This is a genomic window from Sphingomonas hominis (genome assembly GCF_013328205.1).
In the GTDB taxonomy this organism is placed as follows: Bacteria; Pseudomonadota; Alphaproteobacteria; order Sphingomonadales; family Sphingomonadaceae; genus Sphingomonas; species Sphingomonas hominis.
Genome location: NZ_JABULH010000001.1, coordinates 616709 through 730271, shown reverse-complemented (window position 1 = coordinate 730271; position 113563 = coordinate 616709). Strand labels below are relative to the sequence as shown.

The following is a 113563-nucleotide window of genomic DNA, read 5'->3' as shown; positions in this document are numbered from 1 at the left end:
CCGCGACGTAATCGTCCTCGCTCGAAACGGGGCGGACGATCACCAGCTTCGCGCCCGTTCGCGGCGACATGACGTTCTTGCCCTTGCGCGTCTCGGCGATCGTGTCGGCGCCCGCCACGATGAAGCCGCGCCCGTCGCTCGCCGCCAGCAGCAACCGCTCGGCCCCGCGCAGCGGCAGGAACGCGACGATCCCGACGCTGCCATCGAGGTCGATCGTCGCGCGCACCGGCTCACCGAAGCCGCGCCCGCCCGGCAGCTTGTCGGCGGCGAGCGTGTAGAAGCGACCGTTGGCGGCGGCGAGCAGCAATTTGTCGGTGGTTTGCGCGTGGAACGCGAAGGCGGGGCCGTCGCCTTCCTTGAACTTCAGCGTCTCGGGCGCGGACAGGTCGACGTGGCCCTTCATCGCGCGGATCCAGCCGCGCTCGGACAGGATCACCGTGATCGGCTCGCGCTCGATCATCGCTTCCAGTGGAATGTCGCGCGTCGGCGCGGCTTCCTCGATCCCCGTGCGACGCGCGCCCAGCGGCGTGTCGGGGCCGTAGCGCGCCCGGACACGCCCGAAGTCGCGCTTCAACCGCGTCCGCTGCCGCGCCTCGCTGCCCAGCAGCAGCGTGAGGTCCGCCTGCTCCTTCTCCAGCGCGGCCTGCTCGCGCTTGAGCTCCATCTCCTCCAGCCGGCGCAAGGATCGCAGCCGCATGTTGAGGATCGCCTCCGCCTGCCGATCGGTCAGCTGGAACTCGGCGATCATCACCGCCTTGGGCTCGTCCTCGGTGCGGATGATCTCGATCACGCGATCGAGGTTGAGGAAGGCGACGATATAGCCACCGACCAGCTCAAGCCGGTCGGCGATCTTGCCCAACCGATGCTCGGTACGGCGGATCAGCACGACGAACTGATGCTCGACCCAGGCCGCCAACGCCTCGCGCAGGCTCATGACCCTTGGCGTGCGCTCCTTGTCGAGCACGTTCAAGTTAAGCGGAATACGCGTTTCCAGGTCGGACAGGCGAAACAGCCCGTCCATCAGCGTCTGCGCATCGACCGTGCGGCTGCGCGGCTCCAGCACCAGCCGCACCTCGGCATCGCTCTCGTCGCGCACGTCGGCGAGAATCGGCAGCTTCTTGTCGTTGATCAGACTCGCGATCTGTTCGATCAGCTTGCCTTTCTGTACGCCGTACGGGATCTGCGAGACGACGACCTGCCAGCCGCCGCCCTTCTCCGTTTCTTTCTTCCATTTTGCACGAACGCGGAACGCGCCGCGTCCAGTGACATAGGCCTCGGTGATCGCCGCCTGCGGATCGACGACCAGCCCGCCGGTCGGGAAGTCCGGCCCCTTCACCAGCGCCAGCACATCGGCGTCGCTCGCGTCCGGCCGGTCGACCAGCATGACCGCGGCGTCGAGCAGCTCGGCGGCGTTATGCGGCGGGATGCTCGTCGCCATGCCGACCGCGATGCCGGCCGCGCCATTCGCCAGGAGATTAGGGAAGGCACCCGGGAACAGCTCGGGCTCCTGCTCCTCGCCGTTGTAGGTCGGGCGAAACTCGACCGCGTCCTCGTCGAGCCCATCCATCAGGTCGATCGCGACCTGCGTCAGCCGCGCCTCGGTGTAGCGATAGGCCGCGGCATTATCGCCGTCGATGTTGCCGAAATTGCCCTGCCCGTCGACCAGCGGATAACGCAGCGCGAAATCCTGCGCGAGCCGCACCATTGCGTCGTAGACCGACTGGTCGCCGTGCGGGTGATACTTGCCGATCACGTCGCCGACCACGCGCGCGCACTTCTTGTACCCGGCCGCAGGATCGAGCCGCAACAGCCTCATCGCCCACAACAATCGGCGGTGAACGGGCTTCAACCCGTCGCGCACGTCGGGCAGCGACCGCGCAGTGATCGTCGATAGCGCGTATACGAGATATCGCTGCGACAGTGCGCTATCGAACGGCGCATCGAGCACGCCCACGGGCGGGTTGTCGGGAAGGTCGGTGATCTTGGTGGGCATCGTTGCCGCACACCTACCAGCCTCGGTGTCTCACGTTAAGAGGCCGTGTCGCGCATGCGCTGAACGTGGCGTGCCAAAGGGCGATGACGGCCAGCCTGCCACGTGGCACAGCAGGCGGCATGAACCCGCTTCGTGTCCTCGGCGCCGCCGCCATGATCGCCGCCGCGCTCACCACCGCCTCCGTCGCCAAGGGCCCACTCGCCATGTCTGAACCGACTGCGACGTTCGTGCCGCTCACCTGGCCCGATCTGACCAAGCGCCCGCGCCCCGCGCCAGACGCGACCGTTAGCTACGGCGAGGATTCCATGCAGAAGGTCGACGTGTGGCTGCCCCGCGGGGCTGGGCCGCATCCGGTGGTCGTCATGGTGCACGGTGGCTGCTGGCAAACCAAGATCGCCGATCGTACGCTGATGAACTGGGTCGCCGACGACCTGCGCCGATCGGGCGTGGCGGTGTGGAACATCGACTATCGCGGGGTCGACCGGGCGGGCGGCGGCTATCCCGGCACGTTCATGGATGCTGCGAACGCTGCCGACCAACTGCTTGTATCGGCACGCGAATACAATCTGGACACGAAGCACGTCGTCGCGGTGGGACATTCCGCCGGCGGCCATCTGGCGCTATGGCTCGCTGCCCGGTCGCGTCTTCCCGCGAGCAGCCCGCTGCACGGCGCGAAACCGCTCAACATCGCGCACGTCGTCAGCCTGGGCGGCCTGCCCGACCTAGAGGCGACGGCGGCCAGCCCTGACAACGGCTGCGGTACCGAGGTGGTCGCGAAGCTGGTCGGCACCGGTCGCCGCGACCCGTACGCCGATACGTCGGTGCCTCGCCTGCTGCCGCTCGGCGTGCCGCAATCGCTGGTGAACGGGCGCGAGGATCGCATCATTCCTTACCGCATGGCGACCGACTATGTCGCGCGCGCCACCACGGCGGGCGACCGCGCGACGCTCACTACGGTGCCGAACACCGGCCATGTCGAGCTGGTCGCGCCCGAGACGGCGGCGTGGCGCACCGCCAAGCGGCTGCTGCTCGAACAACTCGGCGTCCCCGATCGGCAGCTCGACATCGCGCGCTGAGCGCCGCCGCGCCGCAGTGCAGCACGCCCCTTTTCCCCCGCGCGGCTTTCCCGTATAGGCCGCCGCATCATCGCCCCGGCCGCGCGGCCCGTCCGCGCTAGCCGGGGCGTCATCGTTTTGGCGAAAGGGCGATCCATGGCGCGCAGGCGGCAGATCTACGAGGGCAAGGCCAAGATCCTGTACGAGGGTCCCGAACCCGGCACGCTGATCCAATATTTTAAGGACGACGCCACCGCCTTCAACGCGCAGAAGAAGGGCACGATCAACGGCAAGGGCGTGCTCAACAATCGCATCAGCGAGCACATTTTCACGCTGCTCGGTCATATCGGCGTGCCGACGCACTTCATACGCCGTCTGAACATGCGCGAACAACTCATTCGCCAAGTTGAGATCGTGCCCGTCGAGGTGATGGTCCGCAACGTCGCCGCCGGCTCGCTGTCGAAGCGGCTCGGGATCGAGGAAGGCGTGCAACTCCCGCGCACGATCATCGAATATGCCTACAAGTCGGACGAGCTCGGCGACCCGATGATCACCGACGAGCATATCGCGGCGTTCGGCTGGGCGAGCCAGGAAGAGATGCACGACATCGCCGACCTGGCGATCCGCGTGAACGATTTCCTGTGCGGGCTGTTCGCAGGAGTCGGCATCCGCCTGGTCGACTTCAAGCTCGAGTTCGGCCGCATCTGGGACAACGATTACAGCCGGATCATCCTGGCGGATGAGATCAGCCCGGATTGCTGCCGCCTGTGGGACATGGACAGCGACGAGAAGCTCGACAAGGACCGCTTCCGCCGCGATCTCGGCGGCGAGGTCGAGGCGTATCAGGAGGTCGCGCGCCGGCTGGGGCTCCTGCCCGAAGGCAGCGAGAATGCGGTGCTCGACATGGAAACCCACCGCAAGAAGCGCGGCAAGTGACTGCGTTGACCGCGAATTAACCACTGAGCGGCTAACCCCCTCGCCGACACGGGTTCGACGAGGGGGTTTTCTTATGCGTTTTCATCGAAGCGCGCTGGCACTGCCACTGCTGGCGCTGGCCGCATGCGGCGGAGCCGGGCCGGAAACGGTCGGCAGCATCGCACCGCCTGCGCCCACCACGGGCACAGGATCGGGCAACACCGGTGCGGGCGGCACCGCCTCGGGTGGCACCGGTGCGGCGGTCGGCACCGCGAGCGGCACCGCCCCTGCCGCCTCTGCCACCTTCCTGGCGGTGAACACCGAGACGAACTTCAGTGCGGTTGGAGCGCTTCACACCTTCGGCTACGATCCCGAGGTTGCCGGCGTCGACAAGCGGCCGATCTCCTACCAGGGCAACGCCAGCACGACGCGCACTTCGTCGGGCACGATCAACTACAGCCCGCGGGACGGCATCTTCACCGTGACGTTCAACGACAGCAAGGCCGGCGTCGAGAACAGCGTCCGCTTCCAGGACCCCGCGCACCGCAGCGACTTCAATCCCGAGAGCCGCCCGACGCTGGAGGTGCCTAACCTCCCCGGCTTCAACTATCTGGAAGCCAGCGACAAGACGCAGCGCTCGACCTTTTTCTACCAGCGCCCCGATGCAACCACCTACGTCACGCTGGCCGGATTCACCCGGCAGGAGTATAACGACACCGGGCTTATCGCGCGCAAGCACGGCGCGCTGGTATTCGGCTCGCTGACCCCGCAAACGCAAATTCCGATCAGCGGCAGTGGCACCTACACCGGCGGCTTCATCGCCTCCGCGGTGCTCGACACCTCGCGCGACAGCCGCAATCCGCAGCCTGCCTACATGCAGTGGATCACGGGTGCGAGCAACGTGTCGGTCGATTTCGGCAAGTCCACCGTCGCGCTCAGCTTCGACGGCACCGTCGGGCCGACGTTCCAAAACGGGCAGTTGATCGACAATGCCGCGCTGCTGACGCCGGCGGGCACGCGGTTCCAGGCGAGCGGCAGCGCGCAGATCGACCTGCTGCGCACCGGCGGCTTCGCCGGCGCGTTCACCAACGCGACGCTTGGCGGCAAGGCAATCGACTTCAGCCCGATCAGCGCCGGGTCGAGCACCTCGGGTGCGAGCTCGATCGACGGCACGTTCTTCGGCCCCAATGCGGTCAACGTCGGCGGCAATTTCCGCATCGTCGGCGGCGTGCCCGATCAGCGCGTCGACATACAGGGCGCCTTCACCGGCGCCAAGAAGTAAGCACGGCGGAGGTTGGGCGACATGCTGCGCCGATTGCTGGCGACGATGCTGCTGTTCGCGTCGCCGGCACCGGCGCTCGCGGCAGCGCCGGACGCTGCGGAACCGAGCCCCGTCGCCGCGCCTGCGCCGACCTCCGCCGCGGCGCAGTGCGGTGCCAATCCTTGCCAGATCAGGCTCACCGCGCCTCAATTGCTCGCCTCGGCCGAGCGGCTGGTCGAGGCCGGCAAATATCCCGAGGCACGCGCGCTGCTCGCCGCGCTGCGGCTGGCGCCCGGCTTCGCGCTACAGACGCGCTTCCTGACCGGCTATATGGCGGCGCAGGAAGGCGACCTCGCCGCCGCGGCGCGCGCGTACAAGGACATCCTCGCCGACGATCCGAACCAAACGCGCGTGCGGCTCGAACTCGGGCGCACGATGATCGCAATGGGGCAGAGCGCGGCGGCCGACCGCCAGTTGCGCCTCGCACAGCAGAGCCGCGAGCTCGACCCCGATTTGGCGCGGCTGGTGCGCGGCGCACGCGACGTGATCCGCTCGACCCGCGCATTCCGCGCCGACGTGACGCTCGGCATCGCGCCCGACACCAACATCAACAACGCGACCAGCGCGCGGACGGTCAACGTCAACCTCGGCGATTACACGCTGCCGCTCGAACTCGACGCCGGCGCGCGCCGCCGCTCGGGCACCGGGCAGACCGCGGTCGCGTCCGCCGCGGCGCGCCTGCCGATCGGCGGCGACCTGTTCTTCCTTGGCAACCTCGATGGCAGCGGGCTAAATCACTCGGGCTCACGCTTCGACGACTATCTCGTGCAAGCCGCCGCGGGTGCCGAGGCGCAGGTATCGAACGAGGCGAGCCTGTCGCTCCAGGCGATCGGCGCGCAGCGCTGGTATGGCGGACGCGTCGCCAGCCGCCAGATCGGCCTGCGCGGCGGCGCGCAGCGCACGCTCGACGCCGGACGGCGGCTGGGCGTGCAGGTCGACATCCGCCGCACCGATACCGAGTTCGACCGCGCCTTTGACGGTTGGCAGGGCGGCGTGTACCTGTCGTACGAGACGAGCTTCCGCCGCACCTTCGTCGCCGCCGCGCAAGGGTTCGTACGACGCGACTGGCTGAATGCCGGCGCTTATTCCAACACCGAGGTCGGGGTCGGCGCGAACGTCGCGGGCGAACTGCCGCGCGGGTTCAACATCGGCTTCGGCGGCAGCGTCAGCCGCGCCTGGTTCGACGACGCGATCCCGATCTTCTCTGCGACGCCGCGCCGCGACTGGCGCGTTGCCTCGCAAGTGTCGCTCGGCAACCGCAAGCTGCGCGTGCTCGGCTTCTCGCCGCAGGTATCCTGGGCGGCAACCGGCATCCTCTCGTCGCTCGACCTCTACCGCACCAAGCGCAGTCGCTTCTCGTTCCAGCTCGCGCGTTATTTCTGAGCGCCGGGCGGCTGAGCGCGCCCGAAATCCTTGGCCGAAAACCTTGCCCCGCGCGAGGCAGCGCGGCATAGGCGCCGGGCATGAAGCTCACCATTCACGTCACGCTCAAACCCGGTGTCCTCGATCCGCAGGGCAAGGCGATCGAGCACGCGCTCTCCGGCCTCGGCTTCGCAGGCGTCCACGGCGCGCGCGTCGGCAAGCTGATCGAGCTGGAGGTGGACGAAGGCACCAGCGACGCCGACGTCGACGCGATGTGCCGCAAGCTGCTCGCCAACACGGTGATCGAGAACTACCGGATCGAGCGCGCATGAAGACGGCGGTTGTCGTCTTCCCCGGCTCCAACTGCGACCGCGACATCGCCGTCGCGCTGGAACAGGTGACGGGCACCCGTCCGACGATGGTGTGGCACCGCGACACCGCGCTGCCCGACGACGTATCGCTAGTCGCGGTACCCGGCGGCTTCTCCTACGGCGACTACCTCCGCTCGGGCGCGATCGCCGCGCGCTCGCCGATCATGCGCGACGTGGTCGAGCGCGCGGGCAAGGGTCTGCCGGTGCTCGGCATCTGCAACGGGTTCCAGGTGCTGACCGAGGCGGGGTTGCTGCCCGGCGCGCTGATGCGCAACGCCGGGCTCGACTTCGTTTGCCGCGACGTCGCGCTGACCGTCGGCGAGTCCAAGTCGGCCTTTACCGGCGGCTTCTCGGCGGGCGAGACGGTGCGTGTGCCCGTCGCGCACCACGACGGCAATTACGTCGCCGATCCCGAAACGCTCGACCGATTGGAGGGCGAGGGTCAGGTGGCGTTCCGCTACGCCGAGCCGGTCAACGGCAGCGCGCGCGACATCGCGGGACTGGTCAACGCCAGCGGCAACGTGCTCGGCATGATGCCGCATCCCGAACGCCGGATCGAGCCGGCGCACGGCGGCACCGACGGTCGCCGCCTGTTCGAGGGACTGCTCGACCGCGTCGGCTGAGCGGGCTTGGGCGCCGGGCTTCGATCGCGCGCCTGGTTCCTCATCGTCCGGTCTGTCCTACAATCGCGCGGCACCTTATCGTCCCGGCCGCGCTCTTTCTCACCACTAACACAATTGGCCATCGGCCCCGCTACGACGATGCGTGTTGGCGTGACCTTCGTGTGACCTTCCACGTCGGTCCTGAGCGCTGGCGTGATTTCATCACCTTCGCGCCGAACGCACGCGTTGGTGTGACCTTAGCGTGACCTTCCGCGTCGAACCCGCGCGTTGGCGTGACCTTCGAATGACCTTCCGGGTCACCGGCGCGCGGCGAATGGGGAGAAGTTTGTCTCACGGTCGAACACGTCGACGCCCTCCGCGCGTTTCAGCGCGCCGATCACCGCGTAGGTGACCGGCGTCAGCAGCACCTCCCACCCGACTTTCAGCGCCCATTGCGTAAACAGCACGGTGACCACCAGCTCGCCCGTCCACCCCGCAGCACCCAGAAATGCGAGCGGGTAGAAGATCAGGCTGTCGACGCCCTGCCCGACCACGGTCGACCCGATCGTCCGCATCCACAGGTGCCGCCCGCCGCTCCACACCTTCATCCGCGCGAGGACGTAGGCGTTGACGAACTCGCCCGCCCAGAACGCGCACATGCTGGCGAGACGATCCGCGGTACCTGCCCGAACACCGTCTCATACGCCGCCTGGTTGGTCCAATCGGGCGCGGGCGGCAGGGTTACGACGACCCAGGCCATGAACGCCATGAACACGGTCGCGGCGAACCCGACCCAGATCACGCGCCGCGCCCGCGCGTAGCCGTACACCTCGGTCACACGTCGCCGATGACGTAGCTGACAGGGAAGAACAGGATCCCCGCTCCGAACGGCCATTCGCCGAGAAGCGGCAACGTCACTACCGCGACCTTGCCCGCCCCCAGCACGTTGGACAGCAGCAGGATCGCGACAAAGGCCGCCATCACCAGGTCGTAGAAGCGCGCGCCGCGGGCGCTCGACGCACTGCCCTCTACGACGGGGATCGAGTGATCGTCGCGATGCTCGCCGGTGCCGCTCATGCCCGTTCCATACGCGGCGGTTTGCACGCTCGGCAATCCGCGCTAATCGAGCAACACGCGCGCCCGTAGCTCAGTTGGATAGAGCACGAGCCTTCTAAGCTTGGGGCCGCTGGTTCGAATCCAGCCGGGCGCGCCAGATCAGTTAAGCGATTCAGGCGGAACGATTGGCACCAGCAACGGCGCGATCGGCACGCCTTCCTCGGCGAGCGCCTCTGCTTCCGCACGCGTTGCCTGACCGTGGATCAGCGTCTCCGGCTTCTCGCCGAGGTGAATCGCGCGCGCCTCGCTGGCGAAATTGCCGCCGACCCAGCGCGAGTCCTTGAGCGCAGCGGCTTGGGCGCTCGCCACCGCGTGGATCAACGCCTTGATGTCGGGCTTTGCAGGAGCTGCGGGCAAGCTGTTGCCCTTGGCACCGACGCGCGGCGCCATGACCGCCTTCTCGATCTCGCTGCCGCCGCAGATCGGGCAGACGATCAGCCCGCGTTCCCGTTGCGACTCGTACGCGCTGCTGGAGCTGAACCACGCCTCGAACACGTGATCGCCCGCGCACCGTAGGTCGAAGACGATCATCCGCCTGCGCTTACCCGCTCGTCTAAGCCGACAGCAACGGGTCGAGCTTGCCCGCACGCTCCAGCGCGGCAAGGTCGTCCGATCCGCCGACGTGCTGCCCGTCGATGAAGATCTGCGGCACGGTGGTGCGCCCGTTGGCACGACCGATCATCTCCTCGCGCTTGGCGCGGTCCATGGTGATGTCGAACTCGGTCGGCTCGACGCCCCTGTCGGCGAGCAACCGCATCGCGCGCGAGCAATAAGGGCAGAACGCCTTGGTGTAGATTTCAACCTTTGCCATAGCTTACGAGTTGTGGTCGCGGGCGCGGCTTGTCAATCCGCCGCCTCACCTTCCAGCACGCGCGTCCACGCGAGAATGGTGACGCTGGCAGCGCCCGCGCGCAGCAGGACCGCGGTGCACGCGTCGGTCGTGGCGCCGCTGGTGTAGACGTCGTCAATCAGCACGACATGGTGGCCCGCAACCGCTCCGCCGCTCACGCGAAAGGCCGCGCGAACCGCCGCGCGTCGCGCGTGCGCCGAATGGCCGCGCAGCGGCGGCGTCGCGCGATGCCGCTCCAACGTTGTGCGGTCGCACGGCACGCCGCTCAAGGCCGACAGGCAGTCGGCGATCAACGCCGCCTGATTGTACCCACGCCGCCACAATCGCCAGCGATGCAGCGGGACGGGCACGAGCAGCGAGGCGTTCTCGGGCATGTGGCGCAGCATCAACCGCGCGGCAGTCTCCGCATAAGCGGTGCGTCCGGCATATTTCAGCCGCAAGGCGAGCGTGCGCGCGACATCGCCATATGCGACCGCGGCGCGCACGCCCGCGTGCTTCGGCGGATCGGCGAGGCATGGCGCACAGCGGGTTTCCGTGCCGCGATCGTGCGTGAAGGGCGTGTTGCATTCGGCGCACCATGGCGGTCCCACGAAGCGCAGGCTCGACCAGCACCCCGCGCAGAAACGATGCGCCGCGCCGACGATCTCGCCGCATCCGGCGCAGCGCGGCGGCAGCGCCAGATCGCGCACCAACGCCAGCACATCACCCGCCACGCGCATTTGATCGCCCCCCTGCCCCTTGTCGCGCCACGCCCCCGTCGCCACAAGCGTGACGTGACGCCGCCGCCTGAAATCTTCGACCGATCCGCCCGTCGCCGACGCCGCGACCGCGCGGCGCACCGCTGGCCCGCTCACGACTTTCTGCGGGCCGTGATGCTCGACGGCATTGATGAGCGTCTGTCGACGGTGCTGCGCGGGTTCGAGGACGTGCTCGACCTCGGCTGTTTCGAAGCGGGCTTCACGCCACCCGCTGCCGCTCGGATCGCGCGCTTCGATCCCGGCTTCGCGTTCGCGCGCATGGCTGGCGGCGTGCAGGGTGACGAGGATCGTCTGCCGTTCGCCGACGCGAGTTTCGACCTGGTGGTCGCCGCCGGCACGCTCGACACCGTCAACGATCTGCCCGGCGCCTTTTCGCTGATCCGCCGCGTGCTGCGTCCCGGCGGGCTGTTCCTGGGCGCGTTCCTCGGCGCCGGGTCGCTGGCGACGCTGCGCGCGGTGCTGCGTGAGGCAGAGGCGGATCGTCCGGCCGTGCGCGTGCATCCGCAGGTCGAGGTACGATTGGCGGGCGACCTGTTGCTGCGTGCCGGGTTCAAGCTGCCGGTGGCGGATGCCGAGACGTTGACAGTGCGCTATGCAACGCTCGGCCGACTCATCGACGACCTGCGCGGCATGGCGGCGAGCAACGTGTTGCGCGATCGCTCGCCGCTCAGCCGTGACGCGCTCGCCCGCGCGGCCGCCGGCTTCGCCGCGCGCGCGGACGGCGACGGGCGCACGGCCGAGCGGTTCGAAATTGTCTTTCTGACTGGCTGGGCGCCCTCGCCCGAGCAGGACGCAGGCCGACGCGGCCCACCTCGCGGCACCGCCGACTCGGGTCTGCCGCGCCCGGCGGGTCGCTTCGGCTAGATCAGTTCATCGCCGTCATCTGCGAGCAGGCGTCCCATCGCCTCGAACAATGCGTCCATCGCCACCGGTTTGAAGATGACGTCGTTCGCGCCCGCCTCCAGGCAGCGCTCGCGAAGGTCCACCGCACGGTCGGCCGTGACGACGATGATCGGCAGCCTACCTTTGGCATCGTCACGCGCGCGGATGTGACGGATTGCGGTCAGACCATCCATACCGGGCATCCGCAGGTCGACCAGAATCATGTCGAACTCCTCGGCATCGATACGCCCCAGGCCGATCTCCGCGCTCTCGGCTTCCTCCATGTGTGCGCCTGCCACGTCGAGCATGTCGCGCACCACGCGGCGGTTCATGCGATCGTCTTCGATAAACAGGACGTTCATGGCCGGTGACGCTTACGCGGCGGTACCGCGCCTCCTGTGTTGCCTATCACTACCACAGCTTACGCTAAGCCGCGCCGCGCACAAGCACCTCGTCGAGGTGCATAAGACGCTCGACTAGTATCTTTTTACCAACGGGTTTCTCGATCACGGCAGCGACACCGGTCGCGAGCAGGCGCGTGCGCTGCTCCACAGACAGGGCGGGAGCTAGCAGGGCCACCGGCGCAGCGGCAGCGGACGCGACGAAGCTGTTCAACGCGCGCGTCGTAGATAACACCTCGTCGTCGGCGTCGACCAGAGCGCGGTCGAGTGGCCGCCTCCGCGCAATCTCGGTGGCGGCCAGCAGGTCGGCCGCGACGATCACCTTGCGTTCGGCCTCAAACAACGCCTTCAGCATGGCGCGCGTGATCGGGCTGCGTACCACGAGCATGATCGGCCGGACGCTATCCGCATTGATCGGAGCGTCGGCGGCGATCAGCGGCAGGTCGAGCGTGAACGTCGCCCCCTGCCCCAGCGCGCTCTCGACGACGACGTCGCCGCCCATCGCGCGCGACAGGCTGCGGCAGATCGACAGCCCCAGCCCGGTGCCCCCGAAGCGCCGTGCCGTGCCCCCGTCGCCTTGGCGGAACGAGTCGAAGATGAGTTCGTGCGCGTCGGGTGCGATCCCGATCCCGGTGTCACTGACCCTGATCGAGAAGCGATCGCCATGGCACCCGACAGCTACGTGAACCTGGCCGGCCTGGGTAAACTTCACTGCGTTCGACAACAGGTTGAACACGATCTGCCGCACGCGCATCACGTCGCCGACGATCCAAGTGGGACAAGTGGCGATCTCGACCACGAAGCCGAGGCGTTTTGCCTCCGCCTGCTCGCGCCACAGCCGGCACGCTTCGTCGATCGTCCGGTACAGGTCGAACGGTGCGGCCTCGATCGCCATCTTGCCCGTCTCGATCTTGGCAACGTCCAGAATGTCGTCGACCAGCGCGCGCATTGTCATGCCGGCCCCGTGCACCACCGACAGTCGGTCGCGCATCGTCGGCGCAAGCTGTTGGTCGGCGATCATCACCTCCGTCATGCCGAGAATGCCGTTCAACGGCGTGCGGATCTCGTGGCTGGTAGCGGCGAGGAACTCGGTCTTCGCCGCCAACGCGCGTTCAAGCTTGTCGCGCGCAATCCGCAACCGGTCGCGACTGCGCCGAAGCGTCAGCATCGCGATGCCGAGCAGCAGGATGATCACCGAGGTACCCAGCGCCGCGCCGATGAAGATCATTCGCTGCATGCGCGTTCGATCGCGCTCGTGCGACACCGCGGCCTGCAACTCACCGGCCTTCAACTTGGCGATGCGCAGCTCCTGATTGGCATAGTCAAAGCGCGCTGCGGCGAGCGCCGCATTGTTGGAGCGCGCTACTTCAGTCGCCTGATCGTCGAGGCGTTTGAGCGCAGCGAGGTGTTTGAGCGCAGCGGCATCTTCGTTCAGCGCCGAATAGATCGCATAAGCGGTCTGGTGATCGTCGCGTTCGGTCAGGATCGTCTTGGACAGGTCGACACCGGCGAAACGCCGGTCGATCAGCGCGCGGGCGCGGACGAGATCACCTTGTTGCAGCGCCGCCTGCGCGGCGAGCCGCAGAAACGTGGAGCGTGCGAATGCTCCCTCCGGCTTGGTCGACAGCGCTAAGCCGCGCGCGATCACGCGGTCGGCATCAGCGACGTTCCCGCGCAGCAGGCGCACGTTGGCGAGATTGCCCAGGATGATTGCCAGCGAGGCACCGCCGTGATGCTTGGTCGCGACGCGTTCCGCCGCACTGAAATCCCGCTCAGCCTGATCGTAGCGGCCAAGCGCGGTCAGCGACGTCCCGCGCCCGCTCAGGATCGCAATCGCGAGCGCCGGATCGGCGTGGTAGGCGTCGATCGCCTGGCTGAAATACCGTAGCGCCGTGGCGCGATCACGCGCACTGTCGTAAAGCAGGGCGAGCAAGATCAGGGCCTTTGCACGACTGCGATTGTCGCCTCGCGCGGCAAAGAGTTCGTGCGCGCTTTGCAGTGCTTGCAGCGCCTCGTTTGGATGCGCCGTATCTAGCAGGATGCCGCCGCGCGATAGCATGATGTCGGCGTAAAGCCGCGAGCGCGGCGCAATCGGGAAGGTCTTACGACGAGCACGATCCAAGAGGATCATCGCACGCCCGGCATCGTTCGCGCGACCGGCCGCCTCGCCCCGCAGCCACAAGGCGGTAGCTTCCGCCTGCTCGCGCTGGCTTGGCTCTGCGATCGTTCCGGCGATCGCCTCAGCCTTGGTGGCGAAATCCTCAGCCCTTGCGGGTGAGATCAGCATCGATGCTTTCGCCTGCACCACCATGGCATCGAACGCCTTTTGCGCTGTGCCGAACGCAGGCGGCGCAGCAGCCAGCAGCATCGCCCCGGCAAGAGCGATCAACGATGCGCTAGCACGCCGCGTCAGCCGCGTTTCCACGTCGCTGCCAGCCTGTTGAAGCTGCTGCGCGTCACCTCGGGTGTCCGACGATGACGATCCTCGCGCATGAAGGCGATGAACGCGTCGAGCGCGATCGGTCGGCTGATCAGGAAACCCTGAATCATGTCGCAGCCCATCACGGTCAGCAGCGCGAGGGCGGCGTGGGTCTCCACGCCTTCGGCTACCACCTCCATGTCTAGTGCGTGCGCCAGATCGATCGTCGAGCGCACGATCAATGGGTCGCGGTTCGAACTGGTCAGTTGCGTCACGAATAGTTTGTCGATCTTCAGCTCGCGCGCGGGCAGTTGCTTCAGATACGCCAGGCTCGACAGGCCCGCCCCGTAATCGTCGATCGAGACGCGGATGCCGATGTCGGCGAAACGCTGCAGATTGGCGATCGCGCTCGCCGGGTCGCGGATAACCGAGGTTTCGGTGACTTCAAAGCCGATCTCGACATCGCTCTCGCCGACCATGCGGCAGGCACCCGCGACGAAAGCGTCGTCGGACAGCAGCTGGCCCGAGATGTTGACGAACAATCGCAGTGCGTGACCATGATCTCGCAACGTTGCGGCATCGACGATCGCCTGCTCGATCGTCCACAGCGTCAGCCGGTGGATCAATTGTGCCTGTTCGGCAACCGGAATGAAGTCGCCGGGCAGGATTAGCCCGCGCGTCGGATGCCGCCAGCGGATCAGCGCTTCTGCGCTGGTGATCTCTTGGCGCCGCGCATGCACCTTGGGTTGGTAGAACAGCACCAGCTCGCCACGATCGATCGCGACGCTCAGCTCCTCCGCCAGTTTCATCGCGTCGCGCGGCAGCACCTCGATCGCCTGGGTCACCGGCTTGTCATGCTCGCGCGCGCTGGCGAGCGCCTGTTCGGCCTCCTCCGCCAGCAGCACCTCATCGGCGTCGCGCGCGCCCATCGCGCCGCCGATCACGATCTTGACCAGGTGTCGCTCGCCGTCGAGATCGAGCGGCCATTGGAACGCCTGGCACGCGGCGGTCATCATCGCGTCGAGCTGATCCGGAGCGTCACCCTCGACGTCGATCTCGATCAGGTTGCGGCCAACCGCGCGCACGCGCGCGTCCGGAAAGGCCTGGCGAAGCCGCTCGGCCATGTCGTCGACCAATATGTCCGCACGTGCGCAGCCGAGGTAGCGACGTAAACCGGTGAAGTTTGCGGCCTCCACGAGCACGTGAAACCGCCACGCCGATCGCGGTTTCGCGATCGCGCGAACGAGATGTGAGCTGTCGAGGAGCGCGTCCATGGCTTCACGCTAGCGCGAACGTTTGAACAATCACTTAAAACTTAAGAAGATGGTTAACGACGCGTTAACGTTGTTGTGGGAATCACTAGGATCGCTTAACCAAGTGAAGCCCTCCGACGGGAGGGCTTTTCTGGGAGAATATCATGCTCGCGTTCATTTTCGCGCTGATCACCGGGCCGTTCCTGAAGCCCTGGTAACAACAGCGGGTTCGAGCGTTTCCGCGGCTTGGCAACGAGTTACGGTTCGCTCGAACCACTTTCTTGCCGTCTGTTTGGTTCAACACGAAAAACAACCGGACCGTTGTTGCTATGCCGCGCTGCGAACCTTCGTCGGCGCCTGATTAGCGAACTCCATCGAGTCTGTTACCGATCCGAAGCGGAGTGCCATTACGTCGAGCGCGTAATTCTGGTTGAGCCGCCACGGCCGCCGATCACCCTGCTGCGGCAAATGGTCGAGCGCGCGCTGTATATATCCTGACGAGAAATCCGCGAACGGTTGCGGTGCGATCGGATCGCTGCCGATCCGCGGCGTCGCCTGCCGCACGCCCTTTCGCCGCATCGCGTTGAGCACCCGGCATACGTAGCGCGCGACCAGATCGGCCTTCAGCGTCCACGACGCATTGGTGTAGCCGAATGTGAACGCGAGGTTCGGCACGTCGGAGAACATCATCCCCTTATATTGCAGCGAGTCGGCGAGCCTGACGGGCGCTCCGTCGATGCTGAACGTCGCCCCGCCCATCAGCGCGAGTTCCAGCCCCGTCGCGGTGACGACAATATCGGCTTCGATCTCCCTACCCGACGACAGCTTGATACCCTGCTCGGTGAAGGTCTCGATCGTATCGGTCACCACCGACGCGTCGCCGCGCTTGATCGTGTCAAACAGGTCCGCGTCGGGCACCAGGCACAATCGCTGATCCCATGGATTGTAGCGCGGGGTGAAATGCGTCGCGACGTCATACTCGGCGCCGAGATGCTCGCGCACCATGCCGAGCAGCCGCTGCTTGGTTCGCTCGGGCCGCTTGCGTGCGAGATTGAAGAATAACATGCCGAACAGCACGTTCTTCCAGCGTGTGACGCCGTACGCGGCCTTGGCGGGCAGCAGTGCGCGGATACGGTTTGCCAGCTGGTCCTCGGCCGGTCGCGACACGACATAGGTGGGCGAGCGTTGCAGCATCGTCACATGTGCCGCCTGCTTGGCCATCTCCGGCACCAGCGTCACCGCAGTCGCGCCGCTGCCGATCACGACGACCTTCTTGCCGCTGTAATCCAGGTCATCGGGCCAGAATTGCGGATGCACGATGCGACCGCCGAACCGCTCGGTCCCGGCGAACGCCGGGCTGTGCCCCTTGGCGTAATCATAATAGCCTGAGCACATGTAAAGGAAGTTGCACCGCAACTGCCGCCGCTCCCCACCATGCTCGATCTCGAGCGTCCAGGCGGCATCCTCGGTCGACCAGGCTGCGCTCTTCACCCGGTGGTCGAAGCGGATGTGGCGGTCGATGCCACTCTCGCGCGCCGTGTCCTCGATATATTCGCGGATCGACGCACCATCGGCGATCGCCTTCGCCTTGGTCCACGGCCGAAAGTCATAGCCGAGCGTGTGCATGTCCGAGTCGGAACGGATACCGGGGTAGCGGAACAGATCCCACGTTCCCCCGATCGCGTCCCGCGCCTCAAGGATCGCGAAGCTGCGATCCCGGCAGTTCTTCTGCAGATGGTGGGCCGCGCCGATCCCCGACAAACCGGCCCCCACGATGATCACGTCGAACTGCTCGGTCATGGCCGGTTCCTCTTCCTTCGGCCAGCTTACACCTATGTCAGTAGCAATGAAAGACCGATCGGTCAGAAGTCGCGCGAATAGCGTAGCTGCACGTTCGACCCACCGAATGACCCCGCCTGCGACAGCACGCTGATCGCCCGCGTCAATGCGATCGTCAGCTGCGTCGCGGTGAAGCCGCGCGCGTCAGTGACGATCTCGATGTAGATGTCGTCGGTCAGATACTTGCCCGCCGCCAGGGACGTGCCGCGCCCGGTCGCCTCGTCGGCGCCCAGCACGCGCAACCGGTCGAATCCGGTCGCCGAGCGCAGCTTGCCGAGCGGGTTGAGCCCGCCGCCACTCGACCCGCGCAACGAGTTGAGCGCGGACGCGAGCTGGATCGCCTCGGTCGCTGACAGGTTCGCCGGGTTGGTGCCGAACAACAGCCGGCTCAGCACCTCGTCCTGCGGCAATGCCGGGGTTGAGGTAAAGGCGATCTGCGGCCGCTGCCCGGTGCCGGTGATCGCGATGTTGAACGTCACACCGTTCTTGGTCGTGGTCGCCAGGATGTCGATGTCCGGATCGGTCAACGCACCGCCGCGGAAGCGAATTCGACCACGTGATACCTCGAAGCGGTTGCCCGAGAAGGAATAGGTACCGCGCACGATGTCGAGCCCACCCGCGATCGTCGGCGCCGCCGAGGTGCCGCCGATCCGCATGTCGGCCTCCCACTCGCTCTCCAGCCCCATGCCGGAGACGAACAACTGGTTGTCGGCGTGGACTCGCAGGTCGAGCTTGAACAAGCCAACCGATGGCACCGCCGGGCGATCGGTCGGGCGCACCACGCGGATGTCGCTCTTGCGGCGCACCCCGGTCAACTCGGGCACTTCGGCGGCACCCTGACGGATGATCTGATAACGTGCCTCGGGGATGCTGACATCACCGCTGATCAGGCCGCCGTTCGCGCCGTTCTGCACGCGCACGGTGCCCGTCGCGGTCGCGCCGAGTGCGTCCGACTTGGCGAGCCGCGCATTATTAAGCCGCGCGGTGATGTCGATCGGATAGCCCTGCGCTGCCGCGAGACCGATCTGCCCCTGCGCCTGCACGGTGCCGTCGCCGGCGCGCGCCGTCATATCGGTCAATTCGAGCCGGTCGTTATTGAAGCGCGCGGCGATCCGCATCTGCGACAGCCGCGTACCATAGGTTTCGTTGTCGTAGGTCAGATTGTCGGCGCGGATCAGCCCGTTGACGCGCGGCGCCGACACGGTGCCGCCGAAATCAGCCGCGACCGCGATCGGCCCCGACAATTGCTGCTCGGCGAGCCCGGCGAAGCTGAACAGCACGCCCGACGGACCGTTGTAGCGGATGCCACCGGACAGCGGTCCCTGCATCAACCGCGTCGACCAACTACCGCTGCCCGCAGGGGTGAGTCGCATAACCAACCGGCCGACCGTAGTGCCGCCGCGCTTGATCAGCGCGCGCCCTTCTCCCGCCGCCGCGTCGAGCCGACCCTGGAACACGATGTCGACCGGTTCGGACACTGCCGCCAGGCTGGAGCGGGTGAAATTAGCGACGTTCAGCCGCACGTCCGCCTCCGGCACTGCGCTCGCTGAGCGCTGGACGTAATCGACGCTGCCGGTCGCCTGCCCGCCGAGTCCGACGTTCGGCACGAAGGCGTTGGCGATCGCGAGGTCGAGCCGGTCGAGCCGCACCTGCGCGCTGGTCGCACCGCCGCCGTAGCGACCGGCAAGACGCATGCTGCCTTGCGCGAAGTCGATGCGGGTCGGCTGGAGTTCGTAGCCGCCGCGGCTCGCGATCACGCGCGCCGGATTGACGGTGCGGAACGCAATGCCGTTCGCCTGCCCCTGCAACGCGGCAAGATACTCGCTCGGCGACAGCTTGGCATTGACCGCCAAGCGGAACGGCACGCTGTTCGATCCCGTCAGCAGCGCCTGCGCGGTGCCGCGCCCACCGGTGTAGTTCACCTTGACGCGACCCGCCTGGATCACGGTGGGGCCGTAGCGCAGGTCCGCGACCTGCGCGTCAGCGATGACCGATGGCGTGTCGTACAACACGACGGTGCCGTTGATGATCGCGCGGCCGATCGTGAAGTCGGTCGCACCCGGGATCGTCGCGGCATAAGCACGCGCGTTGATGCTGGCGCGCTGATACCGCCCCTGCGCACCCAGGTTGGCGAGCCCGGTCAGCCCCGATCCGGCGAAGCGCACTTGCCCTGCGAACGGTCCGGCGGCGGTCTGCACCACGCGCCCGGCGAAATTGATGCCCGCGAACACCACGCGGCGGATATCGACCGCAAGGCTGTTGCCCGGCGTGACCAGCACGTCGGCGGTGAACGGCCCGTAATTGGTGCCGCCGGTCGCATTGACCTGATATGCGCCGCCGCGCCCGACGATACGCGCGTCGAGGTTGGCGAGCCCGACGCCGACACCCGGCCGCGGCGCGCGCAGCCGCACGACCGGCGCCACCGTGCTACCTGTCACCCGGGCGTAAAGCGGGCCGTATTGCGTCGAATAGGCGTCCGCGTCGACCAGCAACCCACCGCGCGGATCGTAGCGTCCCTGTCCGCGCGTGACGCGGAACTGCGGCGCGTTCATGCGCAGGTCGGTGAAGGTGACGACCCCGTCGGGCGAGTAGCCGAAGCGCGTGCTGGCGACCGCGTTGCCGCCCAGGAAGTTGCGCACGCCGTCGTTGAACAATTGCTTGGTGCGCAGCGCGACGCGCCCGCTAATCCCAAACCCGCCGTTCGGCCCCGGCACCAGCTTCGCGTCGGTGGTCAGGTCGATGATGCCGACGCTCTCGACGCGGAAGTTGTTGACGCGACCCTTCAGCGCACCGGTGTAGCGCCCGGTTGCGACGTTCGCGGCGATCACCGCGGTCGCGTCGATGCTGTCGGATCGGATGCGGAGGTTGTCCGACAGGACGTTGGGCATCGCGATGGCGAGGTCGCCGTCAATCCGCGCATTGGTGGTGAGCCCACCCAGCGCCGGGTTGAGCCCGGTCACGCGCCGCGCACGCGCGTGGAGCGGCACCAGGATGCGGTCGGCGTTCACCCGCGCCAGCCCTTCGGCGTAGACGTTCTCGACGTTGGTTTCCGCGAAGCCGAGCGAGGTCGCGCGCACCTTATAGTCGACGGTCGGTGTCTTGAACGCACCGTTCAGCACCACGCGCGCGAGCACGTCGCGCCCGCGAAGGTTGGGCGCGATCGCACCGGGGGTCAGCAGCGCCGCATCAACCGCGAAATTGCCGAACTGCGACCGGGCAAGGTCGATGATACCGCCAGCATCCACCGACAGCGCGTCGGACGTCAGTTTGACCCGCGTGTCCGCACGACGCTCGGCGAGCCGCGTATCGATCGCGACGCGCAGTCCCGGCGCGGTCAGTCGCTCGACCGGTCCTTCGAGGTAGAGGCCCGGCCGCGTCAGGCCGTTGACCTGGAACCGTCCGTCATTCGCCTGCAGCGACAGTTCGGCCAGCGTCCCGCCACCGAGCTGCGCCAGCAACCGCCCGCGCCAATCCTTCCAACTGCCGCGACCATCGATCGTCGCGTTGAGCGGCGCCTTCAATCCGGCGATCTGCGCGACCGCACCGCCGACGGGTGCCGCGATCCGCGCCTGGATGTCGAGCTTGTTGTCGTCGGGCACCGCGTCGATCTTGACGCGCGCGGTGTCGCCGCCCGCCACGCCCGGCGCGCGCAGCGCCACGGCGTCGACCGTCAGTTGCGCGCGGCGGTCGGCGATGTGCGCCTGCCCATCGAAGCGCGCGACGTGGCGCCGCCCCGACACCGGCGGCTCCATCACGAACCGCGCGACCTGCAAGCGTCCGATATCGATGTTGATATCGGGCAGGATCGGCGCGTTCGCGTCCTCGGGCTTGGGCGGCACCTCCTTGAGCTCGGGATTGCGACGCAGCGTGATCAACTGGCTCGACGCGCGGCGCACGTCGATATGGTTGTTGAGGTAATCGAACGGCCGCCAGTCGACGTCGAGCCGCGGCGATTGCAGGAACGTGCCCTTGGGATCGTTGACGCGCACGTCGACCAGCGACATCTGGCCGTAGAGCGATCCCTCGATCCGCCCGACGCGGATGTTGAGCCCCGCCTCGGTGGTATAATCGCCGATCCGGTCGGCGACGAAGCGGCGACCCGGATCGGTGTTGATGCCGAACACAATCGCGAGCAGCAGTAGCAGGATGGCGAGCAGCGCGATCCCGATCCACTTGAGCACGCGCTGCCACAACGGACGCTTGACGATGGTCACTTCGCTAGCCGGGAGCGTGTCGTCAGCCATCAGAACGCCTGCCCGATCGAGATATAGAGCGCGACCTTGCCGTCACCCTCACGCGGGTTGAGCGGCGTCGCGATGTCGACGCGCATCGGCCCGAAATTGGTGTAGAAGCGTCCGCCGATGCCCGCGCCGTAGCGCAGGTTTCCGCCCTTCGGGAACGTCCCCTCGTACGCGTTGCCCGCGTCGAAGAACGGCACGATGCCGAAATCGCCGAAGCGATAACGCGCCTCGACCGCGAATTCGTTGATGCTACGCCCGCCGACCGGATTGCCTTCCGGATCGAACGGCCCGAGCCGCTGATAACCGTAGCCGCGCACCGACCCGCCGCCACCGCCGTAATAGCGCCTGGACGGCGCCAGATCGTCGCGGTCGATGCCGAAGATCGCGCCGGCACGCGCGCGGCCGGCGATCACCAAACTGTCGTTGACCGGGTAATAGCCCGTCGCCTCGATCATCGTGCGCGCGTACGGCCGCACCCCGTCGGACACCGCCCCTTCGGGACTGACGTTGAGCTTCAGGCGGTAACCCTTGGTCGGGTTGAGCAGGTCGTTCGACTTGTCGAACAGCACCTGCCCCGGCAGCGCGACGATGCCGTAATTGCGCCGACGTCGCCCGCCCGCCTCGAAATCATAGGTCTGCTCGTTGGTGCCGACCAGTTCGAACCCGAACGCGTAGGTCAGCGGCTTCTGCCAGATCGGTGTCGAATCGTAGCTGATCCGTCCCGATACCGTCGCGGTTACCGCGTTGAACGCGTCGTAATCCTGCCGCAGCACGCTGCCGAGCAGGCTGACCGTCCGATCGCGCTTGCCCGCGTTCGCGCGGCGGAAGGTGACCGACGCGCCCTGCTGCTGCGTGCCGCCGACGCCCGTCACGATCAACGCGCCTTCGGGCGGGAACAGGTTGCGGTGCGTGAACGCCGCCTCGACCTTGACGCCCTCACCGGTGCCGTAACCGGCACTACCCGACAGCGAGCGGAACGGCCCCTTGCTCTGGCGCACCAGCAGATCGACCTGCTCGGTGCCATCAGGTCCCGGCTGCCCGGTGCGCACCGGCTCGACCGAGATGTTGGAAAACAGCCCCGTCGCCACCAATGCCTGGCGTAGGTCGTCGGTCAGGCGGATGTCGTAGAGTTGTCCCGGCTCGAAGCGCGGAAAGACGTTCAGATGCTCGACCGAGAAGACCGGATCGCCCTCGGTGCGCAACTGCCCGAACGACGAGCGCGGCCCAGTGTCGACCGGCAGCGTGTACGCACCCTTCCAGGTCGCATCGTCGAGCAGGATGTCGCGTTCGCCCACCTTGACGAAGGGGTAACCCTGTTGCGGCAGCTTGAGGCTGACGTTCGCCTCCGCACCCTGGATACGCGCCGCCTCGATCGGATCGCCGGCCTTGAGCGGCAGCTCGCGCTGCACCAGCCCGGCCGGCACCGTTTCGCCCGTCTGGAGCTCGATCGAACCGAGTGTGTAGATCTTGCCCGGCGTCGCGCTGACGATCGCGCGCAGCTTGGCATTGGTGCCCGCAGCCGGCTGCTCCAGCGTCGACACCGCGGTGCCGTCATAATAGCCGAGCGACTTCATCAGCCGCACCGCCAGCGCCTCGTCCTCACGCGCGCGCGCCGACACTTGCGTCGCGTTGGCCGCCTTGCCCCCGCCTTCCTTCAGCGCCGACAGCGCGTTAAACTCATCGGTCAGCTTGAGCGGATCGAGCCCGCGCACCTCGGTATCGTAGGCGATCTGCGGCGCATCGCGGTCGACGGTGTCCGCGGCGGTCTGCAACGGCACGGTGTTGAACGTCGACAAGGGTTCGAGCGGCGCGGCCAGTTGCGGGTCGACCGGCGCGGGCGCCGGCAGCGTGCCAGGCGTGATCGGCGCCTGCGCGGCCGATTGCGCCACCGGAGCGACCGGCGCGCTGGACGTGACAGCCTTGGCTGGGCGCTGCGCTGGCGTCACGTCGAGCGGCATCGGCTCCAGCGGAGCATTGATGTCGTTGCTGAGCGGCGGCAGCGCGCTGTTGAACTCCGCCTCGGGCACGATCTGCGCGTCACCCTCAGGGTCGGTCGCAGCCGAACCGGAGGCGGACGCCTGCACCGCATCCTTTGGCGCATCGGGGCCGCGTGCCGGCGCGGTGCCCGGCTGGTTCATCTGCGCGAGCGCGGGCGACGCCGTCAGCGCGAGCGCGGACGTGGCCACCAGCAATGTGATACGAAACGATAAACCCACGCACTCGCCCCTTTACGCGAGATGCCGGCTGTACCGTTACACCTCCGTTCGATCAGCAACGCTCCTACGCTCGATGGGTTGCCCGATCCTTTACCTACATTTCAAGCGCCGAGGTTGGCATCCGCCGTGCGCCGTGCCTAAAGACTGACGAAAGACATGCGGGAGAGCACATGAACTTCGAGCTGGACGAAGACCATCGCATGATCGCCGACCTGGTGCGGCGCTTCGTCGAGGACGAGCTGGTGCCGCTGGAGGCAGGCGTGCTCGACCGCGCGATCGCGGGCGAGGAGGTGCAACTCACCGCGGAGGAAACGGAGCGGGTCAACGCGGTGTCGCGCGAACTGGGCCTGTGGGGGCTCGACGCGCCCGAGGATGTCGGCGGACACGATCTGCCAGCGGTCGCGATGGTCGGCGTCAACGAGGCGATGGGCCGCACGATCGTGCCCTACACGCTGCCGCCCGACTCGCCCAATCTGCGGATGCTCGCCGCCACCGTCGACGACCGCCAGCGCGAGGCGTATCTCGCGCCGTACGTACGGGGCGAGACGATCAGCGCGATCGGCATTTCCGAGCCCGGCGCGGGCGCCGACCCCGCTGGCATGAAGACCTACGCGGTGCGTGACGGCGGCGACTGGATCATCAACGGCCGCAAGATCTGGATCACCAAGGCAAACCGCGCCGACTTCACCATCCTGATGGCGGTCACCGACCGCGAGAAAGGCGCGCGCGGGGGCATCAGCGCGTTCCTGGTCGACGGCGACGCGCCCGGCTTCGAGGTCGTGCGGCCGATCCCCGTCATCGGCGGCGAGACGCTGTACGAGGTCGTGCTCGAGGATTGCCGCGTGCCTTCGTGGAAACTGCTGGGTACCGAGGGTCAGGGCTTCGCGCCGATGCAGCTCCGCCTCGCCACGCGGCGCGCGGAAATGGCGGCGAACGCGATCGGCATGGCGCAGCGCGCGCTCGACATGATGATCGACTACGCCCCGCAGCGAACCACCTTCGGCAAGCCGTTGTCAGAACGACAGACGGTGCAGAACTGGGTATCCGACGCCGCGATCAAGCTGCACGCCGCGCGGCTGATGACCTACGATTGCGCGTGGAAGCTCGACCAGGGCCGCGACACGCGCACCGAAGTGTCGATGATCAAGAGCTTCGCGCTCGAAACCGCGTGGGAGGTGCTCGACCACGCGATGCAGTGCTTCGGCGCGATGGGCATGACGCGCGAGATGCCGCTGCAGCAAATGGCGGCGCGCATCCGCCTGATGCGGATCTACGACGGACCGACCGAGATCCACAATTGGGTCGTCGCCCGCAACCTGCTGGGAACTAGAGCATGAGAGAGCATATCGCGGTCACCACCGCCGACCATGTCGCCACCGTCATCATCGATCGCCCGCCCTACAACCACGTCAATGCCGTGCTGGTGAACGCGCTTGCCGACGTGTTCGAGGAACTCGGCCGCGACGACGACGTCCGCGCGATCGTGCTCGCGACCGCGGGCAAGGTGTTCTGCGGCGGCGCCGACCTGACCGGCGACAAACCACTGGCCGACGAGAGCGGCGAGAGCGAGACGCCCGCGCTCTACCGCGGCGCCTACCGCCTGTTCGCGTCGAAAAAGCCCGTCGTAGTCGCGGTGCAAGGCGCGGCGGTGGGCGCCGGGCTCGGCTTGGCGCTCGTCGCCGACTTCCGCGTCGCCGCACCCGAGGCGCGCTTCTCCGCCAATTTCGTGACGCTCGGCTTCCACGCCGGCTTCGGCATCACCGCCACCCTGCCCCGCGTCGTCGGCGAGCAGAACGCGTCGCTGATGCTGCTGACCGGTCGCCGCGTGAAGGCAGAGGAGGCGCTGCATTACGGGCTGGTTGACGAGATCGCGCCGCTCGACGACCTGCGTGCCGCGGCGGAGCGGCTAGCGGGTGAGATCGCCGCCAACGCCCCACTCGCGGTCGAGGCGACGCGTGCCACGCTGCGCGGTGACTTGGCCGAGGCGGTACGCACCCGTACCGAGCACGAGCGCGCCGAGCAGGACCGGCTGATGCAGACCGCCGATTTTCGCGAAGGCATCAAGGCAGTGGGCGAGCGCCGCGCCGGACGCTTCATCCGAGGGTGAGGAGAAAATAACCGCGACCGTTGCGAAACATTTGCGACAAAGCGGGTATAAGCGCATCTGGGACAGACAGGCTGTCTTTGCACGGCATCTCAGCTTCGCGGGTGAAAGATTGATCAAGCGTGACGTAGGGCGGCGCCGCCGCCTGCTGCTCGGCATGGCCGCGGCGCCCGCCATGCTGGCGCTGGCGGCGTGTGGCGGCGGTGCGGGCGGCGAGCAGGAGAAGGGCAAGGGCGGCGGTGCCGGTGGGCGTGGCGGCGGTGGTCCGGCGCAGGTCGGCTACGTCGTGGTGCAACCGACCTCGGTGCCGCTGGTCAGCGAACTCGCCGCGCGCGTGGTCGCCTTCCAGAGCTCGGAGGTGCGCCCGCAGGTGTCGGGCGTGATCCAGCGTCGTTTCTTCACCGAAGGCTCGATCGTCCGCCGCGGCCAACCGCTCTACCAGATCGACCCCTCGCTCTATCGCGCATCCGCCAACGAAGCGCAGGCCAGCGTCGCCAACGCACAGGCGACCGCAGAGGCCGCGCGCATCCGCGCCGAGCGCTACCGTCCGCTCGCCCAGATCGAGGCGATCAGCAAGCAGGACTATACCGACGCAGTCGCGACACAGCGTCAGGCGCAGGCGCAGATCGCGCTCAACCGAGCGCAGCTCGACACCGCGCGCATCAACCTTCGCTTCACCACCGTGCCCGCGCCGATCACGGGACGGATCGGACGCTCGCTGTTCACCGTTGGAGCCTTGGTCAGCGCGACGCAGACCGATCCGCTGACCACGATCCAGCAGCTCGACCCGATCTTCGTCGACATCCAGCAATCGGCCGCCGAGCTGCTGAGCTTGCGCCGCGCGCTCGCCAGCGGCGGCTCGGTGCCGGCGCGCGCCGACGTGCGGCTGAAGCTGGAGGACGGCAGCGACTATGGCCTGGTCGGCAGCGTCGAGTTCGCCGAGGTGGTGGTCGACCAGTCGACCGGCACCGTGACGCTGCGCGCGCGCTTCCCCAATCCCAAGGGGCTGCTGCTGCCCGGCATGTTCGTGCGCGCGCAGTTCAGCCAGTCGATCGACCAGAACGCCTTCCTCGTCCCGCAACAAGCCGTCTCGCGCGATCCGAAGGGGAATGCGACCGTGTGGATGGTGGGCGCAAACAACAAGGCGGTCCAGCGCGAGGTCACGGCCGAGCGCACGCAGGGCGCCTATTGGGTCGTCACCGGCGGGCTCAAGAACGGCGACCGCATCATCACGCAGGGCACCGGCACGCTGAAACCCAATGCCGCGATCCGCCCCGTTCCCGCCAACACGCCGCAACGCGTCGCACCGCCGCCGCGCAAGGACGGTGACGCGGGCGCGGGCGGCGACACCACCGGGCGCGGGTCCGGCGGCCAGAGCAAGGCCAGCTGAGTGCTGTCACGCATTTTCATCGATCGCCCGATCTTCGCCTGGGTGCTCGCCATCATCGTGATGATGGGCGGCGTCGGCGCGATCCTTGGCCTGCCGATCGCGCAATATCCGGATGTCGCACCGCCGCAGGTATCAATCCGCGCCACCTTCCCGGGCGCCAATGCGCAAACGCTGCAGAATTCGGTCACGCAGGTGATCGAGCAGCAGCTGACCGGCATCGACGGTTTGCTGTATTTCAGCTCATCCTCCTCCTCGCGCGGCTCGGTGACGATCACCGTAACGTTCGAGAAGGGCACCGACCCCGACATCGCGCAGGTTCAGGTCCAGAACCAAGTGCAGCAGGGCGTCGCCCGCCTGCCGCAGCAGGTCCAGCAGCAGGGCCTGGTCGTCCGCAAGTCCAACCCGGACAATCTCCTGATCGCCGGCGTCTTCGACGTCAGCGACAAGATGACCAACCAGGACGTGTCCGATTACCTGGTGTCGAACCTGCAGGACCCGCTCGGTCGCGTGCAGGGTGTGGGCGACACCAACGTGTTCGGCGCGCAATATGCCATGCGCATCTGGCTCGATCCCGCGCGGCTGGCATCGTACCAATTGATGCCCGGTGACGTCGTCACCGCCATCACCAACCAGAACACCGAGGTCGCAGCGGGCGAGGTCGGCGGACAACCGATGCCGTCGTCGCAGATGCTCAACGCCACCGTCACCGCGCAATCGCGGCTCCAGACGCCCGAGCAGTTCCGCAACATCATCCTGAAGACGCTGACCAACGGCGCAACCGTGCGGCTGGCCGACGTCGGCCGCATCGAGCTGGGTGGTGAGAGCTACGCCGCGTTCAGCCGCGTCAACCGCCATCCGGGCGCCGGCATCGCGGTGCTGCTGGCGCCGGGTGCCGACGCGCTGGAAACCGCCGAACTGGTCAAGGCCGAGATCGCGCGCGTCGCCAAGACCTTCCCGCCTAACCTGCGCATCGCCTACGCCAACGACACCACCGACTTCATCAAATTGTCGATCGAGGAGGTCATCAAGACGCTGGTCGAGGCGATCATCCTCGTCGTCATCGTCATGTTCGTGTTTCTGCAAAGCTGGCGCGCGACGCTGATCCCGACGATCGCGGTGCCCGTCGTGCTGCTCGGCACCTTTGCGGTTTTCTACCTCGCCGGCTTCTCGATCAACACGTTGACGCTGTTCGGGCTGGTGCTCGCGATCGGCCTGCTGGTCGACGACGCGATCGTGGTGGTCGAGAATGTCGAACGGTTGATGGAGGAAGATCCCAACCTGTCCCCGCGCGACGCGACGATCCAGTCGATGAACGAGATCACCGTCGCGCTGGTGGCGATCGCGCTGGTGCTGTCCGCGGTGTTCCTGCCGATGGCGTTCTTCGGCGGTTCGACCGGCGTCATCTATCGCCAGTTCTCGCTCACCGTCATCTCGGCCATGATCCTGTCTGTGCTGGTGGCGGTGGTGCTCAGCCCCGCGCTCACCTCGACGCTGCTCAAGGCCAAGCACGACGAGGACGGCAACCTGAAGCAAACCTGGCTCGGCCGCCGCGCGCCCTGGGTCGCGAACAAGCTGGAAGCGGCGAAGAACTGGTTCAACGACTCGTTCGACCGCATGGTGAAGCGCTACACCAACGCAGTCGAGCGCGTGATCGACCATCGCTGGATCTTCGTGCTGATCTATTGCGGAATACTGGCGCTGCTCGCGTTCCTGTTCCTGCGGCTGCCGACCGGCTTCCTGCCGACCGAGGATCAGGGCGGCGCGATCGTGCAGTTCCGCCTGCCCGCCGGCGCGACGCGCGGCCGCACCGAGGCGGTGCAGCAAGAGGTGGAGCAATATTTCGCCCGCAACGAAGGCGCCAACCTCAAGACAATCTTCACGGTCGCCGGCGGTGGTGGCGGCGGCGTCAGCGGGCAGAACACCGGTCAGGGCTTCATCGCCTTCACCGACTGGGCCAATCGTGAGGGCAAGGAAAACAGCGCCGACGCCATCGTGGCGCGCGCCTCGTCCGCGCTGCGCGGGCTGCGCGACGCGCAGGTGTTCGCCCTCGTGCCGCCTGCCATCCGCGGCCTCGGTGCGTCCGAAGGCTTCACCATGGAGCTGCAGAACACCAGCGGCATGAGCCAGGAGAAGTTCAACGCCGCGCGCGACGAGCTGCTGGCGAAGGCGAACGCCGATCCGCAATTGTCCGGTGTGCGCCTGACCGAGCTGCCCGACATCGGCACGCTGCGCGTCGACGCCGATCAGCAGAAGCTTGCCGCGCTCGGGCTCAGCCAGGCCGACGTCAACACCACGCTGTCAACCGCCTGGGGCGGCCGCTACGTCAACGACTTCATCGATCGCGGGCGCGTGAAGCGCGTCTACGTCCAGGGCGACGCGCCCTACCGTGCCGAGCCCGAGGACCTGTACAAATGGTTCGTGCGCAACAACGCCGGGACCATGGTGCCTTTCTCCTCCTTCGCCAGCCTCGGCTGGTCGCAGGCACCGACGACCTTGTCGCGCTTCAACGGCATTCAGAGTTATGAATTCCAGGGCCAGGGTGCCGAGGGGATCAGCTCGGGTGAAGCGATGGAGCGGATCGCGCAGCTCGCGGGCGAGATCCCGGGCACCAGCATCGCCTGGGCCGGTATCTCGTTCCAGGAACGGCTGTCCTCCGGCCAGGCGCCGCTGCTGTACGGCCTGTCGATCGTCGTCGTCTTCCTGTGCCTCGCGGCCTTGTACGAGAGTTGGACGATCCCGATCGCGGTGCTGCTGATCATCCCGCTTGGGCTGATCGGCGCGGTCGTCGCGGTCAGCCTGCGCGGGCTGACCAACGACGTCTACCTGCAGATCGGGCTGCTGACGACGATGGGGCTGGCGGCGAAGAACGCGATCCTCATGATCGAGTTCGCCGAACAGGCCGAGCGCAAGGGTGCGCGCATCATCGACGCCGCACTCGAATCGGCGCGGCTGCGCTTGCGCCCGATCCTGATGACCAGCCTGGCGTTCATCTTTGGCGTGCTGCCGCTGGCGATCTCGACTGGTGCAGGTGCGAACAGTCGGATCGCGATCGGCACCGCGGTGATCGGCGGCATGATCACCGCCACCGTGCTGGCGATCTTCTACATCCCGCTGTTCTTCGTGCTGGTGCGGCGCGGCACGCGCGACGGGATCAAGGGCCTGCGCCGCGGTGCCGACCCGAGCGATCCTGGGCACGACGGCAAGGACGGCGACCATCCCAAGGGTGGCGACGACCCCAAGGGCGGGCCGCCGACCCCGCCGCAATTGCCCGCACCCCCGCACACCCCCGCCCTTCCCGCACCGGACCCCGCCTGATGCCCGCTTCCCGCACGGTCGTCGTGCTGCTCGCTGCCAGCGCGCTGGCCGGCTGCTCGCTCACGCCCAAATACGTCCGCCCGCTGCCGCCGGTCCCGCCATCGTGGCCGGTCGGCGACGCCTATCTGCGGCAGACCGAGGCACCGCTGCCCAGCGTCAGCTACCGCGACATCTTCCGCGACGCACGATTGCAGCGGATCATCGACCAGGCGCTGGTCAACAACCGCGACCTGCGCGTGGCGGTCGCGAATATCGAGGCGACGCGCGCGCAATATCGTATCCAGCGCGCCGACCTGCTGCCGCAGCTCGATGCAACGGCCTCATACAGCTACCGGCGCACAGGCAGCTCGGGTGTGGCGACCGGCGTGCCGATCGGCACCGGCGGCAACGGTACGGGTAACGCAAGCACCGGTAACGGCGGGGTCGGCAATGGTGGCGTAGGGAACGGCGGCACCGGAGCGGGCGTCGGCAATGGTGGCACCGGCGGCGCGAACAACGGTGGTGCCGGCAGCGGCGGCACCGGAGGCACCACCAACTTCTCGTCGAACCGCAGCACGTTCAGCACGCAGCTCGGCGTCACCGCGTTCGAGATCGACCTGTTCGGGCGCGTACGCTCGCTGACCAACGCCGCGCTCAACCGCTACTTCGGCCAGGAGGCGGCGGCGCGTGCGACGCGGCTGACGCTGGTCGCCGACATCGCCAACGCCTGGGTCACCTATGGCTCCGACGCCAGCCTGCTCAAGATCGCGGAGGATACGGCGGCGAGCGCGCGCCGCAGCGTCCAACTCACCCGTGCGCGGCTGGCCGGCGGCGTGTCGCCGCGCAGCGACGTGCGCCAGGCCGAGCAGGTGCTGGAAACCGCACTCGCCGACCTCGCGCAGCAGCGCACCTTGCTGGCGCAGGACGTTAATGCGCTGCAACGGCTGGTCGGCTCGCCAGTCGATGCGTCACTGCTGCCCGCGTCGATCGACGACGCATCCCGCAGCCTGGGCGAACTGCCCGCCGGCCTGGACTCGGGCATCCTGCTGCGTCGCCCCGACGTGGTGCAGGCCGAATACGAATTGCGCGCGACCAATGCCGAAATCGGTGCGGCGCGTGCGCAATTGTTCCCGCGCGTCGCGCTCACCGCCGTCGTCGGTTTCGCCAGCACCGCGCTGCGCACGTTGTTTACCGGCGGGGCGTTCAACTATTCGGTCGCGCCCAACGTCAGCTACCCCATCTTCCGCGCCGGTGCCGGCCGCGCCGGCGTCGCCTTCTCGCAGGCGCAGCGCGACGCTGCGCTCGCCACGTACGAGGGCACGATCCAGACGGCGTTCCAGGAAGTGTCCGACGCGCTCGCGCGACGCGGCACGATCACCGATCAGCTATCGGCCAACCAGCGCTTCCTCAACGCCGCCGCCGACACGCTGCAACTCGCCAACGCGCGTTACCAGGGCGGCATCGACACCTACCTGACCAGCCTCGATGCGCAGCGTTCGCTTTACACCGCGCAGCGTACGGTCGTGCAGACGCAATTGGTGCGCGCGTCGAACCTGGTGACGCTTTACCAGACGCTGGGCGGCGACTCACAACTCGAGACTACGGCGCAAGGGCCGGTAACGCCGACAAGCACAAGCGCCCAACCAGCCGGCTAATCACTGTTTGCGCCCGGCCGAAGGGTGATCAGGGTTAGGCGGATTAGCTTCTAAGCAAGCCACCTACCCGTGGCCCTGCCCTTCTCAGGGCAATGAAGCGCCTGCTCAGCCGGCCTTAGCGCCCCCCTGCATCGGCGCGACCGCGTCGCGGCCGAACTTCATGATCAGCTCGCCGATCTCGCGCGCCTGGTTCATCGATCGCTGCGATTGTTCACGCAGGTAATCGCCCTGGATGCGCATAACGTCGCTCAGATCCTTGGCCTGTGCCGCCGCACGCATCGCCGCGAAGGCTTCCTGCGCGTTCGCCTGCGCCTGATCGATCATCGCGACGCCGAGGCTGGAGGAATTGTCCGGCATCTTCTGCCCCGACGCGCGCATCGCCTCACCCGCGCCCTTGACCTGATCCTGGAAGCCACCCGCGTTCGCGCGATCGTCCGACATCATCTGCTCCTGTCCATCAGCGTGTTCTGATCGCCTCAACGGTGCGCGCGGGCGCGGGTTGCACGCCGCTATTTGCCGAAGCCGAACACGTCCTGGTGAAAACGCCCATCGGCAATCATCTGCTCGAGCCACGCCGAGCCCTGCGCGTGCTCGCCACCGACCTGTTGCATCCAGATGCGCACCAACGTGTCGCGCACCGCGGGCGCCATGTAGCGCCCGTCGCCGCACAAGAACACGCTCGCTCCTGCCTCCAGCGCGCGCCAAACCCGCTCCTGCTCGGCCCACAACGCATCCTGCACGAACCGCCACGGATGCGACGGTACCGCGGAAAAGGCGAGGTGCAGAACGACCAGCCCGCCGGCCTGCCAACGCTCCATTTCATCGCGGCAGAACCAGTCGTGATCGGGGTGGCGACAACCGAAGAACAGCAGATTGGTCGCGACCTGCGCGCCCGTCTCCGCTTGCGCCGCGCGTTCCTGCAGAAAGCCGCGCAGGGGCGCGAAGCCGGTGCCCGGGCCGATCAGGATCATCGGCTGCGTAGGGTCGGCGGGCGGCGCGAACGGCGGATTGGGTCGCCGCACATAGCCGAAGACGTGCTCGCCCGGCGCCAACGCCTTCATGTAATCGGAGGCGAAACCGCGATGCTCGCCCAGCCCAGACCAAGCCGGCGCCGCGATCGTGCCGACGATCAGGTCGGCGATGCGAGGCGAGACAAGCGGCGACGACGCGATCGAGTAGAACCGCGGCTGGATCGCGGGCGACCAGTCGATCAACTGGTCGAGCGTCACCGAGGCAGCCGGATGCCGCTCGATCAGGTCAAGCAGCGACACCCGCTTGTCGGCCACCTGCGCGTCGTAATCCGCCTCCAACGCTTCCAACGCAGCGACGGTATGCGGGCAGCGCGTCGCCCCGCGCAGCCCCGCAACCGCCCGCCGCGACGCCGCCTCCGACAATTCGACAAAGTCGGTCAGAAGTTGCTCCACCGTCACCGTCGCGCCGAGCGGTAGGTGCTTGAAGCGCCCGCCCTGCGCATCGACCCGCACCTGGCTCGCACCGTTCAAACCCAGCAGGTCGAGCGCGCGCGCGACCAGTTCGGGGCGGTTGCGCGCGTAGATCGCGACGTGATCGCCCGCGGCATAATGCTGCCCCTCGGGCAGGCGCACGCGGACCAGCCGCGTCGAGGAGCGCGGCGGCTCCTGCGCGAAGTCCCACAATCCATCGGCCGGGCGCACCAGTTCATCGTTGGCGACGATCTCCAGTCGCTGCGCATGTTCCGAGAGCGCACGCGCGCGCGTTTCGGCGGCGTCAACCGGCGCCAGCGACAGCGTCGCGGTGTTCGCGGCTGGCTCGGCAGTCGCGCCGAGCGCCTGCCATAGATCGCGCACGAACGCGGCAATTGCGCCTTCGAAGTCGCCCTGCCCGTCCGCTTCGCCACGCGGCACCAGCCGCTCGCCGCCTGCGCGCGCGATCGCCGCGTCGATCCGGTTCGGAAATGCCTGGAAGTTCGGCCACTGGCTGTTGCCGATCCCGAGCACCGCGTAACGCGCGCCCGACCAGTCCGCCCCATCGAACGCACCGGCGTCGAGCGCGCGCTCCACCTCGACCGCGCTATCGGGCGCGCGACCGTTGTAGGTCGCGGTGACGATCACAATCACCTTGTCATCGGGCGCCGCGCCGCCCTTGAAGCTCTCGTCCATCGACCGGACGATCACATCGAACCCGTCGGTGCGCGCGCGCTCGGCGATCTCTTCGGCCACATCGCGCGCGGTGCCGAGCGAGGTGCCGTAGAGCAGCACGAAGCGCTGCCCCGATCCCGCCAGCGCACCGACGTCGACCGCCGTGTCCGCCACCGCAGCCTCGCCCAGTTGCAACCGCTCATGGGCGCCGCGCAGCCGCACGCGCATCGTGAATTCATCGGGCTTGATCGACAGCGTTTCCTTGACGCGCAGCTTGTAGCTGTGCGGATCGCTGATCGCGAAGGAGCGCAGCATCATCGCAAGCGCGATCTTCGCCTCCACCATCGCGAACTGCCGCCCAATGCACGCGCGCTCGCCGTTGCCGAACGGCTTGTACGCGTGCGGGTGCCGCGCCGCCTCGGCCTCGGGCAACCAGCGGTCGATGTCGAACTCTTCCGGATCGTCCCACGCGCTCGCCGCACGGTGCAGGCCGGGGGTGAAGATGTTGACCGGGCGATCCTTGCGCATCCGCCAGCCGGGCTGGCCATCCTTAGCGCCAATCACCTGATCCTCGAACGGCGCGACGCTGAACGCGGGCGCGGTCGGCCACAGGCGCAGCGCTTCCTTCAGGATACGCTCGATCACCTCCAGGCGGGCGACATGCGTATAGTCGGGCCGCGTGTCGCCCGGCAGCACGCGGTCGACCTCGGCATAGGCCTGCGCCAGCACCGCGGGATTGCGCAGCAGATAGGTAAAGGCGAACGTCAACATCCCCGACGTCGTCTCGTGCCCCGCGATCAGGAAGGTCAGCACCTGATAACGAATGTTAAGATCGTCCAGCCCCTCGCCCGTCTCCGGATCGATCGCGGTCAGCATCAGATTGAGCAGGTCGCGGCCGTCTGTCGGATTGACCCGGCGGTCGGCGATGATCCCATCGACCAGCGCGTTCATCTCCGCGATGTCCGCCTCGTACTGCGCTGCCGCGCGCTTGGCGAAGCGCCGCTGAATTGGCATCCGCGTGATGACGTTCAGCGCCTCCGATAGCGCGCGCCCCAGCGCGACCAGGAAGCTGTCGAGCTCGTCGCGCTCGAACGAGTTGAAGCGGTGACCGAACCCCGCGATCGCGATCGAATCGAGCGTCAGCCGCGTCATGTCGTCCGCGACATGGACGTCGGTACCCGCCGCGCGCGTCCACTTGGCGACCAGCTGGTCGCACACCTCGACGATCATGTCGAAATAACCGCGCATCGCCCGGTGCGAGAAGGCGGGCAGAAGGATGCGGTGCGCCTTGCCCCAGTTCGGCTCCTCGCTGAACGCGGTGAACAGCCCGTCGCCCGCGAACTTGCGCACCACGCGCAGCGCCGGTCCCGGCATCTTGCGGAACCGCGTCTCATCCGACAGCTCGGCGACGAGATTGGGATCGGTGACGAAGATCGACACGCGGCTGCCGAAGCGCAGCTTGAAGATCCCCTGCGGCATGGCGCGGCTGACGCGTAGCAAATGGCCGATCAGGCCGGCGCGCGCGATCTGGTGCAGGTGGCCGATCACCGGCAGCGCCGCCGGCATCGGCACGGCTGCGGCCGCGGGTATGTCGTTGGGTTTGCTCGCCATGATCGCAGATGCTCCGTTGCGCGTGCGCGACCCTCAACACAGCGCCCGCAGTCGCGCAAGTTGCCGCGACGGCAGGCTGGCGGCGCGCGCGACCGGGCGGTAGAGCGGCCGAATGGTCCGTTTCCTGCCCACGCTGCTCGAACCTCTGGTCGCCGGCATCGCCGCCGCCGTCGGCGTGTCGCACCCGGCCGCCGCCGCGATGCAGAACCCGGCGACCGATCCTTCGTGCGCCAACGTCCGCGTGGCGATCTCGGCGGAGCTGTCGCACTGGAGCACGCGCACGCCGCTCACCACCGGTACCGCACCGCGCAACGCCCCCGTGCTCGGCATCGGCCGCGCCGCCGACCTGCGGCTCGCCCCCTTGAGCGCGGTGCAACCGCGGATCGCACCGGGCAAGGCGCCACCCGCGGGCAGCTACGCCGGGCTCGTCATGTTTCAGGTGCCACGCACCGGCACCTACCGCGTCGCGCTCGGGCAGAAGGCGTGGGTGGACGTGATCCGCGGCCGCGCCGGCGTCGCGTCGAGCGCGCACGCGATGGGGCCGCGCTGCACCGGCGTCGCCAAGCTGGTCGACTTTCCGCTGCGCCCCGGCCGCTACGTCATGCAGCTGACCGGCGCGCCGGTGCAGACCCTTCCCGCCACCATCGTTCGGGTGAAATAACATGATCCTGCCGTTTCTCGCGCTGCTCGCCCAGGCGACCACGCCCGCGCCGGTCAGCGCGCCCGCGTCTGCTGCGACGCCGACGTCCGCCGCTGCCACCAACCCCGCGCTCGCGCCGGTGAACGTCCGGCTCGACACCGCCGCCGGACCGATCGTGATCGCGGTCGATCGCGCGCACGCGCCGCTCACCGCCGCCAATTTCCTGCGCTACGTCGATGGCAAGAAGCTCGACGGCGTCGCCTTCTACCGCGCGGTGAAGGTCGGCGACGGCTACGGCCTCGCGCAGTTCGGCACCCGCAACGATCCCAAGCGCACGCTGCCGCCGGTCGCGTTCGAGCCGACCAGCAAGACCGGTCTCAGCCACGTCGACGGCGCGGTGTCGATGGCGATGGCGAAGCCGGGCACTGCCGCCGGCGACTTCTTCGTCGTCGTCGGCGACCTGAAATCAATGGACGCGCACGACAATGATCCGGGCTTCGCAGTATTCGGCCGCGTGGTCGAGGGCATGGACGTGATCCGCCGCATCCTCGCCTCCCCTACGTCGCCGACCGAGGGTGTGGGGGTGATGAAGGGGCAGATGCTCGCCCCGACGATCCGCATCACCAGCGCACGGCGACAGCCCTGAACCGCTGCGCCGCGCAGGCTCGTTACGTCGTTTCCTCTCAGGGCGTTACCCATTCGCCACATTGTCGCGCCGGGCATGATCCGGCATAGGTAGAATCGCGCGATGTCGCTCTCGCCCGCCTTTCTCGACGAACTGCGTGGCCGCACGCATTTGTCGGCGCTGGTAGGCAAAACGGTCAAGCTGACCCGCGCTGGCCGCGAGATGCGCGGCTGCTGCCCGTTCCACAACGAGAAGACGCCTAGCTTCTACGTCAACGACGAGAAGGGCTTCTATCACTGTTTCGGCTGCTCGGCGCACGGCGACGCGATCCGCTGGATGACCGATCACCAGGGCCTGCCCTTCATCGACGCGGTGAAGGAACTCGCCGCCACCGCCGGGCTCGAAGTACCGCAGGCCGACCCGCGCGCCGCGCAAAAGGCCGAGCGCGCCAAGTCGCTCCACGACGTGATGCAGGCCGCCGCCGACTGGTTCACTGCGCAGCTCGGCGGACTCGACGGCGCGGAAGCACGCGCCCTGCTCGACCGCCGGGGGGTAAGCACCGCGACGCAGCGCACTTTCGGCTTCGGCTACGCCCCCGACAGCCGCGGCAAGCTCCGCACCGCGCTGAAGGATTTCGGCGACGCGATGCTGGTCGAGGCCGGCCTGCTGATCCAGGTCGACAACAAGGAACCCTACGACCGTTTCCGCGGCCGGCTGATGATCCCGATCCGCGACCAGCGCGGGCGCGTGATCGCGTTCGGCGGCCGCATCATCGGAGACGGTGAGCCCAAATACCTCAACTCGCCCGACACCCCGCTATTCGACAAGGGCCGCACGCTCTACAATCTCGACCGCGCCTCGGCAGCGGCGCGCAAGGCCGATCGCGTATTCGTGGTCGAAGGTTACATGGACGCAGTCGCACTCGCACAAGGCGGCGTGGGTGAGGTCGTCGCACCGCTCGGCACTGCGCTCACCGAGGCGCAGTTGGAGCGGCTGTGGCGGATGGTCGACGTGCCCACCGTCTGCCTCGACGGCGACAGCGCAGGGCAGAAAGCCGCGATCCGTGCCGCGCACCGCGCGCTGCCGATGCTTGCGCCGGGGCGCAGCCTCAGCTTCGTAACGCTACCCGAGGGGCAGGACCCTGACGACCTGATGAAGTCGGGGGGTGTACGCGCGTTCGAGGCACTGGTGCGCGAGGCCGAGCCGCTGGTCGAGCGGCTGTGGAAGCACGAACTCGCCGCCGAACCGCTCGACACGCCCGAGCAGCGCGCCGGCTTGAAGCGCCGCCTGTCCGACCTCGCGAACACGATCGGCGATCCGAGCGTGAAGTCCGAATATGTCGCTGAATTCCGCCACCGCTTCGACCAGCAGTTCGCACGCGGGCGGCAAGGTGCGGGTGGCCTTCAACCACGTACTCCCTTCTTTCCCTATCAGCAGCGCCGCGCCGGGCAGAAATGGTCGCCGCCCCCCGCCCCCGTCACCGATGACGCCAAGGCGGTGCGCGCCGCCGGCGGGATCGACCGCGTGCTCGCAAAGGCCGTGCTAGCCGGCCTGATCCGACACCCGGCCGAGATCGCGACCCACATGGAAGTGCTCGGCAGCCTGAAGCTCGCCGACGGCGCGCTCGGTCGCCTGTTCGAGGCAGTGGTCGACGTGGCGCTCGAGGATCGGGCGCTTGATAGCCAGCGCCTCGTCACCATATTGGCGCGGTCCGGTTTCGAACAGGTCGCGTCCGATCTGCTGAGGGCCGATACGATGCCCTATTCGTTTACGCGCAAGTCGGCGGACGAGAACAAGGCGCGCGAGGACCTCGACGAGGCGATTGCGATCCTTGTCTCACGCCCGGAAGTGGATGCGGCACTCGCGGATGCAACGTCCGCGATGCAGGCGCATTTTACCGACGAAGCGTTTGAGCGGCAAGTGGCATTGGTGAACGAACAACGGGCGCTGGACGTGCGGCTTGCAAATCTCGTGCAGGCGAACGAAGACGCCCGCGCGCTAGGTACCGAGGACAATTGATGGCGAAGGCGAATATGGCGGAAGCACCCGAGGCTCAGGACAACGGGGATGCGCCGCTGATCGACTTGAACGACGCGAACATCAAGAAGGTGATCGCGCGCGCCAAGAAGCGTGGCTACATCACTTACGATCAGCTCAACGACGCGCTGCCGCAGGGTGAGATGTCGTCCGATCAGATCGAGGACATGACCTCGGCGCTGAACGAGATGGGCATCAACATCGTCGAGAACGACGAGCAGGGCGAGGAAGGCGAGACCGAGGAGCGTCAGGAGGACGACGAGGTCGAGGCCGCCGATGCCGACCAGGACAGTAGCGCGCCCGTCGTCGAGAAGAAGAAGGAAACCGTTGATCGCACCGACGATCCGGTTCGCATGTACCTGCGCGAGATGGGGGCGGTCGAGCTTCTGTCGCGCGAAGGCGAGATTGCGATCGCCAAGCGGATCGAGGCCGGTCGCGACACGATGATCCTGGGCCTGTGCGAGAGCCCGATCACCTTCAATGCCATCATCGACTGGTCGACCGCGCTCAACGAAGGCCAGATGCAGTTGCGCGAGATCCTCGATCTCGACGCGATGCTGTCCAAGGGTCCGTCGGCCGAGCAGGTCGAAGGCGCCGAGGACGACGACGGAGAGATCAGCGAGAAGACCGCCGGGACGACCTTCAAGGAAGAGGACGACGTCGCCGAGGAGCCTTCGGCCGATGAGGACGACGAATCGGGTGAGCCGCGTGCGCCTCGCCCCAGCGACGACGAAGATGAGGACAACACCCTCAGCCTCGCGCAGATGGAGGAAACGCTCAAGCCACAGGCGCTGGAGAAGTTCGCCAACATTACTGCGCTCTACAAGAAGTTCTCCAAGATGCAGGAGAACCGCTTGGGCGCGATGGGCGGCGGCAACGAGCTGTCGGGCGCGGACGAGCGCAAGTATCAGAAGCTGCGCGAAGAACTCACCGCCGAGGTCGAGAGCGTTCAGTTTCATCAGGCGAAGATCGAGTTTCTGGTCGACCAGCTCTACTCGTACAACCGCCGCCTGACCGCACTCGGCGGGCAGATGCTGCGCCTGGCCGAGCGCCACAAGGTCAGCCGCGCCGACTTCCTCAAGCGCTACATGGGTCACGAGCTAGACGACACGTTCCTGTCGACCGTCTCCGGGCTCGACAAGAAGTGGACCGCCTTCGCCACCAACGAGGGCGACGCCGTTGAGCGTATCCGCAGCGAGATTTCTGAAATTTCGCAGCAGACCGGCATGGGGCTCGCCGAGTTCCGCCGTATCGTCAACATGGTGCAAAAGGCGGAGCGCGAGGCGCGCATCGCCAAGAAGGAGATGGTCGAAGCCAACCTGCGCCTCGTGATCTCGATCGCGAAGAAGTACACCAATCGTGGATTGCAGTTCCTCGACCTGATTCAGGAAGGCAACATCGGCCTGATGAAGGCGGTGGACAAGTTCGAGTATCGCCGCGGCTATAAGTTCTCGACTTACGCGACTTGGTGGATCCGGCAGGCGATCACGCGCTCGATCGCCGACCAGGCGCGCACGATCCGCATCCCGGTCCATATGATCGAGACGATCAACAAACTGGTCCGCACCAGCCGCCAGTTCCTCCACGAGCAGGGCCGCGAGCCCACGCCCGAGGAGATGGCGGAGCGCCTGAGCATGCCGCTCGAAAAGGTGCGCAAGGTGATGAAGATCGCCAAGGAGCCGATCTCCCTCGAAACGCCGATCGGTGACGAGGAAGATAGCCACTTGGGCGATTTCATCGAGGACAAGAACGCGGTGATCCCGGTCGACGCGGCGATCCAGGCGAACCTCAAGGAAACGGTCACCCGCGTCCTCGCCTCGCTCACCCCGCGCGAGGAGCGCGTGCTGCGCATGCGCTTCGGCATCGGCATGAACACCGATCACACGCTGGAGGAGGTCGGCCAGCAATTCTCGGTCACGCGCGAGCGCATCCGCCAGATCGAGGCAAAGGCGCTCAGGAAGCTCAAGCACCCGAGCCGAAGCCGCAAGATGCGCAGCTTCCTCGACCAATAAGCAACACGGAGCCGGCAGGTTACAACCTTGTCGGCTCTTCTTTTCCGATCCCGAATGCCCGCCTCTTCGCGCCAAGACTGTCCATTCCGGAGCATCATTAACCGCTGATTCCGCCGTTCCGGACAAGCTCTGCGTATCTGCGACCATCAACATCGCGCTAACCTGCGCAAGTCATGGAAAACGGCTCACTACCCCAGCTCGGCCCTGACCAGCAGGTCACCGCCTCCGACCTCGTCCGCCACTTCGGCCTGTGGCAAGATCGCGCGGCGCGCGCTCCGGTCTACATCCATCATCGCGGCCGTCTGCGCCTCGTCCTGCTCTCGCTCGAGCTGATGGACTCGCTGTGCGCGCCTCACAGCACTGGCGTCACCGCGCTCGGCGGCTCGATCGCGCCGGTGATCGACGCGGTGGAGGACACGATCGTGTTGTTCGGCACCGACGCGCGCGTCACCCACGTCAACGCCGCCGCGCGGGTCAGACTGGGCGACAATGCGCAGCCGACTCGGCGCGCACGGCATCTGTCGCAGGCGAGCGGCCTGTTCCTCGAAGACAGCGTCACCCGCGTGCTCGACAGCGGCACCGCCGAAACCCTCGACCTCGTGCCCGACCGCTTCCCGCACCGCCGGCTTCACGCCCGAGTCGATCCGATCCCCGACGGATGCATCCTGATCGCGCGCGATGCCACCGCGCAGGAGGAAGCGCGCGCTCGGACCGCCGATCTGCGCGCGCTAGAACGCGCGATCGAGGTGTCGAACGTCGCCGCGCGCGCCCGCGTCAACCCGCGGGGTTACCTGGTCGAGCCCGACGCTGCACTGGCGCGCATGACCGGCACCACCGCCGAGCAACTCGCCACCGCCCGTTTCCTGACGCTGATCGCGGTCGGTGATCGGGCACGGGTCGGTGACATGATTGAATATGTCTCCGCCAACGCAGCGTCAGTCGGCACCCGCGCCAGCCTGCTCGTTCACGGTGCGACCGCGATGCCGGTCGCGCTCGGCCTCGCGCCCGTCGAACGCAGCGGCCGCGTCGAGGAGATCTGCGTTCTGCTCACGCCGATCGCGGCCTGACCTGCAACCTACCACCCCCATCCGCCAGTTTGCCGATATAAGAGAGCGCGGCGCTTGAGCCTCAAAGATCGCGCGGCAGCCGCACCAGCCGCGCAAACCAACGACCAAGCGAGCCATACACCCGACGGAACGACTCGGCCAAAGTCCTGCGATTCTCTGCGTAAACGCCGCCTTCACACTCGCGCGCTATCAAAACGGTATCGGGGGAGCAGGCATTGGACGTGGAGGCGGAGGCGCGAGTGGTTGTTGCACGAGGCGGAGCATTGGCGATCGGCGGGCGAACGATCGCGTCGCTCGTCGCCGGTGACGGTACCGCCGCGGTCCCGCACGCCGTTCTGCTCACCCGTCCCGTTGCGTCGATGCGTGACCTCGCCGACGCGGTGCACGCGCTCTGCACCGTGCACGGTGCGCCCGAACGGCGCGCACCACAGCTCGCGATCGCCGATCCCGCGCTCCAGCATTGGATGTCGCGCATCTCCGCGGTCCGCGCGGACGAGCGCGCGCTGATCGCGCGCCTCGCCGCCGATGTCGGACCCAGCCCCTCGACCCCCGGCCACGCCGCGGCCGAGGCCGCCCTGCTGACGCAGCGCCAGGTACTCGACCGGCTCGCCAATTCCGATCGCGCCGGTTGCGCGCTGGGCGCGGCGGTCGCGTTGACGCTCGACTGGGTGGCGGTCCGCGCCGTGCTCGATAATGCCGCGCGACGGTTGTTCGGCACGTGGACGAACGGAACCGACGATATCGCGCGGCAGATCGAGGCGCTGCTGGCGCAAGCCACGCTGCCGGTATCGATCGAGCGCGCCATGCTGTTCGGCGCCGAGCAATTGCTCGCGCAGCACCGCGGCCTGTGGCACCTGCTCGAGGCCCGTGCCTCCGCGCGCGATCGCGAGTAAGTCGCCCGCTTGCATCCCGCCGCGCGCGTCCGCTATCCCGGTCACCACACGACACAGGAGCGGATCGTTCATGCAGCGCTTTCAGGGAACGCAGAACTACGTCGCGACCGACGATCTGAAGGTCGCGGTCAACGCCGCGGTCACGCTGCGCCGCCCGCTGCTGGTCAAGGGTGAGCCCGGCACCGGCAAGACCGTGCTTGCGCACGAGATCGCCAAGGCGGCGAACGCCGAGCTGATCGAGTGGAACGTTAAATCCACCACTAAGGCGCAGCAGGGCCTCTACGAATATGATGCGGTCGCGCGCCTGCGCGACGGACAGCTCGGCGACGAGCGCGTTCACGACATCGCCAACTACATCCGCCGCGGCAAATTGTGGGAGGCGTTCACCCGCCCGTCCCCGCCGGTCCTCCTGATCGACGAGATCGACAAGGCCGATATCGAGTTCCCGAACGACCTGCTCCAGGAACTCGATCGCATGGAGTTCCACGTCTACGAGACGAAGGAGACGGTGCGCGCGGTCGAGCGCCCGATCGTCGTCATCACCTCGAACAACGAAAAGGAGCTGCCCGACGCGTTCCTGCGCCGCTGCTTCTTCCATTATATCAAATTCCCCGACCGTGACACGATGCAGGCGATCGTCGACGTCCACTTCCCCGGTATCCAGAAGATGCTGGTGAGCCGCGCGATGGACATCTTCTACGACGTCCGCGAGGTGCCAGGCCTCAAGAAGAAGCCTTCGACCAGCGAGCTGCTCGACTGGCTCCGCCTGCTGCTGCACGAGGACATGCCGCTCGATGTGCTGCAGAACCGCGACCCGACCAAGGCGATCCCGCCGCTGCACGGCGCGCTGCTCAAGAACGAGCAGGACGTGATGCTGTTCGAACGCCTCGCCTTCATGGCGCGGCGACAGACGAACAAGGGCTGAAACGGCCGCTTTCCCTGATCTCGATCGCCTGCTAGCCGCGCTCCTTCACTGGGCGCGGCGGGGATTGGATGATCGAGAGCGGAACGAGCGTCGCGGGGGTCGATGCGCGCGATTGGGGTCTGCCTTCCGCGACCGCGCTACGCATCGAACTGCCCGCGCCCGATCTGCGCGGCTTCTTCACCAATTATCACGTGCTCGATTCGGATGCGCAGGTTCATGCCGGCGCCGTCAGTTATCCGCTGCCATCCTGGCCGATGATCCGGATCGCGCTGACGCGCGGTCCAATCTCGGTGCGGCTAGGCCCGCGCTGCTACGATCCGCTGCCTGCCGCCGCGCTCTACGGCACCACGACGCGTGCGATGCAGACGACCACGCACGGTGGCGTCACGGTCGGCATCGGCATCACGCCGCTCGGCTGGTCGCGGCTGTTCACCATCTCGGCCGCGGCGGTTCGCGATCAGGTCGTGTCGCTCTCGACATTGTTGCCCGCCCCCGCGGTCGACGCCTTGGTTGAACAGTTGCGCGCCGCGGACCTGACCACCGACTTTGCCGCGATCCTCGACTCGTTCCTGCGCGCGCACCTCCTGCCCCCGACGCCGCACGAGGACGTGATCCGCGGTCTCGAAGCCCTGATCGCCGACGAGCAGACCGAAGACATCGCCTCGGCCAGCGAGCATCTCGGCCTGACGCCCGCAGCGCTCAGGCGACTGTCGATCCGCTTCTTCGGTTACCCGCCCAAGTTGCTGCTGGTTCGCGCGCGGTTCATGCGATCGCTGCTGCGCATGATGCTCGCCGATGGCGCCGATTACAGCAACATCGCGCCGACCTATTTCGACAAGTCGCACTTTCTGCGCGATGCCAGGCGGTTTCTCGACACCACGCCCCGGCGCTTTCTGCAACGCAACAACCCTTATGTGCGCGCGATCATGCGCGCGCGTCGCGACGTCGCGCGGGCGGCGGCCAGGATGGCAGAACACGGGTAACGCCGCGCTAACCATGCCCGTCAAACGCGTCCTTACAATAAGCGCGATACCAAAGGGTCATGGTTCGCGTTCCCCCCACGTGCATCGCTCTGGCTACCGCGCTCGCTGCCCTGGTCGCATCGGCGCCGGCCTCTGCCACCCTGCTCGATTATGTCGGCCAGTGCGTGCCGTTCGCGCGCGCCGCCTCGGGCATCCAGATCTACGGTGACGCCTGGACGTGGTGGGATCAGGCAGACGGTCGTTACAAGCGTGGCCACACGCCCAAGGTCGGCGCGGTGATCGTCTTCTCCAAGACAAACCAGCTCCGTCTGGGCCATGTCGCGGTGGTCAGCCGCGTGGTCGAGGACCGCGTGCTGATGCTCACCCACGCCAATTGGTCGCGTCAGAACGGCGAGCGCGGCCACGCCGAGCAGGACGTGACGCTCTACGACGTGTCCGACGACAATGACTGGAGCCGGGTCAAGGTCTGGTACAAGGATTCGGACGGCCTCGGCGGCAGCATCTATCCGGTTAAGGGCTTCATCTACGGCACCGGTGACACCGCGCGCGAGCTGACCGGGCGTAATCCCGATTTCGTCGGCGCGCTGATCGACGCCTATGTGCCGGGCGCGGGTGGGCACTGACCTGAACGGGCGCGCGTAAACCGCGCTCGACACCAATGTCCGCGCGCGGCATCATCGTACGCATGTTTCTCCACTTCCTCGACGAGCTCCGCGCTGCCGGCATCCCGGCCAGCATGAAGGAGCATCTGATCCTGCTCGAAGCGCTCAACGCCGAGGTGATCGAGCGCAATCCGGAGGAATTCTACTACCTCTCGCGCGCGGTCTACGTGAAGGACGAGGGACTGCTCGACAAGTTCGACCAGGTCTTCGCCAAGGTGTTCAAGGGGCTGGAAACCAGCTTCGCGACGAACGAGGCGGAGGTCCCCGCCGATTGGCTCAAGGCGGTAGCGGAGAAGTATCTCAGCCCCGAGGAGATGGAAGCGATCAAGTCGCTCGGCTCCTGGGACGAGATCATGGAAACGCTCAAGAAGCGGCTGGAAGAACAGGAAAAGCGCCACCAGGGCGGCAACAAGTGGATCGGCACCGGCGGCACCAGCCCTTACGGTAATTCGGGCTACAACCCCGAAGGCGTTCGCATCGGCGGCGAGAGCAAGCACAAGCGCGCGCTAAAGGTCTGGGACCAGCGCGAGTTCAAGAACCTCGACAGCACGCGCGAGCTCGGCACCCGCAACATCAAGATCGCGCTGCGGCGACTACGCAAGTTCGCGCGCGAGGGCGCGCTCGACGAGCTCGACATCGATGCCACGATCGCCGGCACCGCGCGGCAGGGCTGGCTCGACGTCCACATGCGCGCCGAGCGCCGCAATGCGGTCAAGCTGCTGCTGTTCCTCGACGTCGGGGGCTCGATGGACCCGTTCATCAAGCTGTGCGAGGAACTGTTCTCCGCCGCGACGACCGAATTCAAGAACCTCGAATTCTTCTACTTTCACAATTGCCCGTACGAGGGCGTGTGGAAAGACAACAAGCGCCGCTTCGCCGAGCGCACGCCGATGTGGGACGTGCTCCACAAATTTCCGCACGACTACAAACTGATCTTCGTCGGTGACGCCGCGATGAGCCCGTACGAGATCACGCATCCCGGCGGCTCAGTCGAGCATTTCAATGAGGAAGCAGGTGCCGTGTGGATGCAACGCCTCACCACCACCTACCCCGCGGCGGTGTGGCTCAACCCCACGCCTAAGGCGCAATGGGGCTATTCGCAGTCGACCAAGATCATCCGCGAGCTGATCGCCGACCGGATGTACCCGCTGACCCTCGACGGGCTGGACGAAGCGATGCGCGAACTGACGCGCAAGCGGTGACGAGCATCGCAGCCAAGGAAGGCTGCCCCCTTCTTACGTCACCCTGAACTCGTTTCAGGGTCCATCCCGCCACGTCACGCCCCGTCCAGACCGACACCCGATTGCGCACCGCTCGGCGCAATCCCGCACATCGGCGCACACGGCGACAGCCTCGACCCATCCCGCCGCCATACGTCCGACCACAGCTTTCCGTTCGGCGACGAATGACCTATCGCATCCGCCGGCGCGCTCTGCTGTTCTACAGCCGCGAACGCAGCCATACCGTCCGCGCTCTTTCTCACCTCAGCTTGAGCGGCCCGCGTGCCTGCGCCTCAGGCCGCCACCTCGGCGGCGTTCTGCTCCCACCGAAGCCAACCGCAACAACCCGCGTTGGTGTGACCTTCGCGTGACCTTCCGCGGCTCAGCGATACCCGCGCCAGATCCGCAGCCGCTGCCCCGCCGGTGCGCCGCCACCCTGCTCAGCGTCACACGCCACGTAACGGAAGCGCGTGTCGGTGCAGAGCCACAGCTCATCGAGCCAACCCGCCTTCTTGGTCGTCACGCGCACCGACCCCGCCGGCAACCGGTTCACGGAAGCGAACTGTCGCGCGAACGAACCGACCGTCAGCGGTCGCCGCGACAGCGCATCCATGTCGGGAAAACGCAACCGCTCGAACATCGCGGTCGAGCGCGCGAAATATGCTTGCGGCGACGTGCCCGGCATGCACGTCCCGTGCTTCGCCCATTCATGCTGCATCAACTGCGGCGACGGCGTCGCGCACAGATGCTGGCGGATCAGCGCGGTCGGCAGGATCGGCGTCGCCTGGCAATATTGCGGCCATTGCTTGCCCGTACCGTCGGGCCACAGCCCGTGCAGCACGAATCCGAAGTCGTTCCCGCCGCCGCATTGCAGATCGCTGCGCCCGCCGCGATCGCTGCTGCGCGACCGGCAATATTCCGGGCTCCAGCTGATCGCCAGCGTGTAGCTGCCGATCGGCAGTCGGCGCACCGGCTGGCTCGCCGACGGCAGGTCGGCACGCGGCCGCTCGATCGTGGAGGGTATGCGGCACGCATTGGCCTGCGCACTCGCCACCGCGGGCACCAGCGCGGCGACACCCGCCATCGCCACCAACCACGAATGGCTCATTCGACCTCTCCCACTACGTCCTCGCCGAACCATGCGCGCGCATCGGTCCGGAACAGCAGCGCCGCCGCCGCGACGCTCAACCCCGTCGTGACCAGCGCCAGGATGAGCGAGGTCGCACTCAGCGCACCCTGCAACGCGGCGGGCAAATTGAGCAGCAGACGCAGCACCGACAGGCCGGCGAACACCACCACGATCCACTTCGCCACCACGCTCGCGCGTCTCGCGGTGAAGAACCACAGCAGCAGCGACACTGCGACATTCAGCACAAGCATCACGCTCAACATCCAGCCGAACGCCGCCGTCTGCGGATTGGCGGCGAGCCTCGCCTCCATCAACGGCCACTCGACGAACCAAGAGATCAGCGAGGCTGCCAGGCTCGCGAGGTAGAATTGCTCGAACCGTACGATCGACGCTGGTCGCTGCATCCGCTCCCTTTCCATGTTCCGCCCGCCTCACACCAACACGAAGTCGAGGCCGATATCGGCGGCCGGTGCCGACTGCGTGATACGTCCGACGCTGACGAAGTCGACCCCGCTCTCGGCGATCGCGCGGATCGTCTCCAGCGTGACCCCGCCCGACGCCTCGGTCGGCACGCGTCCGCCGACCAGCGTCACCGCGCCGCGCAAGGTGGCGGGCGCCATGTTGTCGAGCAGCAGGTGCGTCGCACCCGCGGCGAGCGCAGGCTCGATCTGGTCGACCCGGTCGACCTCGACGATGATCCGCGCGACCCCCGCCGCCTTGGCGCGCGCCGCGGCCTCCGCAACGCCGCCCGCCACTGCGACGTGATTGTCCTTGATCATCGCCGCGTCCCACAGCCCCATGCGATGGTTGGTCGCCCCACCCATCCGGGTCGCGTATTTTTCCAGCCGCCGCAGTCCCGGGATCGTCTTGCGCGTGTCGAGCAACGTCGCGCCGGTGCCCGTGATCGCGTCGACATAGGCGCGTGTCAGCGTCGCAATCCCCGACAGATGCTGCACCGTGTTGAGCGCCGACCGCTCCGCCGTCAGCAGCGCGCGCGCATTCCCCTCGACGCGCATCAGCTTGGCCCCCTTACCCACCCGGTCACCGTCGGCAACGAGCGACTCGACCTCGGCATCGGGATCGAGCCGACGGAAGAACGCCGCCGCAATCTCCAGCCCCGCCACCGTGATCGCATCACGGCTGTCCATCACGGCGGCAAATCGAGCTTCGGCCGGGATCACCGCGGCGGAGGTGACGTCCCCGCCCTCCCCCAGATCCTCCGCCAGCGTCGCCGATACGAATGCATCGAGATCAAAGCCGTCGAGCACGAACGTCACGGCAGCACCTCGGTCGGCTCCACGCCCCACAGACGGTTGGTCTCGATCCATCCGGCCTGTCCTTTGACATCGAAACGGCACCAGCCCGACTGGCATTGGCTCAACCGCCCGACCACGCCCGGCGCCGCGCGCCACAGCAGCTTTCCTCCGCCGCGCCGTTCATGCATCGCGGCCGGCACGTCGCCTTGCACGATTGCGGTGCGGGTGCTGCTCACCAGCGTGCCGAGGAACCAGCCTTGCGTGCCGCTCGGGTCCTCGATCTTGCGCCATTCCTTGAACGTGTCGACCACGCGCACCGGCAGGTCGGCGCGGACGTACAGCCAGGTCGCGGGATACGTCCGCCCTGGTCCGCTGCGCATCCGCGCCTTGGCCGGCGCGATCGAGGCGTAATAAGGCGGCTTCTGCTTCGGCTCGGCGGCGTGCGCGGCCGTCACGAGCTCCAGCGCGGCGAACGCCCCGACGATGCCGAACCTCAAACGCATCCGCACTCACTCCACCCTCGACCGGCACGCCCTGTCGGACCGGCTCGACGTGGCTCCACCTTGCCCGGTGGCGCCGCTGCCTTCAACCATTGTCCCGTCCGAAAGCGTCGGCCGCTTGGTAGCCGTTGACGATACGCCATCGCTGCGCCAAGCCACCGTCATGCCCGACACGCGCCGTGTTGCTCAACCAAAGGTGGTCGTCACCCGCGAACTGCCCGACACCGTGATGACACGGCTGGAGGCGCTGTTCGACACCACCAACAACCGCGGCGACGAGCCGATGACGCGCGCACAACTCGCTGACGCCATGGCCGACTGCGACGTGCTGGTTCCCGCGGTCACCGACACGATCGACGCCGACCTGCTCGCCAGCGCGGGCGAGCGGTTGCGGCTGATCGCCAATTTCGGCGCCGGCGTGAACCATATCGATCTGAAGGCGGCACGCGCGCGGCGGATCATCGTCACCAACACGCCCGGCGTCCTGACCGAAGACACTGCCGACATGACAATGGCGCTGATCGTCTCGGTCCCGCGGCGGCTCGCCGAGGGGGAAAAGCTCGTGCGATCGGGCGAGTGGAACGGGTGGAGCCCTGGCGGGATGCTCGGCTACCGCATCGGGGGCAAGGCGCTCGGCATCGTCGGCATGGGGCGGATCGGGCAAGCGGTGGCGCGGCGCGCGCGGGCGTTCGGGTTGTCGATCCACTACCACAATCGCCATCGGCTGCCGAAGGTGCTGGAGGGCGAGCTCGGCGCGGAGTGGCACCCGAACCTCGACGAGATGCTGGGCACGATCGACATCCTGACGCTTCACACGCCGCTCAACGCCGATAGCCGCGACCTGATCGACGCCCGCCGAATTGCGCTGCTGCGCCCACACGTGTTCGTCATCAACGCCAGCCGCGGCGGCATCCTCGACGAGGATGCGCTGGTCGATGCGCTGGAGAACAAGCGGCTCGCGGGCGCGGGGCTCGACGTGTGGCAGCACGAACCGCGCATCGACCCGCGGCTGCTCGCGCTGCCCAACGTCGTTATGACCCCGCATATGGGCTCGGCTACCTATGAGGGACGGGTAGCGAGCGGCGACAAGGTGATCGCCAACATTCGCATGTGGGCCGACGGCCACCGCCCGCCCGATCAGGTACTCGAAGGCTGGGCCTGACGATCAATCTCCGGCGCAGCGTCTGCGGCTGAACAGCAACGCGTTGGTCACGTGGACAACCTCCCGCTACGCACGAGCGGCGTGATGATCAAGGCTTGCGCGGTAAACCATCGAGGAGCTCAGCTTGAGGAATCATCGTGCTCACCGCCACGCGCGACCCTGCTATGTGGACAGTGTGACGCGGCGGAGATGATTGTCGCGGCCGTGACGAAGCATTGCCCGCGGGAACATCGCGCGGCACGCGTCATTCACCCGGCTCCCCCAACGAACCGGAGCCATTCCATGCGCATCGCCCTCACCGCCGTCCTCGGCCTCGCTGCCCTTTCCACCTCGGCCTGCTCGACGCTCAAGGGCGCCGCAATCGGCGGAGCGGGTGGCGCCGGCGTCGCCGCCGCAACGGGCGGCAATGTCGAGAAAGGCGCGGCGGTCGGTGGCGCCGGTGGTGCGGTGGTCGGCACCGTCGTCGACTGATCCGGGCGGGGCCGCGCTCTCGGGCGCGGTCCCGACGTACGTCAGTCGCCCGTTAGGATACGGTCGACCAGTTCCTTGACGCTCGGCACGTAACCGTTCGAGTAGAACGGGTCGCGCTTGAAATTGTACGCGGCGTGTCCCGCAAACATCAGATTCTGATCGACGTCGCCACCGTGCGCGATTTCCTGCAGCGTCTTCTGTATGCAGAAGCTGCGCGGATCGGCGAGCCGCCCGGTCGAGTTCGTCTCGGTATCGGCCCAGCTCGAGAACAGGCATTGCGACAGGCAGCCCATGCAATCGGCTTGGTCCTTGCGGATCTCCGCCTTCTCGGGCGGCGACACGAACACCAGCGTATTGTCCGGCGTCTTGAGCGCATCGGTGAACCCCTCACCGAACCATTGCCGCGCACGCAGCAAGTCATTGCGCGTCACCCAGAAATTCTTGCCCTTGACGCCGACATCGAGCTGAAAGACGTGGTCGCCCGCTTCCTGCGTCGAGAAGGCGATCTGCCGCTCGGAGCGCGCTTCCAGGCTCCGCAGGAACGGGTTGCGCACCGCGGACGAATAGAAGCCGGTCGGCGAGAAGCGGTGGAGCAGCACATCGCCCTCCTCCACGGTCATCAGCCGCTGCTTCCAATCGTCGGGGATCGGGCTCTCGCGCGTCAGCAGCGGGCGCGTGCCGTATTGAAAGGCGATCTGGCCGAGCTCGGGATTGTCGATCCACTCGTTCCAGTCGCGCAAATACCAGACACCGCCCGCCATCACGATCGGGGTCGTGTCAGGGATGCCGCCCTCGCGCATCGTGTCGCGCAGTGCCTTGACGCGCGGATACGGGTCCTCGGGGCGCAGCGGGTCCTCGGCGTTCGACAGGCCGTTATGCCCGCCCGCCAGCCACGGATCCTCGTACACCACGGCGCCGAGCAGTTCCGATACCTTGGAATAGGCGCGCTTCCACAAGGCACGGAACGCACGACCCGAACTCACGATCGGCAGATAGTTGACGTTGTACGATGCCGCGATCTCGGACAATTTGTACGGCATGCCCGCGCCGCAGGTGACGCCCGCCACCATGCCCTTGGTCCGCTCGAGCACGCCCTGGAGCACGCGCTGCGCGCCGCCCATTTCCCACAGCACGTTGATGTTGATCGCGCCCCGATTGTTACCGGCGCCGCCCGCGATCTCCCACGCGCGTTGGACCTGCTGCACCGCGCCCTCGATCGCATAAGCGATCAGTTCCTCGTGCCGCTCGCGCCGGGTCAGCGCGCGATACACCTGCGGGATGATCTTGCCCTCGGGATCGTAGCTGTCGGCATTGACCGCCGAGACGGTGCCGATGCCCCCCGCCGCGGCCCACGCGCCGGCAGAGGCGTGGTTGGTCGCAGCGACGCCTTTTCCGCCCTCCACCAACGGCCAGACTTCACGACCGGCATAGACGATGGGGTTCAGGCCCTTGAACACGCTGCTGTCACTTCCCGAGGTTAGTAATTCGGACCGCTATAAACCAAAGATAGGACAAGGCGATAGCGTTGCGCGTCAGCCGAGCACCCCCGGACGGCCCATCGCCTCGGCGTAGAGACGGGCGTAGCGCGCGATCATCGTTTCTTCGTCAAACAGCGCGCGCGCCTTTACCTGATTGGCTTGCCCGACACGGCGGCGCAGATCGGGATCGGCCGCGAGCGCCTGGATCGCGTCGCGCAGGCGGACCTCGCCATGATGCTCGGTGATGAAAGGCGCATTTTCCTCCGCCACCATCGCGCGCACGTCGCCGACCGGAGGCGCGACGATCGGCAACCCCGCCGCCATCGCCTCCACCACGCTGATCGGAAATTGCTCCGACTTGGACGACAACGCGAGCAGGTCGAAGTGGCGCATGAAGCGATACGGCCGGTCGAGAAAGCCCGGCATCACCAGCCGACCGTCGATCCCCATCGCGAGCGCCGCCTGCTCGATCGCGGCCTTCTCCGGCCCCTCACCCACGATCACCAGGCGGAACCGCGCCGACACGCCGCCGACCGCGCGGACGAGTTGCGGCAAGTCCTTTACCGCACGCAGGCCCGCGACGGTGCCGATCACCACCTCGTTCGCGCGACGCACGAAGCCTGGGATCGCCTTCGGCTCCGGATCCTTCGCGTAGAGCCCGGTCGCGATGCCGTTCAGGATGCGGTGGACGCGTACGCGGGGCTGCTTCCAGGTATCGAGCGCGATCTGCTCAAGGCTCTCGGACGGCACCACGAGCGCGTGCGCCGCGCCGAGTGCGAGGCGGCGATATATATTCCGCTCGCGCTTCAGGCCCGCAGCCTCGTCGGCGTTGAAGCCGTCCTCGTGATGGATCAGCGGCGGTGCGCCTTTGGGAAACACGCGCCGCGCCATCACGCCGTCGATCGCGCCCCAATTGTACGTCAGCACCAGATCGAACCCGCGCATGTAGCGTGCGATCGCCTCGTAGCGCGCGACCGAGGGTTTGCCGGTCAAGGACGGCGCGTTCTGCGCGATCTCGAAGCTGATCCAACGGTCGATCCGCGCGCGTGCGCTGAGAGCCTCGGGCATCGACGACACGATCGTGTGCCGCGCGCGATCACCGAACGCGTTCATCAGCCTGACTGCGCGCGCCTCCTTCCCACCCAGGTCAAAGGTCGAATGAAGGTGCAGGATTGAAACTGGCCGGGTCATGCGCGTGGGCATAGCCGGCGACACGCTAACGCGCACCTACTGCGATGGCGAAGCGCGCAGCGCATCCTTGGGGACGTGCGTGATCCGGCAGGCGAGATCGGCCTCCCCGCTCGCCACGATCCAGTTATCGCCGCCGTCGACGATGCCGGTCGTGAAGACGACGTCGTCGAGGTACATCGCGTCGCGCAGCGGCTCGGTCAGCGCCGGTGCCGGTTCGAGCAGCGGCGTATGGCAGGTCGCGATCGTGCGCGACGGGTCGTCGAGGTCGAGCAGCGTCCAGTAGGTGCGATAGATGCCGACTACGCCGCTCGGCTCGACGCCGTGCCACAAGGTCAGCCAGCCCTCCTGCCCCTCGATGCTCGCGCGCACCGGTTGCGCGCCGCCGCCCATCCGCGCGGTCGCGACGGTGGCCGCGTGCGGGCGGATGCCGGGTTCGTCATACGGTTTCCAGTGAAGCGCATCGGGCGAAGTCGCGAGGTTGATCGACGGCCCTGCGCGCCACGGCGAGGCGGGCGGATACGCAAAGTAGAGATCGCCGAGCGGCCGCGTCTGCGCCCAGAACTTGTCGGCGACCTTGCCTTCGAAGATCAACATGTCCTTGTTCTGGTGATCGAGCACGATCCCCTCTAGCTGCCAGTCGAGCGCGTCGTCGCTGGTGTAGAGCGTGGTCGAGTGCCGCTCCGGGCTGACCGAGCAACTGGTCATGTAATAGCGCCCGTCGACGCGACTGATCCGCGCGTCCTCGACACCGTAGCATTGATAGGCACGGCGTGGCGCGATCGCACGGTCATAGTGGATCGCCTCCACGCGGGTGCCGTCCGCGTTCAGCTCGACCGGCAGCAGCCACGACAGCGAGGTAAGCGCCATCACCTTCCACCCGCCGCCGCGCATCATGAACTTACGCGGATCCTTGGTGTCGACGAGTTGCAGCGGCCACGCGTCGAGCACGTAGGCGCCTTCGTCCCAGCGGATCGCGTGAACGTGGCCGTCCTTGATCGGGTGGCGCAAGGCTTCGGCGACGCGCACCATCATCAGCAGATTGCCATTCGGCAGCCGCGTCAGCCCCGGGTTGAACGCGCCGAGCACGTAGGTCTCGGCATCGATCTTGCCCGCGAGCGGCGAGCGCGACAGATCGATGTCGCGCGGATCGAGGATCAGCGCGTCGTGCGCGAAGGAGGGCGCGGCTTGCGTCATTCGCCATCCTGCGCGCGCGGGCTGATCGTCAGCCGCTGGATTACGGTGCGGCGCGGTTGCGTCAGCAGATAATGAACGCCCGCGGCGATATCCTCGGCGCGCAACATCTTCTCCTCGCCGATCTGCGCGCGCTGTTCCTCGGGCGATATGTCGGGCTCCTGCATCGTCGAGCCAGTCATGCCGGGCTCCACCAGCGCGACGCGGATGCCCTTCACGCCCAATTCGCGGCGCAGCGCGACCGAGAAGCCCTGGATGCCTGCCTTGATCCCGGCATAGACGGTCGAGTGCGGCCCGAGCACATAAGCACTCATCGACCCGATCAGCACAATGTCGCCCTCGTCGCCCATCGCTGCCGCGGCCCGCTGTGCGAGCAGCAGATAGTGCGTGAAGTTGAGCGAGATCGCGTGACGCAGCGTCGGTTCGTCCATCTCGGTCAGCCCGCTGGCTCCGACCGCTGCATTGGCGACGACGATGTCGTATCCGCCCATCGCCTCACGCGCGGCATCCAGGAAGCGCCCGACGTTGTCGGGCTCGGACAGGTCGAGAGCCGCACCGTCACCCTCGCCCACCGCGCGGATCCGGCTCAGCGCATCGTCGAGTTGTTCCTGCTCATGCCCGCCGATGAACACGCGCGCGCCCTCGCTGGCAAGCAGCACCGCGATCGCGCGACCGATCCCGGTCGACCCGCCGCTGATGACGGCGCGCCGACCCGTGAGCGGCAACACGGCGGTGTGGGCATCGGCAATGGTGGTCTCGGACATGGCGCGTCCTGTTTGTTCAGCCGCCGAGACGCCCGAGCGATCAGCCCGGTTCCGCCACCCGATCAAGCAGGTGCATAACCGCCTCCAGCGCCGCTGGTTCTGCGAGTGTCGGCACGTGCCCAACGCGCGGCGCCGTCACCAACGTCGCGTGCGGCAGCGTCGCCGTCATCCGCTCTGCCGTCGCCGCCGACAGCATGTCGGAGCGATCGCCGCGCACCACCAACACCGGCACCTCGCGCAGAGCGGCATATGCACGCCACATGTCGGGGCCGGCCTCGTTGCCCGGCAAGCGGAATGGCTCGGCGATGCGCGCGTCGTAGTCGAGCACGATCCGCCCCGCGCTGCTCAGGCGGTAGACGCGTTTCGCCATCGCCAACCAATCCTCGACGCCCCAGTCGGGATAAACCGACCCGCTCGACTCCTGCAGCGCGCGCGCGGCGTGCATCCAGGTCGGGTGGTTGCTCGATTTCCCGACATAACCGCGCACCCGCGCCAGCCCCGCGGCTTCGATGTCCGGACCGATATCGTTCAGCACCGCGCCAGCGATCCGACCCGGCATCATCCCCGCGAGCAGCATCGCAACGATGCCGCCTAGCGAGGTGCCGACTGCGACGAAGCGATTCACCCCCGCCGCCTCTACCAGCGCCGCCATGTCCTGCGCATAGGTGAGCGGGACGTAGCTCATCGGGTCTTTCGCGTACGCACTCTCGCCGCGGCCACGGAACTCGACTGCGAGCACGCGCCAGTCGGGTGCCAGACGTTCGGCAAGCGATTCGAAGTCGCGCGCGTTGCGGGTCAGCCCGGGCATGCACAGGATCGCGGGCCGGTCCGCGCTGCCGGCATAATCGCGCGCATGGAGGCGCAGCCCGTCGGCCGACCACCAGTAGAAGTCCTCGAAACCTACCCCGACACTTGCCACGCTTGTACCCCGGTCGCCTGCGCCCCCATATCGACGCATGCCGATCGACCCGCAAGCGTACCGCCCCGAAACGACGATCCTGGAGCTGGGCAATGGCTTCTACGATCCCGTCACGGCAGCCGACTTTCCGCAGACCGTGCTGCGCTTCCGCAACGACCGCGCCGCGGACGAGGTCGGCTTGGCGACGCTGAGTGACGAGGAGTGGACCACTCACTTCGGCCGCTTCATGCCTCTGCCCGGCACGCTGTCCCAACCTCTCGCGCTGCGCTATCACGGCCATCAGTTCCGCCAGTACAATCCCGAACTCGGCGACGGACGCGGCTTCACCTTCGCGCAACTGCGTGATCGGAACGGCCGGTTGATGGACCTGGGCAGCAAGGGTTCGGGACAGACACCGTGGAGTCGCTTCGGCGACGGGCGGCTGACGCTCAAGGGCGGGGTGCGCGAGGTGCTGGCGAGCGAGTTGCTCGAAGCGCTGGGCGTACCCACCTCACGCAGCTTTTCTTTGATCGAAACGGGCGAGGCGTTGGAGCGCGGCGACGAGCCTTCCCCGACGCGCTCGGCCGTGCTGGTACGATTGAGCCACGGCCATATTCGCATCGGCACGTTCCAGCGCCTTGCCTACACCCGTGACGAGGATGGCCTGCGTGCGCTCACCGCCTACGTACTGCGCCATCTCTACGGTGAGGACGGCTACGATCCGGTCCGCCTGCTCGACCTCGTCGTCCAGCGGACCGCGAGGCTTGCCGCGCGCTACATGGCGGCGGGGTTCGTCCACGGCGTGCTCAACTCCGACAACATCAACGTGACCGGCGAGAGCTTCGACTATGGCCCGTGGCGCTTCGCACCGACGTGGGACCCGGCGATCGTCGCGGCCTATTTCGATCATGGGGGCCTCTACGCCTTCGGCCGCCAGCCCGAGGCGATCCACTGGAACGCTATGCAGCTGGCCGTCGCGCTCCGCCAGATCAGCGACGCCGAGCCGCTAATCGCCGTGCTCGATCGCTTTCCGGAGCATTATCAGCGTGAAGTCACCGCCGCGATCCTGTGGCGGCTCGGTCGCTCCCCGCGCGACCACGAACACGACCGCGCGCTGGTGCAGGCGGTCGAGCGCGCGCTGCGCGGCACGGGCGTAGAAATCGCGCGCTTCTTCTTCGACGTGTTCGCGACCGATCTGCCGGCCAGCTACGGCGCCGAGTGGGACGAGGTGCGCGCCGCTTTGTCCGGCTATGAGCCGCGACAATCACGCGACCACGCCTTCTGGTCGGGCGAGCCGTGCGCGATGCTGATTGACGAGGTGGAGGCGATCTGGTCCGCGATCGACCGCGACGATGACTGGTCACCCTTCCACGCGAAGGTGCGCGCGATCAGGCAAATGGGACAGGCACTCGCCAGCTGACCCCTTTCGCGCCAAGCCTATTGCGGTAATGAACCCTGCCATGGGTGAGTTGATTTCGTATGAGCCCGCGACGGGTGCCGAACTGTGGCGCGGGGCGACGAGCGACGTCGACCTGGAAGTCGCGACCGCGCGCGACGGCTGGGTGACCTGGGCGGCGCGGCCTGTCACCTTCCGCATCGAGACGATGCGCCGCTTCGCCAATGTCGTGCGCCAGCGCACCGACGCCTTCGCCGACGTGATCGCGCGCGAGACGGGCAAGCCGCTATGGGAAGCGCGCACCGAAGTCGATTCGGTCATCGCCAAGGTGGACATCTCGGTCAGCGCTTATGCCGAGCGCACCGCGCAGCGCCGCATGGACGCGCCGATGGGCAGCCGCATGGCGCTCCGGCACAAGCCGCACGGCGTGCTGGCGGTGCTCGGCCCCTATAATTTTCCCGCGCATCTGCCCAACGGCCACATCGTCCCCGCGCTGATCGCGGGCAATGCGGTAGTATTCAAACCGTCGGAGAAGACGCCCGCGACCGGTGTATTCTTGTGCGAGTGCCTCCACGCCGCGGGCGTACCCGAGGAGTGCATGCGCGTCGTCATCGGCGGCCCCGACGAGGGGCGAAAGCTCGCCGCGCACGACGGGATCGACGGACTGCTGTTCACCGGATCGGCGCGCACCGGCCTGGCGCTCAACCGCGCCTTCGCCGAGAAGCCCGAGAAGATCCTCGCGCTCGAAATGGGCGGCAACAATCCGATCGTGGTATGGGACACACCCGACGTCGCCACCGCCGCGGTGCTGGTCGCGCAATCGGCCTTCACCACCGCAGGGCAGCGCTGCACCGCCGCACGCCGGCTGATCGTGCAGGAAACGCTCGCCGAAGCCTTCCTGGCCGAGCTCAACCGCCTCGCCGGACGCCTGATCGTCGGGCGTCCGCACGACGATCCGCAGCCGTTCATGGGGCCGGTGATCGACAACGAGGCCGCCGACGGGCTGACCGAGAGCTTTCTCGCGCTGATGATGCGCGGCGGTCGCCCGATCCGCCACATGGCGCGGCCCGATCCCGAGCGGCCGATGCTGACGCCCGGCATCATCGACGTGACCGAACTGCCCGATCGCCCTGACATCGAGCTGTTTGGGCCTTTGCTCCAGGTGATCCGCGTCGACGATTTCGACGCCGCGATCGCCGAAGCCAACAACACCCGCTACGGCCTGTCCGCCTCGCTCGTAAGCCAGACGCCGATCCTCTATGATCGCTTCTGGGCCGGAGCACGCGCGGGCATCGTCAACTGGAACAAGCCGACCAACGGCGCGTCATCGTCGGCGCCGTTCGGCGGCATCGGCTGGTCGGGCAACCACCGCCCGAGCGCTTATTACGCGGCGGATTATTGCGCCTATCCTGTCGTCTCGAACGAGGCGGAGGCGGCGCGCGCGTCGATCGGCATCGGGCTGAGCGACGCTTGAACGAGTAACCGGGGGACATACAAACATGCCAAGCGGGCTGGTCGCACTGCTCGACGACATTGCGGGGCTGACCCGCCTCGCCGCTGCCTCGCTCGACGATGTCGCGGGCGCCGCGGCGAAGGCGGGGACCAAGGCAGCCGGCGTCGTCATCGACGATACCGCGGTCACCCCGCGCTACGTCGTCGGGCTCAGCCCCAAGCGCGAGCTGCCGATCATCGGCAAGATCGCGCTCGGATCGCTGCGCAACAAATTACTGTTTTTGTTGCCCGCCGCGCTGATCCTGAGCGCCTTCGCACCTTGGGCGATCACGCCCCTCTTGATGCTGGGCGGCCTCTACCTCTGCTTCGAGGGCGCGGAGAAGGTGATCGAGGCCATCTCGGGTGGCCACGGCGGCGAAGAAGAAGCCGTCGCCACCGATCCGGTCGAGCTGGAGAACCAGAAGGTGTCCGGCGCAATCCGCACCGACTTCATCCTGTCGGCGGAGATCATGGCGATCGCGCTCGGCGAGGTCAGCGACTCGCCGATCCTGACACAAGCGATCACGTTGGCGCTCGTCGCGGTTGCGATCACCGCGGGCGTGTACGGCGTCGTCGCGCTGATCGTGAAGGCCGACGATGTGGGCCTGCACCTCGCCAAGCAACGCTCGGGAGCGCTCCAGGCGATCGGACGCGGGCTAGTCAAGGGCGTGCCGGTGATGATGCGCTGGCTGGCAGTGATCGGAACTGCGGCGATGATCTGGGTCGGCGGCGGCATCCTGCTTCACGGCGCGGAGGAACTCGGCCTCGCCGGGCCGGCCCATGTCGTCCATCACGCGTCCGAGGTCGCTGGACACGCCACCGGCGCGCTCGGCGGCGCAGTGGCATGGATCGTCACTGCCGCTCTCTCCGGGGTGATCGGCCTCGTGGCCGGCGGTCTGGTCGCGTTGATCGTGCATCAGGTGCACAAGGCGCGCGGCCACCGCGCCGCGGCGCACTGAAACGTCGGCTTCGCCTGCGCCAAGCTTCGCTGGTTTGCTTGAGCGCCGGCGAAGGCCCATCTGCCACCCATGGCAAGTTTGCTCGATCCAGACGCGCGCGGTCGCGTTATCCTCGTCGGCGCGGGTCCGGGTGACCCCGGGCTGCTGACCGTACGCGCGGTTGAGGCGCTGAAAGCCGCCGACGTCGTCGTCCATGACGGGCTGATCGACCTGCGCGTGCTCGACATCGCACCTGCCGCTGCACAGCGCATCTCGGTCGCCAAGCGCCGCGCACGCCATACGCTGCCGCAGGACGCGATCAACGCGCTGATCGTCGCCCACGTCCGCGCCGGCTCGGTCGTGGTGCGGTTGAAGGGCGGCGATCCCTTCATCTTCGGTCGCGGCGGCGAGGAGGTCGAGGCGGTGCGCGCCGCCGGCCTGCCGGTCGAGGTGATCCCCGGCGTGTCGGCCGCGCTCGGCTGCGCGGCCGAGGCGATGCTGCCGCTCACTCACCGTGATCATTCCAGCGCTGTCAGCTTCGTCGCCGGCCAGTGCAAGGGATTGAGCGAGCAGGACTGGTCGGGGCTCGCGGGCCAGGGCCGAACGCTCGTCATCTACATGGGCGTCGCTACCGCCGATCAGATCGCGGACAAATTGATGGCGGACGGCGTCGCGCCCGACATGCCCGTCGCGGTGCTGGAGAAAGGCACGCAACCCGGCCACCGCGCGCTGCGCACACTGCTCGCCGATCTCGGCGCGATGGTGCTGCGCGAGGGCGTCGCCAGTCCTGCGATCATCGTGGTCGGCGAAGTGGTCACTTTGTCGGATGCCGAGAACAAGCTCGCGGGCTATGCGCGCGCGGCGGAGACATTTGCGTGAAGGTGGAAGCGTGAAATTGGTGACGGGCAACGATCTGCCGACGGGTGACGTGATCTGGTGGACCGGCTCTGGCTGGTCACGCCACGTCGAGGACGCGGCCGACGCCGGCGACCATGCCGAGGCGATCGCGCGTGCGGAGGAAGCATCGCGCCGCGTCAACGTGCCTTACGTGATCGAGGGCGTCGCGACACCCGAAGGTCCGCGCTCCGCGCACATCAAGGACCGCATCCGCGCGCTCGGCCCCACCGTGCGCCCTGACCTGACGTTGAAGCCGGCCGATCCCACGGCCGGAAATTGGGTAATCTGATGTACAAGTACGACGAATATGATCAGGCGATTGTCGACGCGCGCGTCGATGAGTTCCGCGATCAGGTGCAGCGTCGCCTATCGGGCGACATGACCGAGGATCAATTCAAGCCGCTTCGGCTGATGAACGGGCTCTACCTCCAGCTCCACGCCTATATGCTGCGGATCGCGGTGCCTTATGGCACGCTCGACAGCCGGCAGATGCGGATGCTCGGCCACGTCGCGCGGAAGTACGACCGCGGCTACGGCCATTTCACCACCCGCCAGAACATCCAGTTCAACTGGATCAAGCTGTCCGACGCGCCCGACATCCTGGCCGAGATCGCGACGGTCGAGATGCACGCGATCCAGACGAGCGGCAATTGCATCCGCAACATCTCGTCCGATCAGTACGCCGGGGCCGCGGCGGACGAGGTTGCCGACCCGCGCCCCTGGGCCGAGCTGCTGCGACAGTGGAGCACCTTCCACCCCGAGTTCAGCTACCTGCCGCGCAAGTTCAAGATCGCGGTGATCGCCGCGGACGAGGACCGCGCCGCGATGCGGCTGCACGACATCGGTATCCAGCTCGTCATCCGCGACGGTGAGTTGGGGGCGAAGATCTTCGCCGGCGGCGGCATGGGTCGCACCCCGATGATCGCGCACGAGATCCGCGACTTCGTCACCGCCGACGACCTGATGAGCTATCTCGAAGCCTGCCTGCGCGTCTACAATCGCTACGGCCGGCGAGACAACATCTACAAGGCGCGAATCAAGATCTTGATCCACGAGATCGGCGCGGACGAGTATCGCCGCCAGGTCGAGGAGGAGTTCGCGGCCGTGAAGCAACTCGGCCTCGACCCGCCGCGCGCCGAGTTGGAGCGGATCACCGCCATGTTCGCCGCCCCTGCGTTCGAGGCGGACGCGTCAACCGAGATCGACCGCAGCGATCCCGACTTCGCGGTCTGGCTCGACCAGAACGTCAAGCCGCACAAGCAACCCGGCTACGCGATCGTCAACGTGTCGCTCAAACCGATCGGCGGCATCCCCGGCGACGCCTCGGCCGACCAGATCGACGTCATGGCCGATCTCGCCGAGCGCTACGGCTTCGACGAACTGCGCGTCACCCACGCGCAGAACATTGTCATCCCCCATGTTCGTATCGCCGACCTTAAGCTGGTCTGGCAGGCGCTGGTCGAGGCGGGTCTGGCCGAGGCGAACCTCGACCTCATCAGCGACATCATTGCCTGCCCCGGGCTCGATTATTGCAGCCTCGCCAACGCACGCTCGATCCCGCTCGCGCAGAAGATCGCCCAGCGCTTCGCCGATCCGGCGCGGCAGCGTGACCTGGGGGAGTTGAAGCTCAAGATTTCGGGCTGCATCAACGCCTGCGGCCACCATCATGCCGGGCACATCGGCATCCTGGGCGTCGACAAGAAGGGCGTGGAGAACTTCCAGCTGCTGCTCGGCGGTTCCGGTGCGGAGGACGTGAGCCTCGGCAAGATCACCGGTCCGGGGTTCAGCGAGGACGGCGTGGTCGACGCGATCGAGCGCGTGACCAACACCTACATTCAGGTGCGCGAGGGCGGAGAACGCTTCGTCGACACCTACCGGCGTGTCGGCATGGAGCCGTTCAAGGAGGCGATCTATGGCTGACGGTTTCGATCCCGACCAGACGACGATGACCGACAGCGGCGGCGGCGCGCAGCTACGCTTCCGCGACGACGAGGTGCGCGAAGAGCCCGCGGTCACGCTCGACTCGTTCCTGGTCGATCAGTCCAACGCGACTGCGGTGCGGATTGAGCCGGGCGATGACGCGCGCGCGCTGCTCCCGTCGCTCGACCGTATCGCGTTGATCGAGGTGTCGTTCCCGAGTTTCCGCGACGGGCGCGGCTATTCGGTCGCGCGTATCCTGCGCGAGGCGGGCTACACCGGCGAGTTGCGCGCGTCGGGCGACGTGCTGGTCGATCAGGTTCCGCTGATGCGCCGTTGCGGGTTCGACAGCTTCGCGCCCGAGAAGCCGATCGACGGCGAGACGCTCCGCCGCTCGCTCGAACGCTACGACTATTATTACCAGAAGGCCGCCGACCCATCGGTCCCGGTGTGGAAACGTCGTCATGGGTGAGCCCGCGCGCCAGCTCGATACAATCGACACCGGCCGCGTCTACACCGCGGCGGACGCCGCCGCTTTTGCCGCGCGCTTCGCGGGCGTGCCCGCGCAGGAGATGCTGCGCGAGCTGCTGACCGGCGAGTTGCGCGGCCGCATCGCCGCCGTCTCCTCGTTCGGGGCTGAGTCGGCGGTGCTGCTTCACATGATCGCCGAAGTCGACCGCGACGTGCCGGTGGTGTTCACCAACACGCAAAAGATGTTCGGCGAAACGCTTGCCTACCGCGACGAGCTTGCCGAGCGGCTCGGCTTCACCGACCTGCGCGTGTTCCGCCCCGATCCCAGGCTGTTGCGATTAAAGGACGACAAGGGGCTGCGCTGGTCCTACGATCCCGACGGCTGTTGCGAACTGCGCAAGGTCGAGCCGCTGCGCCGCGCGCTGCTGCCGTTCGACGTGTGGATTTCGGGTCGCAAGGGCTTCCAGGCCTCTACCCGCCGCGCGATGCCGCGTTTCGAAGAGGATGACGGGCGGCTGAAGATCAACCCGCTGTCCGCCTGGACCAAGGCCGACCTCGACGCCTATTTCAAAGAGCACGAGCTGCCGCGCCACCCACTGGAGGCGCAGGGCTATCCCTCGATCGGCTGCGCGCCGTGCACCTCGCGCGTCCAACCCGGCGAAGACCCGCGCGCGGGCCGCTGGCGCGGCTGGGACAAGGTCGAGTGCGGCATTCACGTGCCCGAGAAGCCCGGCGAGGAACCCGCCTTCTAAGCTAAGCTCGTTTCGGTACTGGATCGAACCGGACCGATCTGGGTTAAGTGCAGGTGAAACGATTATCCACCTGCCTGCTGCTCGCTGCTCCGCTCGTATTCGCAGGGTGCAGTCAACAGGTCGGTAACGCCGCACCGCCGAAGGTGACGGGCGGCATAACCATGCCCGAGCAGCCGTCAACAGTGGTCGTGCCGGTTGACGCTGATCTAGACGAGCTCGAACGTGGGCTAGATCAGCGCAGTCCGCACAGTCTCTGGACGATCGACCGCCACCTCGATCGCTGCGTCAAGGCCAAACACCTCGATCTTGGCATCGCCAAGGTAAAGGTAACCCCCGACCTTGGCTGCCGCGTCGCCGGTACGGTGACGCGCGGCCCCGTTCAGATCGGTGGCAGCGGCGATCGGCTGGTCGTCACCTTGCTGATCCACGCGCGCATCTCGGTTAGGGACATTGGCGGCGTCGCGGGCGAGACGGCGACCGGCAGCGCGATCGTGCGCGCGACCGGGCGCATCGCAATTCAGGGCGATTGGCAGCCGACCGCCAGGATGCAGCTATCCTACGATTGGACGCAGCCGCCGGGCGTCGACCTGCTCGGCCAGCGCATCACCTTCACCGATCAGGCCGACGAGAAGCTGAAGCCCGTACTGGCTAAGCTGGAGCGTGACTTGCCCCAGGAACTCTTACGCCTCCATCTGCGCCAGCAGCTCGACCGTGTCTGGCGTCAGTCGTTCACCACGCTCCAGCTCAGCCACCGCAATCCCCCGGTATGGATGCGCATCGCGCCGCGCCGGATCGGCTATGGCGGCTATCGCGTCGAGGGGCGGGCGCTGCGGCTAACGCTCCGCGCCGATGCGCTCACTCAGACATTCGTCGGACATCGCCCGCCCGATCTCGCGCCCACCGCGCTGCCGCCACCGTCACCGCGAATCGGCGAGCCCGGTGTGCACTTCTTCATCCCCGTCGTCGCCGACTACGCACAGCTCGAACCCGTCGTGCAGCGCACGCTGCGCAAGCTCGCCGCTCGCGGGATCACGCTGACCGGCATCGGCCTGGTCGACGCCGAGTTCGGACGCGTCACGGTCTACGCCACGACCGACCACCGCCTCGCAGTCGGCGTCCACGCCAAGGTAAAGGCACGGTCGAGCCCGATCGCCTCGGCGGAGGGCGAAGCGTGGTTGTCGGCAGAGCCGTTCAACCAACCGGGATCGCAGCGGGTAGAGGCGCGCAACGTTGACTTTGCAACCAAGACCAACTCGCAACTGGTCGACCTGCTCGCCGCCTTGTTCGCCGACCCGGCGGTGCGTGCCAGCGTCGCGACCGGGTTGAGCCACGATTTCGCACCCGATTACCGCAAGCTGCTCGGCAAAGTGGAACGTGCGATCGGTGAGCGGCGCGAGGGCGACTTCGTGCTGCGCACGCGAATCACCCGCGTGCGCAACGGCCAAATCGCGGCAACCGGTGCCGGCCTGTTCATGCCGGTCGCGGTCACCGGTCAGGCCAACATCACCTACCGCCCGCGCTGACGCGCCAAGTCGACCCGGTCCTCAATAGCCGGCATAGTCCGAGAAGCGCGTGATCGTCGGGTCGAACTTCAGGATCACCTTGCCGGTTGCGCCGTGGCGCTGCTTGGCGACGATCAGCTCGGCGAGGCCATAGACGCGCTCCATGTCGGCGGCCCAGGCGGCATGATCCTCGAACATCTTGGCATTGTCGCCCTCGACTGGGCGCTTCGGCTCCTTCGCCGCGACGTAATAGTCCTCGCGGAACACGAACCACACCATGTCGGCGTCCTGCTCGATCGACCCTGATTCGCGCAGGTCGGACAGCTGCGGGCGCTTGTCCTCGCGCTGCTCGACCGCACGGCTGAGCTGGGAGAGCGCGAGCACCGGCACGTTCATGTCCTTGGCCAGTGTCTTCAACCCACGGCTGATCTCGGAAATTTCCTGCACGCGGTTGCCGTCCGATGATTTGCCCGAGCCGGACAGCAGCTGGAGATAGTCGATCACCACCAGCCCGATCTCGTTGTTGTGGCGCCGTTGCAACCGGCGCACGCGCGTGTGGAGCGAGCCGATCGACAGGCCGCCGGTATCGTCGATGAACAGCGGCAGATTCTCCAGCTCGGCGGCGGCTGCGGCGAGTTGCTCGAACTCCTGCTTGCTGATCTTGCCCATGCGCAGCGCCTCGGACGAGATGCGCGATTGTTCGGCGAGTACGCGCGTCGCCAACTGATCGGCGGACATCTCCAGGCTGAAGAACGCGACCTTGGCGCCAACTGATTTCGACGGCGGGATGCCGTCGCGCATGTCATGCATCCAACGCTGCGCCGCGTTAAACGCAATGTTGGTGGCGAGCGAGGTTTTCCCCATGCCGGGACGCCCGGCGAGGATCATCAAGTCGGAATGATGCAGACCGCCGATCTTCTGGTTGACGCTGTCGAGCCCGGTGGTGACGCCTGACAGGTTGCCGCCCCAGTTGAGCGCCTTTTCCGCCATCTTGACCGCGGCGGTGCTCGCCTGCGCGAACGACTTGATGCTGTTCTCGGTCGCGCCGTCGGCGGCGACCTTGAACAATTCCTCCTCCGCCTGCTCGATCTGCGCGCGCGGATTGACCTCCTCCGACGTGTCCATCGCCCGGTCGACCAGCGTCCGCCCGACCGACACCAGCGAGCGCAGCATCGCGAGGTCGTAGATCTGCTGCGCGAACTGCCGCGCGCCGATCAGTCCCGCGCCCGATCCGGTCAGGCTGGCGAGATAGGCGGGGCCGCCCAGCTCCTTCATCCCCTCGTCCGCCTCAAACATCGGGCGCAGCGTGACGGGCGTCGCCAGCATGTCGGCGGCGCGCAGCGTCTTGATCGACGCGAAAATGCGGCCGTGAACGGGTTCGTAGAAGTGCGCCGGCTCCAACCGGTCGACCAGATCATCGGCGAGGCGATTGTCGATCATCATCGCGCCGAGCATCGCGGCCTCTGCCTCGACGTTGCGCGGAAGCTGAACGGGCTCGACCGGAGTCGGCTGCGGGAATGCCAATGTCGCCATCGCGGCGTCATACCCGCGCCGTCGGCGAACCGGAACCGTATCTGCGGTGAATGGCGGTGATAACCCGCGGCAATCGGGCACGTTGTCGCGCGCGCGCTTCGTGGCTATCGACATGGGTATGGCCGATCCGCGGATCATCGACATCCAGCTCGACGAGGGCACGATCCTGTGGCGCTCGGCCGATATCGAGCAGGAACGCCGGATCGCGATCTTCGACCTGATCGAGGAGAATCATTTCGCGCCGCAGCGCGCGACACCCGACAATTACGCCGGCCCTTACCGCGTGCTGCTGTCAGTCGAGGAAGGGCGATTGGTCATCCAGATCAAGCGCGAGGATGACAGTCCGCTCGAAACGCTGATCCTCGGCCTTGCGCGCTTCCGCCGTTCCATTCGCGACTATTTCGCCATCTGCGACAGCTATTTTCAGGCGATCCGCCAGTCGACCCCAGCGCAGATCGAGACCGTCGACATGGCACGCCGCGGCATCCACAACGAGGCAGCCGAACTGTTGAAGGACCGGCTCGAAGGCAAAATCGAGATCGATTTCGACACCGCGCGCCGCCTCTTCACGCTCATCTGCGTCCTCCACATCAAGGCTTGAACCATGTCCGACGAAGCAATTCGGCTGATCGCCGCCGCGCGCGTAGCTGCGCGCCACGCCCACGCCCCCTACTCACGCTTCGCCGTAGGAGCCGCAGTGCTGCTCACGGACGGCAGCGTGGTGACCGGCGCGAATGTCGAGAATGCGAGCTACGGCCTGTCGCTCTGCGCCGAAACGGTCGCGATCGCGAGCGTCTCTGCGCAGGGACGACTACGCGATGTAGTCGCGGTGGGCGTAATCGGCGGCGTCATGGACGCAGCGGGCCACGCTACCGGTCACGATCCAGTCCGCCCCTGCGGCCGCTGCCGACAAGTCATCAACGAGGCGTCGCAGCTAGGTCAGCGTGACGTGCGGGTGCATTGCGCCGCTGCTGAGGGTGAGGCGACCGCCAGCTATCACCTGTCGGAACTACTGCCCGAGGCCTTCGGCCCGGCCGATCTCGGCATCGGCTGAGCGGCGCCATGCGCGCACGCACCAATAAAGCTATGTCAAGGTGACCGACTGATCAAGATCAAGGCGTTACAGCGCAAAACGGCTATCAGTTTATGGGTGCCGGCGGTCAGCGCTTATTAGAACAAGACGAATTGGGGAACGATGGAACAGGGTGTCTTGCTCACCAAGATGGCCAGCCTGGTCGCACTGACGGACGAGGATCGACGCGCGCTGGACGCGTTGCCGATCATCGACACGAAGGTCGCACGCCGCCGCCCGATCATGCCGCAGGGTGCGCAACCCGATTACGTCTATTTGCTTCGCTCAGGCTGGGCCGCTCGTCACGAAGTGCGCGCTGACGGCTCACGCCGCATCACCGGGTTCCTGCTACCGGGCGACTTCTGCGGCATCCACGCGATCTGCCACGCTGCGATGGATCACGCGATCATTGCGCTCACCGACTGCGTGGTGGGAAAGATCGACGGTTCGGCCTTCGCCGATCTCTGCCACCAATCCTCTGCGATCAATCAGGCGGTATGGCGCGCCAAGTTGATCGAAGAAGCGGTGCTACGCAAATGGCTGCTGTTCTCGACCGATTCCTATCAGGGCGTCGCGCATCTGTTGTGCGAACTCTACGTCCGCGCCGCGGTGGTGGGATTGGCGGCGGACGGTCAATGCCGCGTGCCGCTGACGCAGGAGGAGATCGGCGACGCGCTCGGCATCACTGCCGTTCACACCAACCGCGTCATTCAACGATTGCGCGGCGAAGGCATCATCGATCTGTCGCATCACGAACTGACGATCAGGGATGCCGCAGCACTCACCCGCGCCGGTGCCTTCGACCGCTCCTATCTCGAGCCCTGGCTGAGTGAGAATGCGATATCGTTACTCGGCTGACACCGCAGGATCGCATTGCGCCCGTCCCAGCCGAAGCGTGTCGCAGGGGTAAGCGCGTAGATCGGCGCTCTCGGTCATCAACCACCATCGGTGGTACGGGCGGTCGGGCTCGAACCGACACTCTGTTTCCAGAACCAGATTTTGAGTCTAGCGCGTCTACCAATTCCGCCACGCCCGCGTGGAGAAGGCTCCTGTGACAGGCAAAATGCGCTGCGTCCAGACGCTTTGTGACGGCAGTGGGTGCTTGTTGTAACGGCCGCGAGCGTGCGGGTCTGCGCTCAGCGTTTGAATGCCGCAGCGCCGAAACGCTTGACCGTCGGCTCGGCCGCGCCCGACGCCTTGCGCGCGCGCTGCGGGTCGATCTCACGATCGAACGCGACCCCCGCGCGCCCTTCGATCTGCCACGCGATACGCCCCGCGATCCAGCCGAGGCCGCGTACCTCCACCTCGACCGCACCCTCCGGCGTCACCGGATAGGGCAGTTCGACCATCAACCCGCCGGGCGACAGGTTACGCACGCGCACCTCGACCGGCGTGCCGCCCGAAACGCGCAACTGTGCCATCAGAAACAGACTGTCGCGTCCACGCGTCGCCGGCGTGCCGGCATTCACGCTCGCGTCGGGCTCGAACACGCTTTTCCCCAAATGCTCCATCGGTCCCACCGCCTGTCGGTCTTCTGGCCGCCCTACCCGTCCGGCGGTAAAGAACCGCTTACCACGCCGGTTCAATCGTCGCGTGACACTTTCTCGTTGCGCTCGTGACGCTCCTGCGCCTCGACCGTCATGGTCGCGATCGGCCGCGCTTCCAGCCGTTGCAGGCTGATCGGCTCACCCGTGACCTCGCAATAGCCGTATTCGCCATCCTCGATCCGGCGCAACGCCGCGTCGATCTTCGACACCAGCTTGCGCTGCCGATCGCGGGTGCGCAGTTCGATCGACCAATCGGTTTCGCTCGACGCGCGATCGTTCAGGTCGGGTTCGCGCAACGAGTCGATCTGCAGTTGCGACAGCGTTCCCAAGCTTTCGCGCAGGATCGCTTCCTTCCAATCGTACAGCTTCTGTCGGAAATACGCCTGTTGGCGCGCATTCATGAACGGTTCGTCGGCACTCGGCCGGTAACCATCCCCGCGCTCATCGACGTCGTTGGCCACCACCGCGACCGTTTCGTCCACACGACTCAACACCGTAGCCATCGACACTCTCCCGCCTGCGCGCCAGGATTGACCGTCAACACCGCTGGTGCGCCCCCTGGCCGGGCCTATAACCGCGCTTGCACATAACGACAAGCAATCAGCGACTTGGCCGTACGATGGTTTCCGTGACACGGCGATGAACGACATAGTCGAACGCCCGCGCGATTCAGTCCCAGCCTGACACGTTAACCATGATCCAGCCGCGGGCCGGGCGATACAAAGCGCGTTCGCCGTGACAATGGTGGTTAACGGCGTTGCACTTAAAGCTTTGTTGGGCACTTTGCCGACATGGGCAGTACGCAAGCGCTGCTTTGAATTTCGCGACGGTTCGCTTCGTCGCCAACGAGAGAGTGATGGCATGTCTGTGCGGATGGCGTTGGCAAAACTTTGCGCGTGCACGTGCGGCGGCGCGCTGATCGGTGGTGGTGCGGTGCACGTGGCGGAAACGTCCAAGCACCGGACGGCTTACGCGAAAAAGGCGACGCACCGCGTCGTGCGCCGCAGCTACAGCAGCAAGGGCAGCGTGCGCCGGATCGTGCGCAGCGCAGGCAACAACTGCGCCGCAACGACCGTGACGGTTGCCAGCACCGGCGCACCGATCCCCGTGCCGCTGCCTGAACCCGTTCCCGCGTTCGTCGGCGGTGGAGGTGGCTTCGCACCCGCGATCGGCGGCGGCGGCTTCTACGGCGGCGGTGGCGGCGGGTTCTTCGCGGGCGGCTTCTTCGGCGGTTCGGGCGGCAGCAGCGGCAGCAGCGGCGCGATCGTGGTGTCCTCCACCTCGACCTCCTCGTCGACCGGCGGCGCCAAGGTCGACATCGACAATTCGAACAAGAACAACGTCGAGAACTCGAACAAGAGCGAGAACAATCTCGACAACTCGAGCAAGAACAACAACCAGAATCACAACAACAATCAAAGCGAGAACAACAACCACAACAGCAACGAGCAGAGCCAGAACCAAGGCCAGAAGCAGGATCAGGACCAGAAACAGGGACAAGCGCAGGGCCAGGGCCAGGGTCAGATCGGCTCCACCAGCAGCTCGACATCGTCGTCGTCCTACGGCTCCAGCTCGAAGGGTTGGGGATCGAGCAACGGCTGGGGTTCGAACAACGGTTGGAACAATGGCTGCAAGGGCGGCAATTGCGCGCCGCCGCCGGGTTCGAGCAACGGCTCGCCCGCGCCGGTACCCGCGCCGCCGATGATGCTGTTGTTCGGTGCGGCCGCCGCGGCACTGGTTGGGCGCAAGCGGTTGGCGAAGCGGTCTTCTACCGCGACCGCCTGATCCACTAAACGGATTTGTGAAGAGGGTCGGCGCAGCGATGCGCCGACCCTTCTTTTACGTGAAATCAGGCGGCGACCAGCGCCTTCTCGATCGCGTCGATCGGGTGACCGGTCAGATCCTTGTCGAGCTCACCCTTTAACCGGCTCTCGACTTCCTTGTGGTAATGCTTGCGGAGCTCGCCAAGCGTCTTTGGCGGCGCCACGACGATCAGCGAATCGTAATTGTTCGCCAACGCGCGCTTCTTCAGCAGTTCGGCGGCCTCCGCGGCGAAGCGATCTTCCTCCAATTGGTGGAAATCGGTCTCGGCCATGCTGCCGCGTGACGGGGCAAATTGCGCGCCGCTTCCGCCACCGTGACCCGAGCCGCCTTGCGCAACCGGCGGCGCACCCGCGCCGGACTGCGTCGAGGACGCACCACCCGCGGCATCGGTCTTCTGATCGCGGTCGGCCGGGTTGGGCTTCTCCTGCGCGGTCTCGACGACCAGGTTCGGATATTCCGCGTCGCCCTCGTTGCGCAGGAACAAGAGCTTGCGTCCATCCGCCACCAGCACGACGGAATTGTGAGGGACCTGCATCGCGTTCTCCTTTGTTTCGCCCCCACACAACGCCGCCCTCCCCGCGCGGGTTGCGCGCTTACCGGCGCATCGCCCCCGCGCGGGTTGCGCGCTTCCCGGCGCATCGCCATAGCCCGGTCGCCATGCACGACATCCGCCTGATCCGCGACGATCCCGCCGCCTTCGACGCCGCCATGCACAAGCGTGGGCTTGCCCCGCTATCGGCCGACCTGCTGGCGATCGACGAACGCGCACGCGCGCTGACGACGGAGGTGCAGGCGGTACTCGCTCGCCGCAACGAAGCGTCAAAGGCGATCGGGGCGGCCAAGGCACGGCGCGATGATCCGACCGATCTGATGGCCGAGGTCGCAGCCCTGAAGGCACGCCTGCCCGAGCTAGAGGCGGAACAGAAAGCCGTCGCTGCGACGCTCGCCGAGCGACTGGCGAGCATCCCCAACGTGCCCGCGAACGATGTTCCGGTTGGCGCGGACGAGAGCGGCAACGTCGAGCAGAAGCGCTGGGGTACGCCGCGCACCTTCACCTTCGCGCCGAAGGAACATGCCGATCTCGGCCCCGCGCTGGGGATGGACTTCGAGACCGGCGCTCGCCTGTCGGGTGCCCGCTTCACCTTCCTGCGTGGCGGTATGGCGCGGCTTCACCGCGCACTCGCGCAGTTCATGCTCGACCGCCAGATCGAGGATAACGGCTATGTCGAGTGCAACCCGCCGGTGCTCGTCGGCGATGCCGCGATGTACGGCACCGATAAGCTGCCCAAGTTCGCCGACGATTCGTTTCGAACCACCGACGGCCGCTGGCTGATCCCGACCTCGGAGGTCAGCCTGACCGCCTCGGTCGCGGATCGCATCCTGGGCGACCTGACCGAGCCGATGCGGATGACCGCGCATACCTTGTGCTTCCGCAGCGAGGCCGGTGCGGCCGGGCGCGACACGCGCGGCTTCATTCGGCAGCATCAGTTCGAGAAGGTCGAGTTGGTCACCGTCTGCCGTCCCGACGACAGCGACGGGGAGCACGAGCGGATGACGCGGTGCGCGGAAGGGATCCTGGAAGCGCTCGACCTACCTTACCGCCGCTTGCTGCTGTGCACCGGTGACATGGGCTTCGGCGCGCGGCGCACCTACGATCTGGAGGTATGGTTGCCGGGTCAGGACGCGTGGCGCGAGATCTCGTCCTGCTCGACCACCGGCGACTTCCAGGCGCGCCGCATGAACGCGCGCTACCGGCCCGAGGGGGAGAAGGGTACGCGCTTCGTGCACACCCTCAACGGCTCGGGGCTCGCGGTCGGGCGGACGCTGGTGGCGGTGCTGGAGAATTACCAGCAGGAGGACGGCTCGGTCGCGGTGCCCGCCGTGCTGCAACCCTATATGGGCGGTGTCGAGCGGCTGAGCCCGCGCTGATGCGCATCCTGCTCTCCAACGACGAAGGCTATCACGCCCCTGGCCTTGTCGTGCTCGAAAAGATCGCGGCCGAACTGTCCGACGACGTGTGGATCGTTGCGCCGTCGGAGGAGCAATCGGGCACCGGACGCTCGCTGACGCTGACCCGGCCCTTGCGCGTGCGCAAGTTCGCCGAGCGGCGCTTCGCGGTCACCGGCACGCCGACCGACGCGGTGATGATCGCGCTCGCCGAGCTGATGGACGGCGCGCCCGACCTGATCCTGTCGGGCGTCAACCGCGGCGGCAATCTGGCGGAGGACGTGATGTATTCGGGCACCGTCTCGGCGGCGCTGGAGGGCGCGCTCGCGGGCATCCGCTCGATCGCGCTCAGCCAGCGCTACGGTGCGCTGCAACCGGGTGACGACGTGTCGTTCGCGGTCGCGGAGGCGTGGGGCGTGCGCGCGATCGAGCCGCTGCTGACTGCCGAATGGGCGCCGCGCACGATCGTCAACGTCAACTTTCCAGCGACCGAGCCCGGCGACGTGCGCGGGATCAAGGTCGTACGCCAAGGGCTGCGCGATTACGGCCGCGTCCGCTTCGAAACGCGAAAGGACCCGCGCGGTTTCGATTATCACTGGCTCGCACTCGGCGCGATGCGCGGCGACCCGGTCCCCGACAGCGATCTGGCGGCGGTCGCCGACGGCTGGATCACCGTGACGCCGTTGCATCTGGACCTGACGCACGAAGCCTCGCTAGCATCGCTCTCGCGCGTGTATTGCGAGGAGTAGAGGCATGGGACGGTTGGCGTCGGCGGGGTGGGTCCTGCTCATCGGCGGCGCGCTGACCGGATGCATTCCCGGCGGGGCCGACAGCGGGTCGTACGACCCAGCGCCGCCTGCGCCGCGCGACGGCGGACGGTGGAACCGCCCGCGCGACGAAGATCGCGCTCCGGAGTACGACGAGCGGGATAGCGCGCCTTCACGCCGCAGAGAAAGCGACCGTGACCGCGCCGACCACCGAGCGGACCAGGCGACGCCGCGCAGCCTACCCGCGGCCGACCGCAGCGTCGCCGCGCGCACCGTGGTCGATCGCCAGACCGGCGTCGCGCAGCTCCCCGCCCCTGCCCCCGCGTGGGAAGCTCGCCCGGTCCAGGCCGATGCCGCGACAATCGCGGCGCAGGATTACGATGTCGCACCCGGCGACACGCTCAGCCGCGTCGCCGACCGCACCGGCGTCGCTGCCGAGGCGATCGCGCGCGCGAACGACCTGACCGAGCCGTACACGATCCGCGTGGGGCAGCGGCTGACGATCCCCGGTGGGCGCTATCATCTGGTCCGCGCCGGACAGACCGGTATCGCGATCGCGCGCGCCTACGGCGTGCCGTGGTCGCAGGTGATCGCCGCCAACCAGCTCGCCGAGCCTTATACGCTGCGCACCGGGCAGCGCGTGCTGATTCCGGGCGAGCCGGCGCGCGGCATCTCTACGGCACAGCGCGCCGCCGCCTTCACGCTCGACGTCGACTCGATCCTGACCGGCGGCGAACCCGCGGTTGCGGTCAACCAGGCACCCGCCAAGCCCGTCGCCACGACGCGTCGCGTCCTCGCCGCTACGACCCCGGTCGCCGCTCCGATGGGCGCGCCCGGCCAATTCGCCTGGCCCGCGACCGGACAACTCATCCGCCGCTTCGGCCCCGGTGGCTCGGGCGAGCGCAACGACGGGATCAAGATCGCGGTGCCGCTGCAGACCCCGATCAAGGCAACGGCGGACGGCACCGTCGCATACGTCGGCGACGGGATCGCCGCGCTCGGCGGGCTGGTCATCATCCGTCACGGCAATGGGTGGACCTCGGTCTACGGCCACGCCAGCAAGCTGCTCGTCCAACGCGGACAGGCGGTGAAGAAAGGGCAGACGATCGCGCTGTCGGGTGACACTGGCTTCGCCGATCGGCCCGAGCTCCATTTCGAGCTGCGTAAGGGCCGCGCCCCGGTCGACCCGATCCGGCAGCTACCGCTCCGCTAGCGGATGCCGGTTGGTTGATGCTAGACGCGCCGCCGACATGACCGACTACAGCTCCGACCTGCTCCGCACGCTTTCATCACGCGGCTACATTCACCAGACGACAGACGCCGCCGCGCTCGACGCGCTCGCTGCCAAGCAGATCGTTCCGGGCTATATTGGCTTCGATCCCACCGCACCGTCACTCCACGTCGGCAGCCTAGTGCAGATCATGATGCTGCGCCGCATGCAGCAGACTGGCCACAAGCCGATCGTGCTGATGGGCGGCGGCACGGGCAAGATCGGCGACCCGAGCTTCAAGGACGAGGCGCGCAAGCTGTCGTCGCAGGAGGTGATCGACGCCAACATCGGCGGCATCCAGCGCATCTTCGAGCGCTTCCTCACCTTCGGCGAGGGCGAAACCGACGCGGTCATGGTCAATAACGCCGAGTGGCTCGACAAGCTCGAGTATATTCCGTTCCTGCGTGAGGTCGGCCAGCATTTCTCGGTCAACCGGATGCTCGGGTTCGACTCGGTCAAGCTCCGGCTCGATCGCGAACAGTCGCTCAGCTTCCTCGAATTCAACTACATGATCCTGCAAGGCTATGACTTCGCCGAACTGCACCGCCGCCGCGGCGTCCGGTTGCAGATGGGCGGATCGGACCAGTGGGGCAACATCGTCAACGGCGTCGACCTCGCGCGGCGGATGGACGGCGCGGAGGTCTACGGGCTCACCACCCCGCTGCTGACCAAGGCCGATGGCTCCAAGATGGGCAAGTCGGTCGACGGCGCGGTGTGGTTGCACGAGGACCAGCTACCGCATTTCGATTACTGGCAATTCTGGCGCAACACCGACGATCGCGACGTCGGCCGCTTTCTGCGGCTGTTCACCGACTTGGCCGTCGACGAGATCGCGCGGCTGGAGGCGCTGGGCGGCGCGGAGATCAACGAGGCGAAGAAGGTGCTCGCTAACGAGGCGACCGCTTTGTGCCGCGGGCGTGCCGCCGCGGACGAGGCGGCCGAGACGGCGCGGCGGACCTTTGAGGAAGGCACGAGCGGCGCGGCACTGCCCTCGATCACCGTCAGCGGCTCGATCGCACTCGTCGACGCGCTCGTAGCGCTCGGCTTCGCGGGTTCAAAGGGCGAGGCACGCCGCTTGATCAAGGGCGGCGGCGCGCGCGTTGCGGGCGAGAAGGTCAGCGACGAGACCGCGGTGGTCACGATCGGCGCCGAACCGGTGCGCGTCTCAGCAGGCAAAAAACACCACGGGATGGTCAATCCGGGCTGAGCCCCCGCGTTCACCCGCGGCGGACGACCACCACGCCAATGATCACCAGAGCGACGCCGATCAACCGCGTCGGGGTGATCGGCTGCTGTGGCAATCCCAGCAGCCCGAAACGGTCGATCAGCATTGCAGTGACGAGCTGGCTCGCAATCGCCGCGGTCAGCGTCACGGCAAGTCCAAGCCGCGGAGTGGCAAAGGCGAGCGCGGCGACGAACGCCGCGCCGTAGAAGCCACCGGCCCACGCCCACCACGGCGCACTCCTCGCAGCCGACAAGGGCGTCCGGTCGAAGAGCCAGACCATCAGCAGCGCGGCGGTGCCGACCGCGAACGAGATCAGCGCGGCCAGCCACACCGATCCCGACGCCTTGGCAAGCGCGGCGTTGGTCGGCGGTTGCAGCGCGACGCCGATCCCAGCGATCAGCACGGCCAGGATCGGAAACAACGCCTGCAATTCGTTTCTCCTCAGCCTGATCGAAGCAATTGCACGCCCTGGTCGCGATCGAACAGGTAGAGCGCCACACGCGCCGCCTGCCCACGCGCGCCCGCGAGGCCGCCGTCGCGGTCGATCAGCAACCGCGTGTCATCGGTCGCGGACGGCAGAAGTTCCCCCAGCAGCTCGGGGCTAGCGAGCCGGAACACCGCCTCGCCCGACTGGCGCGTACCGAGCAACTCGCCCCCGCCGCGCAGCCGCAAATCCTCCTCGGCGATACGGAAGCCGTCGTTGGTCTCGCGCATCAGCGCCAGCCGCGCGCGCGCCGTTTCGCTCAGCGCCGAACCGCGCAGCAGCAGGCACACCGACTTGCCCCCGCCGCGCCCGACGCGCCCGCGCAACTGATGGAGCTGCGCGAGGCCGAAGCGGTCGGCGTGCTCGATCACGATCAATGTCGCGTTGGGCACGTCGACCCCGACCTCGATCACCGTGGTCGCGACCAGCACACCCAGCTCGCCGGCCGAGAAACGCGCCATCACCACGTCTTTCTCGGCCGGCTTCATGCGGCCGTGCACCAACCCGACGCGCGCGCCGAACCGCGCTACCAGCATCTCCGCGCGCGCCTCGGCCGCCTGCAGGTCGCTCGTCTCGCTGTCCTCGACGAGCGGGCAGACCCAATAGGCCTGCTTGCCCTTCGACAGATGTCGGCCGAGCGCGTTGACGACCTCGTCGGTACGCTCCTCCGACATGACGCGCGTCTCGATCGGTTCGCGCCCGGGCGGCATCTCGTCGAGCTGGCTCTGATCCATCTCGCCGTAACGCGCGAGCGTCAGCGTGCGCGGGATCGGCGTCGCGGTCATCGCCAGCACGTGCGGGGGTACGCGCCCCTTGTCCTGCAACAACAACCGCTGCGCGACGCCGAAGCGGTGCTGCTCGTCCACCACGACGAGACCCAGATCCTTGTAGCCGACCGCTTCCTGGAAGATCGCGTGCGTGCCGACGAGCAGGTCGATCGACCCGTCCGCCAGCCCTATCAACGTCGCTTCACGCGCCCGTCCCTTGTCGCGCCCAGTTAGCACCGCGATCTCGACCGGCAGTCCGGCGAGCAGCCGGCGGAGCGACTCGTAATGCTGCCGCGCGAGGATCTCGGTCGGCGCCAGCATCGCGCCCTGCGCGCCTGCCTCGATCGCGATCAGCAACGCCATCAGCGCCACCAGCGTTTTCCCTGCGCCGACATCGCCCTGAAGCAGCCGCAGCATCGGCGCCGATTGTGCAAGATCGCCCTCGATCTCCGTCACGGTCCGCGACTGAGCGCCCGTCGGCGCGTACGGCAGCCGCAGCATGTCGCGCAGTCGCCCGTCTCCCGCGAGCGCCCGCCCGCGCCGCCGCCGCGTGTCCGCGCGCACGATCGACAGCGCGAGTTGGTTCGCGAACACTTCGTCATACGCCAGTCGCGCCCGCGCCTTCGCATCCACCGGATCGGCATGGATGCGCGCGATTGCGTCGTGCCAGTCGGGCCAGTCGTGCTTCGCTTTCAGGCTCGGCTCAATCCATTCGGGCAACACCGGCACGCGCGTCAGCGCCTGCGCGACCAGCGCGGCGATCCGCTTCGACGTGATCCCTTCCGACAACGGGTAGATCGCTTCGCGCTCGCGAAACCCGTCGCCGTCCTCGATCGGTTCGGGATGCACCATCTGGAGCTGGTCGCCGTACTGCTCCAGCTTGCCCGACACGCGCTTCGCCTCGCCGATCGGGAACAGCTTCTTCGCCCAGCCCGACGATCCACCGAAGAAGGTGAGGCTGACGTAATTGCCGTGTTCGTCGGTCGCCTGCACCCGCGTCGGCGCGCGCGGCGAACTGCTGCTGCGATAATCTTGCGGCGTCAGCGTGATGACGATCGTGCGCCCGACATCGCCTTGCATCAATTCGTCGCGCGGCAACCGATCGATCCACCCGCTCGGCAAATGGAACAGCAGGTCGATGACACGCGCGATCCGCAGCCGCTCGAGCGGGCGCGCGAGTGCCTGCCCGACGCCCTTCAACGACGTGACCTCGGCGAACAGCGGATTGAGGATATCGGGACGCATGACTACATGGGCGACCTAGTTACACGCCCTCCGACTTGCCAGAAAAAGCGTGTCGGACGCGCGCAAACCATCCACCACGCAAGGCCACGCGATCATGACCGAGCCTCTCACCGCGCAGGACATCCGCATCAAGCGCCTGCGCTTCCGCGCCTGGCATCGCGGCACGCGCGAGGCCGACCTGATGATCGGCGGCTATTTCGACGCGCATCACGCATCGTGGAGCGCGGACGAGCTCGACTGGTTCGAGGCGCTGCTGGAGGAGCAGGACGTCGACATCATGGGCTGGGCGATCGGATCGATCCCCTGCCCGCCGCAGTGGGACGGAGCGATGATGCAGGGCATGCGTTCGCTCGACTTCGTATCCTTGCCTTGACACTGACGCTCCATCACAGCCGGATAGCCGCCACTTGCCCGAATTGAACACGATCCTCGACGCCACCGTGCCCTTGACCCTGTCGGGCGTGCCGTCGGGGTTCCTGCCCTCGCTCCTCGCCGACATCGCGCGCTCGGCGCACTTACGCGCGGTCTATGTCGCCGCCGACGAGGCGCAGATGCGCGCGGTGGCGGCGACCGCGACCTGGTTCGCGCCCGAGCTGGAGATCGTGCAACTGCCGGCGTGGGACTGTTTGCCGTACGACCGCGCCTCGCCGACGCTACGCATCATGGCCGAGCGGATTGGCGCGCTCCACCGCTTGCAGGCGAAACCTAAAGGCCCGCAACTCGTCCTCACCACCGTCAACGCCGCGACGCAACGAACACTGACGCCGTTCCGCATCCGACAGCTCGTCGCCGAGTTGAAGCCGGGCGCGCGAATCGACCGCGACAAGCTCGCCGCGCTCTTGCAGGCGAACGGCTACGTCCGCACCGACACCGTCCACGATCAAGGCGAATATGCGGTGCGCGGCGGCATCGTCGACCTGTTCCCCAGCGGCGAGGAACAGGCGCTGCGGCTCGATTTCTTCGGGGACGAGATCGAGACCGTCCGCACCTTCGACCCCGCCGATCAGCGCACGACGGGGCGCGTCGACGGCTTCGTCCTGCTCCCCGCGTCCGAGGCGTTGCTCGACGAGGATAGCGTCAAGCGGTTCCGCACCCGCTACCGCGACAAGTTCGGCGCGACCGCGACCGGCGACCCGCTCTATCAGGCGGTCAGCGACGGTCGCCGCCTCGCCGGCATGGAACACTGGCTGCCGTTGTTCGAGGACAAACTGGCGACCTTGTGGGATCACCTAGGCGACGCGGTCGTGGTGCGCGACAGCGGTGCCCCCGCCGCGGCGGAGGGCCGTCTGGAGGCGATCGCCGATTATTATGACAACCGCAAGCGCGCCGAGGCAGCCGAGCCCGGCAGCTACCGCGCGCTCCCCGCCAAGACACTCTACCTCGACGCCGACGAGTGGCAGGCCGAGGTCACCGCCGCGCCCGCGCACCTGATCTCGCCCTTCCACGAGCCACCGTCGGCGCGCGTGCTCGACTTCGAGGTCGACGGCCCGCGCGATTTCGCGCCCGAGCGCGCCAACCAGGCCAACGTCTACGAGGCGGTCGTCGCGCACGTCGTCAAGCTGCGCAACGAAGGCCGCAAGCCGATCCTCGCCAGCTACTCGGTCGGCGCGCGCGAGCGGTTGCGCAGCCTGCTCGAAGACCACGATCTGACCGGAGCGCGCCTCGCCGATACGTGGCAGGAGGCTCTGGGCGCGGCCGAGCGCGGCGTCGCGCTGACCGTTGTCGCGCTCGACCACGGCTTCACCGCGCCCGGTGTGGCGGTGCTGACCGAGCAGGACATGCTCGGCGACCGGCTGGTGCGTCGTGCCAAGCGGCGCAAGTCCGCCGACGCGTTCCTCGCCGAACTGGCGACGCTCTCGCCCGGCGATCTGGTCGTCCACAGCGATCACGGTATTGGCCGCTACGAAGGGCTGATGCAAATCCCGGTCGGCAAGGCGCCGCACGACTGCGTCGCTTTGAGCTACGCCGGCGGCGACAAGCTGTACGTGCCGGTCGAGAACCTCGAAGTCCTGTCGCGCTACGGCAGCGGGGAGGACGGCGCGACGCTCGACAAACTGGGCGGCGAGGCGTGGCAGCGGCGCAAGAGCCGGATGAAGGAGCGCATCCGCGAGATCGCGGGCGAACTCATCAAGACCGCCGCCGAACGCGCGCTACGTCCGGGCGAGGTCGCCGAACCCGACACGGCCGGCTATCCCGCCTTCGTCGATCGTTTTCCCTATCAGGAAACCGACGATCAGGACCGCGCGATTGACGAGGTGCTGAACGATCTGGCGGCGGGCAAGCCGATGGACCGGCTGATCGTCGGTGACGTCGGCTTCGGCAAGACCGAGGTGGCACTCCGCGCCGCGTTCGTCGCCGCGATGGCGGGGATGCAGGTCGCGGTGATCTGCCCGACGACCTTGCTCGCGCGGCAGCATTTCACCAACTTCTCTCATCGGTTCGAGGGTTTCCCGATCAACATCGGCCGCCTCTCGCGCCTCGTCCCCGCGGCTGAGGCGAAGAAGACCAAGGAGGGGCTGGCGGACGGCACCATCGACATGGTGATCGGCACCCACGCGCTGCTCGCCAAGGGGCTCGACTTCAAGCGCATCGGCCTCGTCATCGTCGACGAGGAACAGCGATTCGGGGTCACGCACAAGGAGCGGTTGAAGGCGCTGCGCGCCGACGTGCACATGCTGACGCTCACCGCCACGCCGATCCCGCGCACGCTCCAGATGGCGATGTCGGGCCTGCGCGAGCTGTCGGTGATCCAGACCCCGCCGGTCGATCGTCTCGCGGTGCGTACCTATGTCATGCCGTGGGATCCGGTCGTGCTGCGCGAAGCGTTGCTGCGCGAACATTATCGCGGCGGGCAGAGCTTCCTCGTCACCCCGCGCATCGCCGACCTGCCCGACATCGAGGAGTACCTTCGCCGCGAGGTGCCCGAGATCCGCTACGTCGTCGCACACGGCCAGATGAGCCCGACCGAGGTCGAGGAGCGGATGAGCGCCTTCTACGACAAGAAGTTCGAGGTGCTCGTCTCCACCACGATCATCGAGAGCGGGATCGACATTCCCTCCGCCAACACGATGATCGTCAACCGCGCCGACCGCTTCGGCCTGGCGCAGCTATACCAGCTGCGCGGCCGCGTCGGCCGGTCGAAGACGCGTGCCTACGCCTATATGGTCAGTCCCCCCGAGCGGCAGATGACCGAGGCGGCGGACAAACGCCTCAAGGTGCTGTCCGACCTCGATACGCTCGGCGCCGGGTTTCAGCTCGCCAGCCACGACCTCGACATCCGCGGCGCAGGCAATCTGCTCGGCGACGAACAGTCGGGGCACATCAAGGAGGTCGGCTACGAACTCTACCAGTCGATGCTGGAAGAGGCGATCATGGACGCCAAGGCCGGCGGCTTGCGCGAGAGCCAACGCGACTTCTCGCCACAGATCACCGTCGACGCGCCGATCCTGATCCCGGAGGAGTATGTTCCCGACCTCGACCTGCGCATGGGGCTCTACCGCCGCCTCAACGAAGTGGACGAACGCCCCGGCTTGGACGCCTTCGCCGCCGAGATGATCGACCGCTTCGGCCCGCTGCCCGAGGCGACCGACAACCTCGTCAAGATCATGGAGATCAAGCTCAATGCGAAGAAGGCGTGCATCGCCAAGCTCGACGTCGGGCCAAAGGGCGCATTGGTCGCGTTCCACGACGACACGCCACCCAACGTCACCGGCCTGCTCGCGTACGTCGACAAGCTCGGGCCGATCGCCAAACTGCGACCCGACAGCAAGCTGGCGGTTAGCCGGGCGTGGGGTGATCCGAAGGCACGGCTCAATGGCGCGCTGCAATTGTCGAAAGGATTGGCCAAGGCGGCTGGCTGATCCAGTCGGCCGAGCCGAGAACTCGCCAGAATGGTGCGCAAACAGGAGATGCTGCTGCGGCGCGCTCACGCTGCCGATCGGTTGATCCTGTTTTCGATCAAGCGGACTAGTCCCGCCGCATCGGTGGCCCCCGCGCACAGAAAGCCTTGGTAATAGGTACATCCTCGCGCTTCGAGCAGCGCGCGCTGTTCCTCGGTTTCCACGCCCTCGGCAATCGTCTCCAGCCCGAGCGCGTTCGCGATCGCGATGATCCCTTCGACCACCACGCGGTGGCGACGATCCCCGACGATGCTTTGCGTCAGGCGCAGGTCGATCTTGAGATAATCGACCGGTAGCGCGGTGAGATAGGCGAGGCTGGAATAGCCGGTGCCGAAATCATCGATCGCGACATGGCAGCCGCCATCGCGCAACACCGCCAGCAACTCGGTCGCGCCGTCGAGATCGTCGATCAGTCCGCCTTCGGTGATCTCCGCGGTAACGCGCGTCCGCGCGACCCCGCTCGCGTCGACCCGCGCGAGGAAGCGATCGGCGAAATCTGGGCGCGCCAGATCGGCCGCGGTGACGTTCACCGCCACCCGCAACCCGGCCAGCGCCGCGGGCCATGCCGCAACGTCCGCCAGCGCGCGCGCGAGGATATGGTCCGACAGCGCGAGGCCCAAATTGGCGCGATCGGACGCCGCCAGCAGCGTGTCCGCGCCCAATTCACCCAAGTCCGGGTGACGCCAGCGCGCCAGCGCCTCGACCCCGACGATCGCGCCGCTGTCGAGCCCAACCTGCGGCTGGAACAGCACGGTGATCTCATCACGCTCGATCGCGCGGTGCAGATCGGCGGCGAGCTGCGCGATCGGGCGATGCGGCGCGGGCGGCGCAATTCGGGTCGTCGCGCCCTCTGCCAAGCGCGCGTCGGCCAGCGCGGCGCGCGCGCGGGCGACCAGCGCGTCAGCCAGCTCGTCCGCGCCGCTCGCAACGCCGATCCGCGTGCCGACATGCACCGTCGTGGTCCCGACCACGAACGGTTGCGCCAGCGCGAACTCGATCGCCGTGACCAGCGGATGCACGTCCTTCATCGCTGCCGGTGTTGCCAAGGTGAACACCGATCCATCACGCACCCATTCGGTAGCAGCGAGGCTCGTGTTGGCGATCGCGCGCTCGATCCGCGTCGCCGCCGCGCGCACCAGCGCGTCGCCGACCTGCCGACCATAAGTCGCGTTGATGATCTCGAAGCTCGCCAGTGCGACGATCGCGATTGTCACCGGGCGCCCGTTCCCGACCCAGTTCGCAATCGCGGGCAGCGGCAGGTCGCCGTCACCGTGGCGTCGTTCTCGACTGCCCTGCCCCGTCAATGTCGTATCCCCCGAACCCGGATGCGTCCCGGCCCGCTGTAGCGCGACGCAACCAACCCGCCAATCGTTCGTCCTGCTCTTGTGACGAACCGTGACCACGCTTAGCTCAACCATCATGACCACGACATCCATTCCGGGCGAGCCGTCGCTGGTCGATGGCTTCGGCCGGACGATCCGGTACCTGCGCGTCTCGGTCACCGATCGGTGCGACTTGCGATGCCGTTACTGCATGGCAGAACATATGACGTTCCTGCCGCGTAATCAGATCGCGTCGCTCGACGAACTGGCGATCATCACCGAACGCTTCATCGCGCGCGGCGTGAACAAGGTGCGGCTGTCTGGCGGCGAACCGCTGGTGCGCCGCGACGTGGTGGATCTCGTTCAGCGGCTCGGCCGTCACGTCGGTCAGGGTCTCGACGAACTGACGATGACGACCAACGGCACGCGGCTGGCCCAGCATGCCGCCATGCTCGCCGGCGCAGGCATGCGCCGCATCAACGTCAGCATGGACACGCGCGACCCCGACAAGTTCCGCTACATTACACGCCACGGCGACGTTGTGCAGGTGCTCGACGGAATCGCCGCTGCGACCGCGTCCGGATTGCGCGTCAAGATCAACATGGTCGCGTTGAAGGATTTCAACGAGTATGAGATTGGCGACATGCTCTCCTGGTGCGTCGCCGAAGGTCACGACCTCACGCTGATCGAGACGATGCCGCTCGGCGAAGTCGAGGAGGATCGCACCGACCGGTTCTTCCCGCTGACCGCGGTCAAGCAAATGATCGAGCAGCGCTTTACCCTTCACCGCGACCTGAACGGCACGGGCGGCCCGGCGCGCTACTGGCGCGTCGATGGATCAACGACCCGGCTCGGGCTGATCTCGCCGCTGACCGCGAACTTCTGCGACGGTTGCAATCGTGTGCGGCTGACCACCGAGGGCAAGCTCTACACCTGTCTCGGTCACGACGATCAACGCGACCTACGCGCTGCGCTACGCGAGGGTGGCACGGCCGGGCTCGATGCCGCGATCGAGAGCGCGTTGGTGACCAAGCCGCGCCGTCACGATTTCCGTATCGAGCGCGACGCTGCGCCGGCCGTAGCCCGCCACATGAGCGTCACCGGCGGATGAACGATTTTCCGCGGCGGGCATTGGTCGCCTCGCCGACGCCGCCGGCGCAGGCGGCGCGCGCCGAACTCGCCGACGCGTGGGATTGGGTTTCTGTGGAAGACGCCGATCTCGTGGTGGCGCTCGGCGGTGACGGCTTCATGCTGCAAACGCTGCACATGCTGCTCGAACGACGCAAACCGCTCGTGCCGGTGTTCGGCATGAACTTGGGCACCGTGGGCTTCCTGATGAACGAATGGCGCCAGCATGGGCTGGAGGAGCGTATCCGACGTGCCAAGTCGTTCAAGGTGACGCCGTTGGCCATGACCGCTACCGGCATCGACGGCCGTGTGCACTCGTTACCCGCAATCAACGAGGTGTCGCTGCTGCGCGAGACGCGGCAGACCGCCAAGCTCGAAGTCACGGTGAACGATCGTGTCGTCCTGGAGGAACTGTCGTGCGACGGCATCCTGGTCGCGACTCCGGCGGGGTCGACCGCGTACAACCTCTCCGCACAGGGTCCGATCCTGCCGCTCGGCTCGGCAATGGTGGCGTTGACCCCGATCAGCGCGTTTCGCCCACGGCGCTGGCGCGGTGCGATCCTGCCCGACCGCGCACGCATCACCTTGCGCGTGCTCGATGCATCGAAGCGACCGGTGTCGGCGGTGGCCGACCAGCGCGAGATACGCGACATCGCCTGCGTCGAGGTGTGCATGGATCGCGCGCGTGAACTGACGCTGCTGTTCGATCCCGAACATGCGCTCGACGACCGTATTTCCATGGAGCAGTTCGTCGTTTGACCGCGAACTGGTTCTCTCGCGAAAAAGGGTTGCGCCCGAAAAATCAGCGTTTATAGACGCGGCTCCGCGCAGCGTTCCCTGATAGCTCAGCGGTAGAGCTCTCGACTGTTAATCGAGCGGCCGTAGGTTCGAATCCTACTCAGGGAGCCATTTTCTTCGCAGAAAAGCGCCATTTTCTACAACGTTGCTGCTGTTAGCGTCCGGTCATTATGACAGGCGTTATTACAGCCATTATGACATTCACGGTCTGTTCCGCGCGCTATTCTGCCGTTGAGCGCGTATCGTCTTCCGAGTCGTCGAGAGCTGCTCCGGCGGCGATCACCGCGATATGCTCGCGCCGCTTTGCTGCGATCCGCACCGCCTTCTCCTGATTCGCCTTGTTGTAGATCCGCGTGACCTCGAGCGTGCTGTGCCCACTGACCGCGCGCACGTCGTCGGTGCCGCTGTCGCCGATCTCGGTGATGCCGCCGTGTCGAAAGCTGGTGAACTTGACGTCGGCGCCCAGCTCCGCCTTCTTCTTGATCCGACGGTGCAGCTTCGTGACGTAATCCTTGGTATACCGCTCGCCGGTGCGCTCATCACGCACGATCAGTTCGTCGTCATCGCCGCGCGTCAGGCGGGCGAGCTCGGCCTCCAGCTCCGGGTATAGCTCGACGCGATCGGCTCCGGTCCCGTCCGCCAGCGGGATCGTCACGACGTTGCCGGTCTTCGACTGCACCAGCCCGATCGACACGCCCGGCACGTAGCTGCCCCATCGAATGCCGCGGCTGATCCGGCCATCGGGATCCTCGTAGCCAAATGCGTCATAGACCCGCTGACACGCCTCGAAGCAGATCGCGGCGGCAACGGCCATGCTCGGGCGGCCAAGCTCATGCGCAGCGGCACGGTAGGCGTCGTACTCGGCGCGCGTCGCGGCGCGGTTACCCCGACCTGCCCCGCTGCTCGACTTGATCCCCATGCCGGCGAACGGGTTCTCGCTGGCCTTGATCCCGGTCGCCTTGTGGTGGCGCGACGCCTGGTTCCACACCAGCCGACATACCTGCATCATGTAGGCGCCCTGCCGCTCGCCATGCTTCTCACGCGCCTTGCGGTAGAGCGTGTCGGCGGCGGTGGCGTCTACCGCGGCGGCACGGCGCTGCCCGAACGTGCCCGCGCGCATGGCCATCGCCTCGACCGCATCCATCGCGATGCGGTACCCGGCGCGCGTGTTGTGGCGCAGCTCGGTGAATTTCTCCAGCCGACGGTACCAGTCGAACAGCCACTGCACCGTACCGGGCGTGAGCTTCGCGCCCTCGCCTTCGCGCCACTGCTTGAACGCCTCGTTAAGTGCATTGGCGCGCTCAATCGCGACAGCGAGGTCGGTACCCAGCGGCGACGACGTGACTGGGCATGTCTTGCCGTGGCGCGCAGCCGGCGGGGCCGCCCAGCGCGGGCGCACCCAGAAGTAGGCCGGCTCGCCCGTCGCGCGCTTGTGCGCCTGGACGTAGGCCGGGAGGCGGACGCTAGCCAAAGTCGAAATCCTCATCGTTCGCGCTCGATGCGAACAGCTCGGCGAGTGCGACATCGAGCTCAACGCGCAGCGCCAGTGACGCGCCGTTCGGACCACGCGCGCGGAAGCTGACCTTGCCCGCCTTCTCCCAGGCGCGAAGCTGCGTCTCGGCGACGCCAGTGTAGGCGAGCGCCATCTCCCTGTTCATGCCCGCGGGCCAATCGGGAAACTGGTGAAGCACCATGCCCATCAGCGGCACTCCCCCATCTTGTAGCGACGCCAGTAGCTGTCCCACCGCGTTGCCGCCCCGACGGCGATCATCGCGCACGACAGCGATCGTCCATCCGGGAGCATGCAACGCGCGACGATACGGCCGTAGGATTGGTCGACCGACAGACAGGTCAGGCGCTTGCGAAGTGTAAGTTGCCCAGCGATACGCTTGCTGGCACGAGCCGCCCGGTCGTCACAGACGTAGTTTGCTCGTTTGGTGCGGCACGGCTGCGCGCTCTCGAAGTCAGGTGCTTGGATGCCGGCGACGCGGACCTTCTTGCCGTTGCGGCACCAGAGCGGCCCGTCACCGTCGTGTACCTTCACGACTTGGCAGATGAAGGCTGGCGGCAGTGGGGTCATAGCGACGAACTCGGTTGGAACGATGGCGGGAGCGGTGCGGTTCTCTTCATGAGGCGCGTAAGGTGCCGGGAGATGAGTGTATGCGTAACAGATTGATGGGCATCTTTGCCGCCCTGGCGATGGTGCTGACAGGGTTCACCGCCAGCGTCGCGCCGACTGAGGCTTCGGCCCAATCCTACCGCTATGATCGCGGCTACTCGCGTGGCCGCGGGTACAATCGAGGTCGCTACTACGCGCCCCGTCGCGGTTTCCGCGGGTATCGTGGGCGGGGCTATCGCGGGTACCGCGGTGGTTACCGGAACCGTGGGTATCGTGGCTACCGCGGGTACCGCAACTATCGTGGGTACCGCGGCTATCGCGGATATCGCAGCAACCGTGGGTACCGGAACTATCGCAACTACCGCGGACCGCGCGGCTACTATGGCCGGCGCTACCGCTGACGCATCGGAGGCGACCGAACTCAGCTGGGTTTGGTCGCCCTCTTCGTGCTTACGGGTAGAATTGCGAGCGGGAGCGTAGCAGGTCACCACAGCGCTACGCCGCTCTGCGGGCGGGAAACGGCAACACACGTTCGCCATCGTCTCCGCCGCCTTCCCTGCCCTTCCAATCGCCACAGAACCGACTCTCGTGCGTCTGCGGGAACTCGGACGTGGCCAGACCCGCACAAATCACCACCGTAGGGCCGTGAACCTGACACGTGCCGACGTCAGCGCTGGCGCGTGGATCGCGTGTGGCGTTCGCCAGCCGTGGGCCTGAGCGGGTCCAGAACCGGCACGAGCCGCAGTTCATCATAGCGGCACCTCGCTGTAGAACTCGCCGCAGCCGCTATCCTGGTGCGTGATCGGGAAAGCACTGGCGACGTAGAGATCGCGCTCGATCTCATCATGATCTGACAGCGGCGTGCTCAGGCCTGGCAATACGCGGGCGAGGAGCTGATCGTTGATCCGCGGCGGGTAGCGGCGGCAGTCACCGAGCTCTGCCGTATCGCCCTTGTAGCGGTCCCAGTGGGTGCAGGCGCGGCAGCTCACGCGCCCTGCTCCGACAGGTTCACACCAGCGATGCGGGCAAGGTCTTCTACGCTGCTCCACAACAGCTGGTGGAAGGCTCCCGCTCCAGCCAGCCCGGCACGGAACTCGGCCTCTGCGGGATCGGCAACAGCGCGATCACTCCACGCTTCTCCGACAGTGTGCTGAAAGCTGAGGCGCAGCTTGGCGATGACGCCCTCCAGCGTACTTGCCTGCGAGGCGTGGATGACAGCCTCGTGCTTCAACACTCGCTCGTCAGCTGCATCATCCTCTTCGCGCGTCTGCGGACCGCTTTCCTGGTACGACACCATCTCCGCACGACAGGCCGCAAATGCGACGAGCAGTTCAGCATCGCTCTGAAGGTACGCACCATGGCGACCAAAGCGGCGAGCATCTGCGGCAATCTTTGCCGTGATCGTGCGATCCTGCACCAACCGCCACTCCTCGCCGGCGGCGATTAGCTTGAGCTTTATAGCCAGTTCGTTCTCGCTTGGCGCGGTGAGCTTCAGCAGCAGGTCGAGAGCTTCACCTTCCTGGACGACAAGCTCGTCGTAGTGGTCCTGCATCTCAGTCGAGACGCTCGTGCCAGCCGGATTGTAGTAGGCGCGTTCGTAGCTAAGCCGCTCACGCCGCGCCTCCGTGAAGGAGGCGTACCCTTTCTCCCACGCGATCATCGGACCGCGCATGAACGGACTGACCGGCGATGCGGTGAGCGCGGTTGCATCCGCCACCAGCGCCTCGAACGACGTCTCGTAGCCTTCGCAGACATGGCACTCCTGCCCGACGAACGCCTTGATCTTGTAAGCAAGCCCCGAGGCGTCGGGTGCCGGGATCAGGACCACGCTCTCGATGGCGAGGTCGACGGCACGGACCAGGACTCCGTACTCGTCCTCGCAGCGGCTCACGTATGCGAGAACCCCCGCGATATCGAGCCCAGCGTCGCGCGCCTGTTTATACAGCTCGTTCGCGGGCTGCATGGTCTTGTTGAAGTACGTGTCACGGGCGCTGATCGCCTCTTCCATCTTCGCGCACGCTGCGTCCCACTCGGCGACAGGATCGCTGGTGATCTCGTCGAGCGTTGCGTCGCGGATGTCAGCGGGTAGCTGGTCAGCCTGCTCGCGAACGGCGAGCGCTGCCGGACCAGCGTTGAACACGACACGAATGTTCGGCCGCGGCGTCGGTGCGGCATAGGTGAAGTCGGAAGGCTTGAGCTGGGTTGCCATCGTGCATCTCCTGCGAGGACGCAGGAGTGCGGCAGAGGCATCCGAGGAGTGCGTGCGTTACGAGCCTGCGATCACCGTCTTCGGCCCAAGGGCGATCAGATGATGAGACCCTGTAGCCGTATCGGCTACGGCTGACAAGCCATTGTAGCGTTTTCCGCTACAGGTTTCTTCCTTCGAAGACTGCGCGTCCGATCGTGGTGAAAGGCGTAACCCCGACTCTCAGTATCGTTTGCCCACCAACCCCGATGTAACTCTCGAAGCGGGGAGGCTCGCTCCTATATACACCCAAGCGCAGCGTGTTCTGCTCACCAGTATCCAGCATGTAGACACCGCCGTCCTCTAACTCGCGGTCGTCGGTGTCGACGACTGTAAAGCCGTCTACCTTCCGTCCCACATTTTGGATGAATTCGATGGTGTAGAACGCGACACTATTGATTCCGCCTCTCGGCGACACAACCCAGCCTATTTTGGTGGCACTGCTTATATCTGACGAGCCCATCCAAGGGCCGGGCTTGACAACTGCGACTGGCCGCATCTGTGACAAAGCGAAGTTAGGATTAGCTATTTCTGCAAAGGTCGTTCCCAGCGCCTCGGCGATCCTCTCAATCCGCTCAGCAGTAAGCCGCACCTTGCCGGTTTCGATTTTACCAATTGTGGTGAAATGCGTCCCATCACCTAGTTTTTCAGCCAGGTCGCGCATGGACAAGCCCTGAGTTTCTCTAAGCTGTCGCAGTCGCGCCCCTACACTGACTGTGGCAGGCTCATTATCGTCCACACTCAATCTCCTTGCGCGGTGTAGCCGAATTCGCTACATCGTAGCCGATGCAGCTACGCCTATATCTTGCCTTGAACCGGCTGTCTTACGCCGATTTCGCTCGCCGTATCGGCAGCAAGCACGCGCGGACCGTACAGCGCTACTCGAAAGGGTATCAGCGTCCGAACGCCGTAATGATGGGGCGCATTGTTGAAGCCACCGCTGGTGCCGTAACTCCAAATGACTTCTTTCTACCAGTTATCGGCGCGGAGTTTGTCGGATGACAATCCAGCCGCCCTCCCGGGATTTTACAATCGTCAATGACACTAGTCATTTGACGCCACCGCCCCGCGCAGCACGCCTGTCAGAAACGACATGAACTCGGCGGCGCCTCCGTACAGCGTCTCTTTGTTCAGCTGTTCCAGCTCGGACAAGAAGTGATGCACCGTGTCGTTCGGCACGTCTGCTTGCCGCATCGTATCAACGAGCACTGCAACGAGGTTCGCCAGGGCGACCGTAGTCATGACGTTACCGCGTCGCGCTTTTCTATCCTTCACCATGGTCTGAGGATTGCCGCATGAACGCGCCGTACATCCACGCCCGTCGTCGTACCTTTTCCGCGTCGAACGCGGTGGAGGCACAGAACGCCACGCTCACGTCGATCAAGACCGAGGACGGCGCAACGTGGGGCGACATGGGACGCGTGCTCGGCAAGTCTGAGGATCGCGCAGCCGCGTACGCGAACACTGCCTCTCCGATCGACATGCCGACCTTCCTTGCCGGCTGCCGTGAATGGGGCGGTCGCTTCGCCGACCCGCTGCTCGGGCTGGTGGGTGGTCGCTGGGCCGATGCTGGCAGCGTCTGCACCGGCGACGATCCCGCATCGCTGACGATCGCGCAACTGCTGCCCGCCATCATGGCTGCCGAGTTCGACGGGGTCACGACCTACGAGGAACTGTCACCGCAAGAGGCGCTCATCCGCCGCGTCCATACCGTGACCGGTCGCTGGCTCGACATGATCGCGGCCGGGAAGGCTCAGGCATGAACGCCTATTCGTACGAGCAGGCTGCCGCCTTCCGCCGCATCGTCGACGAGGCCAAGGACAAGCACAACATCAGCGACGTGGTCGCGCGCCGCGCCAAGGTGACAAAGGCGGGACGCGAGAAGGTATCCCTCTGCCTATTTCACCAGGAGCGCTCCCCTTCCCTGCGGCTGAACGACGCCAAGGGCACCTATCATTGCTTCGGCTGCGGAGCCTCGGGCGACATCGTCTCGCTGGTGATGCACGCCGAACGACTCGATTTCCGCCGCGCTGTCGAATGGCTCGCCGGTGCGAACCTGCCGTGGGTCGATCCCGCCGAGCGCGTGAAGGCCGCGCAGGAAGAAGAAGCCGAGCGGCAGGCCGCGATCCAGCGGGCACAAGCTGTCTGGTATTCGGCAGCGCTGTGCGACGAGACGCCTGCTGAGGCGTACGCCCGCTCGCGCGGCATCACCATGCCGCTGCCGCCCAGCTTCCGCTTCGGCATGACGCCAGCCTGGTACGACGACGACACGGGCGAGTGCGGCCCCAACGTGCCCGCGCTGCTCGCCGCTGTCGCGATCGAGGGTCAGCCCTACCCGGTGGGCCTGCAACGCATCTTCATTCAACCCGACGGTTCAGCGAAGGCCGACATGGCCAAGCCGAAACGCTCGCTCGGACACATCAAGGGCGGCGCTGTCCGCGTCACCTGCCGCAGCAAGGACACGCCGCATGAGGTGATCGTCACCGAGGGACCGGAGGATGCACTATCGCTAGCGCAGGAGCTTCCCGGCCGTGAGGTGTGGGCGTGTCTCGGCACCGCGCTGATGATCGAGGCGCAGTACCCCGCCCGCATCCGCTCGATCGTCATCGCCGCGCAGAACGACGAACCCGGCCGCGCAGCCGCTGACAAGGCGGCGGAAGGCCTGCGCACCCGCGGGTTCGACGTGCGGATTATGTACCCGGCCGACGGCTACAAGGATTGGAACGACCAACTACGCGGTATCCGGTCGTGAGCGGCTTCGACGATCAGCTCGCGTCCGCGACCCCGGCATCGAGCCTGTGCAACGTCGAGGCGGAGCTTGGTTTGCTCGGTGACCTGATCGCCGACAACCGCATGATCGACCTTTGCGCCGACCGCTGCCGCCCAAACGACTTCTCGGTGCCGCTGTACGGGCAGGTCTACGCGCAGATGCTGGAGCAGTCCGCACGCGGCGCGGCGGTCGATAGCGTGACGCTTGCCCCGCACTTCGCGGCCGATGCCGAGTGGTCGCGGCTCTCAAGCGTTCTTGCCGCTGCGTCGTTGAACGCCGGCACGCGCGATCGCACCAAGGCTTACTTCGAGCAGGTCATCGCGCTCTCCGCCCGCCGTCGGCTGGTGGCAGGATTGCAGGACGTCGTCGTCTCGGCACGCGACCTTACCGTCACCCGCGAAGAGCTTGTCGCCAACGCGGATGAGGCGGTCGGAGCAATGGTGGACGACAGCACGATCCGACAGGCGTCTGCTGGTAGCTACGCCGAGCAGGTGATCGAGAGCTTCGGCAAGCCGATCGTCGGCGTGCGTTGCGGCATTATCGGCTCGCTCGACGATGCGATGGGTACGTTGCGCCCGACGAACATGGTCGTGGTCGGCGGTCGCCCCGGCATGGGTAAGACGGCGCTCGTCACCTCTTACTCGATCGGAGCCGCCAGCCGTGGTCATGGCGTGCTGATCTTCTCGCTGGAGATGAGCGCGGACGAACTCACCCGCCGCATCCTCGCTGACATGACGTTCACGAACAAAGGTGGCGTGCCATACGAGCATGTCCGTGACGGTACGGTGAAGCCGCACGAGATCGATGCCGTTCGCGCCGCGCAGCGCCGCCTCAACGAGATCCCGTTGGAGATCAACGACGGCTCCGGGCTGACGCTGCAACGCTTCATCCGCCAGGCCCGCCGCCACAAGCGCCGGCTGGAGGCGCGTGGCGAGAAGCTGGAGTTGGTGATCATCGATTACCTTCAGCTGATGAGCCACAGCCGTCGTGGCATGTCGCCCTACGAGCACGCCTCGGAGGTGAGCATGGGCATCAAGCAGTTCGCCAAGGACGAAGGTCTAACGGTGATCGCCGTCGCGCAGCTGAGCCGTGAGGTGGAGAAGCGGCCGGACAAGCGCCCGATCCCCGCCGACCTGCGCGACAGCGGCCAGATCGAGCAGGACGCCGACCTAATCGTGTTCGTCTACCGCGAGGAAGAGTACCTGCGCCGTAGCGAGCCCGAGGACCAGTACGGCGCCAAGTACGAGGCATGGCGCACCGACATGGACGCGGTGCGCGGCAAGGTCGAGTTCCTCGTTCCGAAACGCCGCAGCGGCCCCACCGGCAAGGGTGTTGGCTTCTTCTTCGGCGCCAACGCAGCCGTGCGCGGCAGCGAGTTCTATGGTCAATCCTACAGCGAGGGAGCATCCCGGTGAGCTATCCCGATCCTCTTACACCGCCCGAATGCGACCTGCGCGGGCTCGAATACATGCCGCTACTCGGTCAACGCCTGTTCGGCAGCGAGTTCGATGCGATGGCGAGCGACAGCGAGTGGCGTGCCGGTCTAACACTCTGGTGGGCGGCGTGGACGCAGTGCCCCGCTGCCTCGCTGCCAGACGACGATGCTGCGCTCTGCCGCCTCGCCGATCTCGGCCGAGACGTGAAGGCATGGAAGAAGATGCGCGAGCGCGCGCTGCACGGCTTTGTGAAGTGCAGCGATGGTCGTCTCTACCATCCTGTGCTTGCGCAGCAGGCACTCGTTGCCTGGGACAAACGCCAGCAGGACCGAACCGCCCGCAGCGCCGACGCTGACCGTAAGGCTCGTGAGCGCGCGGATCGTTCACGGATGTTCGAGAAGCTGGCAGCGGTCGGCGTCACGCCAAACTGGAACATCAAGACCAAGGAACTGCGTGACCTCGTCACTCGGCACGTCACGGAGGTGGCTGCAAATGTCCTACCGCAGTCCGAAGATTGTCCACCGGATGTCACGCCACCTGTCACGCGGACAGTCACGGCTAAGACGGGACGGGACGGGACGTTAGTTACCGTAGCTAACGCTCCGGCTGACGATCCGCCGGATTTGAGCAAGCTGGTGTTCGACGAGGGCGTGAAGCTCCTCACCGCTGCCGGCAAGTCCACCACGTCGGCCCGCTCGATGGTTGCCAAATGGGCGAAGACCCACGGCGACGGCCCGGTTCGGGAAGCGCTGATCTCCGCTGTGGGCAGGGCTGAGCCGATCTCGTGGATTGAGAAACGGCTACGAGACCGCGCCGCTGTCGAGGACGAGGCTCGAGCGCTGAGCCGTGCCCGTGCCGAGCGCTACCGCCAGCTGGACGGACCGCCGCCGGAGGTCGTGGCGCGGATGCAGAACGGCGCATTCTGCCTACCCGAGCCGGCAGCGGCGTGAGCGGTTACTCCTTGGCCCGCTCGTCGCCCTTGAATTCGTCATGTGACAAGTCGCGGCCGGGATTACCGGTCTGCTCGTCCGATTGGCCATCTTCGGGTGTCCGCCGGTCAAGCGGTGCCTCGTCTGCGGTGTGTACCTGGAAGTCAGCGCTCGGCTTCGAGCCGCTACCCTCCTTGTTGTTGTCGGGGTTCATCAACAGCGCTCCTGGTGCGTGGCGGTCACTCTTCACCTGCGTCCGTGTCGAGGTCATCACGACCGGCTTTCGCTGCGTTCTCGACTTTGTGAGGCTCATCATCGCCCGGCTGGTCGTCGCTGCCAGACCGACCCTTGGTGATGTCCTCGGTCGTCGTGCCGCCTGGATTGGACGCCCTGATGTCGCTGCTGGGATCCGAGCCTTCGCTCGCGTTTGCCTGATCGTCGGCCATGTCGATTTCCTCTGCTGCCGCAAAGGCAACGGGCTGGCTCGACGAACGGGCGCACGCACTCACGCAGGTTAGCCAAATTCACAATGCTTTGTGTCGCTTACGTTGGAGATTACGAGATGGGCCGGGGGAACAAGGCAACAGCGCGCAGCTCGGCGGATCGCGCGTCGTGGGCAGGAACGGCAATAGCCGCTGGGCTGCGGGGCCAAGCTGGCCCTGCCCGCTCACAGCGACCAAAGGAGGTCAGGACCAAGCCTGCGCGCCAAGCGGTCCAAAAGCATGTCGATGCGACGCCCGAACGGATCGCGCACGCTGCCGGCGATCACCAGATCGTCGATGCGATCATCGACCGGGCTGGTGAGCGCGCCAAGCTGACTCGCCGGTTCGCTGACAGCGCGATCGACCGGATGCACAAGCGCGGTCAGCTCACCTACCCGCAGTGGTACGCCTGCGACTGGTACATGCGACTGCATGCCGAGGCGATGAGCGCACCGCGGGTGGTCGCCGCCTATGGTGATGGCGTGGGCGGATGCGGTAGCGAGAGCTACGGGCAACCGCGCAACCGCCATCAGTGGGATGCTCGCCGCAAGCTGCGCGACGCGCGTGGAATCATCCCGGCTCGCATGCTGCCGCTGTTCGACCGCGTGGTGGTAGCCGACGACATGCCAACCTTCCATAATGGGCAGCAGCGCGCTCGCTTCGCAGCCCGAATCGTCTCAGCGGCTCAATCGCTAGCTGCTTGGCTGAAGATCGCATGAGATTGAACGCGAGTCGGCCTTGAAGAACGAAAAGTGACCATGGGCTTATTGCGTGGCGAATAAATTTTTCGCACGACCCTTTTCGCTTGTTATTGCCAAGACCCGCAGAAATCCACGCGTCGAACCGACCTTTCCGGTGTGAATGTCGTTGACAGTTGCGACAATCGCAGTTTTCCGGCGAGCCGCTGAACATCACCCGCTTGCTCGGGTGGTAACGATTTAGTAAAGATGGGTCGTTCCGGTGGCTTAGTCCTACCGGGATCGGGGGCAGCGCCAGCATAGTCTGGACAACTTCGGCGCTGCCTCCGCCCATCAACACCCGAGGAGGGCGTCGCTATGGTGCGGAAGACATGTAAGGACTCCGCGTAGCTGCGTCAACGAAAACTCGGGTCAATCTACAGGTGTGTGCCTTGACCCAGAATGTAAATCGTGAACCGCAAGGTGCGGTCGACATCGACAAATTCCTGCAGCGCAACCGGCGAGCGGCGGCAGCCGCGCAGGAGGCGTCTCGCCAGATTGAGATGGAGCTGATGAGATTCGATGAGGGGCCATCGGCCATCGACTTCAACGTCGATTGGTCGAAAGACACGGTGTGGGCCACTCAGAAGCAGATGGCCGAGCTTTTTGGCGTGCAGGTGCCGGCGATATCGAAGCACGTGAGCGCCATCTACGACTCCGGCGAACTCGATCAGGCGGCAACTGTTTCCAAAATGGAAAGAGTTCGAATTGAGGGTGGCCGGTCGGTTAGCCGCGAAACGGATCACTACAATTTGGATGTGATCCTCACCGTGGGCTACCGCGTGAATGGCTCTAAAGCCGCGGACTTTCGTAAGTGGGCCAACAGCGTCCTGAAGCGATACATCGCTGACGGCTATGCGCTTAACAGTGGGCGCCTTGGGGCTGACCCGACCGCATTGCGGAAGCTGGCGGCGGAGGTTCGGGCGCTCCGATCCGAAGAAATCTCGATCTACGAGGCAGTGCGCGACTGCTTCAAGCTCGCGTCAACCGATTACGACAAAGACGCCCCAGCGGTACGCTCCTTCTATGCCAAGCTGCAGGACAAGTTCCTGTACGCCATCACGGGCAAGACGGCGTCGCAGCTGATCCTCGATCGGGCCGACGCGGCGAAGCACAACATGGGCATCATGGCGACGAAGTCGGAACGGCCGACCAAGGCCGAGTCCAAAATCGCCAAGAACTACCTGGCACGCGAGGAGGTCTATATCCTCCACATCTTGTGCGAGCAGTTCCTGCTCTACGCCGAGAGCAAGGCGATCCGTGGCAAGTCAATGACGATGAACGAATTGGCCGCGAAGCTCGACGCGCTGCTCGAAACCAATGAGTATGCGGTGTTCCCAGGCTACCGAGACTTCCTCAAAGATCAGGCGATGCGACACGCGGAGGTGGAGTGGGACCGTTTCAAGAAAGCTCTCCCAGTCGGCGCGCGATTGTCGAATTATGGGTAAGCGGCGTGACTGAGTGTGTTGTCGCTTGACGCGCCGCCCGGTTTCAGGTTCCCATATCCGCAGATCGAAGAGCCGTGCCCAGCAAGGTCGCGGCTCTTCTTGTTTTTACGTCATTTCACTGACACACTTGCAGGATCGACCCTAGCTATCGAGCCAGTGGCGTACCAATAGACATCGTCTACGCTGAACAAGCTTCGCCAGAACGTGCTTTTCTGACCATACTTAAAGTCGATAATGGCATTTCCCGCGTGCGCTTTTGCCTGATCCACCATGATGTCTTTGATATGATCTAGGCTCTTTAGCTGGCTTGAAGAAAACCATCCGTCAATCTTGGTATCCAATTGCTGGATCACCTGCGCGCCGCCCGGGTGCCCCTCGATGAAGAGGATGCCTTTGTACTCTACGGCGCGCATTATTTTTCACGCTCAAGGACAACAATCATCTCCTCTCGGTTGCCCCCCAGCCCTGGGATTGAGGCCGTTGCCACGCTGATGACCTCCCAGCCTTGAGCCGCATAAGCGTTTAATCCCTGTTCGAGCGCCTCTGGGTCAAACTTGCGGCTAAACCATTTGTCTTTCTGCGACATCACTTTGTATTCTTTCACGACACCGGTCTCCTCGGGACGGAGGCTAGGACGGCGGGACTGCTGCAGGAAGTGCAGAAGCTTATGATTTGCCCGCCTTCTTTTTCGTTTCGGGGTGCGTGATACCAGACATGCCCAGCTTCGGTAATGGGCAGCAGCACGCGGTTTTCGTCCCGCATTTTGGATACGGCACAACCTTTAGCTAAGTGGCTTGGCTTGCCTGTCTAGTTCATGCTCGATGTCTATTTTCGCCCATTTCATGCGAACAAACGTTCACATCTACCACGCGAACTTCGGACGTTCGTTCACATCAACGTACTAACATCATTCGCTTAGAGACCATACGCACTCCCGGCCGCGGCATTTATCCTCGAACGCCTCGCACACGCCTCGTCCAACGTTCCGGCTTCCATACGAGCTCAGCGTCATGACGCTATGGCCTTCCACCTTTTGTTCACCAGTCGATCTTACGACTCTGCGTAAGTCATTGAGTTGTCGCGATGGTCGTAAGAACAAAATCCACCTCCCCGGCTGGCTCGCTTGCCGAAGCCGCCACGGGACCGGGATACGAAGCGCTGCGGTTCCTGTCCGAGCAGAGACTCGACCATAATCCGGTCAATTTCGCGCTGGCGTGGCGATGCAAGACAGATCGGCACAGCGTGCCTGCGATGGCGGTTGATGCCATCCTTATGGAAGGCCGCCGCCTCGTTCAGGCGGACGTCGATCTCATCACTGCGGCTGCCAAATCGAATGGTGGTGCTGCTGCCACTGAACCAGGGCATGACGCTCTCCGCCATCAAACTCTCAGGCTGGCGGACATCGCAGCACATGCCGCCAGCCGGTCCTCCGACTTCGGGCGCGACCTGTCCGCGGGCCTATTCCAGCTTTCCGGTGGCCCGAGCTCGGTCGAGCAGATCGTGAAGGCGATGGTTCAGCGTAATTATGATATCCAGACTCAGCTGAACGCCGCCTCCAGCGAGATCGAGGAATTGCGCCAGCAGGTAGAGATCTCAAGGGACGACGCTCATCGCGATGCGCTGACGGGCCTTCTCAATCGCCGGGGCGCCCGAAGGGAGATGTCGGCTCGCCGATCGTCACGAAACAGCAGCGTCGCGCTTTGCGATGTTGATCACTTCAAGCAGGTGAACGACACCTTCGGACACGGCGTCGGCGACCGCGTCCTGAAAGCTGTCGGGGCTTGCCTGTCGCAGAGTCTCGGCTCTCACACCCTCGCACGGTGGGGCGGCGAGGAGTTTCTTGTATTCCTAGATGGTGTGACCGTCGCGCACGCCGTTGAAATTCTTGAACACGCTCGATCAAATTTAGCGGACCGCACGTTCCGCGATCGCCAGACCGATAAGCTTATCGGCTCCGTCACCATCTCAATCGGCGTGGCGCCATTCGGGGGCACGAAGCAAGACATGGCTATCGAGGCTGCCGATCGAATGCTCTACGAAGCCAAGCGAGGCGGCCGCAACCGCGTCATCGCCGCCGTCGCCGGAACGCGTTAACATGCTCGCGACTGAACGCTGCTTATTTGGCCACCGTGCGATAACGGGCGGGCTCACTTCAGCATCATTTCGGGGAGCGGCGCTCCGTTTCCGGCGGACCGGAATGTCCGCCCTTGTGCCGGAGTTCGGAAGGTGCTGATCCGTATAACGCCTGCACAGGCGAGACTTGGAATGATTGTCGAAGGGCTGGAGGACGGCTGGTTATCCCACCCCTTCTGGCGTGAGCGCTTTGTTATCAAAACTCCGGCCGATCTCGAGCGAGTAAGGAATGGCGGGACCAACCTGTTCATCGATGCACGCAGCGGCCCGGCGCCCCTGACGAACGAATCGTCACACAAAGTCACCATTTCAGTACGACCGAAGACTCCAGCAGGGCGACCGGCCGCTCCGCTGCAAGTGAAGAAATCAAGCGCCCTGCGATTGCCAAGAAGGCTTCCGACGCCGCCCGCCTTCGACCAGGCGGAGAGGAAACGCGCATCTGCGGTGGTCAAGAGGTCCGCAAAGATCATCGGCGACGTGTTCGACGATTGTCGCCGTGGCCATCCGGTGGTGATGCCTCAGATCGCCTCAGTGGTGAAGGACATTGCTGATGCGCTTGAGCACAACGGTGCCGCCTTCGCCAGCGTGACGCGCTTGAAGGAGAAGGACGGCTACACGTACACGCATTCAATCGCCGTCTGCGCGTTGATGATCACGCTTGGGCGCGCCAGCAATGCAACGTCGAGCGAGGTCGCCGATCTCGGGATAGCCGGAATGCTCCACGACATCGGCAAGCTCTCGATTGATACCTCAATTCTCGGCAAGGCAGGGCCGCTCGATGAAGGCGAGCGCGCTTTGATCCGTCAGCATCCCGAGATGGGGCACCGGTTGCTAGCGTCGGATCCGCAGGTTCCGTCCGTCGCGTTGGACGTTTGTCTGCATCATCACGAGCGGCTCGATGGAACGGGGTATCCCTTCGGCTTGCATGGCGACCAGATTACGACTGCCGCCCGCATCGCCGTGATCTGCGACGTATACGATGCGATGACGTCGAACCGTCCTTACAAGAAGGGCAAGGCGCCTGCCGACGCCATCGCAGAGATGGCCTCTCTTCCGGACATGATCGACCAAAGTCTGCTGCTTAAGTTCATGCGCGGTATCGGCGTATATCCGGTCGGTAGTCTCGTTCGTTTGCGGTCAAACAGACTCGGCGTGATTATGCCTACGACATCCGCCAGTGGTCGAGGCGCGGCACGCTCATTTTACAACATCATGGAGGATCGGATCTCGGAATATGAGGACGTCGTTCTCGGCGATAGCTTCAAGGACGATCAGGTCGTGCAGATTGATGAAGGGGGGGAGCAGTTTGGAAACGATTGGCCCGTCATGCGCGACCGCATCCTGAGCGGACGATTTTTACCCGGGCAGCCGGCATAACGCGGCAAGGGTCGCGGGTACGACCAAGTGCGTTGCCCGGTCAAACTGGATCCCGGTCTTGAGCGCTAGATGAAAGAACGGGCATAAAACTGTGCGGCTGCTCCAAAGCCGCCCGTGGGGCTTCCACCAAATCAGACATTCGGCATACGATTCCTGCAGCCTTTACGGATCGTTTACAATCTTGCTGCATTGCAGTATGGCTCGGGCTCAAACAAGAAGGACACCTCATGATTTCGAAGCTTCTGACGGCCGCTGCCGCTAGCGCTCTGGTTGCAGCTCCGGTTGCCGCAGCTCCCATGAACGCTGCTTCGTCGTTGTCGGTGTCACGCGCTGCTGCGCCGTCGGCTAAGAAGAACGAGCTTGCTGGTGGCGGCTTCATCGTCGCGATCATCGCGGCTGCTGCCGTGATTGCGGGCATCGTCGTGGTTGCCGACAGCGACGACGAGCCGGACAGCAACTAATTATCGATCTGCCGCGTAACTCCTTTTGCTTGGCGCCGCGGCAGACAGATAGTCGCAAGGGGGACTTTGGTCCCCTTTGTTGTATCTGCTGTGCGTGATGTAACAAACCGATAGGCCTTGACCTTACCGTCCGTTTGAGGCATCCACATGCATAGATCGAAGAGTCGCGCCCAGCAGGGTTGCGGCTCTTCTTCGCTTCAGGGTGCGCTGCAGTCTCAGCTTCGGCGCAAAGACACTCGTTTTTAAACCTATGTTAGCTGCTGCGCTTATACCCCGATCTGGTGCTGCACACGTCTGACCCCATCCTCGCCGACCTGATGAACGCACTAGCTAAGCTGGACCAAGACGGTGAAGGTGCTTCGCTATGCGCTTGCCACCTGTCATCAGCGATCGACGCACGGTTGACCATGTTGCTGGATCGGACGCGGTAGAGCCTCACGTTCATCTTTCCACGCGGTAACCGCGCTTGCTGAGCGCGGCCCCGGCCGATCTTTACTTGTGACCGCCATGCCCGGCGTTCTGGTTGTTGTCCTTGCCGTCGGTGTTCTGGCTGTTGTCCTGCTTGGTGTTGCCGCCGACATCGTCCTTGCCGTTCTTCTCGAAGTCGCCCTTCTTCTTGTGGTCGGTCATGTCGCTCTCCTTGGTTTAGGGAGAGGGTAACGCGCTGCGGCGATCGGGTGTCCACTGCCCCGGCTATATTGGCAGAGCTCGTCTACAACCTAGGGTGCAAAGAGGGGCGGCTAGGCCCCTCTCGCTTTTCAGGCCTGCGGCTCAGCAGCAACCGCGGCGCTGTCGGTGCGTGTCTCCTGATCGGCGTCTTCGCCAGCGATGATTGCCTTGAAGGTCGGATCCTCACCTTCATACCCGCATCCGACATCACGATCGTCGTCATAGAGCGGTTTATTCTCACACCAGCGCTGCTGCGCGATCGAGGGAGTAGCCGTAGTAAGGAGCGCGGCAGCTGCTCCGAGAGCGGCCAAGGCGACGTTCTTATAGCTCTTCATGCTTCTCTCCGTGACCGGACGACCCGGCTAAGAGGAAGCTTTCACGATGGTGGTTGCGTCGCAAGCCGTTGATCGCTGTGACATCGCTGGCAGCGCATGTTTATTTTCGTTGCTTCGTTTCGGGGTGCGTGATGCCAAGCCGCCCGCCCTCACTAATTAAGCCGAAGCCGCGCAAGGCCTGGGCGCATAGCAAGCCGAGCCCTCGCCTACGTGGTCGCGCTGGTGTCGCGGATCGCCGCAGCATCCTGAGCGACGAGCCACTGTGCCGCACGTGCGTCAAAGCTGGTCGAGTGACCGCCGCTACCGTCGTCGACCACATCGTGCCCTTGTCAGAGGGCGGCAGTGATGACCGGAGCAACAAGCAACCCCTCTGCACCCCCTGCCATGACGCCAAGTCGAAGGCCGAGCGCGCCGCGGCGCAGACGCGGGGGGTGGGTCGAAAGTCCAGGGCCTGACCTACGGACACCGACGCCCAACCTCTTTTTTCGCGCGTGCGAATTAAACTTTCGGGTCGAGATAAATTGCGGAGACCTCGATGAAGCGCGGCCCCAAGCCTGACACGCCGTCAGCAAAGGCGGCGCGCGGCACCCTCCAGCCAGTCCGTGATGGGCTGAAGACCGAGCTTGTCGTCCCCGGCGATCCGCCGATCGCACCCGACTACATGACCGCGGAAGCGATCGACGTGTGGCATGAGGTGATCGGCCGAGTGATGGCCGCTGGCGTGTCCGAGGTCGATAGCGCGATTCTGGCGCGGTACTGCTCGCTTGAGGCGCTGGTCCGCAAAGCCTTCAACGCCGGTGGCGAGCCGCCCCCCGCCGCGTACCTGACGGTGCTGCGCCAGCACGAAGAGCTGCTTCGAATCGCCGGCCCGAAGAGCCGCGTCGGCAGTGCCGGAGGTGACGCAAATGGCGGCAAGCCGGGCAACCCGTTCGCCCGCAACGGACACCGGGCACGCTAGAGATTACACCGCGGTCGCGCTGGCATATGCCAAGGCCGCCGCTGCCGACCGCGTGCAGGCGCGCCATTGCAAATGGGTCCGCCTCGCCGCGCAGCGTCACCTCGACGACCTGAAGCGCGCGCGTGACAAGGCTTGGGGCTACTATTTCGACCCGTGGCACGCGAACGACGTCTGCGATTTCGCCGAGAAACTGCCGCACGTCGAAGGCGTGTGGGATACGCCGACCATCACGCTCGAGCCGTTTCAGATCTTCGTGCTCGCGATGGTGTTCGGCTGGCGAAGGCACGAGACCGGCGGGCGGCGGTTTACCTCGGTGTACGAGGAGGTGGCGCGCAAGAACGCGAAGTCGACCAAGACGGCGCTCATCTCGCTATACTGCCTCGCCTGCGAGGAGGAACCCGGCCCGCAGGTGCTAACCGCGGCAACGACGTTTGATCAGGCGAAGAAGGTTTTCCACCCGGCCAAGCGGATGGTCGAGAAGATGCCCGCGCTGCAGGAAGCGTTCGGGCTGATACCCTGGGCCAAGTCGATCACCTGCTCGGACAACGGCGGCTACATGCAGCCGATGCACGCGAAGGCGAAGAGCCAAGACGGGCACAATCCGCACCTGGTCACGATGGACGAGCTGCACGCGCACAGCGACCGCGGTCTCTTCGACGTCATGAACTCGGCGTTCGGCGCGCGGCGCAACCCGCTGATGTGGATCATCACGACCGCGGGCTTCAACCTGCACGGCGTCTGCTACGAGCAGCGCACGCTTGCGACGAAGGTGCTGGAGCGCTCGGTGATCGCCGAGCACATGTTCGGGATCATCTTCACGCTCGACCGCGCCGAGGATTACGACGACGAGCGCAAAGAGGGTGACGACCCGTACGATCCGGCCAAGTGGATCAAGGCCAACCCGCTGCTGGAAGCATCCCGCCCGCTCCGCGACGAAGTCGCCAAGCGCGCGATCGAGGCGCAGGCGAGCCCCGCAGCCGAGGGCGAGTTCAAGACTAAGCACCTGAATATCTGGTTGGGCGCCGCCTCGGCCTGGCTGAACGTGACGCAGTGGGCGATCTGCGCCGACCCTGCCCTGACGCTCGACGATTTCGCCGGGCTCGACTGCTACATCGGCGGCGATCTCTCGAACGTCGACGATCTGTCTGCGGTCGTGCTGGCGGCGGAAGACGCCGACGGGCGGCTGCTGGTGAAGCCGTGGTTCTTCGTGCCGGAAGCCCGGCTGCAGAGCCAGGACAACAGCCTGAAGCAGGTCACCGACATGTACGCGCGCTGGGCCGCGGAAGGACACCTGACCACCACGCCCGGCGACTTCATTGACCACCGCGTGATCGAGGCGAAGATCCGAGGGCTGAAGGACAGGCTGGCCGTGCGCCGCGCGACGTTCGACCAGTGGAACAGCGGTCTCGCGATGGCCAGCCGGTTGAATGAGGATCTGGGCGACGGCGGCGAGGCCTTTGCGGTGCAGCTGGCGAAGAACGCTCGCAACGTGACCGACCCGGCAAAGGCGATCGAGGCGCGCGTGAAGGCGGGGCCTGCGCGGCTGCGTCATGACGGCAACCCGGTGATGACGTGGATGATCGGGAATGCGGTCGTCGAGCGCCGTGTCGACGGCAGCATCCTGCCCAAGAAGCAGACGCCGAACAGCCCGAACAAGATCGACGGAGTGGACGGCATGATCAACGCTACCGCTCCGATGTTGCTGCCGGTCGAGGACGATGGTGTCGACGACTGGCTCGCGAGCCTGCGCGCATGAGCGGCTACCAACTGTCGCGCCGCGCCGCAGAAGCCGAGGTGCGGTCGCTCGCATCGCGCGGCCTCCCGATCGAAGCGAAGTCGGTGCTGTCGCTGACCAGCCCGGTCGCGCCTGGCCAGCAAGACGCTGACAACTTCCGCACGAACAAGGTCACACTCGAGCGGTATAACGACACCAGCGCTGGCGTGCTCAGCGCCGCGCACGGGCTATCCGCCACCTGGGCGTGCGTCAGCTTCTGGGCCGGCAACATCGCTTCCCTGCCCTGCGCGGTCCAGCGCAAGGGGCCGGGCGGCGTTGCGGTCGATGACGATCAGCACCCGCTTTACTGGCTGCTGCACGACAGCCCGAACTACGACCAGTCAGCGTTCGACTTCTGGGAGTTCATCGTCGCCAGCATCGAGCTGCGCGGCAACGCCTATGCCGAGATCGTGCGGCGTGATGATGGCTTCATCGTGTCGCTGGCACCGATCCCGCCTGACTTGATGCGGGTCACTCGCAACGGCGCCGGCGAGCTAGAATATCGGTGGACTGATGGCAGCGGCGAACACTTAGTCCACCAGGGCGACATGCTGCATATCCGCGGCTTCGGCGGCGGCGCTCTCGGCGGCGTTTCCCCGCTCGCGGCCTGCCGGCAGTCCTTCGCGTCGGCGATCGCGGCGGACCGCGCCGCCACCACGATGTTCGCGAACGGCGTCCGCACCTCCGGTGTCATGTCGGTCGACAAGGTTCTGACCCGCGATCAGCGCAACGAAGCCGAGCAGTTGCTTCAGGACAAGTTCGTCGGCGCCGCGACCGCAGGCCGCCCGATGCTGCTCGATGCGGGCATGAAGTGGGAGCAGCTTTCGATCGACCCGAAAGACGCCGAGATGCTGGAGAGCCGGCGCTTCTCGGTTGAGGAGGTCTGCCGCGTGTTCGAGGTCGACCCGCACCTCGTCGGTCAGACCGTCGGCAACACGACGCTCGGTTCCAGCATCGCCGATCAGACGCTGTCGGTGCTGAAGTTCAAGATGCGCAAGCGGCTGAAGCGCATCGAGGGCGCGGTGACCAAGCAGTTGCTGTCACGCGCCGATCGCAAGGCGGGCGTGTCGATCCGGTTCAACGTCGAGGCGTTCCTGCGCGCGGACAGCACTGGCCGCGCCGATTTCTACACCAAGATGCGGCCGTTCATGACCGTCAACGAGGTTCGCGCGCTGGAGGGACTGCCACCCGTCGAGGGCGGCAACGTGCTCTACAAGCAGATGCAGGACGTGCCGATCACGGATGCCGGGCAGCAGCCCGCGGAGGTCTGACGATGGAAGAACTCGACATCGTTCTCGACGCCAAGGCGCTCGACGACGACGGCAACATCGAGGGTCTGGCGGTCGGCTACGGCGACATCGATCATGGCAACGACATTGTCGCGCGTGGCGCCGTCCAGCTGGAAGGGCGCAAGAGCATTCCAATGCTGCTGCATCACGACCGCAAGAAGCCGGTCGGCGTGTGGACGGAGTTCACCGATCAGCCGGACGGCCTACGCGTAAAGGGCCAGTTCTCTGCCAATACGCTTGCCCGCGAAGCGCGGCAGGATGTGAAACTTGGCGTAATCACTGGGCTGTCGATGGGCTTCATCACGAAGAAGCATCGGCTGGAGGGCAAGGCTCGGCACCTGCTCGAGGTGGGGCTGCACGAGATCTCGCTGGTGACCGTGCCGATGCACAACCGCACGCGCATCCTCAGCATCAAAGACATTCTGGGCGGCGGCGAACTGCCGAGCGTCCGCCAGTTCGAGGAGTTCCTGCGGGATGCAGGCGGCTTCTCCAAGTCCGTGGCCGCGGCGATCGCGACCAAGGCAGCGCCGCATCTTCGGGGGGAGCCCGAGGCGAAGGCGATCGACGAGCTGCAGCAGTTCTACACCGCGCTGCGCGGCTGATCCTTCATCTCTGCCAGAAAGGCACATCATGACCGACAAGACGCCGGCCGAGCTCGCGCTCGAGCTGAAGGGCAATTTCGACCGCCGCCACGACGAGCTGAAGGCCATTGCCGAGAAGGCGCTGGCCGAAGCCGAACGCGGCATCCCGCTCTCCACCACCGCCAAGGAACTCGCCGACCAGGCGCTGACCGGCATGAACGAGGCCAAATCGCGCCTCGACGAGCTGGAGCAGAAGGCAGCGCGCCGCGGCTCGGAACCGACCGAGGTCAAGTCGATCGGTCAGCAGTACATCGACAGTGATGCCTACAAGAACGCATTCGGCAACGGCGTGCGTCAGGGGCAGAACGTCGGCATCGAGGTGAAGGCAATCACGTCGCTCACCACCGACGCAAACGGCTCGGCCGGCGACCTCGTCCGCCCCGAGCGGGTCCAGTCGCCGATGCAGATGCTGCCTGATCGTCAGCTGACCATCCGCGGCTTGATTGCGCCCGGCACGACCTCCTCGAGCTCGATCGAGTACGTGCAGGAGACCGGCTTCACCAACAACGCCGGCATGGTCGCCGAGGGCACGCTCAAGCCCGAGTCGACCCTGAAGCTCGACCTGAAGAATGCGCCGGTGCGTAAGATCGCGCACTGGTTCCTCGCATCGGCCGAGATCCTTGCCGACGCGCCGGGCCTGCGTTCCATGATCGATAACCGCCTGCGCTACGGCCTCGCATTCGTCGAGGACGTGCAGCTGTTGAAGGGCGACGGCACCGGTCAGAACCTTGCGGGCATTAAGCCGCAGGCGTCCGACTACGCGCTGCCAGCGGGCGTGACGGGCTTTGCGGCGCCGACGATGATCGACAAGCTGCGCCTGGCGCAGCTGCAGGTCGCGCTCGCGCTGTACCCGGCCGATGGCCAGGTTCTGCACCCGATCGACTGGGCGTTGATCGAGATGCAGAAGGATGGCGAGGGCCGCTACATCATCGGCAACCCTCAGGGCACGATCGCGCCCACGCTGTGGGGCCTGCCGGTGGTGCCGTCGATGGCGCAGACGCAGGGCGAGTTCACCGTCGGTGCATGGCGCATGGGCGCCCAGCTGTTCGATCGCGAGCAGTCGGGCGTGCTGGTGTCGACCGAGGACGGCGACAACTTCCGCCGCAACATGGTGACCATCCTGGCCGAAGAGCGGCTGGCGCTCACCGTGTATCGCCCGGAGGCGTTCGTCGACGGCGCCTTCGCCAACGCGTGACCATGACGAGGGCGGGCCGCCGGGTCCGCCCTCGCTTTCGGGGGCATCGAACGATGGCCGACAAAAAGACGTATACCGTTCACCGCGCGATGCACGGTGACGGCAAGGATTACGCGCGCGGCGACACGCGCGAGATGACCGAGACCGACGCCGCACCATTGGTGGCATCCGGCGCGCTGTCGCTGGAGGGCGAAGAGCCCGCCACGCGCGGGGCCGGCGTCCAGCACACGTTCGGCACCAAGCCGAGCACGGTGAACGACCGCGGCTACACCAGCGCGACCGGTGAGGGCATTGCCGCCCCGCCCGCCGCGCAGGCCGCTAAGCCGGCGGCGAAGAAGAACGCCTGATCACATGCGCGTTCTCGTCATCACCCGACCTGACCCTGTCGTGTCGCTTGCCGACGCGAAGGCGCACTGCAAGGTGGAGGACGATAGCGAGGACGCGCTGATCAAGGCGTATGTCGCCGCAGCCACGTCGCACATCGACGGGCCCGACGGGTGGCTCGGCCGCGCGCTCGGCGTGCAGGTGCTGGAAGCGCGTTGCGGTGCCGCGTGCGGCGACACGATCCGCCTCCCCTTCCCGCCCGTCGTCGAACTCGTCAGCATCTCCTACCTGGACGCGGACGGTGTCGAGCAGATGGGTGACCTCGCCGACGTTGAGGTGCTCGGGCGCGATCTCGTCGCGGCGTCGTCGTGGCCGTGGGTTGGCGGCTCGTCACGGCGTGAGGCAGTCCGCATCCGCTACCGTGCCGGCTATCCAGTCGACGATAGCGGCGACAGTCCGCGCTCGACGCTGCCCGCCGCCATCCGCGCGGCAATCCTGCTGATGACCGACGACCTGTATCGCAACCGCGGCACCGTCTCGCCCGGCACCGTCACCGCCGTGCCGATGTCCACGCCGGTCGAGAACCTGCTCGCGCCGTTTCGAGTCTACGCCTGATGGCGGGGCTGGAGACCGGGCGGCTCGACCGGCGCATCGCGATCGAGCGTGCCACCACCACGACTGATGATCTCGGCGCCGACGTGGCTGCCTGGCAGCCGATCCGCACAGTATGGGCCGAACGCCTGACGCAACGCGCAACCGAGGCGTGGAAAGCTGGCGGCACCGCAGCCCAACGTGAGGTTGTCTGGCGCATCCGCTGGGCGCCTGACCTCGCCGACCTTAGCGAGCGCGAGCGCGTCGTCTACGCTGGCCAGGTGTACCCCATCAGCGGCGTCGTCGAGTTCGGACGGCGTGAGGGTCTAGAGATCACGACCAACCCGAGCGGCGAGCAGGCGTGAAGGTCACGGTGAAGGTCGAGGGACTGCGCGACCTCGACGCCGCCCTGTCCGAGCTACCGAAGATCACGACCGCGAAAGCCGTAGTGCGGCGCGTCCTGAAGAAGGCAGCCGAGCCGTTACGTGCGCTCGCCGAACAGACCGCCCCGCGGCTCACCGGCGCGCTCAAGATCTCGATCGTCATCGGCACGAAGCTGACCCGGCGCCAAGCTCGCATGGCGAGGAAAGAGCCGAAGTCGCTGACCGAGATGTTCATCGGCACCTCGAACCCGGCAGCGGTTCCGCAGGAGTTCGGCACCCACGATCAGAAGGCGCAACCATTCATGCGGCCAGCGTGGCAGGCGACCAAGGATCAGGTGCTGACAAATATCGGCAACGAGCTGGGCCCCGAGATTGAAAAGACCGCGGCACGGCTCGCGAAGAAGGCGGCGCGCGGAGGCTGATATGCAGGAAGCACTGCGCGCGAAGCTGCTGGCGGTGCCCGCGTTCGCCAAGCTCTGCCCCGCTGTAGCGTGGGACGAGCGACCGCAATCTGCCCCCTACCCCGTTACAGTGCTGACGCTGGTCACGCCGGGACGCGGCTACAATCACGACGGCTGGGACGGCCTGAACGAGACGCTGGTGCAGGCGGACATCTGGGCGCTGTCGAACGCGGAGGCTCTGGCCATCAGCCGAGTGCTCACCGCGGCAATCGAGCCGACCACCACCATCAATGGCTGGGAGCTCGGACCCGCCTTCTTGGAAGACGAGGACGGCGGCGGCACCGAAGACTTGGGCGGCGGGCGCAAGGTGTACCGGCGTCGCATGGACTGGATCATCATGAATAGGCCCGCGGCCTGAGGAGGCACTATCATGGCAGAGAAGAACTTTGGCGCAGCCTTTCTGCTGGGCGCATCGGCCGCGGCGAACGCGCCGCTCACGAAGATTGCCGAGGTGCTGTCGGTCAAGGCTCCGAGCCTGTCGCGCGGCACGATCGACACAACCACGCACGACAGCGCGGGCGGCGTGATGGAGTTCATGGGCGAAGGCGTCGCAGATCCCGGCGTGCTCACGGTACAGATCCACCGCGTGCCCGGCAGCGACTCCGACGCCAAGCTGCTCGCAGCGGTTGCGAGCGGCGACAGCCTGCTGATGGCGGTCAACTCGAACGGCCGCAATGGCGCGGGCGTCGCGACGAAGATGCAGACGAAGGGCATCGGCATCGTGACCGGTTACGAGCCCGATGATCAGCCGGTGCAGGGCAAGCAGACCGCCACGGTGACGATCAAGGCGTCGGGCGTGTGGACGCAGGCAGCGCTCGCCGCGTGACCGGGCTTTCGCTGCGCGGCGAGGCGTCGCTCGACCTCCCGCGTGGCGAGGTCGTGCTGGTGTTCGACGTCGCCGCGCTCTGCCTGCTGGAGGCTGCGCTCGACGCCACCACCGATGCCATCCTCGTCGCGATTGAAGAGCCGACCGTCGACATCACCCGCTTCCGCGCTGCGTTCTGGGCGGGATTGCAACGGCGACAGCCATGCTCGATTGCCGAGGCCGAGCAGCTGATGAGCGAGGCGGGCTTCGACCAAGTGCGCGCAGCCGTGATGGCGGGGCTGCGCGGTGCGTTTGGCGTGGCGGAGGATAGGGATGAGGCGGACCCTCGCAATCGGAGCGGGGCCATGACTGGCTTTCGCTCCTGGAGGCTTGGTGCGAAGCGGGCGGTGAACCGGATCGCTTCTGGCTTCAAACGCCGCGCATCCTCCGCACTATGGTGCGGGGATATGGCGAACGGCTGAAGAAGCTGCGCCGCCTGGGGTTGTCGCAGGCGTGGCACGCCGCGGCGTTTGAGCGGGCCAGCCCCCTGCCCGACCTCGCCGAGATCCTGCGCGACGGCGACGAAGAGCGCGAGCCGCAGGGCGACGACGCAATGACGTTCAATCTCGCGTCGTTCGCTGCTGCGACGCAGGCCGGCGAAATCTAGGAGAACACCAGCATGGCGGGAGCGATCATCGGCGCGCTTCGCGTCGTGCTGGGCCTCGACTCGGCCAGCTTTAAAACGGGTGCGAAAGCGGCAGAGAGCCGTGCGAACCAGCTCGCGTCTCGCCTCCACACCTCGTTCGGCACAGCGACATCCGCGTCGGCGACGCTGACCGGCGCACTGGGAGCGCTTGGTAGCGCCATCGCCATCGATGCGATGGCCGCTGCCACGCAACGCGCGTTCGACTATGCGGATGCGATCGTTGATCTGGCTGAT

The 113563-nt window shown here is 66.3% G+C and carries 112 protein-coding genes, 3 tRNA genes and 1 pseudogene (2 of these 116 cut by a window edge); 72 read left to right on the top strand and 44 right to left on the bottom strand.

All coding sequences use genetic code 11. The features are described from left to right. On the bottom strand, nt 1-1993 hold the 5' portion of the coding sequence (parC, locus tag HRV97_RS03705; RefSeq protein WP_174192304.1) for a DNA topoisomerase IV subunit A. It extends 266 nt beyond the left edge of the window; the window shows 1993 of its 2259 coding nt (coding positions 1-1993); the start codon lies at nt 1991-1993; its stop codon lies beyond the left edge, outside the window. A gap of 119 nt (nt 1994-2112) precedes the next feature. Between parC and HRV97_RS03700 the strand changes: the two genes are divergently transcribed. The 6 genes from HRV97_RS03700 to purQ all read left to right on the top strand — a co-directional run bounded on the left by HRV97_RS03700 (nt 2113) and on the right by purQ (nt 7640). Next, on the top strand, nt 2113-3069 hold the full coding sequence (locus HRV97_RS03700) for an alpha/beta hydrolase (protein ID WP_246248496.1): 957 nt from the start codon (nt 2113-2115) through the stop codon (nt 3067-3069). A gap of 135 nt (nt 3070-3204) precedes the next feature. After that, a complete protein-coding gene (purC, locus tag HRV97_RS03695) occupies nt 3205-3984 on the top strand; it encodes a phosphoribosylaminoimidazolesuccinocarboxamide synthase (protein ID WP_174192303.1) in 780 nt (259 codons plus the stop codon). A 73-nt stretch (nt 3985-4057) separates the two neighbouring features. After that, the gene (locus HRV97_RS03690) at nt 4058-5245 is read left to right on the top strand and encodes a hypothetical protein (RefSeq protein WP_174192302.1); all 1188 of its coding nucleotides are present in this window, start codon (nt 4058-4060) and stop codon (nt 5243-5245) included. Between the two features lie 21 nt (nt 5246-5266). Beyond that, on the top strand, nt 5267-6667 hold the full coding sequence (locus HRV97_RS03685) for a surface lipoprotein assembly modifier (RefSeq protein WP_174192301.1): 1401 nt from the start codon (nt 5267-5269) through the stop codon (nt 6665-6667). Between the two features lie 80 nt (nt 6668-6747). Beyond that, nucleotides 6748-6978, top strand: a complete 231-nt coding sequence (purS, locus tag HRV97_RS03680; RefSeq protein WP_174192300.1) for a phosphoribosylformylglycinamidine synthase subunit PurS — start codon at nt 6748-6750, stop codon at nt 6976-6978. Then, nucleotides 6975-7640, top strand: a complete 666-nt coding sequence (purQ, locus tag HRV97_RS03675; RefSeq protein WP_174192299.1) for a phosphoribosylformylglycinamidine synthase subunit PurQ — start codon at nt 6975-6977, stop codon at nt 7638-7640. The genes purS and purQ overlap by 4 nt, the downstream gene beginning before the upstream one ends. Nucleotides 7641-7936: 296 nt before the next feature. On the opposite strand, the pseudogene HRV97_RS03670 reads toward purQ, so the two are convergent. Further along, nucleotides 7937-8696, bottom strand: a pseudogene (locus HRV97_RS03670) (queuosine precursor transporter). Nucleotides 8697-8755: 59 nt separating this feature from the next. Between HRV97_RS03670 and HRV97_RS03665 the strand changes: the two are divergent. Beyond that, nucleotides 8756-8832, top strand: a tRNA-Arg gene (locus HRV97_RS03665). A 2-nt stretch (nt 8833-8834) separates the two neighbouring features. On the opposite strand, the gene HRV97_RS03660 is transcribed toward HRV97_RS03665, so the two are convergent. The 3 genes from HRV97_RS03660 to HRV97_RS03650 are packed head-to-tail and all read right to left on the bottom strand — an operon-like array spanning nt 8835 to nt 10304. After that, complete coding sequence (locus HRV97_RS03660; protein WP_174192298.1) at nt 8835-9266, bottom strand: DUF1178 family protein; 432 nt, start codon at nt 9264-9266, stop codon at nt 8835-8837. A 22-nt stretch (nt 9267-9288) separates the two neighbouring features. After that, the gene (grxC, locus tag HRV97_RS03655) at nt 9289-9546 is read right to left on the bottom strand and encodes a glutaredoxin 3 (protein ID WP_174192297.1); all 258 of its coding nucleotides are present in this window, start codon (nt 9544-9546) and stop codon (nt 9289-9291) included. Between the two features lie 32 nt (nt 9547-9578). Then, complete coding sequence (locus HRV97_RS03650) at nt 9579-10304, bottom strand: ComF family protein (RefSeq protein WP_174192296.1); 726 nt, start codon at nt 10302-10304, stop codon at nt 9579-9581. Between the two features lie 153 nt (nt 10305-10457). Between HRV97_RS03650 and HRV97_RS03645 the strand changes: the two genes are divergently transcribed. Beyond that, entirely contained in the window at nt 10458-11207 is a 750-nt protein-coding gene (locus tag HRV97_RS03645) for a methyltransferase domain-containing protein (protein WP_246248495.1), read from the top strand. Here the strand turns inward: HRV97_RS03645 and HRV97_RS03640 are convergent. The 6 genes from HRV97_RS03640 to HRV97_RS03615 form a co-directional block, all read right to left on the bottom strand. Further along, nucleotides 11204-11587 (bottom strand): response regulator, encoded by a 384-nt coding sequence (locus tag HRV97_RS03640; RefSeq protein ID WP_174192294.1) that lies wholly within the window; start codon nt 11585-11587, stop codon nt 11204-11206. The two genes, HRV97_RS03645 and HRV97_RS03640, sit on opposite strands and share 4 nt — an antisense overlap. A 64-nt stretch (nt 11588-11651) precedes the next feature. Beyond that, a complete protein-coding gene (locus HRV97_RS03635; RefSeq protein ID WP_174192293.1) occupies nt 11652-14015 on the bottom strand; it encodes an ATP-binding protein in 2364 nt (787 codons plus the stop codon). A gap of 20 nt (nt 14016-14035) precedes the next feature. Next, on the bottom strand, nt 14036-15319 hold the full coding sequence (locus HRV97_RS03630) for an EAL domain-containing protein (protein WP_174192292.1): 1284 nt from the start codon (nt 15317-15319) through the stop codon (nt 14036-14038). Nucleotides 15320-15625: 306 nt separating this feature from the next. Then, nucleotides 15626-17098, bottom strand: coding sequence for a flavin-containing monooxygenase (locus tag HRV97_RS03625; RefSeq protein ID WP_174192291.1), 1473 nt, complete (start codon nt 17096-17098; stop codon nt 15626-15628). Nucleotides 17099-17160: 62 nt separating this feature from the next. Further along, nucleotides 17161-21381 carry a translocation/assembly module TamB domain-containing protein gene (locus HRV97_RS03620; RefSeq protein ID WP_174192290.1) on the bottom strand — a complete coding sequence of 1407 codons (4221 nt, stop codon included), beginning with the start codon at nt 21379-21381 and terminating at the stop codon, nt 17161-17163. Continuing rightward, the gene (locus HRV97_RS03615; protein ID WP_174192697.1) at nt 21381-23516 is read right to left on the bottom strand and encodes a BamA/TamA family outer membrane protein; all 2136 of its coding nucleotides are present in this window, start codon (nt 23514-23516) and stop codon (nt 21381-21383) included. The genes HRV97_RS03620 and HRV97_RS03615 overlap by 1 nt, the downstream gene beginning before the upstream one ends. 248 nt (nt 23517-23764) lie before the next feature. Between HRV97_RS03615 and HRV97_RS03610 the strand changes: the two genes are divergently transcribed. The 5 genes from HRV97_RS03610 to HRV97_RS03590 all read left to right on the top strand — a co-directional run bounded on the left by HRV97_RS03610 (nt 23765) and on the right by HRV97_RS03590 (nt 32037). Continuing rightward, the gene (locus HRV97_RS03610; protein WP_174192289.1) at nt 23765-24931 is read left to right on the top strand and encodes an acyl-CoA dehydrogenase family protein; all 1167 of its coding nucleotides are present in this window, start codon (nt 23765-23767) and stop codon (nt 24929-24931) included. Then, the gene (locus tag HRV97_RS03605; RefSeq protein WP_174192288.1) at nt 24928-25701 is read left to right on the top strand and encodes an enoyl-CoA hydratase/isomerase family protein; all 774 of its coding nucleotides are present in this window, start codon (nt 24928-24930) and stop codon (nt 25699-25701) included. The genes HRV97_RS03610 and HRV97_RS03605 overlap by 4 nt, the downstream gene beginning before the upstream one ends. A gap of 154 nt (nt 25702-25855) precedes the next feature. Next, nucleotides 25856-27088 carry an efflux RND transporter periplasmic adaptor subunit gene (locus tag HRV97_RS03600; RefSeq protein WP_174192695.1) on the top strand — a complete coding sequence of 411 codons (1233 nt, stop codon included), beginning with the start codon at nt 25856-25858 and terminating at the stop codon, nt 27086-27088. Next, a complete protein-coding gene (locus HRV97_RS03595) occupies nt 27089-30403 on the top strand; it encodes an efflux RND transporter permease subunit (protein ID WP_174192287.1) in 3315 nt (1104 codons plus the stop codon). Then, nucleotides 30403-32037: an efflux transporter outer membrane subunit gene (locus HRV97_RS03590; RefSeq protein WP_174192286.1), complete on the top strand. Its 1635-nt coding sequence runs from the start codon at nt 30403-30405 to the stop codon at nt 32035-32037. Before HRV97_RS03595 ends, HRV97_RS03590 begins: the two co-directional genes overlap by 1 nt. Before the next feature lie 105 nt (nt 32038-32142). Here HRV97_RS03590 and HRV97_RS03585 read toward each other — a convergent pair whose 3' ends face one another. Both HRV97_RS03585 and HRV97_RS03580 read right to left on the bottom strand, forming a co-directional pair. Continuing rightward, nucleotides 32143-32481, bottom strand: coding sequence for a phasin family protein (locus HRV97_RS03585; RefSeq protein ID WP_246248493.1), 339 nt, complete (start codon nt 32479-32481; stop codon nt 32143-32145). A 65-nt stretch (nt 32482-32546) separates the two neighbouring features. Beyond that, on the bottom strand, nt 32547-35765 hold the full coding sequence (locus HRV97_RS03580) for a bifunctional cytochrome P450/NADPH--P450 reductase (protein ID WP_174192285.1): 3219 nt from the start codon (nt 35763-35765) through the stop codon (nt 32547-32549). 112 nt (nt 35766-35877) lie between these two features. On the opposite strand from HRV97_RS03580, the gene HRV97_RS03575 reads away from it, so the two are divergent. From HRV97_RS03575 to HRV97_RS03530, 10 genes are all read left to right on the top strand, one after another. Next, on the top strand, nt 35878-36426 hold the full coding sequence (locus HRV97_RS03575; protein ID WP_174192284.1) for a hypothetical protein: 549 nt from the start codon (nt 35878-35880) through the stop codon (nt 36424-36426). Nucleotide 36427: 1 nt separating this feature from the next. Beyond that, complete coding sequence (locus HRV97_RS03570) at nt 36428-37051, top strand: peptidylprolyl isomerase (protein WP_174192283.1); 624 nt, start codon at nt 36428-36430, stop codon at nt 37049-37051. A gap of 102 nt (nt 37052-37153) precedes the next feature. After that, a complete protein-coding gene (gene dnaG, locus HRV97_RS03565) occupies nt 37154-39049 on the top strand; it encodes a DNA primase (RefSeq protein ID WP_174192282.1) in 1896 nt (631 codons plus the stop codon). Next, nucleotides 39049-41079: an RNA polymerase sigma factor RpoD gene (rpoD, locus tag HRV97_RS03560; RefSeq protein WP_174192281.1), complete on the top strand. Its 2031-nt coding sequence runs from the start codon at nt 39049-39051 to the stop codon at nt 41077-41079. The genes dnaG and rpoD overlap by 1 nt, the downstream gene beginning before the upstream one ends. 173 nt (nt 41080-41252) lie before the next feature. Then, nucleotides 41253-42146 (top strand): hypothetical protein, encoded by an 894-nt coding sequence (locus HRV97_RS03555; protein ID WP_174192280.1) that lies wholly within the window; start codon nt 41253-41255, stop codon nt 42144-42146. 239 nt (nt 42147-42385) lie between these two features. Next, nucleotides 42386-43039: a DUF6975 family protein gene (locus HRV97_RS03550; RefSeq protein WP_174192279.1), complete on the top strand. Its 654-nt coding sequence runs from the start codon at nt 42386-42388 to the stop codon at nt 43037-43039. Nucleotides 43040-43109: 70 nt separating this feature from the next. Next, a complete protein-coding gene (locus HRV97_RS03545) occupies nt 43110-43964 on the top strand; it encodes an AAA family ATPase (RefSeq protein WP_174192278.1) in 855 nt (284 codons plus the stop codon). Between the two features lie 68 nt (nt 43965-44032). Further along, on the top strand, nt 44033-44947 hold the full coding sequence (locus HRV97_RS03540) for a helix-turn-helix domain-containing protein (protein ID WP_174192277.1): 915 nt from the start codon (nt 44033-44035) through the stop codon (nt 44945-44947). A gap of 59 nt (nt 44948-45006) precedes the next feature. Continuing rightward, nucleotides 45007-45570 carry a CHAP domain-containing protein gene (locus HRV97_RS03535; protein WP_174192276.1) on the top strand — a complete coding sequence of 188 codons (564 nt, stop codon included), beginning with the start codon at nt 45007-45009 and terminating at the stop codon, nt 45568-45570. Between the two features lie 62 nt (nt 45571-45632). After that, a complete protein-coding gene (locus tag HRV97_RS03530; protein WP_174192690.1) occupies nt 45633-46811 on the top strand; it encodes a vWA domain-containing protein in 1179 nt (392 codons plus the stop codon). A gap of 400 nt (nt 46812-47211) precedes the next feature. Here the strand turns inward: HRV97_RS03530 and HRV97_RS03525 are convergent, their stop codons facing one another. Genes HRV97_RS03525 through HRV97_RS03510 form a run of 4 tightly spaced genes read right to left on the bottom strand, consistent with a single transcriptional unit; the run spans nt 47212 to nt 49717 of the window. After that, nucleotides 47212-47937 carry a ribonuclease T2 family protein gene (locus HRV97_RS03525; RefSeq protein ID WP_174192275.1) on the bottom strand — a complete coding sequence of 242 codons (726 nt, stop codon included), beginning with the start codon at nt 47935-47937 and terminating at the stop codon, nt 47212-47214. Further along, nucleotides 47934-48362: a hypothetical protein gene (locus tag HRV97_RS03520; RefSeq protein ID WP_174192274.1), complete on the bottom strand. Its 429-nt coding sequence runs from the start codon at nt 48360-48362 to the stop codon at nt 47934-47936. Before HRV97_RS03520 ends, HRV97_RS03525 begins: the two co-directional genes overlap by 4 nt. A 27-nt stretch (nt 48363-48389) precedes the next feature. Next, entirely contained in the window at nt 48390-49235 is an 846-nt protein-coding gene (nadC, locus tag HRV97_RS03515; protein ID WP_174192273.1) for a carboxylating nicotinate-nucleotide diphosphorylase, read from the bottom strand. Beyond that, complete coding sequence (locus tag HRV97_RS03510) at nt 49232-49717, bottom strand: SH3 domain-containing protein (RefSeq protein WP_174192272.1); 486 nt, start codon at nt 49715-49717, stop codon at nt 49232-49234. Before HRV97_RS03510 ends, nadC begins: the two co-directional genes overlap by 4 nt. Nucleotides 49718-49877: 160 nt before the next feature. Here HRV97_RS03510 and HRV97_RS03505 point away from each other — a divergent pair, with 160 nt between their 5' ends. After that, on the top strand, nt 49878-50876 hold the full coding sequence (locus HRV97_RS03505; protein WP_174192688.1) for a 2-hydroxyacid dehydrogenase: 999 nt from the start codon (nt 49878-49880) through the stop codon (nt 50874-50876). A gap of 282 nt (nt 50877-51158) precedes the next feature. After that, entirely contained in the window at nt 51159-51347 is a 189-nt protein-coding gene (locus tag HRV97_RS03500; RefSeq protein ID WP_174192271.1) for a hypothetical protein, read from the top strand. 41 nt (nt 51348-51388) lie between these two features. Here HRV97_RS03500 and HRV97_RS03495 read toward each other — a convergent pair whose 3' ends face one another. The 5 genes from HRV97_RS03495 to HRV97_RS03475 form a co-directional block, all read right to left on the bottom strand. Next, entirely contained in the window at nt 51389-52804 is a 1416-nt protein-coding gene (locus HRV97_RS03495) for a nitronate monooxygenase (RefSeq protein ID WP_174192270.1), read from the bottom strand. Between the two features lie 75 nt (nt 52805-52879). Then, nucleotides 52880-54016 (bottom strand): glycosyltransferase family 4 protein, encoded by a 1137-nt coding sequence (locus tag HRV97_RS03490; RefSeq protein WP_174192269.1) that lies wholly within the window; start codon nt 54014-54016, stop codon nt 52880-52882. A 36-nt stretch (nt 54017-54052) separates the two neighbouring features. Next, complete coding sequence (locus HRV97_RS03485) at nt 54053-55210, bottom strand: glycoside hydrolase family 130 protein (RefSeq protein WP_174192268.1); 1158 nt, start codon at nt 55208-55210, stop codon at nt 54053-54055. Continuing rightward, nucleotides 55207-55971: an SDR family oxidoreductase gene (locus tag HRV97_RS03480; protein WP_174192267.1), complete on the bottom strand. Its 765-nt coding sequence runs from the start codon at nt 55969-55971 to the stop codon at nt 55207-55209. The genes HRV97_RS03485 and HRV97_RS03480 overlap by 4 nt, the downstream gene beginning before the upstream one ends. 40 nt (nt 55972-56011) lie before the next feature. Continuing rightward, nucleotides 56012-56890: an alpha/beta fold hydrolase gene (locus HRV97_RS03475; protein WP_343044418.1), complete on the bottom strand. Its 879-nt coding sequence runs from the start codon at nt 56888-56890 to the stop codon at nt 56012-56014. 37 nt (nt 56891-56927) lie between these two features. On the opposite strand from HRV97_RS03475, the gene HRV97_RS03470 reads away from it, so the two are divergent. The 9 genes from HRV97_RS03470 (at nt 56928) to HRV97_RS03430 (ending at nt 66254) form a co-directional block, all read left to right on the top strand. Then, the gene (locus HRV97_RS03470) at nt 56928-58289 is read left to right on the top strand and encodes a protein adenylyltransferase SelO (protein WP_174192265.1); all 1362 of its coding nucleotides are present in this window, start codon (nt 56928-56930) and stop codon (nt 58287-58289) included. A 40-nt stretch (nt 58290-58329) separates the two neighbouring features. Beyond that, nucleotides 58330-59739 carry a succinylglutamate-semialdehyde dehydrogenase gene (gene astD, locus HRV97_RS03465; RefSeq protein WP_174192264.1) on the top strand — a complete coding sequence of 470 codons (1410 nt, stop codon included), beginning with the start codon at nt 58330-58332 and terminating at the stop codon, nt 59737-59739. Between the two features lie 25 nt (nt 59740-59764). Next, the gene (locus HRV97_RS03460) at nt 59765-60715 is read left to right on the top strand and encodes a DUF808 domain-containing protein (RefSeq protein ID WP_174192263.1); all 951 of its coding nucleotides are present in this window, start codon (nt 59765-59767) and stop codon (nt 60713-60715) included. Nucleotides 60716-60784: 69 nt separating this feature from the next. Then, a complete protein-coding gene (gene cobA, locus HRV97_RS03455) occupies nt 60785-61573 on the top strand; it encodes a uroporphyrinogen-III C-methyltransferase (protein WP_174192262.1) in 789 nt (262 codons plus the stop codon). A 10-nt stretch (nt 61574-61583) separates the two neighbouring features. Then, entirely contained in the window at nt 61584-61880 is a 297-nt protein-coding gene (locus tag HRV97_RS03450) for a DUF2849 domain-containing protein (RefSeq protein ID WP_174192261.1), read from the top strand. After that, complete coding sequence (locus tag HRV97_RS03445) at nt 61880-63511, top strand: nitrite/sulfite reductase (RefSeq protein WP_174192260.1); 1632 nt, start codon at nt 61880-61882, stop codon at nt 63509-63511. The genes HRV97_RS03450 and HRV97_RS03445 overlap by 1 nt, the downstream gene beginning before the upstream one ends. Next, nucleotides 63504-63980, top strand: coding sequence for a DUF934 domain-containing protein (locus HRV97_RS03440; protein WP_246248492.1), 477 nt, complete (start codon nt 63504-63506; stop codon nt 63978-63980). The genes HRV97_RS03445 and HRV97_RS03440 overlap by 8 nt, the downstream gene beginning before the upstream one ends. Beyond that, nucleotides 63973-64731 (top strand): phosphoadenylyl-sulfate reductase, encoded by a 759-nt coding sequence (locus tag HRV97_RS03435; RefSeq protein WP_174192259.1) that lies wholly within the window; start codon nt 63973-63975, stop codon nt 64729-64731. Before HRV97_RS03440 ends, HRV97_RS03435 begins: the two co-directional genes overlap by 8 nt. 161 nt (nt 64732-64892) lie before the next feature. After that, nucleotides 64893-66254: a DUF4403 family protein gene (locus tag HRV97_RS03430; protein WP_246248491.1), complete on the top strand. Its 1362-nt coding sequence runs from the start codon at nt 64893-64895 to the stop codon at nt 66252-66254. A gap of 21 nt (nt 66255-66275) precedes the next feature. Here the strand turns inward: HRV97_RS03430 and HRV97_RS03425 are convergent, their stop codons facing one another. Further along, nucleotides 66276-67766 carry a replicative DNA helicase gene (locus HRV97_RS03425; RefSeq protein WP_174192257.1) on the bottom strand — a complete coding sequence of 497 codons (1491 nt, stop codon included), beginning with the start codon at nt 67764-67766 and terminating at the stop codon, nt 66276-66278. A gap of 118 nt (nt 67767-67884) precedes the next feature. On the opposite strand from HRV97_RS03425, the gene HRV97_RS03420 reads away from it, so the two are divergent. From HRV97_RS03420 to HRV97_RS03410, 3 genes are all read left to right on the top strand, one after another. Further along, entirely contained in the window at nt 67885-68367 is a 483-nt protein-coding gene (locus tag HRV97_RS03420; RefSeq protein ID WP_174192684.1) for a UPF0262 family protein, read from the top strand. 3 nt (nt 68368-68370) lie between these two features. Continuing rightward, nucleotides 68371-68820: a cytidine deaminase gene (locus HRV97_RS03415; protein ID WP_174192256.1), complete on the top strand. Its 450-nt coding sequence runs from the start codon at nt 68371-68373 to the stop codon at nt 68818-68820. A gap of 141 nt (nt 68821-68961) precedes the next feature. Beyond that, nucleotides 68962-69696, top strand: a complete 735-nt coding sequence (locus HRV97_RS03410) for a Crp/Fnr family transcriptional regulator (protein WP_174192255.1) — start codon at nt 68962-68964, stop codon at nt 69694-69696. 91 nt (nt 69697-69787) lie between these two features. Here HRV97_RS03410 and HRV97_RS03405 read toward each other — a convergent pair. From HRV97_RS03405 to dksA, 3 genes are all read right to left on the bottom strand, one after another. Then, a tRNA-Leu gene (locus tag HRV97_RS03405) sits at nt 69788-69874 on the bottom strand. Nucleotides 69875-69974: 100 nt separating this feature from the next. Next, nucleotides 69975-70328, bottom strand: a complete 354-nt coding sequence (locus tag HRV97_RS03400; protein WP_343044417.1) for a PilZ domain-containing protein — start codon at nt 70326-70328, stop codon at nt 69975-69977. Nucleotides 70329-70420: 92 nt separating this feature from the next. After that, the gene (gene dksA / locus HRV97_RS03395) at nt 70421-70888 is read right to left on the bottom strand and encodes an RNA polymerase-binding protein DksA (RefSeq protein ID WP_174192253.1); all 468 of its coding nucleotides are present in this window, start codon (nt 70886-70888) and stop codon (nt 70421-70423) included. A gap of 358 nt (nt 70889-71246) precedes the next feature. On the opposite strand from dksA, the gene HRV97_RS17270 reads away from it, so the two are divergent. Further along, the gene (locus tag HRV97_RS17270) at nt 71247-72170 is read left to right on the top strand and encodes a hypothetical protein (RefSeq protein ID WP_246248490.1); all 924 of its coding nucleotides are present in this window, start codon (nt 71247-71249) and stop codon (nt 72168-72170) included. Between the two features lie 64 nt (nt 72171-72234). Here the strand turns inward: HRV97_RS17270 and HRV97_RS03385 are convergent, their stop codons facing one another. Further along, nucleotides 72235-72744 (bottom strand): host attachment family protein, encoded by a 510-nt coding sequence (locus tag HRV97_RS03385; protein WP_174192252.1) that lies wholly within the window; start codon nt 72742-72744, stop codon nt 72235-72237. Nucleotides 72745-72866: 122 nt separating this feature from the next. On the opposite strand from HRV97_RS03385, the gene serS reads away from it, so the two are divergent. From serS to tyrS, 4 genes are read left to right on the top strand one after another with little or no spacing between them, the layout of a single operon-like run. Next, on the top strand, nt 72867-74138 hold the full coding sequence (gene serS / locus HRV97_RS03380; RefSeq protein ID WP_174192251.1) for a serine--tRNA ligase: 1272 nt from the start codon (nt 72867-72869) through the stop codon (nt 74136-74138). Continuing rightward, the gene (gene surE / locus HRV97_RS03375) at nt 74138-74905 is read left to right on the top strand and encodes a 5'/3'-nucleotidase SurE (RefSeq protein WP_174192250.1); all 768 of its coding nucleotides are present in this window, start codon (nt 74138-74140) and stop codon (nt 74903-74905) included. The genes serS and surE overlap by 1 nt, the downstream gene beginning before the upstream one ends. 4 nt (nt 74906-74909) lie before the next feature. Next, entirely contained in the window at nt 74910-76136 is a 1227-nt protein-coding gene (locus tag HRV97_RS03370) for a M23 family metallopeptidase (protein ID WP_174192249.1), read from the top strand. Between the two features lie 37 nt (nt 76137-76173). Then, nucleotides 76174-77400 (top strand): tyrosine--tRNA ligase, encoded by a 1227-nt coding sequence (gene tyrS, locus HRV97_RS03365; RefSeq protein WP_174192248.1) that lies wholly within the window; start codon nt 76174-76176, stop codon nt 77398-77400. Nucleotides 77401-77410: 10 nt separating this feature from the next. Here the strand turns inward: tyrS and HRV97_RS03360 are convergent, their stop codons facing one another. Together HRV97_RS03360 and recG are read right to left on the bottom strand one after the other, a co-directional pair. Continuing rightward, nucleotides 77411-77848 carry a DMT family transporter gene (locus tag HRV97_RS03360; RefSeq protein WP_174192247.1) on the bottom strand — a complete coding sequence of 146 codons (438 nt, stop codon included), beginning with the start codon at nt 77846-77848 and terminating at the stop codon, nt 77411-77413. Nucleotides 77849-77859: 11 nt separating this feature from the next. Next, nucleotides 77860-79914, bottom strand: coding sequence for an ATP-dependent DNA helicase RecG (gene recG, locus HRV97_RS03355; protein ID WP_174192246.1), 2055 nt, complete (start codon nt 79912-79914; stop codon nt 77860-77862). Between the two features lie 94 nt (nt 79915-80008). On the opposite strand from recG, the gene HRV97_RS03350 reads away from it, so the two are divergent. Then, nucleotides 80009-80287 (top strand): FAD assembly factor SdhE, encoded by a 279-nt coding sequence (locus tag HRV97_RS03350; RefSeq protein WP_174192245.1) that lies wholly within the window; start codon nt 80009-80011, stop codon nt 80285-80287. A gap of 34 nt (nt 80288-80321) precedes the next feature. Continuing rightward, entirely contained in the window at nt 80322-83774 is a 3453-nt protein-coding gene (gene mfd / locus HRV97_RS03345) for a transcription-repair coupling factor (protein ID WP_174192244.1), read from the top strand. Nucleotides 83775-83839: 65 nt separating this feature from the next. On the opposite strand, the gene HRV97_RS03340 is transcribed toward mfd, so the two are convergent. Beyond that, nucleotides 83840-85027 carry an EAL domain-containing protein gene (locus tag HRV97_RS03340; RefSeq protein WP_174192243.1) on the bottom strand — a complete coding sequence of 396 codons (1188 nt, stop codon included), beginning with the start codon at nt 85025-85027 and terminating at the stop codon, nt 83840-83842. Between the two features lie 205 nt (nt 85028-85232). Between HRV97_RS03340 and moaA the strand changes: the two genes are divergently transcribed. The 3 genes from moaA to HRV97_RS03325 all read left to right on the top strand — a co-directional run bounded on the left by moaA (nt 85233) and on the right by HRV97_RS03325 (nt 87172). After that, nucleotides 85233-86246: a GTP 3',8-cyclase MoaA gene (gene moaA, locus HRV97_RS03335; RefSeq protein WP_174192242.1), complete on the top strand. Its 1014-nt coding sequence runs from the start codon at nt 85233-85235 to the stop codon at nt 86244-86246. Beyond that, the gene (locus tag HRV97_RS03330) at nt 86243-87022 is read left to right on the top strand and encodes an NAD kinase (RefSeq protein WP_174192241.1); all 780 of its coding nucleotides are present in this window, start codon (nt 86243-86245) and stop codon (nt 87020-87022) included. The genes moaA and HRV97_RS03330 overlap by 4 nt, the downstream gene beginning before the upstream one ends. Nucleotides 87023-87097: 75 nt before the next feature. Next, nucleotides 87098-87172: transfer RNA gene (locus HRV97_RS03325), tRNA-Asn, on the top strand. Between the two features lie 109 nt (nt 87173-87281). On the opposite strand, the gene HRV97_RS03320 is transcribed toward HRV97_RS03325, so the two are convergent. The 3 genes from HRV97_RS03320 to HRV97_RS03310 are packed head-to-tail and all read right to left on the bottom strand — an operon-like array spanning nt 87282 to nt 89141. Further along, the gene (locus HRV97_RS03320; protein WP_174192240.1) at nt 87282-88547 is read right to left on the bottom strand and encodes a site-specific integrase; all 1266 of its coding nucleotides are present in this window, start codon (nt 88545-88547) and stop codon (nt 87282-87284) included. Further along, nucleotides 88525-88761: a hypothetical protein gene (locus tag HRV97_RS03315; RefSeq protein ID WP_174192239.1), complete on the bottom strand. Its 237-nt coding sequence runs from the start codon at nt 88759-88761 to the stop codon at nt 88525-88527. Before HRV97_RS03315 ends, HRV97_RS03320 begins: the two co-directional genes overlap by 23 nt. Further along, nucleotides 88761-89141 carry a thermonuclease family protein gene (locus HRV97_RS03310; protein WP_174192238.1) on the bottom strand — a complete coding sequence of 127 codons (381 nt, stop codon included), beginning with the start codon at nt 89139-89141 and terminating at the stop codon, nt 88761-88763. Before HRV97_RS03310 ends, HRV97_RS03315 begins: the two co-directional genes overlap by 1 nt. 80 nt (nt 89142-89221) lie before the next feature. On the opposite strand from HRV97_RS03310, the gene HRV97_RS03305 reads away from it, so the two are divergent. Continuing rightward, nucleotides 89222-89581, top strand: coding sequence for a hypothetical protein (locus HRV97_RS03305; RefSeq protein WP_246248489.1), 360 nt, complete (start codon nt 89222-89224; stop codon nt 89579-89581). Nucleotides 89582-89929: 348 nt separating this feature from the next. On the opposite strand, the gene HRV97_RS03300 is transcribed toward HRV97_RS03305, so the two are convergent. The 4 genes from HRV97_RS03300 to HRV97_RS03285 all read right to left on the bottom strand — a co-directional run bounded on the left by HRV97_RS03300 (nt 89930) and on the right by HRV97_RS03285 (nt 92667). Continuing rightward, nucleotides 89930-90169: a hypothetical protein gene (locus HRV97_RS03300; RefSeq protein WP_174192237.1), complete on the bottom strand. Its 240-nt coding sequence runs from the start codon at nt 90167-90169 to the stop codon at nt 89930-89932. Then, nucleotides 90166-91389, bottom strand: a complete 1224-nt coding sequence (locus HRV97_RS03295; protein WP_174192236.1) for a hypothetical protein — start codon at nt 91387-91389, stop codon at nt 90166-90168. The genes HRV97_RS03300 and HRV97_RS03295 overlap by 4 nt, the downstream gene beginning before the upstream one ends. A gap of 157 nt (nt 91390-91546) precedes the next feature. Next, on the bottom strand, nt 91547-92164 hold the full coding sequence (locus tag HRV97_RS03290) for a helix-turn-helix domain-containing protein (protein WP_174192235.1): 618 nt from the start codon (nt 92162-92164) through the stop codon (nt 91547-91549). Nucleotides 92165-92469: 305 nt separating this feature from the next. Further along, a complete protein-coding gene (locus HRV97_RS03285) occupies nt 92470-92667 on the bottom strand; it encodes a hypothetical protein (RefSeq protein WP_174192234.1) in 198 nt (65 codons plus the stop codon). A gap of 53 nt (nt 92668-92720) precedes the next feature. On the opposite strand from HRV97_RS03285, the gene HRV97_RS03280 reads away from it, so the two are divergent. Genes HRV97_RS03280 through HRV97_RS03265 form a run of 4 tightly spaced genes read left to right on the top strand, consistent with a single transcriptional unit; the run spans nt 92721 to nt 96581 of the window. After that, nucleotides 92721-93188 carry a hypothetical protein gene (locus HRV97_RS03280; RefSeq protein WP_174192233.1) on the top strand — a complete coding sequence of 156 codons (468 nt, stop codon included), beginning with the start codon at nt 92721-92723 and terminating at the stop codon, nt 93186-93188. Beyond that, nucleotides 93185-94177: a CHC2 zinc finger domain-containing protein gene (locus HRV97_RS03275; protein WP_174192232.1), complete on the top strand. Its 993-nt coding sequence runs from the start codon at nt 93185-93187 to the stop codon at nt 94175-94177. The genes HRV97_RS03280 and HRV97_RS03275 overlap by 4 nt, the downstream gene beginning before the upstream one ends. Beyond that, nucleotides 94174-95610: a DnaB-like helicase C-terminal domain-containing protein gene (locus tag HRV97_RS03270; RefSeq protein ID WP_174192231.1), complete on the top strand. Its 1437-nt coding sequence runs from the start codon at nt 94174-94176 to the stop codon at nt 95608-95610. Before HRV97_RS03275 ends, HRV97_RS03270 begins: the two co-directional genes overlap by 4 nt. Next, nucleotides 95607-96581: a DUF1376 domain-containing protein gene (locus HRV97_RS03265; RefSeq protein WP_174192230.1), complete on the top strand. Its 975-nt coding sequence runs from the start codon at nt 95607-95609 to the stop codon at nt 96579-96581. Before HRV97_RS03270 ends, HRV97_RS03265 begins: the two co-directional genes overlap by 4 nt. Nucleotides 96582-96585: 4 nt before the next feature. Here the strand turns inward: HRV97_RS03265 and HRV97_RS03260 are convergent, their stop codons facing one another. The 3 genes from HRV97_RS03260 to HRV97_RS03250 all read right to left on the bottom strand — a co-directional run bounded on the left by HRV97_RS03260 (nt 96586) and on the right by HRV97_RS03250 (nt 97416). Next, complete coding sequence (locus HRV97_RS03260; protein WP_174192229.1) at nt 96586-96774, bottom strand: hypothetical protein; 189 nt, start codon at nt 96772-96774, stop codon at nt 96586-96588. 25 nt (nt 96775-96799) lie between these two features. After that, nucleotides 96800-97006, bottom strand: a complete 207-nt coding sequence (locus HRV97_RS03255; RefSeq protein WP_174192228.1) for a hypothetical protein — start codon at nt 97004-97006, stop codon at nt 96800-96802. A 221-nt stretch (nt 97007-97227) separates the two neighbouring features. Further along, the gene (locus HRV97_RS03250; protein WP_174192227.1) at nt 97228-97416 is read right to left on the bottom strand and encodes a hypothetical protein; all 189 of its coding nucleotides are present in this window, start codon (nt 97414-97416) and stop codon (nt 97228-97230) included. Here HRV97_RS03250 and HRV97_RS03245 point away from each other — a divergent pair. Together HRV97_RS03245 and rhuM are read left to right on the top strand one after the other, a co-directional pair. Next, the gene (locus HRV97_RS03245) at nt 97411-97761 is read left to right on the top strand and encodes a hypothetical protein (RefSeq protein WP_174192226.1); all 351 of its coding nucleotides are present in this window, start codon (nt 97411-97413) and stop codon (nt 97759-97761) included. The genes HRV97_RS03250 and HRV97_RS03245 overlap by 6 nt on opposite strands. A gap of 410 nt (nt 97762-98171) precedes the next feature. After that, on the top strand, nt 98172-99227 hold the full coding sequence (gene rhuM, locus HRV97_RS03240) for a RhuM family protein (RefSeq protein WP_174192225.1): 1056 nt from the start codon (nt 98172-98174) through the stop codon (nt 99225-99227). Between the two features lie 110 nt (nt 99228-99337). On the opposite strand, the gene HRV97_RS03235 is transcribed toward rhuM, so the two are convergent. Both HRV97_RS03235 and HRV97_RS17750 read right to left on the bottom strand, forming a co-directional pair. Continuing rightward, a complete protein-coding gene (locus HRV97_RS03235) occupies nt 99338-99640 on the bottom strand; it encodes a hypothetical protein (protein ID WP_174192224.1) in 303 nt (100 codons plus the stop codon). Continuing rightward, a complete protein-coding gene (locus HRV97_RS17750) occupies nt 99640-99831 on the bottom strand; it encodes a DUF4177 domain-containing protein (protein ID WP_174192223.1) in 192 nt (63 codons plus the stop codon). Before HRV97_RS17750 ends, HRV97_RS03235 begins: the two co-directional genes overlap by 1 nt. 479 nt (nt 99832-100310) lie before the next feature. On the opposite strand from HRV97_RS17750, the gene HRV97_RS03225 reads away from it, so the two are divergent. The 3 genes from HRV97_RS03225 to HRV97_RS03215 all read left to right on the top strand — a co-directional run bounded on the left by HRV97_RS03225 (nt 100311) and on the right by HRV97_RS03215 (nt 103198). Further along, entirely contained in the window at nt 100311-101321 is a 1011-nt protein-coding gene (locus tag HRV97_RS03225) for a GGDEF domain-containing protein (RefSeq protein ID WP_174192222.1), read from the top strand. A gap of 132 nt (nt 101322-101453) precedes the next feature. Continuing rightward, nucleotides 101454-102737, top strand: a complete 1284-nt coding sequence (locus tag HRV97_RS03220; protein ID WP_343044416.1) for a cyclic di-GMP phosphodiesterase — start codon at nt 101454-101456, stop codon at nt 102735-102737. A gap of 227 nt (nt 102738-102964) precedes the next feature. Beyond that, nucleotides 102965-103198 (top strand): hypothetical protein, encoded by a 234-nt coding sequence (locus HRV97_RS03215; protein WP_174192220.1) that lies wholly within the window; start codon nt 102965-102967, stop codon nt 103196-103198. Nucleotides 103199-103690: 492 nt separating this feature from the next. On the opposite strand, the gene HRV97_RS03210 is transcribed toward HRV97_RS03215, so the two are convergent. After that, nucleotides 103691-103828: a hypothetical protein gene (locus HRV97_RS03210; RefSeq protein ID WP_174192219.1), complete on the bottom strand. Its 138-nt coding sequence runs from the start codon at nt 103826-103828 to the stop codon at nt 103691-103693. Between the two features lie 128 nt (nt 103829-103956). After that, nucleotides 103957-104202 carry a hypothetical protein gene (locus tag HRV97_RS03205; protein WP_174192218.1) on the bottom strand — a complete coding sequence of 82 codons (246 nt, stop codon included), beginning with the start codon at nt 104200-104202 and terminating at the stop codon, nt 103957-103959. A gap of 131 nt (nt 104203-104333) precedes the next feature. Between HRV97_RS03205 and HRV97_RS03200 the strand changes: the two genes are divergently transcribed. The 15 genes from HRV97_RS03200 to HRV97_RS03130 all read left to right on the top strand — a co-directional run. Then, nucleotides 104334-104657 (top strand): HNH endonuclease, encoded by a 324-nt coding sequence (locus HRV97_RS03200; protein WP_174192677.1) that lies wholly within the window; start codon nt 104334-104336, stop codon nt 104655-104657. An 80-nt stretch (nt 104658-104737) separates the two neighbouring features. Beyond that, nucleotides 104738-105160: a hypothetical protein gene (locus tag HRV97_RS03195; protein ID WP_174192217.1), complete on the top strand. Its 423-nt coding sequence runs from the start codon at nt 104738-104740 to the stop codon at nt 105158-105160. Further along, nucleotides 105108-106916 (top strand): terminase large subunit, encoded by a 1809-nt coding sequence (locus tag HRV97_RS03190; protein ID WP_174192216.1) that lies wholly within the window; start codon nt 105108-105110, stop codon nt 106914-106916. The genes HRV97_RS03195 and HRV97_RS03190 overlap by 53 nt, the downstream gene beginning before the upstream one ends. Then, nucleotides 106913-108205: a phage portal protein gene (locus HRV97_RS03185; protein WP_174192215.1), complete on the top strand. Its 1293-nt coding sequence runs from the start codon at nt 106913-106915 to the stop codon at nt 108203-108205. Before HRV97_RS03190 ends, HRV97_RS03185 begins: the two co-directional genes overlap by 4 nt. A 2-nt stretch (nt 108206-108207) precedes the next feature. Next, the gene (locus HRV97_RS03180; protein WP_174192214.1) at nt 108208-108825 is read left to right on the top strand and encodes an HK97 family phage prohead protease; all 618 of its coding nucleotides are present in this window, start codon (nt 108208-108210) and stop codon (nt 108823-108825) included. Nucleotides 108826-108853: 28 nt separating this feature from the next. Further along, a complete protein-coding gene (locus HRV97_RS03175; protein ID WP_174192213.1) occupies nt 108854-110059 on the top strand; it encodes a phage major capsid protein in 1206 nt (401 codons plus the stop codon). A 53-nt stretch (nt 110060-110112) separates the two neighbouring features. Continuing rightward, nucleotides 110113-110406, top strand: coding sequence for a hypothetical protein (locus HRV97_RS03170; RefSeq protein WP_174192212.1), 294 nt, complete (start codon nt 110113-110115; stop codon nt 110404-110406). A gap of 4 nt (nt 110407-110410) precedes the next feature. Beyond that, nucleotides 110411-110998 carry a head-tail connector protein gene (locus tag HRV97_RS03165; RefSeq protein WP_174192211.1) on the top strand — a complete coding sequence of 196 codons (588 nt, stop codon included), beginning with the start codon at nt 110411-110413 and terminating at the stop codon, nt 110996-110998. Continuing rightward, complete coding sequence (locus HRV97_RS03160; RefSeq protein ID WP_174192210.1) at nt 110998-111339, top strand: phage head closure protein; 342 nt, start codon at nt 110998-111000, stop codon at nt 111337-111339. The genes HRV97_RS03165 and HRV97_RS03160 overlap by 1 nt, the downstream gene beginning before the upstream one ends. Further along, a complete protein-coding gene (locus tag HRV97_RS03155; RefSeq protein WP_174192209.1) occupies nt 111336-111779 on the top strand; it encodes an HK97-gp10 family putative phage morphogenesis protein in 444 nt (147 codons plus the stop codon). The genes HRV97_RS03160 and HRV97_RS03155 overlap by 4 nt, the downstream gene beginning before the upstream one ends. 1 nt (nt 111780) lies before the next feature. Continuing rightward, nucleotides 111781-112176 (top strand): gp17 family tail completion protein, encoded by a 396-nt coding sequence (locus tag HRV97_RS03150; protein WP_174192208.1) that lies wholly within the window; start codon nt 111781-111783, stop codon nt 112174-112176. 12 nt (nt 112177-112188) lie between these two features. After that, a complete protein-coding gene (locus HRV97_RS03145; RefSeq protein WP_174192207.1) occupies nt 112189-112644 on the top strand; it encodes a phage tail protein in 456 nt (151 codons plus the stop codon). A gap of 53 nt (nt 112645-112697) precedes the next feature. After that, nucleotides 112698-113105, top strand: coding sequence for a hypothetical protein (locus HRV97_RS03140; protein ID WP_174192206.1), 408 nt, complete (start codon nt 112698-112700; stop codon nt 113103-113105). After that, nucleotides 113078-113290: a hypothetical protein gene (locus HRV97_RS03135; RefSeq protein WP_174192205.1), complete on the top strand. Its 213-nt coding sequence runs from the start codon at nt 113078-113080 to the stop codon at nt 113288-113290. The genes HRV97_RS03140 and HRV97_RS03135 overlap by 28 nt, the downstream gene beginning before the upstream one ends. Before the next feature lie 12 nt (nt 113291-113302). After that, nucleotides 113303-113563: the 5' portion of a phage tail tape measure C-terminal domain-containing protein gene (locus HRV97_RS03130; protein WP_174192204.1), read on the top strand. The gene runs 2241 nt beyond the window's last position; the window shows 261 of its 2502 coding nt (coding positions 1-261); its start codon is at nt 113303-113305; its stop codon lies off the right edge, out of view.

Bases quoted from the DNA above. Each gene is read 5' to 3' on its own strand.
- HRV97_RS03700 (WP_246248496.1), top strand. From the start codon at position 2,113: ATGAACCCGCTTCGTGTCCTCGGCGCCGCCGCCATGATCGCCGCCGCG.
- purC (WP_174192303.1), top strand. From the start codon at position 3,205: ATGGCGCGCAGGCGGCAGATCTACGAGGGCAAGGCCAAGATCCTGTAC.
- HRV97_RS03690 (WP_174192302.1), top strand. From the start codon at position 4,058: ATGCGTTTTCATCGAAGCGCGCTGGCACTGCCACTGCTGGCGCTGGCC.
- HRV97_RS03685 (WP_174192301.1), top strand. From the start codon at position 5,267: ATGCTGCGCCGATTGCTGGCGACGATGCTGCTGTTCGCGTCGCCGGCA.
- purS (WP_174192300.1), top strand. From the start codon at position 6,748: ATGAAGCTCACCATTCACGTCACGCTCAAACCCGGTGTCCTCGATCCG.
- purQ (WP_174192299.1), top strand. From the start codon at position 6,975: ATGAAGACGGCGGTTGTCGTCTTCCCCGGCTCCAACTGCGACCGCGAC.
- HRV97_RS03660 (WP_174192298.1), bottom strand. From the start codon at position 9,266: ATGATCGTCTTCGACCTACGGTGCGCGGGCGATCACGTGTTCGAGGCG.
- grxC (WP_174192297.1), bottom strand. From the start codon at position 9,546: ATGGCAAAGGTTGAAATCTACACCAAGGCGTTCTGCCCTTATTGCTCG.
- HRV97_RS03650 (WP_174192296.1), bottom strand. From the start codon at position 10,304: ATGCGCGTGGCGGGTGATGTGCTGGCGTTGGTGCGCGATCTGGCGCTG.
- HRV97_RS03645 (WP_246248495.1), top strand. From the start codon at position 10,458: ATGCTCGACGGCATTGATGAGCGTCTGTCGACGGTGCTGCGCGGGTTC.
- HRV97_RS03640 (WP_174192294.1), bottom strand. From the start codon at position 11,587: ATGAACGTCCTGTTTATCGAAGACGATCGCATGAACCGCCGCGTGGTG.
- HRV97_RS03630 (WP_174192292.1), bottom strand. From the start codon at position 15,319: ATGGACGCGCTCCTCGACAGCTCACATCTCGTTCGCGCGATCGCGAAA.
- HRV97_RS03625 (WP_174192291.1), bottom strand. From the start codon at position 17,098: ATGACCGAGCAGTTCGACGTGATCATCGTGGGGGCCGGTTTGTCGGGG.
- HRV97_RS03620 (WP_174192290.1), bottom strand. From the start codon at position 21,381: ATGGCTGACGACACGCTCCCGGCTAGCGAAGTGACCATCGTCAAGCGT.
- HRV97_RS03615 (WP_174192697.1), bottom strand. From the start codon at position 23,516: ATGAACCAGCCGGGCACCGCGCCGGCACGCGGCCCCGATGCGCCAAAG.
- HRV97_RS03610 (WP_174192289.1), top strand. From the start codon at position 23,765: ATGAACTTCGAGCTGGACGAAGACCATCGCATGATCGCCGACCTGGTG.
- HRV97_RS03605 (WP_174192288.1), top strand. From the start codon at position 24,928: ATGAGAGAGCATATCGCGGTCACCACCGCCGACCATGTCGCCACCGTC.
- HRV97_RS03600 (WP_174192695.1), top strand. From the start codon at position 25,856: ATGGCCGCGGCGCCCGCCATGCTGGCGCTGGCGGCGTGTGGCGGCGGT.
- HRV97_RS03590 (WP_174192286.1), top strand. From the start codon at position 30,403: ATGCCCGCTTCCCGCACGGTCGTCGTGCTGCTCGCTGCCAGCGCGCTG.
- HRV97_RS03585 (WP_246248493.1), bottom strand. From the start codon at position 32,481: ATGATGTCGGACGATCGCGCGAACGCGGGTGGCTTCCAGGATCAGGTC.
- HRV97_RS03580 (WP_174192285.1), bottom strand. From the start codon at position 35,765: ATGGCGAGCAAACCCAACGACATACCCGCGGCCGCAGCCGTGCCGATG.
- HRV97_RS03575 (WP_174192284.1), top strand. From the start codon at position 35,878: ATGGTCCGTTTCCTGCCCACGCTGCTCGAACCTCTGGTCGCCGGCATC.
- HRV97_RS03570 (WP_174192283.1), top strand. From the start codon at position 36,428: ATGATCCTGCCGTTTCTCGCGCTGCTCGCCCAGGCGACCACGCCCGCG.
- dnaG (WP_174192282.1), top strand. From the start codon at position 37,154: ATGTCGCTCTCGCCCGCCTTTCTCGACGAACTGCGTGGCCGCACGCAT.
- rpoD (WP_174192281.1), top strand. From the start codon at position 39,049: ATGGCGAAGGCGAATATGGCGGAAGCACCCGAGGCTCAGGACAACGGG.
- HRV97_RS03555 (WP_174192280.1), top strand. From the start codon at position 41,253: ATGGAAAACGGCTCACTACCCCAGCTCGGCCCTGACCAGCAGGTCACC.
- HRV97_RS03545 (WP_174192278.1), top strand. From the start codon at position 43,110: ATGCAGCGCTTTCAGGGAACGCAGAACTACGTCGCGACCGACGATCTG.
- HRV97_RS03540 (WP_174192277.1), top strand. From the start codon at position 44,033: ATGATCGAGAGCGGAACGAGCGTCGCGGGGGTCGATGCGCGCGATTGG.
- HRV97_RS03535 (WP_174192276.1), top strand. From the start codon at position 45,007: ATGGTTCGCGTTCCCCCCACGTGCATCGCTCTGGCTACCGCGCTCGCT.
- HRV97_RS03530 (WP_174192690.1), top strand. From the start codon at position 45,633: ATGTTTCTCCACTTCCTCGACGAGCTCCGCGCTGCCGGCATCCCGGCC.
- HRV97_RS03525 (WP_174192275.1), bottom strand. From the start codon at position 47,937: ATGAGCCATTCGTGGTTGGTGGCGATGGCGGGTGTCGCCGCGCTGGTG.
- HRV97_RS03520 (WP_174192274.1), bottom strand. From the start codon at position 48,362: ATGCAGCGACCAGCGTCGATCGTACGGTTCGAGCAATTCTACCTCGCG.
- HRV97_RS03510 (WP_174192272.1), bottom strand. From the start codon at position 49,717: ATGCGTTTGAGGTTCGGCATCGTCGGGGCGTTCGCCGCGCTGGAGCTC.
- HRV97_RS03505 (WP_174192688.1), top strand. From the start codon at position 49,878: ATGCCCGACACGCGCCGTGTTGCTCAACCAAAGGTGGTCGTCACCCGC.
- HRV97_RS03500 (WP_174192271.1), top strand. From the start codon at position 51,159: ATGCGCATCGCCCTCACCGCCGTCCTCGGCCTCGCTGCCCTTTCCACC.
- HRV97_RS03490 (WP_174192269.1), bottom strand. From the start codon at position 54,016: ATGACCCGGCCAGTTTCAATCCTGCACCTTCATTCGACCTTTGACCTG.
- HRV97_RS03485 (WP_174192268.1), bottom strand. From the start codon at position 55,210: ATGACGCAAGCCGCGCCCTCCTTCGCGCACGACGCGCTGATCCTCGAT.
- HRV97_RS03480 (WP_174192267.1), bottom strand. From the start codon at position 55,971: ATGTCCGAGACCACCATTGCCGATGCCCACACCGCCGTGTTGCCGCTC.
- HRV97_RS03470 (WP_174192265.1), top strand. From the start codon at position 56,928: ATGCCGATCGACCCGCAAGCGTACCGCCCCGAAACGACGATCCTGGAG.
- astD (WP_174192264.1), top strand. From the start codon at position 58,330: ATGGGTGAGTTGATTTCGTATGAGCCCGCGACGGGTGCCGAACTGTGG.
- HRV97_RS03460 (WP_174192263.1), top strand. From the start codon at position 59,765: ATGCCAAGCGGGCTGGTCGCACTGCTCGACGACATTGCGGGGCTGACC.
- cobA (WP_174192262.1), top strand. From the start codon at position 60,785: ATGGCAAGTTTGCTCGATCCAGACGCGCGCGGTCGCGTTATCCTCGTC.
- HRV97_RS03445 (WP_174192260.1), top strand. From the start codon at position 61,880: ATGTACAAGTACGACGAATATGATCAGGCGATTGTCGACGCGCGCGTC.
- HRV97_RS03440 (WP_246248492.1), top strand. From the start codon at position 63,504: ATGGCTGACGGTTTCGATCCCGACCAGACGACGATGACCGACAGCGGC.
- HRV97_RS03435 (WP_174192259.1), top strand. From the start codon at position 63,973: ATGGGTGAGCCCGCGCGCCAGCTCGATACAATCGACACCGGCCGCGTC.
- HRV97_RS03430 (WP_246248491.1), top strand. From the start codon at position 64,893: ATGCCCGAGCAGCCGTCAACAGTGGTCGTGCCGGTTGACGCTGATCTA.
- HRV97_RS03425 (WP_174192257.1), bottom strand. From the start codon at position 67,766: ATGGCGACATTGGCATTCCCGCAGCCGACTCCGGTCGAGCCCGTTCAG.
- HRV97_RS03420 (WP_174192684.1), top strand. From the start codon at position 67,885: ATGGCCGATCCGCGGATCATCGACATCCAGCTCGACGAGGGCACGATC.
- HRV97_RS03415 (WP_174192256.1), top strand. From the start codon at position 68,371: ATGTCCGACGAAGCAATTCGGCTGATCGCCGCCGCGCGCGTAGCTGCG.
- HRV97_RS03410 (WP_174192255.1), top strand. From the start codon at position 68,962: ATGGAACAGGGTGTCTTGCTCACCAAGATGGCCAGCCTGGTCGCACTG.
- dksA (WP_174192253.1), bottom strand. From the start codon at position 70,888: ATGGCTACGGTGTTGAGTCGTGTGGACGAAACGGTCGCGGTGGTGGCC.
- HRV97_RS17270 (WP_246248490.1), top strand. From the start codon at position 71,247: ATGTCTGTGCGGATGGCGTTGGCAAAACTTTGCGCGTGCACGTGCGGC.
- HRV97_RS03385 (WP_174192252.1), bottom strand. From the start codon at position 72,744: ATGCAGGTCCCTCACAATTCCGTCGTGCTGGTGGCGGATGGACGCAAG.
- serS (WP_174192251.1), top strand. From the start codon at position 72,867: ATGCACGACATCCGCCTGATCCGCGACGATCCCGCCGCCTTCGACGCC.
- surE (WP_174192250.1), top strand. From the start codon at position 74,138: ATGCGCATCCTGCTCTCCAACGACGAAGGCTATCACGCCCCTGGCCTT.
- HRV97_RS03370 (WP_174192249.1), top strand. From the start codon at position 74,910: ATGGGACGGTTGGCGTCGGCGGGGTGGGTCCTGCTCATCGGCGGCGCG.
- tyrS (WP_174192248.1), top strand. From the start codon at position 76,174: ATGACCGACTACAGCTCCGACCTGCTCCGCACGCTTTCATCACGCGGC.
- recG (WP_174192246.1), bottom strand. From the start codon at position 79,914: ATGCGTCCCGATATCCTCAATCCGCTGTTCGCCGAGGTCACGTCGTTG.
- HRV97_RS03350 (WP_174192245.1), top strand. From the start codon at position 80,009: ATGACCGAGCCTCTCACCGCGCAGGACATCCGCATCAAGCGCCTGCGC.
- moaA (WP_174192242.1), top strand. From the start codon at position 85,233: ATGACCACGACATCCATTCCGGGCGAGCCGTCGCTGGTCGATGGCTTC.
- HRV97_RS03330 (WP_174192241.1), top strand. From the start codon at position 86,243: ATGAACGATTTTCCGCGGCGGGCATTGGTCGCCTCGCCGACGCCGCCG.
- HRV97_RS03320 (WP_174192240.1), bottom strand. From the start codon at position 88,547: ATGAGGATTTCGACTTTGGCTAGCGTCCGCCTCCCGGCCTACGTCCAG.
- HRV97_RS03315 (WP_174192239.1), bottom strand. From the start codon at position 88,761: ATGGGCATGGTGCTTCACCAGTTTCCCGATTGGCCCGCGGGCATGAAC.
- HRV97_RS03310 (WP_174192238.1), bottom strand. From the start codon at position 89,141: ATGACCCCACTGCCGCCAGCCTTCATCTGCCAAGTCGTGAAGGTACAC.
- HRV97_RS03305 (WP_246248489.1), top strand. From the start codon at position 89,222: ATGCGTAACAGATTGATGGGCATCTTTGCCGCCCTGGCGATGGTGCTG.
- HRV97_RS03295 (WP_174192236.1), bottom strand. From the start codon at position 91,389: ATGGCAACCCAGCTCAAGCCTTCCGACTTCACCTATGCCGCACCGACG.
- HRV97_RS03285 (WP_174192234.1), bottom strand. From the start codon at position 92,667: ATGACTACGGTCGCCCTGGCGAACCTCGTTGCAGTGCTCGTTGATACG.
- HRV97_RS03280 (WP_174192233.1), top strand. From the start codon at position 92,721: ATGAACGCGCCGTACATCCACGCCCGTCGTCGTACCTTTTCCGCGTCG.
- HRV97_RS03275 (WP_174192232.1), top strand. From the start codon at position 93,185: ATGAACGCCTATTCGTACGAGCAGGCTGCCGCCTTCCGCCGCATCGTC.
- HRV97_RS03260 (WP_174192229.1), bottom strand. From the start codon at position 96,774: ATGAACCCCGACAACAACAAGGAGGGTAGCGGCTCGAAGCCGAGCGCT.
- HRV97_RS03255 (WP_174192228.1), bottom strand. From the start codon at position 97,006: ATGGCCGACGATCAGGCAAACGCGAGCGAAGGCTCGGATCCCAGCAGC.
- HRV97_RS03245 (WP_174192226.1), top strand. From the start codon at position 97,411: ATGCACAAGCGCGGTCAGCTCACCTACCCGCAGTGGTACGCCTGCGAC.
- HRV97_RS03235 (WP_174192224.1), bottom strand. From the start codon at position 99,640: ATGCGCGCCGTAGAGTACAAAGGCATCCTCTTCATCGAGGGGCACCCG.
- HRV97_RS03225 (WP_174192222.1), top strand. From the start codon at position 100,311: ATGGTCGTAAGAACAAAATCCACCTCCCCGGCTGGCTCGCTTGCCGAA.
- HRV97_RS03215 (WP_174192220.1), top strand. From the start codon at position 102,965: ATGATTTCGAAGCTTCTGACGGCCGCTGCCGCTAGCGCTCTGGTTGCA.
- HRV97_RS03210 (WP_174192219.1), bottom strand. From the start codon at position 103,828: ATGACCGACCACAAGAAGAAGGGCGACTTCGAGAAGAACGGCAAGGAC.
- HRV97_RS03205 (WP_174192218.1), bottom strand. From the start codon at position 104,202: ATGAAGAGCTATAAGAACGTCGCCTTGGCCGCTCTCGGAGCAGCTGCC.
- HRV97_RS03200 (WP_174192677.1), top strand. From the start codon at position 104,334: ATGCCAAGCCGCCCGCCCTCACTAATTAAGCCGAAGCCGCGCAAGGCC.
- HRV97_RS03195 (WP_174192217.1), top strand. From the start codon at position 104,738: ATGAAGCGCGGCCCCAAGCCTGACACGCCGTCAGCAAAGGCGGCGCGC.
- HRV97_RS03190 (WP_174192216.1), top strand. From the start codon at position 105,108: ATGGCGGCAAGCCGGGCAACCCGTTCGCCCGCAACGGACACCGGGCAC.
- HRV97_RS03185 (WP_174192215.1), top strand. From the start codon at position 106,913: ATGAGCGGCTACCAACTGTCGCGCCGCGCCGCAGAAGCCGAGGTGCGG.
- HRV97_RS03180 (WP_174192214.1), top strand. From the start codon at position 108,208: ATGGAAGAACTCGACATCGTTCTCGACGCCAAGGCGCTCGACGACGAC.
- HRV97_RS03175 (WP_174192213.1), top strand. From the start codon at position 108,854: ATGACCGACAAGACGCCGGCCGAGCTCGCGCTCGAGCTGAAGGGCAAT.
- HRV97_RS03170 (WP_174192212.1), top strand. From the start codon at position 110,113: ATGGCCGACAAAAAGACGTATACCGTTCACCGCGCGATGCACGGTGAC.
- HRV97_RS03165 (WP_174192211.1), top strand. From the start codon at position 110,411: ATGCGCGTTCTCGTCATCACCCGACCTGACCCTGTCGTGTCGCTTGCC.
- HRV97_RS03160 (WP_174192210.1), top strand. From the start codon at position 110,998: ATGGCGGGGCTGGAGACCGGGCGGCTCGACCGGCGCATCGCGATCGAG.
- HRV97_RS03150 (WP_174192208.1), top strand. From the start codon at position 111,781: ATGCAGGAAGCACTGCGCGCGAAGCTGCTGGCGGTGCCCGCGTTCGCC.
- HRV97_RS03145 (WP_174192207.1), top strand. From the start codon at position 112,189: ATGGCAGAGAAGAACTTTGGCGCAGCCTTTCTGCTGGGCGCATCGGCC.
- HRV97_RS03135 (WP_174192205.1), top strand. From the start codon at position 113,078: ATGGTGCGGGGATATGGCGAACGGCTGAAGAAGCTGCGCCGCCTGGGG.